The following is a 115,343-nucleotide window of genomic DNA, read 5'->3' as shown; positions in this document are numbered from 1 at the left end:
TGTGGAAGTTTTTTTAACGAGTCTATACGGTTGGCAATATAGGCATTGTACGCATTGATGCTGTCTTCGTCCAGATCCAGCGAAATTTTTTCATAGGATTTATAGGAATAGGAATCCAGGCTCTGGGGAGAATTCTGCTTGTAGTTTTCATTAACTTTCCTGAGAATTTCCAAGGCTCTGGGATCACTTTTGTCTTCCAGAACGATAGCCTGAATATTTTTGACATTAGGATCAGCCTTGGGAAGGAAGACTTCCATCACTTTGTCTACCACTGCATCCTCCTCCTGAAATCCGTTGGCCGAAATTTCTACTTTTTTACATTTTGTTTTGAAATTCAGGGTTCCTGTTGCATCTGTTTTGCCCAGCACCTTATTGTTGCAGGAGACCGTTGCACCAGAAACAGGAGACTGGTCTCCGGAACTTCTGACGATCATTTTTGATTGTGAAAACACGCTGAAATATCCAAATGATAACAGCAGGACGAAAATTTTTTTCATGCAAAGTTTTTTTTTGACGGTGTAGTTTTAATCGGCTTATAATCATTCCTTACGACCAAAAATAACCAAATCGTAGATTACAAACTAAAGAAGCTGTGGCAAAAAAGGTGCCGTCTGTATTTTCATTGCATTTAAACAGAAAAATTCTCTTTGATTAAGCGCTTTAATACCAGTGTTTTAAATGTCTTATCATTTGGTGTCAAGCAATTCGTCAGTGATCAGGCAGGTGATGACCCATATAGCATTGCAAAAGATTACTCTGATGGAAAAAGGCTTTTAGATGATGGTGTTGTTTTAGAGTGTTTGATCTGTAATAGAAGAACCACATGATACCATCGTGCAGTAGTGGGGGGATTCGTACGGGAGCGGAGAAATTAAACTATAGTACCCACTTCATTAATTTCTGAGCAATGGTTTATACTTCTATAAAAATGTGTTAAAATTAGCGGAGAAGATACCAGACGGTCGCAGCGATTCCGGCATAAGCAGTAACCGTAATAATATCAGCGATGGGTTGTGAAAAACGTTTTTCACCGATTTTCTCTCCGTTGATCTGACTTTTATGGAATTTCAGCGTTTTATTTGGGTTGCGTACGGGATGTGCCACCAGACTGTCACTTTCCCAACGGTCAACAATGATCTTATAGCTTCTGCCATCAGCATGAATTTTAACATTTTTACCGGGGGTAAGTTTGTCCTGAACATTGACGGCCACTGGCATTGGCTGTGGATTCATGTTTTGTGGATCAGCGGTTGCGGTGTTTATTTGGGCAGAAGTATTGCTGGCAGAAACGGCATTCCTTTTAGAATCCTGCTTCGTGGCGGTTGCTGTATCCACCTGTTTTTTTACCTGATAAGTATAGCAGCTGGTAAGAGCGAATGATATAATGATAAGATAAATATTCTTTTGCATTAGCCAAATTTAAGAATTAAACGGAATATTTGGCATTTTCTTTTAAAAGATGCTGGTATTTTTAGGAAAATTAAAGGCTGGATGCTGAAATAGGGAAGGCTGTATCAATATTATTCCATTTTGTGGCTTTAACCATGAAGTTCATCAATGCAATCTGTAACTCATGACTTTTCAGTCAGCGTTCAGTCAGAAAATTAATCTATACTAAGTGAAAAAAAATACCGGGAAATAATATTTTTTATTATTTTTATAAAATAAACTAATACCTGAAAATAAATGAAAAATATTAATGCATAATAATTTATGTAGGTGTAATATTCTTAAATTATTCATTTTTAATTTTAATAATGTAATTAATTTTTCTTGATCGGCAGCCTGCCTTTCTATAGCTTGTATCATTGAAAAATAAGAAGAATAAACTCAAATTAAACAAACACTTTAATCCAATCATCTTTATGGAAAAATCACACCCACACAGCCATGGCTGTACGCACTGCGCCTGCAACAATCCTGTTTTGAAAATTCTGAAAGAAGAACTTTTCAGTCCGGAAAATCTGGCAAAAATGAAGCCGTTTTCCGGAGCAAAGATCAAAGCAAAACCACAGCCCATTATGATCAGTGGGGGAACCATCCGGCCCATGATCGGCGGATCAACAGACGTCGTTGAGGCCATTGGAATTGCTGACGGACATGTGGTGGCAACCGGTGACAAAAAAACGGTAAAAAAAATAATGGACCAGAAATTTCCGGGATATCAAAAAAAAGAATTGTCCGGAACACAAACCTTACTTCCTGGCCTTATAGAGCCGCATGTTCACATGGTGCCTACTGCCATGATGGCCGACTGGCTGGATGTAAGTCCGTTTAACGGACAGGATTTACAGCCAATTTATGATCTTACTTCCGTAGGGGCAATTGTCAACAACAACATTCCCAAAATTCCAGGCTATGTGATCCTGGGAAGGGGGCTGGATCCGTCATTAATGCCTTTTGTGGTGAAAGCAGACGGTACCAAAGAACTGCAGACAATTGATAACACCGTACTCGACAGTATTAATGACCAGGAACCGATCATGCTGTTAAGCGCTTCTATGCATACGCTATACCTGAATACCAAAGCGCTTCAGCACGTTTATCAGCATAGTGACACGCTGAAAAATCAATATAAGTCTGCTGATGAATATATTCTGGCTACGCGCGGTCAGCTGCAGGAAAGTCCGGAGATGACCCCGGCATTAAAGGTGGTAATGGTTCAGATTATTGCCATGAGCATCCATATCAATAAATACCTCACTGAGCTTTTCCAGCTGGCAAACTCCAGAGGCGTTACCTTTATGTATGATGCCGGACTGAATAAAGGATTCGAGAAACTCTTGTCGCTGTATTTTAAGACCCATCATGAATGGGTGAGAACTGGTGGGGCCTACATCTGTTCCAGCCAGGAAGAAGCAGATCAGTTGGATGCTTATACAGAGCCGGACAGGTACAAGCCTGTCTATTACGGACACGTGAAAGTGGTTTCAGATGGCTCAAATCAGGGACTGACCGGCTATCAGAGTACTCCTTACTTATGTGATCCTGCAAATAATACCGGAATCTTTAATTTTCCGCAGAATGGTATTCCCGCTCATACAATTCCGCCAGGATATAATACCCTGATCAATACGGTGGTGGCCCGTAAAGGCTGGCCGCTGATGGTTCACGCCAATGGCGACCAGGCGGTAACATTTGCCATCAATGCTTATCAGCGTACGCTTGCCCAATACAGAGGTCCCGAACTTCGTAACCGTATAGAGCACTGCTCGCTGCTGACAGCCGATCAGATTACCAATATGGTACAGATGGGGGTTTCACCCAGCTTCCTTATTGGCCACGTAGGGTATTGGGGGTATGCTTTTAAAAAAGTAATATTTGGTGAAAAAGCACAGATGCTTGATCTTTGCGGTTCAACGCTGGCCGTTGGGATGAGAATAACCCTGCATAGCGATAATGAAGTAAGCCCTTTGGGACCTCTGAGAATGATGGAACAATCGGTCACCAGAATTATGGAAAAGAAAACCACCAGCATTGAAGTTTTAAACAGCTCCGAATGCCTTACCCCGGAGCAGGCCCTGATTGCCGTTACATATGATGCCGCATGGCAATGCTATGCCGACAAGTGGGTAGGTTCATTGGATAAGGGGCTCTTTGCTGATTTCGTCATATTGGGGCAGGATCCTCTGTCATTAAAGACGCAATCTTCACAGTATATGAAAATGCGGAACATTCCGGTATTGGAAACATGGGTGGGCGGTATCGCAGTATATGAGAATCAAAATGTAAAAACAAAGACTGAAAAAGTCTGATTTTTCACATCATAAAATTACCGATCGGTCAAAAGTTGATGGGTTGCTAAATCAATAATTAATCAGAATAGAAAAAATTAATCAGAATAGAAAATAATCTATTCTGATTTTATTTTTTTACAGGCTTCCCTTCGACTGAAGGGAGATGATCTTAGATTTCAAGGCAAAAGTATAATAGAAAAAAATCGTTTCTCCACAACTTTTGTACCTGATCCATTTTCATCACAGTATTTTTTTCATCATGATATCGGTTTGCTCATCCTTGCCGAGTTTGAATAAATGCTTGTCGAACGGGACAAAACCGTTCTTTTCGTAAAAGCGGATAGCACGTTGATTATTTTCCCAGACCCCCAGCCATAGGTAGGAAGAATGAAGTTCCTCTGCGATCTGAAGGGCTTTATTAAATAATAGTTGACCTGCTTTTTTACCGTGAAAGGCAGATAGCAGGTAGATGCGTTCGATTTCCAGTGCTTTTTCATCCTGCAGCTCAGTCTGTGACCGGCCTGTATTCAATTTCAGGTAGCCGATTACCTGACCTTCCGATAGGGCAAAGTAAAACATTGAGGTGGGCTGGCTGAGTTCTGTACTGAGCTTTTCAATTGAAAACCCTTCCTCAAGATACTGAGCCATATCCTCTGGAGAATTGGTATCTGAAAAGGTTTCAGAAAAAGTCTGTCTTCCGATTTTCTGTAAGGTATCGATCTCGTGAGAGGTTACTTTTTTAATTTCTATATTTTCCATTTTTTGACGGTATAATAGTTATCGTAATGCTTGGTGATCTGCATCTTATTCACCTGCAGATGCTAAAGGTTGTGTTTTTGGGTTTGTTTCGGGTGAAGCTAAAATCTTAGATTAAGGGGTAGGGTGAACCGTACCTTATCCTTTCCTATGCCACCCAGGCGCTTATAAAATTGTATAGCGCGTTCGTTAAAATCTGGTGTCTGCCATTGCATATTGACGCAGTCATTTTCTTCACCGGTTTTTTTTACCCAGTCCATGAGGTGTTTACCGATTCCGTAACTGCGGTATTCGTCTTCGATATAAAGACAGTCGAGGTATATGAATTTTGCTGCATCCCAGGTAGAATAGTCGAACGTATAGGTGGCATACCCGATCACCACTCTGTCCACTTCAGCAATGACACAGGTAAGAAATACCGGTTCTGTAAACAGTGCTGCATGCAGCTGTTCTTTCTTACCTTCGGGGCTGTAATGGGCTTTCTCAAATTCAGCGTGCTTTCCGATCAGTACCAGAAGTCTGTCCAGATCTGCTGGTGTACAAAGCCTCAGTGTATAAGCTAACTTTTCCATGTCTCATCTGTTTGTAAATCACTGCAAAAATATTTGATTATTTAATGTTTAAAAATGCTATTTTTTCATATATTAATGCATAATTTGCATTAATGGATATTCAACAGATCAGATACTTCTTAGTTCTTGCTAAGGAACTTCACTTTTGGAATACGGCGGGTAAGGTAAATATTACCCAATCTGCTCTTTCACGCCAGATCAAAGCGCTTGAAGAAGAACTGGGAATTATGTTGTTCGAGAGAAACAAAAGGAATGTAAAGCTGACTCCGGCAGGGACATTCCTCTATGAAAAGTGGGCACAGGTCCTTAATGAACTGGATTTTTTCAATGAACATGCAAGGCAGATACAATTGGGAGAGGTGGGAACGTTGATCATTTCGCATCCGGATTCGCTATCAGCGTCTTTTTTGCCAGACGTGCTCAGCAGAATCTCAAGCAGCTATCCCGGTCTAAAAATTGAGCTGCTTCAGGTACGGTATGAGGAGCAGGAAGAGTTTTTGAGAAACTACAAGGTAGATCTTGCCATCACAAGGGACCTCACGATTGCTGAAGATATTGCTTCCGAAAAAATGTATTCGGATCATTTGGCCATTGTTGTTCCTGAAAATCATCCTTTCCGTTCAGTAGAAGATATTACCCCCGAAGCTTTAAAGCTTCAGAAGTTTATCTTACCCGGGAAAGGTGAGGGCAGTAGTTATATCGGGCTGATTCAGCAACTGTTCAGGTATTTTGAGGTGTCTCCCGATGCAAGTTTTTATTCTGAATTCGGATCTGCTATTATAGCTTTGGTCAGAAATGGGTTAGGTATTGCGGTATTGCCGGATTCCTATGCATTCCACGAAAGCCCCGGTATCCGTTTTATACCCACACATTTTCAGTCCGGTCTGTATTTGAATTGGCGGAAGGATGACCATCATCCCGTGTTGTCCAATATATTGAATGTCATCTTATCACATTATAAGTCAGGGCGTGATTTGGGAGAGCAGTAACCGATCATCTTACTGAATAATAATCCTGTCTAAAAAAATAAGCGCCAGCTTAGAAGAACTGGCGCTTATGGTATGCTGTACATCCTGGTCAGAAGAATATTATTCTATCCATAGATGGCCCTTGGAATAGGTTTTTGCTTTACCTGCTACAATAATCCTTTCATTTTTGTTTTCACAGTAGAGCTGGCCGCCTCTTTCTGATAGCTGACGGGCAAAAAGCTGATCTTTTCCCAGCCTGGAGGACCAGAAAGGAATGAGCGAACAGTGGGCAGAACCGGTTACAGGATCTTCAAGAATGGACGCCTGCGGTGTAAAATATCTTGACACAAAATCACTGTCTGTCCCAGGTGCGGTGACCACCACACCTCCCGGATCCAGGTTGATAAGGTCGAATAAAGATCTTTCAATGCTGATTTTTTTGAGGTCTTCCTCAGACTCATAGACCAGAACATAGTCTCTTGATTTGAATACCTCTTTAGGCTGTATATTGAGTGATTGCCTTATATTATCAGGTAGACCGGATGGTTCAGGCATTCTTGAAGGAAAATCCATATAATACATTCCGTCTTTTACATTCACTATCAGTTCTCCACTTTTGGTTTCAAATAGGATGTTGTTGTTCGGGTAGTTTAAGATGGAAACCAAGCAATGAGCCGTAGCAAGAGTAGCATGTCCGCACAGATCCATTTCTATTTCCGGGGTGAACCATCTCAGATGAATGGTATGGCCGTTATCAATAAAGAAAGCGGTTTCTGCTACAGCATTTTCCCGGGCTATTTTTAAAAGGATCTCATCGGGTAACCAATTTTTCAATGGAACAACACATGCAGGATTTCCATGGAATATTTCTTCTGTAAAAGCATCGATCTGATATAATTCTAACTTCATTATTGAGAATAATTTTAAGTCCATAACAAAGATAGTCTATTTCCTGTACAGACTTTGATTTTAGCGTTGCTCCTATGAGATAAAGCTGTTCAGTGCAATACCAACGGAATTTCTTCTTTAGCGTCTCATTATGAGTTGAGATAAAAAGTTGGTGTATTTATCATCTAAAATAAAACCTGCTGTCCGGCATGTTGTTTCAGTCATATTTTTTTGTAATAGATGAGGATTTATTGTGCTGTAATACAGCTGTATAACAATGTTTTTTTTTCAGTGACAGGATGATTGAAATAGGGTACAACATTGCTGAAACGCAATAAATTAAAATAAAAAGTGTATTTATATACTTTATTATATTTTAATAAAGTATATTTGTATACCAAGTTTAAAAATATGAATTTTAATCTTTTGAAACCAATTGTTGAACTTGTCCGGCAGTTCATGGAAGAGAATAACGGTAATGCTTCATATGGCAACGACCTTCAGGGATTTACAGAATGGGTTAATGCTTTCCGTCAGGAGGATTCTGTATCTGAAGAGCCTCACTGGTTGGGAAAGGAGATGGGAAGGAGTTCAGACAGTGTCATTAATACTTTATTGGTAAGAATGGGTAGATATGCAAAATCATACTCCAGATCGGCAATGGCCGGCTCAGGGTTCTCAAGCCAGGACGATTTCATTTATCTTATAAGTCTGAGATCTGTGGGGGCTATGTCAAAAATGGAATTGATAAGACATAATGTACAAGAAAAACCTGCTGGTATGCTTATTATCAATCGTCTGATTCATAAAGGCTGGGCTGAACAGACTGTTTCTGAGCAAGACAAGAGGATCAGACATATCCGCATTACGGAGAAAGGGCTTAGCGTATTAGACCAGCATATGGATGAAATCAGGAAGGCCTCCCGTGCCGTCATTGGAAACCTAACGCATTCTGAACAAATGCTGCTGATTGCCTTACTCTCAAAACTGGATTACTTCCATTATTCTCTTTATTGTATGAATCTGCAGGCAATGGATTTATTGGACGCCGCCTATAAAAAACTGAACTGAATAAGTAGCAAAAGTACCTGCTAAACGATCAAAAAAATAATAATGAGTACTGAAAACATAAAAAAGAGAATAGCCGTCATAGGTTCCGGATTTTCCGGATTGTCTGCTGCTGCCTATGCTGCAAAGTCGGGTAATGAAGTGCATGTATTTGAAAAACATCATCAGCCAGGGGGACGGGCAAGACAATTTAAAACTGAAGAAGGATATGTTTTTGATATGGGTCCCAGCTGGTATTGGATGCATGATATTATGGAAGGATTTTTTCAGGATTTTGGAGTGGAAGCTGATGATTTTTTTAAACTGGTCTCCCTGGACCCTCAGTTTGAAATGGTTTTCTCAGAAGAAAAAATTGCCATTCCCCAGAAAAATGATGAAATCCGTGAATTATTTGAAAAAACAGAGCCCGGAGCCGGCCGGCAGTATGATCGATTCATGCAGTCTGCTCAGTATAAATACGAGGTGGGAATGCGGGATTTTGTGACCAAGCCCTGTTACAGCTGGCTGGAATTTGCTTCTTTAAAGATCGCAGCCAGTGCGGTGAAACTTGATCTTCTAAGCAATTTCAGAAAATATGTATCCGGCTATTTTTCTGATCCAAAGCTCAGATCCCTGATGGAATTTCCGGTGATATTTCTGGGAGCTTCACCACAAAATATTCCTGCGTTGTACAGCCTGATGAATTATGGCGGCTATGTGTTGGGAACAAAATATCCGATGGGAGGCTTTTATCAGCTTGTTCTTGCGATGAAGAAGGTCGCAGAGCAACAGGGCGTCATCTTTCACTTCAATCACGACGTCCGGAAAATAAATACAGATAATGGAAAGGTTACATCCATCACGATAGATGGGAAGGACCATGAATTTGATGCCGTTATAGCCTCATCCGATTATCAGCATACAGAAACATTAATTCCGAAGTCACTCAGAAATTATAATAATGCGTATTGGGAATCCCGAACATTGGCCCCTTCCTGCCTTATTTATTACCTGGGAGTAAAAGGAAAAATTCCTCATCTCAAACACCATACCCTGTTTTTCGAAAATGAACTGGATGATCATATAGACTGTATTTATAAAAATAAAAAATGGCCGTCCAAGCCTCTCTTTTATGCATGCTGCCCTTCTAAAACAGATCCGGATGTAGCCCCTGACGGTTGTGAAAATCTTTTCCTGCTCTTACCTCTGGCACCAGGCATACATGATGATGAGGCCACCAGGGAAAAATACCTGACAGAAATGATCGGAAGAATAGAAAAACATACAGGCGAAGCTGATCTTATTTCCCGATTCGAATACAAAAGAAGCTACTGTGTCAGCGATTTTATTTCGGATTATAATGCGTATCAGGGAAATGCCTACGGACTGTCTAATACTTTATCACAAACTGCTGTTTTGAAACCCACGATAAGAAATAAAAAAATCAAAAATCTTTTTTATACCGGTCAGTTAACCGTTCCGGGACCCGGAGTGCCGCCATCGGTAATTTCGGGGAAAATCGTCGCCGCAGAAGTCAGTAAACTAAAAATAAAATAATATGAAAAAATTGTTTGATGAGCTGTCTTACGAGGTCAGTAAGTACACCACACAAAAATACAGTACCAGTTTTTCATTAGGAATATTGGCTTTGAAGCCGTCCATAAGACCTGCTATTTATGCGGTATATGGATATGTACGCCTTGCAGATGAGATCGTTGACAGTTTTCATCACTACGATAAAGAAAAGCTTCTGCATAGATTAAAGACTGAAACGTACCACGCGCTGGAAGAGGGCATATCGCTCAATCCCATTCTGCACTCATTTCAGGAAACAGTCCGTCAGTATGATATTGATATTCAGCTTATCAATCAGTTTTTACACAGCATGGAAATGGATCTGCAAAGGGTAGATTACAATTCTGATCTGTACAATGAGTACATCTATGGATCTGCAGAAGTGGTGGGTCTTATGTGCCTGCAAATCTTTACCGGAGGAAATAAGCAGCAATATGAGGAACTTAAGCCATTTGCGATGAAGCTCGGCTCGGCTTTTCAGAAGGTCAATTTTTTACGGGATCTGAAGGATGATTATCAGGTGCTGGGACGTACTTATTTCCCGGCTGTGAATATGTCTGTATTTGATAACAGGGCAAAAGTTCAGATTGAACAGGAAATTGAAGAAGAGTTTAAAGAAGCATTACAGGGAATTAGAAGACTGCCCGGTTCATCTATTTTTGGAGTTTATCTCGCCTACCGGTACTATCTGTTACTGTTTGAAAAAATAAAAAAGACCAGCTCTCATCACATTTTACAGCAAAGGGTACGAATCGCCAATTCACAGAAAATATTGGTGGCGTTCAAAAGTTATATACGGTATAAATCTGCCTATTTGTAAATGCTTAATGAGAAAAATACTGTGGATGATGGTCAGTAATAATCAATAAAAAAACAATGAGATACAGATTGTACAGAGAACAGCAATTGAGTTGTGACAGGGAAACAGCATGGACGTTTTTCTCGTCCCCGCATAATTTATCTGAGATCACTCCGGAAAGCATGAATTTTGTGGTGCTGTCGGATAAGAATGAGCCTGTTTTTAAGGGCATGGAAATAGAGTACAGGGTTTCTCCTCTGTTGGGAATCCCGATGCGGTGGAAGACCGTGATCAGCCAGGTGGATGATTATAAAAGTTTCACAGACTTTCAGAAGGAAGGCCCGTACAAATACTGGAACCACTTTCATGAGTTCATTCCCAACGAAAAAGGGGTTTTAATGAAAGATACGGTGGACTATGAGCTGCCACTGGGGATTTTTGGCAGGATAGCCCATCAGTTATTTGTAAAAGAAAAGCTCAAAAGTATTTTCGACTTCAGGTACAGGGTATTGGATGATCTTTTTAACAGCACACACCATTAGTATGAATTTTCTGATTGTTTTGACTGTATTTGTTTCTATGGAAGGAGCTACATGGCTGATCCACCGATATATTATGCATGGATTTCTCTGGGGGTTACACCGCGATCACCATGATCATAGCCATGATGGAAAACTGGAAAGGAATGATCTGTTCTTTTTCATCTTTGCCAGCCCGGCTATCGCTTTATTATATCTTGGCGTAAAGCAGGATTTCAGCTATTGGTTTTTTATCGGATTGGGTATAAGCCTTTACGGAATGGCCTATTTCTTTGTTCACGATATATTTATTCATCAACGGGCAAAGATTTTTACAAAAACCACAAACCCCTATTTCCTTGCGATAAGACGGGCTCACAAGCAGCATCATAAGCATTTGGGGAAAGAAAAAGGAGAATGCTTCGGTTTTTTATGGGTTCCTGTTAAATATTTTAAAATGTATTTCAATAAGAAATGATGCAATATACTTACTTACTGATCAACTTTTTCACTGTCATTATCTGCTTTTTAGCTTCTTTTGACAGGAGGATCCAGTTTCATAAACTTTTCGGAAAGTTTTTAATTTCCTCTACCATTGTGGCGGTTCCCTTTATTCTCTGGGATATATGGTTCACCGGAAGAGGAGTGTGGTGGTTTGATCTCAAATATACGTTGGGCGTTAAGATTGCCGGACTTCCTGTTGAAGAATGGCTGTTTTTTTACTGCATTCCGTTTGCCTGTGTTTTTACCTACTATTGCCTGGATAAGTTTTATAAGCTTGACTGGGCGGGTGCCTTCAATAACCTGATTGTATTTACAGCCGTTATTGTGCTCAGTGTTGTGGGGCTTCTCTATTACGAAAGATTATATACCCTGTTGACGGTCATCGTAACGATACTCACATTATGCTATCTTCATTTTGTGGCTGAAAAAGAATGGATCGGCAAAGCCAGTTTTGTGTATCTGGTTCTGATGCCCGGATTTTTCGCAGTCAACGGAATACTGACAGGATCTCTCATTCCCTCACCGGTGGTCAATTATAATCCCGATGAGTTTTTGGGAATCAGAATGACCACTATTCCTGTTGAAGATGCAGTATATGGCTACAGCCAGTTTTTACTGAATATTTTTGTTTTTAAAAAACTCACCGGAAACAAAAAGTAAAAGGTTTACCCTGGTCGTAACTTTTTAACTGTAAGATCTGGATCCGGTTTTAAAATATAACGGTTTCATGAATAGAACTGAATGGGGTGGATGAAATCATAAATAAATCCTATCTTTAAATAGAATGAATTTCTGGAATCCTGTAGGTTGATAGAAAATAGTTCCCGTGGCGGCAAGATAGTTGCAGCTACTTAAAACCAACACAAAATATAAAATATGAATATACAGTTAAAACAAAAGGTTCAACTTAGTGATGACGATACCGGAAGTTTCCGTCCGGACGTTCTGGAAGGCTTATCCGCCGAGCCTAAAAAATTACCCTCAAAATATTTTTATGATAAAACGGGTGATCGGCTTTTTCAGCAGATCATGGCAATGCCCGAGTATTATCTTACCCAATGTGAACTGGATATATTTCAAAATAAAGCAGAAGAACTTGTAAAGGCAATTTCCAATATCAATGAATCTTTTGACCTGATAGAATTGGGTGCCGGTGATGCTATGAAATCATCTTATCTGCTTCAAAACTTACTTGAAAAAGGAACAGATTTTACGTATATGCCCATCGATATTTCGGGGAATATTCTTTCTGTTTTACAGGAAAATCTCAATAAAAAGCTTCCCGGATTAGAAATTTTGCCTTTGGAAGGTGAATATTTTGAAATGCTTGATAAAGCAACCGGTCTTTCAAAAAGAAAAAAAGTCGTCCTCTTCTTAGGGGGAAACATTGGAAATATGGAAGTTGAAGAAGCGGGACAATTTTGTAATGGAATAAAAAACAGGCTAAATCCGGGAGATTTGCTTCTGGTAGGCTTTGATCTGAAGAAGAATCCAAATACTATTCTGGCAGCATATAATGATCCTGCAGGAATTACAGCCTCGTTCAATCTTAATCTTCTCACAAGAATCAACAGGGAACTGGATGCTGATTTCAAGGTGGAAAATTTTGAGCATTATCAAATGTACGATCCGGTTTCAGGAGCCTGCAGGAGCTTTCTGGTAAGTCTTTGTGACCAGGACGTCCATATCAGTAAGCAAGTGTTTCGCTTCAAAGAAAACGAACTTGTATCCGTGGAAATCTCTCAAAAGTTTTCTCAACAGGATATCCGTCAACTGGCTGTAGATTCCGGATTTCATATTCTTAGTGAAATTAAAGATTCAAAAAACTGGTTTGTAGATTCTATCTGGATGGTGTAATTTTAAAAATGAATGTTATGAAAAAAGATGCATTACTTTCAAAAGCAATTTCTCATAAAAACTGGATCAAAAAATATGCGGACATCAGGAACCATTCCGTAGAAATTTGCAGGCCTCTGGAAATTGAAGATTATGTTGTTCAGCCGGTCGTTGATGTGAGTCCCCCGAAGTGGCATCTGGGGCATACCACCTGGTTTTTTGAAACCTTTATTTTACAGCCTAATTGTCCGGACTACGAAGTTTTTGATTCGCAGTATAATTTTGTGTTCAACTCTTATTACGAAACCATCGGAGCGCGCGTGATCCGCACAGATAGAGGAAATCTCAGCCGGCCTTCTGTTTCAGATGTTTTTAAATACCGTGAATATGTAGATCAAAAGATGGATGAATTTCTCCAAAGCGGATCCCTTACAGAATCACTGGAATCACTTCTTGAATTGGGTTTAAACCACGAACAGCAGCATCAGGAATTATTATTGACAGACATTAAATATATTTTAGGTCACAATCCGTTATTTCCTGCATACAAAAAGGACCATAGTTTACAAAAGAAAAAAGCTGAAAGCCCGGAAATGATCCGTTTTTCAGAAGGAATTTATGAAATCGGTTTTGAGGGGGAAGGCTTCTGTTTCGATAATGAGCTGGGCAGGCATAAAGTGTACCTGAATGATTTTGAAATCTGTACTCAAATGGTGACGAACAGGGAATACTTAGAATTTATTGAGGCCGGAGGATATCAGGATTTCCGTCACTGGCACGCTGAAGGATGGGACTGGGTGCGGCAAAACAATGTAAAATCTCCCTTGTACTGGCATTTCGTTGATGGAAAATGGATGAATTACACCTTAAGCGGCTTACAGGAAATCGACCGTGAGGAAGCGGTTTGCCATATCAGTTTTTTCGAAGCTTCAGCTTTTGCCTCCTGGAAAGGAAAACGTCTGCCAACTGAAGCTGAATGGGAAGTGGCATCAGAACACTTTGAATGGGGGAAACGCTGGGAATGGACCAATTCTGCCTATCTTGCCTATCCGGGATATAAAAAAGAAGCAGGAGCTGTAGGAGAGTATAACGGGAAATTTATGATCAACCAGATGGTGCTGCGTGGTGCTTCTGTGGCTACCCCTCACGGGCACAGCAGAAATACCTACCGGAATTTTTTTCCGACTCAGTTACAGTGGCAGTTTACGGGAATCAGACTTGCTCAATAATTTTTGCCTATGATTACAGTTGAATCGGTTTCAAAAAGTTTTAACGGAAAAAAGGCGGTCGACAGGGTATCTTTTCAGGCAGAGGACCAGGAAATCCTGGTGCTACTGGGAACAAGCGGCTGCGGAAAAACCACAACACTGAAAATGATCAACCGGTTGATTGAAGCAGACTCCGGGAATATTTCTATCGATGGACAAAATATCCAGTCACAAAAAGCGGAAGAGGTACGGATGGGAATCGGTTTTGTGATGCAGCATTCCGGATTGTTTCCGCATTATACCATTCAGCAGAATATTGCAGTGGTTCCTGATTTGCTGAAATGGGACAAAAAGAAGACGGACACCAGAACCCGGGAATTATTGCATAAGCTTCATCTTTCCGATGATGTGCTTGCACGGTTTCCTAATGAATTAAGTGGTGGCCAGCAGCAAAGAGTAGGGATTGCCAGGGCATTGATTGCCGATGCGCCTGTTCTACTGATGGACGAACCCTTCGGAGCCCTGGACAATATCACTAAAGCCAATATTCATGCAGAATTCAAATCATTGGAAGAGCTTAAAAACAAAACGATTATTTTGGTTACTCATGATGTTCAGGAAGCCTTCGACCTAGGTCATAAAATTTGTCTGATGGATAAAGGAAACATTATTCAGACTGGAACGCCCAAGGAAATGCTGTATCAGCCAAAAAATGATTTTGTTAAAAATTTCTTTGCGGAAAACCGTCTGTTACTGGAATATAAAGTAACCAGACTGAAAGACCTACCATCTTTGGGCACTGATAACTTCTTTTATGAAAAATTTCAGTGGTCAGAGCAGACCACAGTGTGGGATGCGCTACAGCAATTAAGTGCAGATCAGCTGCTTTCTGAAGACTACGAAAATCTAAGTACAGCTTTTAATCAATACCGAAAATTCCAGACTGTATGAGTGAACAGAATTTTTGGCAGTTTGTTTCAGAGCAGCACGAAAAACTGCTCACTCAGGTTGTACAGCATCTTGGGCTTACTTTTTTATCACTGTTTCTGGCGATCATAGTTGGGCTGCCGTTAGGGATTTTAATTGCCCGAAAAAGAAAATTATCAGGCTCTGTCCTGGGAATAGCTGGAATATTACAGACCATCCCGAGTATTGCTCTGCTGGGGTTTATGATTCCCGCTTTCGGAATCGGAGCCACTCCGGCAATCGTAGCATTGCTCATCTATGCCCTTTTACCCATCATCAGAAATACCTATACCGGAATCACAGAAGTAGATCCCACGGTCATTGAAGCAGCCAAAGCAATGGGAATGAACAGATGGCAACTGCTGTTCAAAGTTCAGATTCCCTTAGCAATGCCTGTCATCATCGCAGGAATACGAACGGCAGCGGTGATCAATGTAGGGGTGGCAACTTTAGCATCATTCGTTGCCGCAGGAGGTTTGGGTGAATTTATTTTTGGTGGAATTTCGCTTAATAATACAAATATGATCCTTGCCGGAGCAATTCCGGCAGCATTACTGGCCGTTTTTTTAGATCAGACCATTGCCATTTTACAGAAATCAAGCTATAAGATGATCAAGAAATTAAAATACATCGTTCCTGTTGTATTAATCATCATGGGAGCCGTTTATCTTTTGAATTCCGTTTCGGAAAATAAACTTAAAGCAGGTTTTACCCCAGAATTTATGGGGCGGCAGGATGGTGATCTCGGTCTTCGTTCGGTGTACGGGCTGGATGTACATCCGCTGGTGGTCAGCGATGCCATTATGTACAAAGCTGCTTATGAAAAAGAGCTGGATCTGATTAGCGGATATTCTACCGATGGCAGGATCAAGGCTTTTGATCTGTATGTCCTGGATGATGATAAGAAGATTTTTCCACCGTATTTTGCAGCACCGGTCATTAAAACAAAAACCCTGGAAAAATTTCCGGAATTAGAAAAAACATTGAATCTTTTAGCAGGTAAATTTAATGATTCAATCATGACCGATCTAAATTATAAAGCCGATTATCTTAAACAAACGCCCGAGAAAATTGCCAGGGATTTTCTGGTACAAACCAATTTATACAAAAAGCCACGCAAAGGAAATACCCAAACCATAAAAATCGGATCAAAAATTTTTGGTGAACAGTATATTCTTACCGAAATTTACAGAATGATCATTGAAGGCTACACTGACTATAAAGTAGAGACCAAAACCGGTTTGGGTGGAACAAAAATCTGCTTTGATGCTTTGATGAATGACGCCATTGATTTTTATCCGGAATATACCGGGACAGGGCTTTTGGTTTTGCTGAAGCCTTCGCAGAAAACAATTGAAGACGTTTCTAAAAGCCCGGAAAAAACTTTTGATTATGTCAACCTGGAATTCCGGAAACAATACGGAATAGAATGGCTGAAGCCACTGGGATTTAATAATGCTTATGCCTTGATGATGCGGAGAAAACAGGCGCAGGAATTAAAGATTAAAAACATTTCTGACCTGAAGAATTATCTGGATTCTAAATAATGACCTGAAAAATGAAATACAATTTCGACGAAATTATAGACAGAAGAGGAACCCATTCCGTAAAGTGGGATTGGGCAAAAGAAAACATCCTACCCATGTGGGTGGCAGATATGGATTTTAAAACTGCTCCGAAGGTGCTCCATGCCATTGCTGAAAAGGTTTCACACGGAATCTTTGGATATGGAACGATACCTGAAAGTTTCAATGAATCGGTGATCACGTGGTGGGAAACCCATCATCATTTTACAATAGAAAAAGAATGGCTTTTGCCCACAACAGGAATTCTCCCATCTCTTTCTGCCATTGTCCGTACGTTTGTGAAGCCGGATGAACAGATTATTCTCCAGACTCCTGTGTACAATCATTTTTTTACTCTCTTAGAAAACTATGGCTGCCACCTTGTTTGTAATGACCTGAAGTATGAAGATGGAAATTACGCCATCGATTTTGAAGATCTGGAAATCAAGGCTTCTGATCCCAAAACTAAACTATTGCTGTTCTGCAATCCGCATAATCCCGTTGGCAAAGTCTGGACCCGGGACGACCTGGAAAAAATAGCTGAGATCTGTTCCAGAAATAATGTAATGGTCGTTTCGGATGAGATCCATTCTGATTTAATTTTCGCGGACCGCCCTCATATTCCATTTATTTCGATCGCTCAAAATTACAACCTTGATTCGGTGACCTGTGGCTCACCCTGTAAAACATTTAATTTTTCGGGATTACCGGTATCATACCTTATTTGCCGGAACAAAACAATCCTTCAGCAGGTCCGTAAAATGTTAGAGCTTCAGGAAAACAGCTATCCTAATCCCATTGCAATGGAAGCTTTGATAGCAGCATATACAGAAGGTCAGGAATGGATGGGTGAGCTGAAAGGCTATCTGTACCGGAATTTTATCTATCTGAGGGATTTTTGCAGCGAACATCTGCCGAAAATTAAAGTGATTCCCCTGGAAGCAACGTATTTGGTTTGGCTCGACTGTACGGCATTGGGCAAATCTTCAGATGAATTATCAAAAATTCTTTTGATGGAGGGTAAAGTCTGGCTCAATTCCGGAACCATGTATGGTGCAAGTGGTGAAGGTTTCCTGAGAATCAATATCGGATGTCCGCGGGAGCTTTTGACGGATGGTCTGGAACGTTTAAAAAAGAGCTTTGAAGAAATATAGTGTGGGAAACGAAAAGCACTATCTTCCAAAGGGATGGGCTGTGGTCCATCCGTATTCAATAGAAATCACTCATTGACTTTTGAGCTGGAAATAAAAAAAGCACCAATTTATCTAAATTGGTGCCAGGGATATTTTGAATATCAAGAGTATAAGGATTTTATTTGCCAATGGCAGCCACTCAACCCAATGAATGTCTGCCATGGTAATATTTACCTTTTGATGACTTTTACCGTTTTTACAACGTTATTAGCCGAGTGTACTGTAACCTGATAAATACCTGGTAAAAAGGAAGAGAAGTCAAGGGTTCCTTTCGTATCATTGATTCTTTTGGTCAATACCTGTTTTCCGGCAGTATTGTAAACTGTTACCGAAAGGATTTTTTGATCAAACGAGATAGTCAGGATATCATATACCGGATTCGGGTAGACTATCAGCTGACCTGCCTTTGAAACTTCCTCCGCAGCAAGGCTATTGGCAAAACGGGTAACAGTTACACTGCCTGCAGGACAGACAACAGGTGTAAAAATTGTCCTTTGAATCTCTGTGCCGTCTCCTATCTGTCCCATGCTGTTATAGCCGGAAATGGCTAAATGGCCATCAGCATTGATCGCGATGGTGTTTTGGGCTCCTCCTGAAAGGCTCTGCCAGTCTGTAGCTGTTCCGATACGCATTGGTGTAGATCTATCCTTCTCTGTTCCATCTCCTAATTGTCCCAGGGCGTTGTATCCCCATGTCCAAAGTGATCCATCTGTTTTGATAGCGATAGTGGAACCAACAGAACCGCTGCTGAAATTCCGCCAGTTGGATGCGGTTCCTACTTGTATAGGTAAAGTTTTATTAACGGTTGTACCGTCACCCAACTGTCCCCATCTGTTATCTCCCCATGCCCAAAGTGTCCCATCTGTTTTGAGTCCCATCGAATGGATTCTTCCGCCTTGAATACTTTGCCAGTCCGTCGCTGTTCCTATTTGAACAGGGGAAGTAATTATGGTTAAAGTTCCATTACCTAGCTGACCGGATGCATTATCTCCCCATGCCCAAAGCGTTCCGTCTGCTTTGATGGCGAGCGTATGGTTTCCCTTGGATGCTACACTTACCCAGTCTGTAGCGGTTCCTATTTGCACAGGAAATGTTTTGGTAACAGTTGTACCGTCTCCTAATTGTCCCTTGTTATTTTTGCCCCATGCCCAAAGTGTTCCATCAGATTTTATAGCTGCCATATGGCTGTCTCCGGTCGCAATATGTAACCAGTTTGTCGCTGTTCCTACCTGTATGGGAGTATTTTTGCTGGTAGTGGTTCCATCCCCTAATTGCCCGGAATAATTCCATCCCCACACCCATAGCGTTCCATCTGTTTTTATGGCTGCCGAATAGGAAAGCCCGGCTTCTATTTTCACCCAGTTATTAGCAGTTCCTACCTGTATGGGTGTATTTCTGTTGGTCGTAGTTCCGTCCCCCAGCGCTCCGTCAGAGTTATCTCCCCAGGCCCATAAGGTTCCGTCTTTTTTCAATCCTATTGAATGATAAAGACCGGCACTGGCACTCTGCCAACAACCTGCCTCAGCTGCAGGAAGTGTTGTAAAGGAACCTCCCTGCAGCCAGACGGCCTGGCTGAATCCACAATCAGACGCCACCCACCAATAATACGTAGTATTGGGTAGCAGATTGGTCAGATTGACAGTGGTGGAAGAAGTAGTTCCATTATTTCCGCCCATCGTGGGACTCGTGCTATACAGATACAAATATCCCTTACTTGGAGCCTGAGTAGCCGCGGTCCAATTAATGACAGCCGCTGCAGAAGTAATGTTGGTTGTAGAAAATTGTGTCGGAGAGATACACACTTCAGGACAGGCAATCGCAACAAAAGTATTTTTTTCAGTAGTCGTGCCATCACCTACCTGCCCGAAGTTGTTTTTGCCACAAGCCTTTAAGGAGCCGTCAATTGTTTCCACAAGGGCATAATTTTCTCCGGCATAAATCTTCAGATGGTCTGATGAGGTGCCCACCTGAGCAGGTGAGGATCCGCCATTGGCTACATTCGTGGTGCCATTACCGAGCTGTCCGTAATAATTATACCCCCATGTCCACAGCGTACCATCTGTTTTGGTTGCATACGTAGAACCATTTTTAGCCGCTGCATTGAGCCAGTCGTTTGCGGTTCCTACTTGAATAGGAGCCTTCTTACTCACCGTAGTTCCATCACCCAATTGCCCATATTGATTACTGCCCCATGTCCATAACGTACCATCTGTTCTCAGACCTACCGAATAATTATTTGAGGCGTCTACGCTTTTCCAGTTTGTATCAGTTCCTATCGGTATAGGAACATTTTTTGAAATGGAAGTTCCGTCTCCGAGTTGTCCATTAAAATTATATCCCCATGCCCATAGCGTGCCATCCGTTTTGATTCCTAAAACATACCTGCTCCCGGTGTCAATACTTCTCCAGTTCGTATCCGTTCCTATTTGTGTTGGGATATTTCTTGAAGTGGTGGTTCCATCACCCAATTGTCCATAATTGTTACGCCCCCAGCCCCATAATGTTCCATCTGTTTTGATTCCCATTGTAAAATCGTCTCCTACACTGACGCTTTTCCAGTTGGTATCCGTTCCGATCTGTATGGGTGTATTTTTTGAAGTGGTCGTTCCGTTTGCAAATTGTCCATATTCATTTCTTCCCCATGCCCACAGTGTTCCATCTGTTTTGATGGCGAACGTCTGGTCACCGCCGGCATTAATGATTTTCCAATCTGTGTCTGCTCCAATACGGGTCGGTGTGGATCTGCTCAATGAACCTCCGTTACCCAGCTGTCCGGAAAAATTTACTCCCCATGCCCATAAGGAGCCATCTGTTTTGAGCCCTACCGAATGCTCGCGTCCTGCGGTAAGTCCCTGCCAGCATTGGGCAAAGGAGTTTAAACTGATGAACACCAATAATAAAAGAAATTTTCTCATAGTTTAGTTTTATAATATTTCCCTACTCGTATAGCTTTTCGGTTCCGCTCATTAGATGATTCTGAATCCTGTTAATTCATCTGAGTACAAAATTCTGATTCAAATAATTTTTTTTAAGCAATTTTAATTCAACTCGGATTTTAAAGGGTATCGCAATTCAGAAGCGCAGTAATTAAATACTAAGCTTTATAAGAGCTCTTCAAATCTGGACGAAATAGAAAACCTATAATTTTGCAGTACAGGTTGTTCCTAATATCTTATTTGAGGAAATAAATCCATAAACTCTTTTGGATTCTATTTAACCCGAGCTATAAAATAATTTTAAAGGATTAATGTGGCTTTAAATTGTCGTAAACAATTCGATTTTGACGTATTCGGAGAAACAAATACAGGATCATTTTGTTTTTGTCCATATTACTGAGTTTCGTGGGTTTAGTTTTTACTGACAACAGTATAATCAATGATAATAACTTTTTGTTGTTGATTGCAAAAGTATATTTTTATTATGAATCACCCAATAGTCACTTCATAGAAATGAGCATCCTGTAAAAAAAACTCCATAGACTCAAAAAGTTTCTAAACAGATAGGTTAAAATAAACTATGGAAAACCTTATATCAGTACATCGTTTCGATCCAGTACATCATCGATAATTTCCTGCACAATCTGCCTTATCATGAGCATTTTTGTAGTCTCTACAGCCACCTGATCATGACCACGTTTTACATGTCCAAAGCCATGTCCCTGATTGCGAATAACTGTACGTTCTATAGCATCATGCTTGTCCTGATAAGGGTGGTTTGTGTACTCTGCATTATAAATAAGTCCGGCTGATAAAAGATGATGGCTCACTACCGGAGATTTACCTCTCTGCAGGCGCATATCGGTAAGCCTCTGTCCAGGGATACTGCCCTGGGGCGACATGAAGGCGGGCTCAGAAAGGGCGCATCTCGTACAGGTGTATTTAAGTAACAGCTTATCGTGGGATAAAACGCCTTCAAAAGGTACGGATAGATAAATATCAGCCGGCCGGCTGTACATCTGATAGATGGCCGTCATAATAGCGGGCTCTGCACAGTTACTGGGTCCCCAGCTTTCCAGCATGCCGATCTTGTTTTTTTTGGCCTGGGCCAACAGATGATCTGCCATATCAGGCTGTATCTCATTTATTTTTTTATTGGCCCTATACTCCGGTGTCTGCAGAAAATACAAACGGGATTGCATAGAAGGTGCTTTTATGCCCAGGCGCTGCATAATGTCCACCCGCTTACTTAAGCTTTCGACTGTTTTTTCATAGGAAATATCAGCTATTTCCGAAGGATCAGGTACCCCCATGCTGATATAACTGTTGCTTTCTATCTGTAGGGCTTGTAAATGATGTTTTTCGCCATAAGGCCTAACACCCGAGGCACCAAACACAGGCCTGAAAGTTGCGCCATTCTGGTCTTTCATATGTCCTTCTTTAATGTACATGATGCAGAGACACCCTTTTCTGCTGCCGGGTAATATACCCGTTTTATCTTTGGTTTTTCCTGTGAACAAATTATGCTTCATCAACAGTTTCCGGGCATGTTGGTGCATGGCCTCATGTCTGTTGACTTTGTTGGAACGGTTGAAGGTGAGCCACTGGCTTTTTGGAAAAATTGCCGCCAGGCGTGAATCGCTGGGCAATAACATCACACCTGCTTTTATAAGAGCTATATAGCGTTCATCGATTTTCAGAAACTGTATCACTCCTTTTATCAGATCTTCTTCCTCCTTCAATATCCTGATCTTTGCTTCTTCTTTTTCTTTTTCAAGAACTTTTTTTCTTTCAATTATTTTTTGATCATGCCACTGATTGGCTTTAATGGTCATCTTCCGAATATAGCCAGCTTTTGTGCGTTTCCTGAAATGAAGCGGTTCGGGAGGGGTATATTTCAGCAAGTTAATTTCGTCTGTGTACATTTTCTCAAGTCTGGGCAGCTCAGTTTTCTTCTTCTGCTCTATATTTAGCAGGTGGGACCTGATCGTAAGATAATTGATTTTATAGGTATACATTTTTTTAGTTCTGCTCAACTCGGCCTCTAGCATTCTCTGATCTTCCGTATCAGGAATCGAAGAAGTGTAGTTTTTCATGATCAGGCCTATGTAGGCCAGGTCATCTTTCAGGTTAAAATCCACGTCTTTTTCAATCAAGTCCAGTTCGTATTCCTCGTCCTGTACCCATGTTTGCGAATCCCAGCTAAACCTTTTATCAATATCAATTTTCATGCTTTGTAAAATAGCTTGTCTCTCAGACCGTTCAGCGTTTTGCTGTACCTGTTTTATTTTCATATTATTATTTTTTGCCAGTAGGTAATGTCTCATTTCCATTGCTTTTTTTCCTGAATTGATGCTTTCATCCAAACAGACTTTGCGGTTCTGAACTTCATGAGAACAGAATCCTGGAGCATACTGATGAGTACTGCTAATTTCATCCGAAAATTGAAGATATAAGTAAGGGTAAACCCCTGTTTTCTATAAATCAGGGATTTTACTTATGAATGATTTTACTTTTTTTTCATGCATTGCGGGAGACGCAGAGTGACCGGCCCATTGTAATAATAGACCTCATAGAGGTACGATTTAAAAGTATAATGATCAGTTTATATACAAAATATCGCCACTTAAAAAAAGTGACGATATTTTATTTTTTGGTGAAGACTGTATTACTTTGTCTGATAAATTGATTGAAAAACCTATACTAAGCTCCTGCCTCTTTATCTGTGAAAATCTGAACCCCGGCTTTCTTTTCAATGAGCTGAAGCGGGTACAGTTTCGGATTGTATTCACCGTTTAAAACCTCGTTTAGAGCATGCTTTTTGGAGCTGCCGAATGTGACAATCAAAATGTTGTCGGCTTTATTAATGATAGGTTCAGTCAAAGTAATCCTGAACATTTCCTGAGGTTTCAGATAATAAGCGGCTACCCATTTTTCCTTTTCATCCAGAACGGCTTCTCCCGGAAATAAGGACGCGGTGTGACCATCATCACCCATTCCTAAAAGGATAAAATCAAAAACGCCTTCTTTACCGAGTACGTTTCTGATTTGTGCTTCATATTCTTCAGCATAAGCTTCAGGTTCAATTCCGTCTTTATACATCGGGAAAATCTGATCTTTATTCACGGGAACCTTATCTAAAAGTGTTTCCAGGGTCATTTTAAAATTGCTCTTTTCATCATCAAGCGAAACCCATCTTTCATCTACCCAGAAAACATATACTTTGTTCCAATCTATTTTATCTGCATATTCCGGAGTTGCCAATAAGCTGAAAATGGCTTTGGGAGAAGAGCCCCCGCTCAATGCTACAACAAATTTTCCATTTTTTTGTATAGATTGTTCTGATAGCTCAACAAACGTATCCGCTGCTTTTTTATATAAAGTGTCGAGCGTATTAAATAGGGTAATATTCATTTTTTATTTCTTAGTTAAGTTCTAAATCCACTCATGCCCTTGTCTTTCAACCAAGGCATTGCTGTCATCAGGGCCCCAGCTTCCTGCATCATAATTCGGGAAAGAAGAATCTTTGGTGGTTTCCCAGGTTTCCTGAATTGTTTTTACAACATCCCAGGCTTCTTCTACCTGATCAGAACGCATAAATAAGGTGAGGTCACCGGCAAGCGCTTCCAGCAAAAGGGTTTCATAAGCTTCAGGAGTATCGGTCTGACAGGCAAAATTATCGAAAATCATTTCTACCGGTTTCAATTCTAATGAAAGACCCGGTTTTTTTGACATAAACTGTAATCTTATATCCATTTGCGGCTGAATATTAATAATCAGCCGGTTAGCGGACAGAGGGGATGAGCTTTCTGAAAACGTAGAATGGGGAAGGGGTTTGAATTGAATGGTAATATAAGAGTGCTTCTCTTTCATCTTTTTTCCGGTCCGAACATAGAAAGGAACGTTTTCCCATCGTTGATTATCCAGGTAAAACTTAATGGCAGCAAATGTTTCGGTGTTAGAATCTGGGGCAATTCCTTCTTCCTGACGATAACCATTTACTTTTACTCCGTTTACTTTTCCTCTTCCATACTGGCCCCGGACAGCGTAATGATCTACTTTATCCGATGAAATTCTGCGGATTGATTTTAAAACATCCACTTTACGGTCCCTAATCTCCCCGGACTCCAGTGAAACCGGCGGTTCCATGGCCACCATACAAAGAATCTGTAAAAGGTGGTTCTGAATCATATCACGTAAGGCGCCCGTCTGTTCATAAAAGCTTGCTCTTGTCTCTACACCCACTTCTTCGGCAACGGTAATCTGAACCGAGTCTATGTGTCTGTGATTCCATAAAGGCTCAAAAATTGAATTTCCGAATCTGAAGGCTAAAATATTCTGAACGGTTTCTTTTCCTAAATAATGGTCGATACGGTAAATCTGTTCTTCCTGAAAGGTTTGTGAAAGAAGATTATTGAGTTCTACAGCAGACTCTTTGTTGTGACCAAAAGGTTTTTCTATGATAATCCGGTCTTTTGCAGGATCTGAAGCGATAGACGTATTCTTGATATGGTTTGAAATGACGGATACAAAGTTCGGTGCAATAGAAAGGTAGAATAATCTGTTGCCCCTCATCCCGTATACTTTGTCGAAATTCTCCAATTTATGATACAGGTTCTGGTAAGAATCTTCTTCGTCCAACTGATGCTGAAAGTAGCTGATATGCGCCTGGAAACCCGCCCAATCTTCCTTGGTCACCGTTTTTCTTGAAAAGCTCTCCAGGTTTTCTTTAATATAAGCTCTGAATTTTTCATCCGTATTTTCGGCTCTTCCCAACGCTAAAATATTAAAGCCTTTGGGCATTCTGCCATCGATATATAAATTGTAAAAGGCTGGGAAAAGCTTTCTTTTTGCCAAATCTCCCGTGGCACCAAAAATAACAATGGTTGTGGGATGCAGGATTGTATTGTCGCTCATTTTCCGGATTTAATTATTTAAGTTTTGCCATGAGGTGTGAAAAACTCCATCTCTGTCAGTTCTCTGGTAAGTGTGCGCCCCAAAATAATCACGCTGAGCCTGAAGCAGGTTGATCGGTAAAGATTCTGTGGTATACGCTTCAAAATACCCTAAAGCTGACTGAATTCCTAAGCTTGGAATTCCGTTTGATACCGCAAAAGCAGCTGTTTTTCTTAATGAAGAAATTTTATCTTTTACAATTTCTGAAATCTCCTGATCCAATAGAATATTGGATAAATTCTGATCCTGAGAATACGCTGCATAGAATTTTTCTAATAAAACAGAACGGATAATACATCCTCCTCGCCATATTTTGACAACATCTTTTAATGGAATTTCAAACTGATATTCTTCAGATGCTTTTACCAATAATGCCAGGCCTTGAGCGTAGCTGATCAAAGTAGCCAGATATAAGGTATCACCCACTTCTTTGATGAAGGCTTCTGTATTTTCGGGACGTGTTATTTCTCCTTTAGGATATAATTGAGAGGCCTTTACCCGCTCATCTTTATAAGCAGATAAAATTCTCGAAGTTACGGCGATATCAATCGTTGGAATAGAAACGCCTATTTCCATGGCCTGTTCGGAGGTCCATTTCCCTGTTCCTTTCGCTCCGGCTTTATCCAGAATCCTGTCAACAAGAAAACCATCCGTTAAATCATCTTTCTGTTGGAAAATGTCTCTTGTGATTTCAATAAGGAAAGAATTCATCTCACCTTCATTCCACATTTTGAAAACCTCATAAAGCTGGTCGTTGTTCAGCTGAGCTCCTTTTCTCAACAAATCGTAAGCCTCGCTGATCAGCTGCATGATGGCATACTCAATACCATTATGAACCATCTTCACGTAGTTTCCTGCAGAACTTTTCCCCATATAAGCGGTACAAGCTTCACCGTTTACTTTAGCTGCAATTAGTTCCAGCATAGGCTTTAGCAGGTTGAAAGCTTCCCGGTCGCCACCAGGCATAATGCTTGGACCTCTTCTTGCACCTTGCTCGCCTCCTGAAACACCCATTCCCATAAAATGCAGATTTTTAGAAGCTAAATCAGCAATGCGTCTTTCGGTATCCTTGAAATAAGAATTCCCCGCATCAATTACGATATCTTTCGGGCTTAGAAGCGGTGTAATGCTTTCCAGAACAGCATCTACAGGTTTTCCAGCGGGAACCATTAAAATAATTTTTCTCGGGCTCTCCAAAACGGAGACAAACTCTTCCAGAGAAGCTGTTCCCTTCACTGAAGTTCCCGGAGTCGCTCCATCATGAAGTGCGCTTACTTTTTCCTCATCCAGATCGAATCCTGCTGTAGAAAAACCGTTATCGGCAATATTGTAAAGCAGGTTTCTTCCCATTACTCCGAGACCGATGACCCCGTAATTGTACTTTTCCATTCTTATTTAAGATTTATTTTTACAGGTCAAATTTACGGAAATGCATAGCAGTAAAAAAAATATCCGGAATTTTCTTTCAATCGTTACGGTAGTTATCATCAACTGAAAAGTCAAAGAATGGAGAGAAACTTATATCATTCATTCGATTATTCAAATACATAGTAACCTTATTGTTTAATAAACAGGGTTGAAAACTCTTTTTGGATTTGCTATTTTTGTTTCCAAAAGAAAATACTATGACTCATGATGTGATGGGATTAAAGAGGGTAGCTACATTATGTATATTAAGGAATAAGGATAAATTTTTATTGCTGAAACGATTGAAGGAACCCAACAAAGATATGTACGTTCCTGTTGGAGGTAAAATTGATCCCTTTGAAAATCCAGATGATGCAGTGGTGCGTGAAGTAATGGAAGAAACAGGTATTCATATTACTTCTAAAAAGTTTTGTGGAATTTTAACGGAAACTTCCCCTGTTAAATACAATTGGATAAGTTATGTTTATATATCTGACATAGAATTTGTTGAACCACCATACTGTAACGAGGGAGAATTACAATGGATAGATGCTGAAAATCTGGCAGCTATTCCAACCCCTTTAACGGATTTGTATATCTATGACTATGTGTCTAAAGGTCAAATTTTTGCTTTTAATGCTGTTTATGATTCAGAATTAAATCTGATCTCTTTGCAGGAACAGTATAATAACACGGTTATCAGATAGGTTTTACATTCCTCTGCTACGCAAAATCATGAGACTTCGGGACCGAGGTTTATGAATAGTTCTATTTTAAGTGGATGGAGTGATGCAGCAATATATATATCCATCCACTTCAAAATCAACTTTGTTGATTCTATCTTTGCTCTCTTCAATTCAACAGAATAGGGCGGATAACAGTTCTGAAGAAGGGAAGGCGCAAAACTGTAGAGTAGAGCTGGTGAAAAAATAATGTAACCCTATAAGAATATAGAATTATATCCTTTTGCTTAAAAAATCCCAACAAAAGCTGGGATTTGGTACAAGATATAGTTATTTACCTTGCTGTTTCTTAGGTGGTTTTAAAGAAGGAGTATTTCCTGGTGTCTCTTTATTATCACGCTGGCGCTTATCTGGTTTGCCCGTTGAGATTGCTATTCTTTTTGGTCCTGGTTTTAGTGCCATAATATGAATGTTTTATTGTTAACTAAGTCAAATTTACACATGATATTTTATATTATTTTACGGCTTTCCGTAAATGCCAAAAATAAAAGACTTCCTAAGATTTTCAAATAATATTTTTACAGGGTTTCCTAAAGATTTCGAACAATTCGTCAAAAAAATCCTAACTCTCGTCAGGATGATTTATTTATAAGTTAAAAAAATCAACGCAAAAATTCTAAATATTCTTCTTCGAGCTTAATGCTTTGAGTTCCAGTTTTAAGATTTCTATTTTTTTTTGTAATACAAGATATTGATTGGTATATTCTTCAAAAATTTCGTCTACAGCAACATCCAGCAGTCTCGCGATATCGTTCCATTCCTGATCTGAAATTTTAATTTTTCCTGTTTCTCTTTTTTGATACTGAGTCTGGCTTATTTTAAGGTAAGTTGCAATATCTGCCTGCGTAATTTTTCTTGCTTTCCGTACAGCAATTAACTTCTTGTTCATGATTTGTGAAAAATTTTGATGAAACGAAAGTATACAATATTTTTTTAACACAGAATTAAAGGCTATAAAAAGCTATAATTTTTGCTTTCTTGTGTGAATTATGTTTGATACATTTGAAAAATATGACACTAAAAAGTGTCTTCTTGTATAAGTACAGTACAGGAATATAAACGCTGATCAGCATAAAACCCATGTCAGGGTTTGTATGACAAAATTATTATTAAATTTTAAAAATTATTTTATGAAAAAAAAGTTAGAAAGCTTAAAGCTTAAAAAATTTAAAATGCAAACTGTAAAAGGAGGATTAATAAAAGATGATCCATACACTGAAGATTCTTATAGAGCTGAAAATAGCTATAACGGAACTTATTATGTTAATGACAATGTTAAATATGATTAGAATCCAAGGTAAAAACTAAAATAGGCTATTTGTATTTTTATATACAAATAGCCTAATTTTAAGATTGACATAATGATAATTATTTTTAGTAAAAATTACGGTGAGAATACAACAGATCATGTTTTAAATTGGTTGTACCATCATAAAAAAGACAATGAAGTAATCATTAGAATAAATGGTGATGATTTGCTAAATAAAGACTTTTATATTGACATTTCCAATTCCGAATTTAATTTTAATAATCAAAAAATAGATAATCAAATTGTAAATACGATTTGGTTTAGACGCACCTTTGATGAAGATTTTTTAAATATTGAACCTAAAATTTTTAATGAATTTCATAATAACAAAACCCTGGAAAATCATTTATTCTCCGAATTAAGAACTATATATGGGTTTTTAGAATCGTTTTTAAACAATTCAGTCTGGATCAATAAATACAGTCAAAGTTTAAATAAACTGAAAACGCTTAAACTTGCTGAAAAACATGGTCTCAATATTCCAGAAACTTATATATCTAATAGAATAGAGATTATTAACAAATTAGCAATAGATAAAAATCTAATTACAAAGCCCATAAGCGATGCTGTAACGCTTTTTGATACTGATTCTCATTATATGATGTATACAAGTGAGGTAAGTGAAATTAAAAATGAAGGCCATATTTTTCCTACCAAAGTTCAAAGTAAAATAGATAAAAAATTTGAACTCAGAATATTATATATGGATGATGTTTTTTATTCTATGGCGATATTTTCTCAAAATGATAAGAAAACCAAGGTGGATTTTAGAAATTATAATTATAAGAAAAGTAACAGAAGTGTGCCCTATCAACTACCGATAAAGATAGAATCAAGTTTAAAAGAATTGGTTAAAGAATTAGATCTGAAAACCTGCTCCATAGATATGATCGTTTCAAAAGATGAAGAGTACTATTTTCTTGAAATAAATCCTGTAGGACAGTTTGGAATGGTTTCCAAGCCATGTAATTATCATTTAGAAGAACAAATGTCATTATATATATTAAAAAATCATGAAAAAAATAACAACGAAATTAAAAAATAAAAAACTGCCACTTTGTTATTGGAATATACAAAAAGAATTATCAGATAAAAAATTGGGTGATATTCCGGCAATGATGTTTTCTAACTCAGATTTTTACCAGACAAGAGGTTATACTGTTGAAGGGTCTAGAATAGTTATCTCTAAAATGATCAGTTAATGGTGAAACATCATATGATTTGTTTTATTTCTGACCTCTTGTTTAAAAACGAGTAATTCAACATTAATTTTAAAAAAGAAATATTGAAATCTGTTTCAAAACCAAAATCCTATCCCTAAGATAACATCGCTATCTACTAATAGATAGACAAATAATGAATGAAAATATAAAACAAAAATTTGGCACACAGCTGTAATGTAAGCTGATACAAAAAAATTACAGTCATACCCAATAGAGACATGAAAAACTTAGACTCTAAGATCCTGATATAATTTGCCAAATAAAATATGTTAATACAATAAGATGACTTATTTCAATCGATTTGCTTGTTGCCTGGTGAATTATGGGCATACAAGAAGTATAATTTGCGATACCCAAAGAAATAATTATTACCTGATTCCAAATGCTCTTTATACTTTACTTATTGAAGAGTTTCCCAATTTTTCCATTGAAGAAATTTATGACAGCTATGGAAAAGAAAATGAAAAATACTTAAAAGATTATTTAAATTTTTTATTAGTCAATGAAATAGGGTTTATCGATAGCAAAATCATAGAAGAACTCATTCCTCTAAATTTGAATTATAAGGTTGCTGAACCCATTTCCAGTATAATAATTGATGTAAGTAAAGACTCTTTTTTTCTTGAAGATTCGGTTCATATTGCACAATTTATTGATACCCATAGAATACAACAATTACAAATCAGATGTTATGATGCCATTGATTTAAATATGTTTTTTACATTTTTGAATAATCTATCCAGAACTACTCTAAAAGGTATTGAAATCATCCTGCCTTATAAAATAAAATTAGGAACCAGATTACTGAATAAAAAGATGATTAAGTCAAATGATAAAATTAACAGATTGATCTATTTTGGATGTGATAAATATAAACAGGAGAAATATATGAATAGAACCATAACTTATGTTGAAGATAAAATTATAAGTCAAAAAAGTTGTGGATTGATTTCTTCAAAATACTTTAATTCTAATCTCGAAACATATACTTTATCCAACAACCACAACTCCTGTCTCTACAAAAAAATTTCAATAGATTCTGAAGGTAATATTAGAAACTGCCCATCTATGCCTCAAAGTTTTGGGAATATTAAAGATATTACCTTAGATGAAGCAGTATCCCATCCTGACTTCAAAAAATACTGGAACCTAACCAAAGACAGCATAGAGGTTTGCAAAGATTGTGAATTTCGATATGTCTGTACAGATTGTAGAGCTTACACAGAAAGAACTCATACTAACTCTGAAGGTTTAGATACTTCAAAACCCTTAAAATGTGGATATAATCCATACACCGGTGAATGGGAGGAGTGGAGTACCCATCCACTTAAAGAAAAAGCAATCCATTACTACGGAATGCAGGATTTGGTTAAGGAAAAACAATACAATCATTGAGAAAATTTCCTATTTTATAACAATCCGACGCGAAAAACAGCGGTTCTATTTGCTTAAAAAATGAGTAAACAGTTCGGGAAAAGAAACTCTCTTCAACAAATCCGCAATCTTTCTGAGACTACCAGAAAGGGATGTTTTCTTTAAGGTCTCGCTGCTGCGGCAGATTGGTAAATCAGAGCTGTCATTTACGTATTTAAGACACCAAAAGGTGACAAAGCTCATGTTTTCTCATTGGCTGATTGATTAAAAGTCAAGTTTTAAATTTATATTTTTGCCGAAAATTAACTAAATTTAACAATAATGAATATCAAATTACTGACGCTAACTGTTTTTGTTTCAACTTTTACCTTTGCACAATCTTGGAATTTATCTGGAAATGCAGGGACCGACGCAACTACAAACTATTTAGGAACTTCTGATGCTAAAGATTTTGTTCTAAAAACAAATAATGTAGAAAGAATCCGTTTGAATTCATCTGGGAACATTGGCATTGCAGGAGCTCCAAGAGATGGTGTTGCGTTGAAAGTATCTGGTATAACCCATGTTACCTCAAACTCACCCACTGGTAGCACATTGTATGTGGGAAATGAAGCTCCCAATAATGCAAGCGGAAACTCTCTTGTCTTTCTGAGATTTACCCAATATCAACCTAACAACCCAGGAATATTAGATGTGGCGGGATGGCCAACGTCTTCCGGTTATGGCTGGATTATGTCATTAAAGGCTAATGGGAAATTATTTTTAGGAACCAATCCTGATATTGTTTGTGGCGATTGTGGTGATTTTAGAATGTTTGTGAAGGATGGAATTAGAACTGAAAAGGTAAAAGTTGATGTAGCGAGCGCTAATGGCTGGGCAGACTATGTTTTTGATAAAAATTATAATTTAAAAACCTTAGAAGAAGTAGAAACTCATATTAAAGAAAAAGGTCATTTACCTAACATCCCTTCAACAGCTGAAGTACTAAAAGATGGAATCAATCTTGGTGAAATGAATGCCAAGCTTCTGGAAAAAATTGAAGAACTGACCCTTTATTCAATTGAACAAAACAAGCGGTTAAAACTCCAGTCCGATGAAATTGAATCGCTTAAAAAGCAGTTTCAATCGGTACTTTCAATAAAGAAATAATACCATTAAAAAAATACTTCATCTTTATTGATTAGATTTCTTGGTTTTTTTTTGTCAGACTGAAGTTTGCGTTATGTTTGATGAGGTCGGAAATCAAAGAGATAGGGGGAGTACCAGTGCCACAGGAACCAGGAAATGGACAGGTGAAAAATATTGAGAAGTCAATCCATATCATGATACCAGTACAGTAAAGTTAATCTAAAAATGTGACGGTTTAATTGGGATTTTAAATAAAAATAGCACCAGTAGTATTGGTGCTATTTATTTGTAACCTTGACGAGTGTATCTTCAAACACTTTTACCGATGATTTAATTCGCTTGAGCCATATTAAACAAGAATTAGCTATCCAAAATCTAACATTCAACTTCTTGTAGTTGTAAAGTGTTTTACAATATAAATGTTACGTACACGAAAAATCAAAGTTGGGTTAATTTGACTTTAGTCTGCTTCTATTGTCTTATGTTCTACAAGATGAGTTTATCAAGAGTTTGATAGAATATTTAGTTCGCACATGAATTCGAGAACTTATATAGAGATATATTTTGGTTTATTAAAGTATATTGTTTCCTCCTGTTAATAAGTGATTTTTTATTAAAAACTTGTTTTGAAAATTTTACTGATCTATTTCTTTTACTATTTTGTTGATCATTTTTTCCGCATTACCTTGGGTTCCTCCCAATTCAATTGCTTTTTTGTAGCAATCTATGGCCAATTTATATTGCTTGTTGGTATAATAGGCTTCACCCAAACTATCTATAACATTAGGATTTTGTGGAAACTCTTTTACAACTAATTTAAAAATTTCGATAGACTCGTTTATTTTGCCGGCTCTTAGCAATTCATAGCCTAATGAATTTAGTTCGCTTGGGTTATCAAAACTATATTCTTTTTCAGAAGTTTTTTTCAGTTGATAATAATTTTCAATCGCTTTATTTACATCGGTTAGAGCTTCTTTTCTTAACGCTTGATAAACCGATTTTTTAGGAATTTCGTATGCTTTTCCAAGCATGATGTCACGGACTGTATGTCCTAAACTATACACTTTATTGAGGTTATTGGATGCCAGAATTACAATGATATTATTTTTAATATCATTTAATAGAATAGATTCAAATTTATACGAAATACCATTGTGACGTTGCAATTCATCTTCTTCATAAAATCGGCCAAGCGATCCGCCTTCTTCTTTTGCGTAAGGATTATTCAATAATGTTTCAAAGGATTTTCTGGAAATTAAACGATGATGATTCATCCCATCAGTCCATTTGTACATATCATTGATTTCTAACCAAAGCCAACCGCTGATAAATTCCATTTCTGGGCATCTCACATTGTCCATATCATAACAGGAAGTTCGATTTTTGTAAGCCGGTTTTGCATCAAAAACGGAATTGGTCATTTTCAAAGGTTTGATCATATTTTTAGTAACAAAATCTTGGAAACTCATTCCTGTTACCTTTTCAATAATTCTTCTTTGCAAAAACACATTGCCATTATCGTATCTGTATCCTTTTCCTGGGTCAAATAACAAGGTGTCGGTTTTTCTCAAAATCTTCCAGGCTTCTTCATCATTTTTCGGAACGATTAATCCGTTTTCTAGTCTGGGAATTCCACTGGCATAATTAATCAAATGTCTTGTCGTTACCTTTTCTGACCATTTTGGCAAGTCCAAATTGTATTTAGAAATAGGATCATCAAGTTTTAGCTTGCCACGCTCCACCAACATCATAATAGCAACCGCATTAAACTGTTTTGCAATAGAACCAAAATTTAAAATTGAATTCTTCGTTAACGCTATTTTTTTCGTTTCGTCGGTAAAACCAAACGATTTTTGATAGATGATTTTTCCTTTTTTAGCGACCAAAATATTTCCGTTGAACAAACCTCTTTGGTAAGATTTGGTCATGAGTTCATTAATTTGACGGATTTCTGTTTTTTGTTCAGCCGGCTTTTGAGCTGAAAGAAAATTGGTGAATAAAATACTTAATGATAGTAAGAAAATTATTTTTTTCATTGACATAATATTTTTAAAAACTGTCTGCAAATTTCTTATGAAAACCTTTACTATACGACCGATTAAAAATAGTCGAACTCATTTGTAAGAAAAAAGATGAATTATTTTGGGTTTTTTCGGAAATCTGTAGGAGTTGTTCCCGTGTACTTTTTGAATGAGGTATTAAACGAAGATTTAGAATTAAATCCAACTTGGTACAAAATTTCCAAAACGGTCAACTCTTTTTGAGAAGAATCCTTTAGAATTTGCATGGCTTTTTCAATCCGATACTCATTTACGAAGTCGAAAAAATGTTTGTCCATATACAAATTAATCAAAGCCGATAAATCTTTCACAGGCATTTCTACTTGCTCTGCCAAATTCTGAATCGTTAATGAAGAATCAAGATAAGGTTCATTTTTAATCATAAACTCTTTTAAAGAATCAATTTGCGTATTCTTTTCCTCATCTATTTTTGGAGAGGTTTTTTCTTCGGAAACTATTTCTTCTATCGGTTTTAAATCAGAATTCACCCCTCGGAAAAATTCGGGATTATTTAGTGCAACAAAAAGATACCAACACGTACAAAACAGAAATGCCAATCCATCAAGAGTTACGATCCATGCTCGAATCTCACCGATACCAAAAATATATGTAACCAACCATCTTACAAGGACAATAAAATGCAAAACGTAATAGAGAAATGTTATTTTGTAAAGAGCATTGAGTGCTGAAATATTTGGGTTTGTGTAATTCTCAAGATATACTTTTTTAGCCTTTCTAATTGCCAAAAATGAGGCAATAAAATAGACTTGAAACAGCACTTCGAAAAGGAAAAGGAAAAATTGCATGAGCGGCATATCGTTCATGCCGTTGATGAATTTTATTTTCGCAGGTCTATCACTAAAATAAATTCCCCACATCATAAACGCATTGAACGCTAAAAACGGAATAAGATGTGTTAGATATTGCAGTTTTAACCGAAAATTGGTATAACAAACAGATAATACATAAAGATAAAATAATGCAGAAACCACATAGTTAGTGCTCCAACGAAGCGCCTCTAGGTTGATAAAATTCACGGGAAATCCGTGTTGCAAAAACTTGATAGCGTCGAGTGCATTTGTAAAAAGAAAGAACGCTAACAGACAGTTTGAAAGTTTGTTCTTTGTTTTTACAGTTAATAAAAATAATGCAAGTACAAGTACAAGAAAAATTCCTATAAAAGCGGCTATTTCTTTAAAAGTGAAGTTGTCCATTCTTATAAAACAATTCCTGCAAACTACTTATTCTATCCCTAGATCTTCAGGATATACAAAGATATTGATTTATGATCACTAAATTATATAAGCGAACCAATATTAATGTCATATTGACTTCCAATCAAAATCTTTTACCTTTTTTTTCTTCTGAATTGGAATGTCCTCCTTATGGTAATTTAGATTTTGGTAACTATATACTTGAATGTAAAAGTTAATTGAAATAAGTTTTTATTAGAATTTATGTTACTCAAAAATTAAATTAATGTAATCATAGTCTTCCTTACAAATTCTTACAAGTCTATTTTAGCTTTTGATATGTAATAACATGAAAATCTAAAATTTATTCTGGTTTAAACTGAAATCATCAATAAAAATGGTGTCAGCTGACTTCAGCTGACGCCATTTTGGCTGCTTGTGAACTTGCTGGTGGGAATATCGAACCAATTTTTAAAAGATCTGGAATGTGTTTTAGATGCATGTGGTTGATAATTATGATATTGTAAATTGATTATTTTAGTTTGAATCCTGTTGAGTTAGTTCTTAATTTTAATTAACATGAAATAGTAGGAGTATATAATGAGCTAATGAAGGATAAAATATCAGGCTGTAAAAGTTTGATATAGAGATTTTTATGTGTTAAAAAAGAGAGACAACTATCAAATAGTTGTCTCCTTCAGTGACCTCGACAGGATTCAAACCTGTAACCTTCTGAGCCGTAATCAGATGCGCTATTCAGTTGCGCCACGAGGCCTTGTGTTACCTTGTTGTTTAAAGGTTTGCAAATATAGCACTTTTTTCCGTTCTTTGAAAGATGAAACAGAAAATTTTACTTTTATTCACGGTATTTTCTCTAATTGCCTGTAAAAGAGAAACAAAAATTTCGTCCTCAGATTGGACTCATATTTCCAGCCGGACACAGTTTAAAGAGCATGATGGAAACCTGGAGCTGAAATCTGGAAATTTCACGTATAATTTTCAGCAAAATCAGATCCCGTTTAAGAAAATTATTCTTCTTAATGCGAGCATGGCCGGGTATATTTCGGAATTGAATGCAGAAAATCTGATCATCGGCGTTTCAAGCCCTGAGTATATTTACTCTGAGAAGATTCAGAAGCTATTGAAGGAAGGAAAAATTCAAAATGTAGGAAGTGACCAGAAGTATGATGTTGAAAAAATTATTTCCATGAAACCGGATGCTATTTTTACCAATCACATTGCCAGTTTTGATAATACCTATGAACTTTTAAAAAATAATGGAATTCAGGTGATATTTCTGGATGAGTATATGGAGCAGCAACCTCTGGAGAAAACAGCTTATATAAAGTTATTCGGAGAGTTTTTAGGAAAAGAGAAAGAGGCAGAGGCTAAGTATCTGGAAGTGGAAAAAAACTATAATGATCTGAAGCAGCTGGCACTGACAGGAAAAGATAAGCCTGTGGTTTTAGCAAATGAAATGTATGGAAATATATGGTACCTTCCGGGAGGAAATACTTCTGTTGCCCATTATATTGCAGATGCCAATGCCGCGTATATCATGAAGGATAATAAAGATGAAAAAGCGCTCACCATGAGTTTTGAAGAAGTGTTTGCAAAAACCAATGGCGTACAATACTGGGTGAATGCAGGAAGCTATACCTCTAAAAAAGAAATGCAGAAAGTAAACGCCCTGTACGGAAAGCTGGAAGTCTTCAATAAAGGAAAGATATATACATTATCCGGTAAGGAAAAACAGAGGGCTAATGATTTCTTTGAAAGCGGAGTCGTACGGGCAGATTGGATCCTGAAGGACTATATTAAAATCTTTCACCCGGAGCTTTTACCGGATTATCAGCTTACCTATATGAAAGAATTGCAGTAAATCCGACTATTTGCTTATTTTTGCTTCTCCTTTTTAGAATATTATGTGGAAAAAAATTAAACAGCTTATCTTTATCATTCTCGTTCTGAATGTTGTTTTTATTATCTGGGGCAGGTTTTTCAATCCCCCCATTACAATTACTCAGATAGGAGGGCTTTTTGAATACGGAAAACTTCACCGGGATTATATTTCCTATGACGAAATGGGTAATCAGGTAAAGAAGGCGGTTATTGCTTCAGAAGACCAGAAATTTTTTGATCATAACGGATTCGATTATACGGCGATCGAAAAGGCGATGAAGTATAATGAAAAAGGAAAAAAAATAAGAGGCGGAAGCACGATTTCCCAACAGACCGCTAAAAATGTGTTCCTCTGGCAGGGGAGAAGCTGGATAAGAAAGGGGCTTGAGGCAGTCTATACTTTTATTATTGAAAAGGTATGGAGCAAAGATATTATCCTGGAAAGATACCTGAATTCGATAGAAATGGGGCAGGGTGTATTTGGTGTAGAAGCAGCAGCCCAGTATTATTTTGGAAAATCATCCAAAGATCTGAGCGCTTCCGATGCGGCCTGGATTGCTGCGGTATTGCCCAATCCCAAGAAGTATGATCCCAAAAATCCATCCCCTTATCTGAGAAAGAAACACAATTGGATCATGAGACAGATGAGGAATGTAAGTTTGAAATAGTATCTTTGTCCTAATGAAATTCTTTAATTCCAGCACAAATTTTGAGTCGGTTCTTAAAAGGTACTTTTCTTTTAAGAACGAAACCCTTTCTTTAGAACCCTTTGCAGAGTTTTTAGAGAGCGTAAAAACGGCAGACTTTACTGATGTGCTCAATGTTCTCAGAAGCAATCCGAATTTTGCTGAAAACTTTAAACATTACATTCATAATATTTTTAAAGGAAGACCCTTCAACCTGTCTCTGACCGAAGCCAACATTCTTTCCGAAAATGCCTTCTTTCCGGAGCTTAAAAAAAGGATTCTGAATAAAGTCCTGCCACCCGTGGAAAATGAAAAAACGGTGTGGTACATGATTGATAATGTCAGCCTCAGACCTAAAAAGGACCTGAAATACCTGCATAACCTTCCTGAAAATGAGATTAATGAATTCTTAACCATTTTGGGAGCGTCGGACTTTATCATCAAACCCAATGTGAAGAAAGAATTGATCTTCTCCATGAATATTCTTTCATGGAGGGTTACCGGAATGGCGATGGAAGTAGAGGTGGTAAGAATGGCCCCCCAATACAGAAACCTGGACAACCCGTTTCTGGCCTTGCAGAATGAATTGGAAACATTGGCTGAAGATGTGGTAAAGGACCCTGAGCTGCAGCTTCATTCTAAAGATAGCCGGTATAAGCAGATTAAAATCTATGCTGAACAATGCCAGGAGTTTGTCAATATCGCCTTTAAAAACTCTGCGAAATATGGTATTTCCGGAAAGATCAATCAATCGCTTCTGAAAATCCGCCAGCAGACTGAACGGATCTACGAAATCGTGCAACTCTTAGTAATCGATAGCGAAGAAGATGTTCTTATTAAGTCTAAGCAGTTGGTATTCAATATACTGAGTTATAAATCTCATAAAAATAATATTGCAGACCTGATCAACGACAGTACCAGGCTGATTTCCCACCTTATTACCAATCATACTGCAGAAGCAGGAACCCACTATATTACCTCGACCCGGAAAGAATATATGACCATGTTCTACAAAGCCAGTGGGGGTGGAATCATTGTTGGAGCGCTCTGTGTGCTGAAAATGCTTTACGGATATATCCCGGGAAGTGATTTTTCCCATGCCTTCCTGTATTCTATGAACTACGCGATGGGATTCATCATGATCTACCTGATGGGTTTCACACTGGCAACAAAACAGCCGGCTATGACTGCTGCGACGATGACCAAGGTATTATCCGAAGAAGGAAACAATAAAAGAAATAATACTGAATTTGCCCATCTTGTCTCCAAATTATTCCGAAGCCAGTTTATTGCTTTCGTAGGGAATGTATTGCTGGCTTTTCCGGTGGCGCTTGCCATTATATACGGTCTTGATGTATTTTTCTCACAAAACCTTGCCGTAGACCGGTCGGATAAGCTGCTGAAGGATCTTGATCCCTTTAAGTCCAAAGCAGTTCTGCATGCCAGTATTGCCGGATTCTATCTTTTTATTTCAGGAATTATCTCCGGAAATATTGGTAACAACTCTGTATTTTATCAGATCCCGGAACGAATCGCTAAAAACTTATCAATCAGAAGCTTCTTTGGAAAGAAATTCGCAAAAGGACTGTCAAAATATTATGCTAAAAACTGGCCGGGTATCGTTTCCAATTTCTGGTTTGGAGTTTTTCTGGGTGCTACCGCTCCGGTAGGGCTGTTTTTTGGGCTGGATCTGGATATCAGACACATTACCTTTGCTGCCGGAAACTTTGCATTGGGGCTATACGGGAAAGACTTTTCTGTAGATTCATATACTTTTTGGATGTCCTTTTTCACGGTATTTTTAATAGGTTTCTTTAACTTTCTCGTAAGTTTCAGTTTATCCATGTTCCTTGCGTTCAGATCAAGGAAAATGAATTTTGGCCAGGTAAGTGAAATCTATAAGGAAATTTTCAGATATTTTATGAAGCATCCGCTGAAATTCTTCTTCCCACTACGGTCGGGATTGGATAAAAAGGCAGACGATCTGATGAGCAGTACCATTTCCAACAAATCTGAAGAACAGCATTAATCTGTGCTGAGACAATAAAAACAATAAATGCTGTAGGAATACAGCATTTATTGTTTTTTACCAACAGATTGGATCTTTGCTTCCAAGTCTGTCAAACAGTATTAGTAATGATGTGTGCCTATAAGATCTGGAGATCATGAAACTGATCTTCACCGAATTTATCCTGAAATTTTTTCAGATAGAAACTCTTACGCATTTTAAAATCATGTTTCAGCAACGGCGAAGCAATGGTAATGATCACACATCCATTTTCAATATTTACACTTCTGATCTCATTAAAAAGACTTTCATCCAGGTATTCTTCCAGAAAATCTTTGATGTCAAAGGCGATAAGTTTGTCTTCGAAACCATAGATTCTGGCGAAAGATTTTACCAGTTCAGAGGACTGAAATTCGCGTTTCTTGTTTTTCTTCATGACTAAAGGTTGTGAAAGATATGTTTCGAATTGAAATATCTGCTAATCTACTATTATCCTATTATCTATTAACTCATCCCGTCGTTCGTATTCACGGATAGGGAGCCTGCTTATCAAATCTGCTTTAAATTTCAAAAATAATACTTTCCTCATTAATTTTTTTTACCACACTTTCCGTTCGTTCCCTGTGGGTATCTGTAATGAAAATCTGGCCGAAGTTTTCCCTGTTCACCAGTTCAATCAGCTGAGATACCCGGATGTCATCCAGCTTGTCAAAAATATCATCCAGCAGTAGGATAGGGGTTTTGTTGGTAAGCTCTTTTACAAGACTCATCTGCGCCAGTTTGAGTGAGATCAGAAAAGATTTCTGCTGTCCCTGTGATCCTGTTTTTTTGATCAGGACCCGATCCATCTCAAAAAGAAGATCATCTTTGTGGATTCCTTTCGAAGTATAGGTAAGCATACGGTCTCTTTCCAGACTTTCTTTGAGAAGCTCCTCAAAAGTTTGTTCCAGCAGATGAGATTCGTAGAGAACAGAAACTGCTTCCTTGCCACCGGAAATAATCTGATAGAAATTCTGAACAATAGGGTTCAGCTGCTCTACAAACTCTTTTCTTTTATTAAATATTTTTGTTCCGAACTTTGTCATCGGATCATCATAGATTTCAAGCGAATCTTTGTCCCAGGTTCTGTTTTTAGCGAAGTATTTCAATAACGCATTTCGTTGTTGAATGGTTTTCTGATACTGAATCAGGTCAAAAAGATATTCGGTGTCGGTCTGGGAAATCATGGCATCCAGAAATCTTCGTCTGCTTTCTCCGGAGTCTGAAATCAGGTTAGAGTCATATGGCGAAATCATGACGCTTGGAAGATAACCGATATGGTCTGCCAGCCGTTCATAGCTTTTATCATTTTTTTTGATCACCTTTTTGGCCTCCTTAGGCTGGGAAATTCTGATGATATCTTCGCTGTCTTCATTCTGGATTTCAGCATCAATCGTGAAGAAGTCTTCTTCTCTTTTGATATTGTTGGAATCTGTGTTTCCCAAAAAGCTTTTTCCTACCGATAAATAATGGAGGGCATCCAGAATATTGGTTTTTCCTACACCGTTATTGCCTACGAAACAGTTGATCTGAGGCGAAAATTCAAACTTCTTCTCAGAATGGTTTTTGAAATTGTAAAGGGAAAGCTTCTTGATAATCATTCGTCAAAAATACTCCATTATTAGTAAAAATAAAAAAGGAAGTGCTGAGCAGGTTTCCACCCCGAACGAAAAATAGGCGTCATCTCTTTTATTTTCAGCAAAATAAATGAAAATATAAGTAACAATACTGGTCAGAAAAAAAGATATGGCATACGGCTGATCCAGATAAAAAATGCCAATCATACTGCTGATAAAAACGAGGATGTAGGCAATGTTCTTTGTATTCTGTACTCCGATCAGCATCGGAAATGTTTTTACGGTATCACTTTTCATATCTCTGATATCGAAGGGAAGCACGAGCGCGGTGATAAAGAAAAAGCTGATCAGAAAAATAGGAATACTGAACTCCGGCAGTGTCAGCCAGCAATTGACCAATGCCCATACCAGACCTACGTAGAAAACCTTCAGCAAAGGGATTTTCCGAATGTATACATCAAGAAAAAAGCTGTTGTACAGCAATCCCAGCACTACGATAATAAACCATTTCAAAAGCCGTACTTCATTGTGATTGTAAATAATGAGCAAGGCACAGATGATTCCGGCGACCGCATTTAACACCAGTATTTTGAAAAAATGTTTGGTATACTGGTACTTAGTATAAAGATAACCACTGAAATAAGTGATGAAAATAAGGAGTATGGTAGGGAAACGGAATGTGTTTTGCTCCTTCATAAAAAATACTGCAAAAAGAGTTCCCATTAAAGAGACATAGACCTGACTGTCTATACCATATTTTTTCAGTATTTTTAAAATGTTCATTTATCAAAATTAATATATATGAAAAGATTTTCCAAGTTATTTGTGCTTTTGCTTGTAATGCTGAGCTTTTCAAAGGTCTTCGCACAAAAATATTATGACGACCAATGGAAAAAGATTAAGGAAAATAGCAGTAAAGGAGCTTATAAAACTAATCTTCCCATTATTTTGGAACTACAAAATCACGCCATGAAAGAAAATAATGCACTTCAGCTGATCCGGTCTCTGAAAGCGGAATTCAGTATTGTGAATCAAACCGTTGATGACGATCAGAACGATGCCGCTTCAAAATTCTTCAGAAAACTTCAGGAAACAGAAGGAAAACTGAAGGGTGAAGATCAATTGGTATTTAAGGTTTTACTGAATGGTTTCATCATGGATTATTACAGCCAGAATTCATGGCAGGTGAACGGAAGAACCAATATCAATTCTCAGGATGTTTCACAGATAGAGACCTGGAGTAAGCTTGATTTTAAAAACTATATTACTAAAAATTATCAGGAACTTGATAAGCAGAAGCAGGAAATGAAGAAAATCCCTCTGGACAGATATGCAGATTTGTTTTCAGAGATTAAAGAAATCAGTTATTTTCCATCCCTTTTGGACTGGTATTCGATCAAAAAAGTAAGTTTTTTATCTGATAACGGACTGTTTACCAAAAATGAGCTTACCGAAAACCGCAGTCAGATCAATACCATCATTGATGAACTGATTGCTCAGAACACCGGAAACCCGAAGCTGTATTTCATGAAAGAAAAATTGGTGGAAAACTGCAACTTCAATGCATGTAAAGATAAGCTCGGGCAACTCCAGAATCTTCTGAAATCTGATGTCGAAGGTGATTATAAAGTAGTCATCATGGAGGATATCATGAGTGAGCTGGTGAGTAAAAAGAAAGATAAAGAAGCCCTTGCTGTTGCAGAACAGGCAAAAAACAAATACCCGAAGTCTGTATTTATAGGGAATATTAAAAATAAGGAAAATCAGATCACGAATCCGTCATTGACCATTAAGTATGAGAAACAGACGCAGCCTGATCGGCCTATACATTTTGTCGCAGAATCTAAAAACGCGGCAGAGTTTTCGCTGAATATTTATGAAGTAAAAGAAGATTTCACTTCCTTTGTTCAATTCATGCAGTCTTCCTATGGAAATACCTTTGCAAAGGTAAAAAAGAAGCTGGTAAGGACGGAAACCTTTCAGCTTCCTGATCCTAAAGACTATCAGATGCATAAAACCTCCCTGGAAATCAAACCCCTTCCGTCAGGAATCTATGTGGTACAGTATGTTGTAGCAGGGGCGGAGGCCACCGTAAACCCTCCTGAACAGACTTTCTACTTTCTGGTATCCGGAAACAGAATCATCTACCAGACCAGAATTTACAACAGCTCGCTCTCTGATGAGCTGAAACTGGTAAGCAGTGAAAATGGAAAACCGGCAGCCGGTGAAAATCTTAGTTTTTATGAATTTGTTTCTAATAAAAGCATGACTAAAACTGAGGGCAAGACCAGCGAAAAAGGAACCTTTAAGCTTCCGTCCGGTGCCAATAAACAATACTACAGAACCTTTTTGATTCACCAGCCTAAAACGAATGACTTCCAGATCATGCAGGTCTATGGAAACAATGGCCGTGCTGAAAACTATAACCCCAATAAAGAAGCCCGTACCAAGGCACAGATTTTTACAGACAGAGGGATTTATCGTCCCGGGCAGATCGTCTATTTTAAGGTTATCAATACCCGTCTGAATGCAGAAGTGGAATCCGTACTTTCGGGATTAAAACAAAAAATAACGTTACTGGATGCCAACAATCAGGAAGTAGCTTCACAAAGTTTTACCACCAATGAATTCGGGTCTTTCCACGGTAGTTTTACATTGCCTAAAGGAAAACTAAACGGTGTTTTCAACCTGACGACAGACGGGGATTCGCAGGGGTACAAAAACTTCAGCGTAGAAGAATACAAAAGACCCAAATTCGAGGTTACCTTTGATCCTGTAAAAGATGAATATAAGTATGGCCAGACCATCGAGCTTAAAGGAAAAGCCATGATGTTCTCCGGAGTAGCACTAAGCAATACTACGGTAAACTACGAAATAAAAAAGCATAATATCAGATGGAGGTATTTTGGATGGTATCCACAGGATAATGATAACGAAAATTCAATCCTTGGCGAAGCTAAAACCAATGAAAAAGGAGAATTTGTGATCCTTCTCGACCTGAAAAAAGATGAAAAGCTGGAAGGGATACAAATAGATAATTATGAGATCAACGCGTCAGTGACCGATATCAATGGTGAAACACAATCTGCCAATACGCAGCTGAAAGTAGCCTCGGTGTCCCACTATATTCAGGCTGATGATATTAAAGATGCTTTCAGCAGTGAAACTGTGAAACTGAATGTTGAAACGAAAAATTATAATGAGCAAAAACTTAAAAAATCCTATCAGGTAAAACTGGCAAAACTGGTAACGCCGGAAAGGGTTTTCAGAAGTAACTTCAGATCAGAGATTCAGGATCTTCCTAAATATTCGAAAGAGGAGTTCGTGAGCAAATTTCCACATGATCTTTTTGATAAAAACGATGAGGTCAAAAACTGGAAAACAGAAAAAGTGGTTGTGGAAAGACAACAGGCAGCCGGAGACAGTACCCATCTTGACCTTGGTAAACTGGATGCTGGAGATTATGAATTGGAATTGTTTAATATTGAAGGGAAAGACACCATAAAGTCTGTTCAGTATTTTAGCGTTTGGGATAAAAATGCCCTTAAGCCGGCTCAGAAAAGCTTCCTGACAGTGATTGCGCCTAAAGAAGAATTTTCAAGAGGAAGCAAAGCGAAGGTGTATGTGTATTCCGCAGTGCCTGATGCATTGGTGAATGTATTCGTTCAGGATGGAACGGGCAAAACGATCTCCGAAACCCATCAGCTTAAAAAAGGGATGCTGGAATACACAGCAGATATTCCAAAAGATAAAAATGTATCAGATCTCAATCTTCAGTTCCAGCTGGTTGCTTACAACGATGTGAATACCCAGACGGTTATCCTGAAGATCAAAGATTCGGAAAAACCGCTGAAAATTGAAACCGTAACATTCAGAGATAAACTGGAACCGAATTCAAAAGAAAAATGGACGGTGAAAGTGACTGGAAATGACAAAGAAAAAATAAATGCCGAAGTTCTGGCCAATATGTACGATATGTCTCTCGATCAGTTTGCTGCCAACCAATACAGTTGGGACAGACTTTATGTGCCATTCAAAGTCAGCGTATCTTATGACATCCGCGAGTATCTGCTTCAGAAAAGATACCAGAAAAGGCTGAAATATTTTACTGGACAATATGTAGAAGTGCCACAGTTTAACTGGTTTGATCAGCAGCTTTTCTATGATAGATCGATAAACAGCGGTATGGTTAATCAGGAAGTGGCGATAAGGGGCTATGCATCTCCGCCTGCTCCAATGGCTAAAGCTTCGGTAAGAATGTCAAGAAGGCTTGAAACAGAATCTGGTGTGGACAGTGTAGAGGGAGAAGCTGCTGCTTATGACCAGTCGGCGGGAGCTGCAAAAAAAGAAGAATCTCTGGAAAAAGTTCCGGTACGTCAGAATCTTAATGAAACAGCATTCTTTTACCCTGATCTGAAAACCGACGCTGAAGGAAATGTAAGTTTTGAATTTACCTCTCCGGAAGCTTTAACGAAATGGAAACTGATGTTCCTTGCTCATACCAAAGATGCCAGAGCAGCAACGCTGGAAAAACAGGTTGTGACTCAAAAAGAATTTTCTGTAACACCTAATTATCCAAGATTTTTAAGAGAAGGAGATGAACTGAACTTGCAGTCCAAACTATCCAACCTTACGGATAAAAAACTGAACGGTTCCGCAGAATTGCAGATCCTGGATGCCTTTACCAATGAAAATATTTCATCCCAGTTCGGACTGACGTCTGCAGCGCAGAACTTCAGTTTAAATGAAAATGGAAACGGAGCCTTAACGTGGAAATTAAAAGTTCCCAATACTGTTTCTTCCATCATTCTGAAGGTTGTGGCAAAAGCAGGTGCGTACTCAGATGGAGAACAACAGGCTGTGGCAGTTTTACCCAACAGAATGCTGGTGACCGATGCGGTTCCTGTTTTCGTAAAAGAAGGGGAAACCAAGACCTTTGTTCTTGATAACCTTAAAAATAATACCTCAACCACAGCATCCAATGTTTCCAATACCCTGGAGCTGACGACGAATCCGATATGGGAAATTATGTTTGCCCTGCCAAGTCTGAAAAATGATCAGAACAATTCGGCAGATGTGATCTTCAATAAATGGTTTGCTGATGTGCTGGCTGCGGAAGTTTTCAAGGCCAATCCAAAAATGAAAACCGTTTTCGAAGAATATCAAAATAAAGGACTGCTGAACTCTAATCTTGAGAAAAACCAGGAGCTTAAACAACTTCTTCTGGAAGAAACACCATGGGTTCTGGAAAGTAAGAATGAAGCTGAACAGATGCAGAAGCTCGCCTTGCTTTTTGATGCGAATACCATGAGAAATTCGATCAGCCAGGATTGGGACGAGCTTAGGAAATTACAGAATCCTGACGGAGGGTTCTCATGGTACGCAGGATATCCGAGCTCATACGGAACTTCATTGTACATCCTTAAAAACTTGGGAAAAATAAATGCATGGTTAAAAGACCATGTAGAAGATTATCAGAATTCTGAACAGAAAGAGCTTGTAGCCGGGCTTATCCGGTATGTAGACAATGAAATCGGTAAATATACTGATATGAAAAATCAGAATATCTGGAGCAACTGGGCGATTGACTATCTGGATACCCGAAATTATTGGGAAAAGCAATATCCCTTAAAAGGGAAAGGGGCCACTTTGAAGACCTTGGTAAAACAGAAAGCAAAAACAGCAAAAATTACTGACTTCACCTTCTTCGGACTTCATCGTGCAGCGATGCTGATGAGTGACTACGGTCTGAAAGAGGTTTCCAACAAACTGATGACCTATCTGAAAGAAACTTCTACAGATACTAAAACTCAGGGAGTCTACTGGAAGCAGAATCTGAACGACTGGGGCTGGTTCAGTTCAAAAGTAGTGAATCATGCGGGAGCACTCGAAGCTTTCAATGCCTTGAGACCGAATGATCCTTCCTTTATTGAAGAAATGAAGATCTGGCTCGTGACACAGAAGGAGGTCAACTCATGGGGAAGTTCCAGAGGTACTGCCGAAGTGATCTTTACCCTGTTGAATTCAGGGAAATCATGGACAGGCGCTGAAAGTGATAAAGCTACCATTGTATGGGGAGGAAAAGAACTCGTACCTCAGACCCAGGCTACAGGCTACGTAAAATCAACGGTGAAAACGGATGTGGTAGATAAAAACCTGGGGACCGTTACCGTCACAAAACCTGGTCCCGGAATCGTTCAGGGAGGTTTGTTCTGGCAGTACTATGAAGATCTGGATAAAATAAAATCATCTGAAAACTATATTTCAGTAACGAAGGAATTGTATAAAAAAGTAAAAACAGTAAATGGTGAGGAGCTTCAGAAAATATCAGCTGAAACACCCTTGAAGGTTGGGGATAAAGTAACGGTAAGGATGATCCTGAATACCGACAGAGCTATGGAATTTATTCATATTAAAGATATGCGTGCTGCAGGATTTGAGCCTTTGGATGCCCTTTCCGGATACCAGTGGAAAAATAATTTAGGCTATTATCAGTCTTCAAAAGATGCTTCTACCAATTTCTATATCCAGTACATGCCGAAAGGAAAATATGTATTTGAATATGATGTTGTGGCCAATGCATCCGGAAAATTCTCCAATGGGATTACGACGATGCAGAACTATTATGCTCCACAGATGAATGCCCATACAAAAGGAACAGGTGTTCACATTTTGGAATGATTTTTGGCTAAAGGAATACGTGAAATTTAAAACCAAATAAAATGAAATTTTCAAAAACTTTAATGACAGGATTGATATTAATGGCTGGGGTAAATGCTTTCGCACAAAAGAAAGTAGAAAAGTTTGAAAAACTGGAGATTGATATGTTCCCGAAAGCAAAAGAAGGATCCAAGCAGGTCTATATTCAGCTTCCCGTGGCAAAAAATGAAAACGACTTAAAAGTAGAAGTTTTTGTAGGCATTGAAAAAATGCTGGACTGCAACAAATATTTCCTGATGGGAGAGATGAAAAATCAGGACCTTCAGGGCTGGGGCTACAACTACTATGAAGTGCAATCTAAAGGAGAGACCGGAGGAACGCTGATGGCCTGTCCCGGACAAAAACTGACAAAGAAATTTGTAACCCTTAAGCCGGAGATCATGAGATACAACAGCAAATTACCATTGGTATTTTATGTTCCAAAAGATATGGAAGTTCGTTATAGGGTTTTACGCCCTGATGCTGCGATGAAAACAGCAGTTCAGAAGTAAATAAATCGTACATTTTATGATACCAAAGAACTCCTCACAGTGATGTGGGGAGTTTCTTATTGTATATCGACAAAAGAACTTAAATGTTAAATTGCAATACTACAGAATAAAAAAAATCACCATAAAACAAAGTTTAAATCGAACTTAAACAATTCGGCCTTAACCATGATCAATAGGAGGTTATACTTAAACATACCTTAAACTAAGATTAAATTCACTTACTCGTAGAATTATCTTTAACGATTTTAACATTTTTTGCATTATATTTGTTATAAACATAAACCATGAAAAACAATTTATTGATTTTTACGTTTGGTTTTTTTGCTTTTCCCGCTTTTGGCTGGGCACAGTCTGCGCCGGATTTTAAAGAACTTCTGGATAGCGCAATGGTTCGGGATTCGAATCTCAAAATGCAGGTTACCCAAAACAAACTTACCGACCTCGACGAGCATAAGCTAAAAGATATCTTTCTTCCTACACTGGAAGTGAGTGGTAAGGCTGGTTACCTCAACGGAACAGCAAGACTGACGTCTCCGGAAATAAATCTGGCACCCTTCATCAATATCCCGGAGGGTACTTTTAACAATAACTTCAATGTATCCGGATTTTCCGGAATAGCCAAAGCAGATGCTAAAATGCTCCTGTATTCAGGGGGAAAGGTTAAATATCTCAAAAAAGCTGTTGAAGAAAAAAAGAGATCCGAAGACATCCTGCTGGAAAAAACAAAGGATGAAGTCATTGCCACCATCTCCAGGGCCTATGACCAGCTCGCGCTGATTCATCAGTCGAAAAAAGTCCTTGATGAAAGCACAAAGAGACTTGACATCAACAAAAAAACTGCTGATAAAGCACTGGGATATGGACTGATTACCCCATACGACCATAAGAAGATTGAGCTTGCCCAGGCTACATTACATGCCAAAGTGGTAGAATATGAAGGTAAAAAAGAGCTGCTTCTTACCCAATTGTATATTTTAACGGGGATCAGTCGGGAACGACTGAGAATGATAGATCCTGTATTGTCACCGGTAGAATTGCTGGAAGCAGAGAAAGGAATAGAACAGCGTGCAGAGATCCGTGCTCTTGAACATGGAATCTCCGCAGCAGATTATAAAATAAAAGCCGAAAGAACATGGATGATTCCCAAGGTACAACTGATGGCTTCGGCATACTATATCGGCTTGTACGGAAACCGTATCCGTTCTTCTGAAAATGTAGTTCCTGCTGTTCCGTTACTGGGATATGAAGGAAAGAAACTGGATTGGAGGCCCAATAATATCAATGTCTTTCCATTGATCACTGCCGGGGTAGGATTTAAATGGGAGATTTTTGACGGCAAGGAAGGAAAACATGCTGAGGAGGCGGCTAAGGTAGGAAAAGAAGTTCTCCAGAACCAGAAGGAAGATGCGCTGAAGAAACTAACCCTGAATCTGGCTAATAACCAGACGAATTATGACATTGCCTCGGCCCAGATCACCCTGAAAGCTAAGCAAAAAGAACTGGCAAAAACAGCGCTGGTACAGGCTGAAAAAGAATTCAGATACGGAATGAGTAAATCTTCACAGCTCATTGATGCTGAAAATGATCTTGAAACAGCGGAGCTGGAATATCAGAATGCTGTATTCAACCAGAGAAGAGCGGGAATAGAACTGATGAGGTCTACCCAGGAACTGGATATTACCAAATTTTATTTAATCCCTTAAAAATTAAAATGATGCATAAAAATATATCTGTACTTCTGGCTGCTTTCTTTTTGCTGGCAAGCTGTGAGAAAAAAAATGAAAAGGTGAAAGACCCGGAAGGGAAAACCAAAAAGGATGTTATTTCTTTTGCACCCAAGGTAACCGGAAGGATCTTAAAAATATATGTTTCTGAGGGCCAGACGGTAAAAAAAGGCGATACCCTGGCTCAGCTTGATGTGCCGGAAGTTTCTGCAAAAATAGCACAGGCCCAGGGCGCTGTAAATGCAGCAACGGCTCAGGAGCAGATGGCCAAAAACGGAGCAACCGCAGACCAGATGAGGCAGCTGCAGGCTAAGTATAAAGGACTGAAGGAACAGTATGATTTTGCACAGAAATCATACAGAAGAGCCAATAATATGTTCCGTGACAGCCTGATGTCTCCACAGGCGCATGATGAGGTGTATGCCAAACTTCAGGGGGCCAAAGCACAATATGATGCTGTAGTGGCTGAGCTGGATGATGTGAAGAGGGGAACCCGTTTCGAAAAAGTGGAAATGGCGGCAGGGCAGGCCTCTCAGGCCAAAGGGGCTCTACAGGAAGCCAATGTTGCTTACTCTGAAAGATATATCATCGCTACCAACGATATGGAAATAGAAACCATTAGCCTGAATACCGGAGAACTGGCAACCGCCGGTTTCGCTTTGTTCAACGGCTATATTCCGGAAAGTACCTATTTCAGATTTACCGTTCCTGAAAGCTCTATTTCAAAATATAAAAAAGGGCAGGATGTTACCATGCAGGTGGTCTATAACAAAGAAAACCTGACGGGAACCATCGTATACATCAAGCAGTTGACAAGATATGCTGATATTACCACCGCTTACCCCGATTATCAGCTCCAGGATGCCATCTATGAGATCAAGGTAAAACCTAAAGAGATGGATAAGGCCAAAAGTATTCTGGTGAATGCCAATGTGATCCTGAAATAATATATCGTAAAGCTGGCTGAACCCAAGGTGCCATAGCTCCCTAAAATATAAAAATCAACAGATGAAAGAATTTTTCCGTCTTTTAAAACGTGAGTTTAGACTTTTTATAGGCAATTCTACCCTGAGAACCGTGTTTTTTCTGGCACCGGTTTTTTATGCGACCTTACTGGGATTTGTCTACAAAAGCGGAAAAGTGGAAAATACCCCCGTACTGGTTATCGACAGGGACAATACTCCCTTGTCCAGTCAGCTGACGGAAATGCTGGAAGATAACAAAAGCATAAAAGTCATCAAATACCTGCAGGAGCCCTTAAGCATCAAAGATGAAGTTATCAGGCATGAGGCGGCAGCTGTCGTTATCATTCCTTCAAGATTTGAAGGCGATATGCTCCAGAAGAAATATCCTGAACTGAACGTTTACATCAATACAGGAAATGTACTTACTGCCAACTTTGCTTCCAAAGCTCTTCAGCTTACCATAGGAACGTTCTCTGCCGGAGCTTCAATAAAAGCTCTGCAGAAAGCAGGCATGCCGGCGGCAAAAGCTGCCACCCAATACGAACCTTTCAAAGCCAATTATATCACCCTGTTCAATACCACAGGGAATTATCTTATTTTTATGTGGCCGGCCATGCTGGCCGTCGTATTGCAGCAGGTGATCCTCCTGGCAATGGCCGTAAGTTTTGCCGCTGAGTTTGAACGGGGTTCCTTTGTGAAAGAATACCTGAAAATGAAAAGGTGGGCATTCCCCACCATGCTGATTAAAGTAATTCCGATCTGGGTATTCTCCATTCTTATTGTGGGTATCTACTACTTTATGCATATGATCTTCCGGGTTCCTATGCCGGAAGGGATACTCAACTTTATTCTGCTTACCGCTGTTTTTGTAGGATCGGTTTCGTTTTTGGGCGTATTCATCAGTATCCTTATTCCAGATGCTCTGAAGGCAACACAGATCCTGATGGTGATCGCTTCTCCGGCCTTTATTATCAGTGGTTTCACCTGGCCTCTGAGCGCCATGCCGGGCTTTGTACAGTTTATCGCCAATATCATTCCATTGACCCCTTTTCTGCAGGCCTTCAAAATTCTCCTGATTCAGAAAGGATCTGTAGAGCTCACCATCCCTTACCTGGAACACTTGACGATCCTGTTGGTGGTATATGCTGTTGTTGGGTGGATTGCCCTGAAGATTAAGCTATGGTTTATTTTTAAAAAAGCAGGAGCAGAGACTTTACCAGCTGCTGAGGCTTCTCAGGAAGATATCAGCTGATTGCAGCCTGCATTTGTTTGCATTTTTATGGGTAGATTGATGCTGTCCGTTAATGGGTATCCCTGCCAATTACTGTAGAAGAGTTAAAAAGTGAAAGTCAAGCTGTAATCGGGCAGCAGCATGCTTAAGGATTTTGGGCTTTAAAAACATTTTCTCGATGTTAAGTACACTTATAAACCACTAGCAGGCAGCTGGAAATCATCGTTCCCGTAATTTTTATTTTACCTGTACAATGAAAAGAAAAAACTGATATATTTGTCTCTGGTAAATTAGAAAAAATATGGAAAATGTATTTGACGCAAAAGAGGCTCAAAAATATATTGATAGAATAAATAAGCTCGTAGAAGATACCCATGGATTATGGGGGAAAATGACCGTAGACCAGATGCTCGCACACTGTTGTGTAACCTATGAGATGGTCTATGAGCCGGAAAAACATAAAAAACCGGGCTCCATTGCCAAGTTTATTCTGAAAACTTTCGTAAAACCAAAAGTAGTGGGTGAAAAAGCATATCCACGGGATTCTCCTACTGCACCGCAGTTTCTGGTGACCGGCAGAAAAAACTTTGACGAAGAGAAAATCAGGCTGATTGGCTTTATTCAGAAAACACAGCAATTGGGAGCTGATGCATTTGACGGCAAGGAATCTTTCTCTTTCGGAAAACTGAATGCCCAGCAATGGAACAATATGTTTGCCAAGCACCTGAACCATCATTTAGCACAATTCGGCGTTTAAAACTAACCCCATGAAAAAACTTTTATGTCTCCTCATCCTGGCTGTCCATTTCGTATCAGGACAGATGCCTGATATTTCAAATACCTGGCTGAACAACAGTAAACCGTATACCGGTACCATCGGAAGCAAAGGACAGGAACTGAAGCTTAAGATCAATATTTCTGAACAGAATAAAAAGAATGATCAGGAATACTTTGTGTCCGGATATTCTCTTGTAGACAATAATTATGCAAAGTTTGAAGGAACTATCAATATTGCCAAATACAGGGATACCAAGAAGAAAGGAACCGTGTATGGAGAATATGAGCTGGCAGAAGAGAATAAAGGAAAACATTCGGGGCTTTTTAAAGGGAAATTTATTTACACCTTTAAGTGGAATCGGAAAACAGAAAAGATCGAAGGACAATATATCGAACTGATCGGCGACTGGAAAAGCTACGACGGAAGTCTTGAATTTAAAACACGTCTGAAAAATCAGTAAGACAAGCCATCATCTATTTTGAAAAAAAACTAACTTTTAGGATAGGCCATCAAGCCCATTCTTTATATAATCTCAACAATCACATATGAAACTAGGTGCATTTTCAATCAGCTTAAGTGTAAAAGACCTTCAGAAGTCAAAAGATTTTTACGAAAAACTGGGCTTTACAACAATGGCAGGTGCTACAGAACAGAATTACCTCATTATGAAAAACGGTTCTACGCTTATAGGATTGTTTCAGGCCATGTTTGATGGGAACATGCTTACCTTCAATCCTGGATGGGACGAGAATGCTCAGAACCTTGAAGATTTTGAAGATGTCCGTGACATTCAGAAACGCCTGAAAGAAAGTGGGGTGGAGATTGGAAGAGAAGCAGACGAAAGTACCTCAGGCCCGGAGCATATCTATCTGAAAGATCCTGACGGAAATATGATTTTAATAGATCAGCACAGATAATTCCCGGATACCATACTTAAAAACATATTAAAACTTAACTCATAAAAAAACGATCATGGCATCAGTAAACGTTTATTTAACATTTAATGGAAACTGCAGGGAAGCATTTGATTTCTATAAGTCAGTTTTCGGCGGCGAGTATCCTTATATCGGGACTTTCGGTGAAATGCCTCCGATGGAGGGCCAGGAAACTTCTGAAAAAGACAAAAACAAAATTATGCACGTTACCCTTCCGATTTCAAAAGAAACCGTATTGATGGGAAGTGACACCGGTGGAGAATGGGCTTCCAGCTTTAAGGCAGGAAATAATTTTGCCGTTTCTATCAATGCAGAGTCTAAAGAAGAAGCAGACAAACTGTTCAACGGTCTTTCAGCAGGCGGACAGGTAACCATGCCGATGGCTGATACCTTCTGGGGAGCATATTTCGGGATGTTTACCGATAAATTCGGGATCAACTGGATGGTCAATTATGACGATCCGGCTAAGATGCAGCAGCATCCTTAACCTATACTATTTTAGTATCAGAATATAGTTAGAAATTACCGGCAGTCACTCTGTCGGTTTTTTATTGATTCCTTTTCGAATTTTTATAAATTTGAACCTGATTACGATAATAATTAATAATTAATTAAAAACATACAGATGAAATTCACTATTGATACCATTGCAGCCGAGCATAAAAAAGTAAAAAGCGGCGCAGATTTTCCTGAATACATCCAGGCTGTAAAAGGTCTTGGAGTTTCCCACTATAAAGTATACGTTTCCGATGGCAATACCGAGTATTTTGACCACGAAAATAAATCCGTCAGCAGCGGAAGTAAGTACGGCCCGCTCAATGTTTCTGATGAGGTAAACGCTGAACGTTTTAAAATGCAGTTGAAGCTGCATCAGCTGGGCGGTACAAATTATATGACATTCTGCAAAGATTGTGCTGACAATGGAGTGGCAGGCTGGAAGATGGATCTCAACGCAATGGTATGTACCTATTTTGATCAGGCTGAGAATAATATCCTGGAAGAACAGGTCCCCGGTAGAGCGTAAAATATTTTTGTTATTATTGATTTAAAATATTAATTTTGTTAAAACGATAGATAATAGTAATTGATAAACATGAGAAAGGTTTTTACGAAGTTGGCACTCACGGTATTAGGTTTTGGATCAGTATTCACCTATGCCCAGAAAAATGACCTGGGAGCGTGGTATATGTATTTTGGCAATAATAAAATAAGCAAAAAATTAAACTGGCACAATGAAGTTCAATACCGGAACTTTGATGCGGTTGGAGATCTTGAACAGCTTTTGATCCGTACCGGTATCGGATATGACCTGACGGAAAATAATAACAATATTTTGCTAGGGTACGGTTTTATTCTGAGCCAGCCTTACGTCAACGGCGGGAAAAAAGAAAATATTGAACACAGAATCTTCCAGCAGTATATTACCAAACAGAAGTTCGGTCGTTTCAACCTGCAACACCGCTACCGTCTGGAAGAACGTTTTTTGGAAGATGATTTCAGAATGAGATTCCGTTATATGTTGGGACTGAATATACCTATTACCCAGAAGGAAATGCTGCCGAAAACACTATATGCCTCTGTATACAATGAGATATTCCTGCATTTCGATAGTCCGGTTTTCGACAGAAATAGGGTATACGGTGCGCTGGGATATGTGATCAATAAAAATATGAGGATTGAAGCAGGTTATATGAATCAGATCCAGGAAAACAGAAATCGTGGGCAAATTCAGATTGGGTTTTATAACAATATTCCGTTTACCCGAAACTGATCAGTACCTAAATTGCTGAATGCCCGGATGAAAAACACAATTTAAAAAAATAACACGATAAAATAACACATATGCATTCAGGAAAAAAATTTGGAGCGGTAGAGTTCATGATTTGGACAAGACGCAGTATTTATGTTTTAACAATATTTTCAGCCATTCCTACTGTCCTGTACTTTTTAGGATGGAAGTTTCTGTCTATTCCCTGGCAGCCGATTGCCATCCTGGGAACAGCAGTCGCTTTCATTGTTGGATTTAAGAACAATGCCAGCTACAGCAGGCTTTGGGAAGCGAGACAAATCTATGGCTCTATCATCAATGACAGCCGGAGTTTCGGATATGTACTGAGAGATGCTTTGGCAGGTGCCAATCCCGGACAGGTAAAAGAAATGTTTCTGCGCCATTATGCCTGGCTTACAGCGCTAAGGTTTCAGCTTCGTGAACCAAGAGTCTGGGAAAATATGGGAACTGTACAATTTGATGAATATTCTAAGAAATATGACATCCCGGAAAGACTCTCGAAGCTGGATGAAGAGTTGAAAAACTATCTCTCTGAAAATGAACGTCAATACATCTTAAGCAAGAAAAACAGGGCAACACAGCTCATTGCCAACCAAAGTAAAGAATTATCTGAGGCTTATAAAAAGGGAGAAATCAATGATTTCCAATGGACGCAAATCAATCAGCAGCTGGTGAAATTTACAGATGACCAGGGAAAAGCTGAAAGAATCAAAAACTTTCCTTACCCGAGACATTTTTCTACAATAACCACTTATCTTCTGTTGCTGTTTATTCTTTTTGTGCCATTCGGTTTAATAAAAGAGGTTGATAAATTGGGAGATGGAACAGCTCTTGAAGGATGGACAGTTTGGTTTAATATCCCTTTTTCTTTATTGGTTACCTGGTGTTTCCATACGTTAGACAGTGTAGGAGAAGCTTCTGTAAATCCTTTTGAAGGAAGTCCTAATGACGTCCCTATTACCCAGATCAGCCGCACGATAGAGATTGATATGCGGGATATGCTGGATGAGACAGATCTTCCACCGGCAATTGGTGCAAAGAATAATATTGTGCTGTAATATTTTTATAATTTACAGAAAACTGATGTACTGAATTCAAAATAATACTAAAAAAAAACTGACTTAAAATGATTCACAGCTATGTTATAATATCCATTGCAGTACTGCTGTCTGTGATGATATTGGTAATGATCGGGCAGAAACTAAAAGTAGCGTATCCTATCTTTCTTGTCATTGCAGGACTTCTGATAAGCTTTGTGCCGGGAATGCCCCGCATTGAAATAGAACCTGACCTGGTTTTTCTTATATTTCTTCCACCTATTCTGTTTGAAGCTGCATGGTTTACCTCATGGCAGGATTTTCACAAATGGAGAAAGCAGATTTTTTCTATGGCTTTCGGGCTTGTGTTTTTAACCTCCATCGTGGTGGCCTACCTTTCATCTTCTATTATTCCAGGACTTACCTTGGCGATGGGATTTCTTTTGGGAGGTGTAAATTCCCCACCCGACGCGGTGGCTGCTACATCTGTGCTGAAGCATATGAAAATTCCTAAAAAGATCACCAATATTCTGGAAGGAGAAAGCCTTATCAATGATGCATCCAGTTTGATCGTCTTTAAATTTGCTTTGGCAGCCGTTATTTCAGGGCAGTTTATCTGGAAGGATGCTGTACAGGACTTCTTTACCATGGCTATCGGAGGAATTGCCATCGGAGTAGCAGTTGGTTTTCTCTTTGGTGCATTGCTGAAGATTATTCCTACCAATTCCAATATAGATACCATCATTACGCTTATTGTTCCGTACATTATGTATGTAGGAGCAGAGCATTTCCATTTTTCCGGGGTGCTCGCTGTAGTGGCAGGAGGATTGCTGATGTCGTACAATTCGCATTGCTATCTGAGCCATACCTCAAGGATCCAATCCGGAAATGTATGGAGTGTGCTCATATTTTTGATGAATACGATTATCTTTATTCTGATAGGCCTCGAGCTTCCGATCGTGGTGGAAGGAATGAAAGAATATACCATCTCCCAGGGAATTTTCTACAGTGTAGTGATTGGCGGGGCTATTATCGCGACGAGAATACTCTACAGTTATGCATTAATGTATTTCCCTAGACTTTGTTCAAAGGAGTTAAGGATTAAAGTTCCGAAACCGGACTGGAAAGAACCTTTTATCATCAGTTTTGCTGCGATGAGGGGGGTGGTGTCTCTGGCAGCAGCCTTATCCATTCCGGCTTTTTTACCCAATGGGGAAGCATTTCCACATAGGAATATCATTTTATTTGTAACCTTTGTGATCATACTGATCACCTTGGTAGGACAAGGCCTGTTGCTGGCTCCGATCCTGAAATTGTTAAATATCCAGGATGCAGGAAGTGAGCTGCCGGAAGAAAAGCAGGAAGTCATCCTGATGCGAAAACTAAAAGAAACCGCATTGCATAAACTGGATAACGATTTTTCTGAACTGGCTGAAAAAAATACGCTGGTACGCCATCAGAAACATAAACTGGAAAATGAAATGATGCTGATGGCTGATAAAGCCCAGTGTATGGCCTCTACCGGAGATTATGTGACGGCGATTAATGAAAACAAGGACGTCCTGCGGCAGGTTATTCAGGCGCAGAGAAACGAGCTGCACCGGATGAAAAAAGAAAAAATATTTGATGATCATGTGATGCGGGCCATTGAAATGCAGCTGGATTTTGATGAGGCAAAGATCACCGGATTTGCACACTGATCTGTCAGGAATTAGTATACTATTCGGAGTCACAAAAGATGTTCAGGCGGGGGTAAACCCGAAGCTCTCAAAGATAATATCACATAAAGTGGGTTTATTGATGATAAGAGTTTTGATTTTAATACCTTAGCGTTGAATATTTTTTGTGGCTTTGTCGTTTTAAAAATATAATATGGATACACCAATCATCGTTCAGCACAAGATAGATGCTCCCATAGAAAAAATTTGGGAGGCACTGACAGACAAGAACAAAATGAAATCCTGGTATTTTGATATTGAGGATTTTGAACCGCAGGTCGGAAAGGTATTTAATTTCTACGAGCCAGGAACTGAAAAGAAATACCACCATCGGTGTGAAATCCTGGAAATGATCCCTCAAAAAAGAATGAAGCATACCTGGAGCTATCCGGACTACTCAAAACTCAAAACCATAGTGACCTGGGAGCTTATCCCACAGGAAGAAGGAACATTGGTAAAACTGACCCATGAAGGAATCGAAAACTTTGACAGACTCGGAAGCAGTTTTTCAAGAGAAAGCTTTACAGAGGGCTGGAACGGAATTATCGGTAAAAGTTTAAAAGACTATATAGAAAAAAACAATGGTTAAGCTGCTTGATTTTACGATTAAAGATGCACCGGAGCTCATTTCCCGAATAGAAAACGAGAAGATGCTTCTTCAGTTTGCAGGTCCTATGTATCATTTTCCTCTTACAGAAGGCCAGCTGCAGAAAGATATGGATACCGGCAACAGAACTTTGTTTAAGATTGCAGATGAAGCCGGAACGATTATCGGGCATGCCCAGATCTGTATGAAAGATGAAACATTTCTGTTAGGAAGGATTCTCATCTGGGATGAAAACAACAGAGGGAAAGGATACGGGAAAAAAGTGATGCTGGAACTTTTAAGATTTGGTTTTAACCATTCCGACAAAAAAACTGCAGAACTGAATGTCTACGATTGGAATACCGGCGCGATTGAATGTTATAAAAAAGTGGGCTTTACTGTTGATCCTGAAGTAAGGAATGAAGCTAAGATAGGTAACGAAATATGGATTTCTCTTAATATGAAGATCCACAAATCTACTTTTGAACAACAGATGCTATGACAAAATTTACTGCTCTCCGTCCGGTATTATGGACAGAAAACCTTGATGACACCATCGGATTTTATATCCGTGTGCTCGGCTTTACCCTGATGGGCAGAAATGATGACTGGCAGTGGGCTTCACTTCGTAAAGATGACCTTTACCTGATGGTTTCTCAGCCCAATGCACAGGAAAGTCCGGATGCAATGGGCTTTACCGGATCATTTTATTTCAATGTAGAGCAGGTGGATGTGCTTTGGGAAGACCTAAAAACAAAAGCAAAGATCTGCTATGAAATTGAGACTTTTGACTGGGGTATGCGGGAATTTGCAATCTATGATAACAACGGATACATCCTTCAATTTGGAGAACCCATGGATTATATTGGCAATACGGAATAAAATTTGCTATTTTTGGGGAATATTTAGAAAGTCAATGAAAAGAAATATAATAGCAGGCTTCGCAGCCATCTTATTACTGGCATCATGTAATAAGGATAAAGAGATTCTTAATACCTTAAATACCTATAACAACTCAATGGAAGCCAAAGGATATCACTTTGGAGATCAACTTACCCTTCCAAAAGAGGTGACTGAAAATGCAGAAAGCGTAACCATCAGCTTTGGTGATAAAGAAACAACAGACTTAACTATTGACCCTAAGTTTTTTACGCTGGGTGATAACGCGGTAACTTTCAATATCAAAACAAAAGGCGGGGATGTTCTGAATCAGGATGCTACCATCAATGTATTTGCAAAAAATCCCGAAAAAAATATAGCCTACCAAATCGTGGCTGAATATCCGCACGACCCCAAAAATTTTGTACAGGGTTTCCAGATTGAAGGGAATACCATCTATGAAAGTGACGGCCAGAACGGGTCTTCACAGATCCTGAAATATACATTGGGAACCACCACTCCGCTGGCCTCTACCAAACAGGCTCCTGAAGACTTTTCCGAAGGAAGTACGATCATTGGTGATAAAGTGTATCAGCTGACCTGGCAGAGTAAAAAAGGATATATCTATGATAAAAATTCTTTGAAGCTGCTTTCAGAATTTGCTTATCCTAACGTACTGGGCGAAGGCTGGGGTCTTACTTATGACGGAAAAAACCTGATTGCATCAGACGGAAGCAAGCTGTTGTATTTCCTTGATCCGAATGATCCTTCAAAACTGATCAAATATATTGCTGTAGCAGGAAGCTCACAGGCGTACGATCAACTGAATGAGCTGGAATATCACAATGGATTTATTTATGCCAACGTATGGCAAAAACCGATTGTCCTGAAGATCAATCCTGCCAATGGTGAGGTAGTAGGGACTTTTGACTTCACAGAAATTGCCAAACAGAATACCAAAGGAAGTGATGATGTGCTGAACGGAATTGCATTCAAAGGTGAAAACATGCTGGTAACAGGAAAAAACTGGCCGAAGATTTACGAAGTTCAGATCAAATAATGATCAGTACTGATCAATACAATATATAGCGTTCCCAGGGAACGCTATTTTTATGTAAGCATTAAAATTTAGTATTTTTGAAAATGATTAAAAACTCTATTAAGCAGAAAATCATCATAGGCTGTGCTTCCGTTTTTCTGCTGACATCCTGTAATAATAAAGAGAAAATGCTGGATGCTCTGGCCGATTACAACAATGGCATGATGGAAAAAGGATATCATTTCGGAGATAAGCTTCAGCTTCCTTCGACGGTGACAGAAAATGCAGAAAGTATCTCCATCAGCTTTGATGGGAAGCAGACCTCTGATCTCACTATTAATCCGCAGTTTTTCACATTGGGTAATAATGAAGTCATCTTCACCATTAAGACAAAAGATGGTGAGGTTCTGAACCAGGATGCGACGGTAAATGTGTTTACAAAAAATCCTGAACAGAATCTCGGCTATAAGGTCGTGGCAGACTATCCTCATGGTCCTGATCATTTTATTGAAGGTTTTCTGGTAGAAGGAAATACCGTGTATGAAAGCGTCGGCGGAGAGGGGGTATCTCAGCTTATAAAATATCCTCTGGGCGAAGCTGTTCCCGCTGTTGTCAGAAAACAGCCTGCAGATATTTTTTCGGAAGGATGTACCATTGTTGGAAATAAGATTTACCAGCTGACTTATCGTAATAAGATCGGTTTTGTATATGATAAAAATACGTTGGAAAAGCAATCTGAATTTCCGCTACCCAATGTCATAGGAGAGGGCTGGGGACTTACCTATGACGGGAAAAACCTTATCGCAACGGACGGTACCAAAAATCTTTACTTTTTAGATGTTGAGAATCCCTCAAAAGTGATCAAAACAGTTGCTGTTGCCGGAAATAAGATGACGTATGATCAACTCAACGAACTGGAGTACCATAACGGTTTTATATACGCCAATGTATGGCATCATCCGATTGTCCTGAAGATCAATCCTGAGACCGGAGAAGCGGTTGGAAAGTTCGATTTTACAAAACTCACAGAAGAAAACAGTAAGGGGGAAAGCGAGCATGTTCTCAACGGTATTGCTTTTAAAGGTGAAAATATGCTGATCACCGGGAAAAACTGGCCGAAGATGTATGAAGTTGACATCAGATAATATCCCTCGCAAAACTTTCGTTTAGTTTTCAATAAAAGTATGTAAATTGCCAACATTCCACAATGGAAAATTATCTCTAAAAAATAACGTTTGAGGCTATTATATTTTATCTGTCTTTTTATTTTCTGCACCACCACGGCACAGAAAATTCTTCCTTTGGATACCTTAAAACTAAAAGAAGCCAAAGACATGCTTGCAGACGATTACGGAAATTTGTATATCTACAAAAATAAAGATTTCAGCTTTACCAAATATGACTCCTTAGGCAAACAGATCGGCAGATTGATGCTTACGGTGCCCTTTAAGATACAGAGTGTACAGAACCCTCTGAATGTACCTTTATTTTCTGAAAATGCTCAGGAAATGAAGTTTATAGATCAGAATATGAATGAGATACAGCGGATCGACTTTAAACAGAAATTCGGTTTTATAAGAATGGCTTATGCTGAAGATCTTCAGCAGATGTGGCTGCTGGATGACAGTACAAAGCGACTCATACAGTATAATTTCAGAAATGATACCACCATCAATTCTTATCCCTTTGATATCAGTTTTGAGGACCTTACAGATCTCCTGGTCTATGAAACAAAGGTGTATATTTTAACCCAAAAGCATATCAGGATTTATACGCTCAAGTTTGAAAAGATTTTTGAGGCTCCCATAGAGAACGGGAAACGGTTCAGAAGAGAGAATGATACAATCCTTGTGATCGCCAACAATTCCATCGCCAGATACATTCCTGAAAAGGGGATGGTAACTGTTTTTGAAGATCAGAATGCACAAATTGTGGATAAAAACATCCTCTCTTATTTTGAAATCAACGGGAACAAACTCTATCTTTACAGCCTTGAAAATGTAAAGAAAGCCTCACCGCAGAAACAAGCTGAACCGCAACTGGAAATTCCTCAGCAATCAACAGAACAGCCTGTCGAAATGCCCCAGGAAAAAAAGGAAGAAATACCAGGGAACTCCTCAGACAATACCATAGAACAATTGATCGAAGAGACTTCGGAGATTCAGGCTGCTGGGGTAGAAAAGCTTATCAATTAATCAGTAAATACAAGGAAAAAGAATATGCATATTGCAGTTACAGGAAACATTGGAGCAGGAAAAACAACTTTAACCACCATGCTTTCCAAACATTATGGATGGGATGCGCAGTTTGAAGACGTAGATCACAACCCTTATCTTGAGGATTTTTATTCCGATATGAGCAAGTGGAGTTTCGCATTACAGGTTTATTTCCTGGGCAGCAGATTCCGTCAGGTAAAAGAGATTAGAGAAAGTGGTAAAAATATTATTCAGGACCGTACGATCTACGAAGACGCCCATATTTTTGCAGAAAACCTAAACGATATGAATCTCCTTTCGGACAGGGATTTCAACAACTATTCGTCTGTTTTTGATCTGATGAAGTCTTTCGTTTCCGCTCCCGATTTATTGATTTACTTAAAATCAGATGTTCCCAACCTCGTTAAGAAAATTTATAAAAGAGGTCGTGAGTACGAAGCATCAATCAGTATAGAATATCTTTCAAAGCTGAATCAGAAGTATGAAAAATGGATCTCTAATTATACAGAGGGAAAACTTCTGGTGATTGAAGTAGACGATCTTGATTTTGTTGAAAAACCGGAAGATTTCGGAGTGATCCTTGAAAAGATTGAGGCAGAGCTTCACGGGTTGTTTTAACAAATATTTATCAGAACATTAAGATAGGTTCAATTTAATTCTTGTTAAATTTGGGTAAAGCAAGTTTAATTTTTTAAATGATTAAAAAATGTTAGTTAAAGTTTTACATAACGGAAACTGTTCAAAATCAAATGCCGTCCTGGAATACCTTGATGAGAATGGAGTACCTTTTGAGATTATTGATATGATGGAGGATCCTTTGAGTGTACTGGAAATCAGAACAGTCCTTAAAAAACTTAATCAAAGTGTTTTTCATATCATCCGTAAGACTGATAAGCTGTATGTTGATCAATACGCAGACAAGAACTATTCTGAGGAAGAATGGCTTACCATTCTGTCCGAAAATCCCTCTCTGATCCAGAGACCCATCCTTGTAAAAGGATCAGTAGCGATGTTGGGAAGACCCATTGAAAATGTGAAATTTTTCATTGAAAAATAACAATAAATTACCACGTAAAGAGTCCGTTTCAGTAATGAAACGGACTCTTTTTTTATGACATGTGCTTATTTTCCCTGAGGTATTTTCTTTTCAGTGCTTTTGGGTTTTTGGATGGTATTGTATAGAGCTTCCAGTTCTTTTGGGGGATGCCCGGCATCAAAACTTGAGGAAGTGTAGGTAACGCCGTTGGACGTGATGATAACAGTGGCTGATAAAGCCCGGTCGGTGTACCTGCCTGTTGTAGGAGATTCAAGGTTGGATATCTTGGGCAGATCAATGGCTTCGGCCTGCTTTGAAATGATTTTCCATTCCGAAGGCGATAGTACCGCTTGAGTGGAATCTCCATTTGATGTTGTTTTTATAAATCCTGATGTGAGTACAATGCCATGATTGCTGCCTCTCGTTATTTCTGTAATCTCGATTTTTTCAATTTTCTGTTGTTTTGATGTTATGGTTAATTTATTTCGGTTATTTTCATTTTTATTTTGATTAACACAACTTATAGTTGTGATAAGTAAAATAATATTAATGGATGTAAAAAGCGTTTTCATTGAATTATTTATAATTTATAGTGGTTTTAATTGAATTAAATTGCGATTTTAGATCTTAATTTTGTATGTTAGCTAAAATTAAAAAATAATTATGAGAAAATCTACTATTTCGAAATCTTCTTTGGCGGTTTTATTCTTTGTTGGTTTGGGCTGGTTCAATGCTCAAAAGATTCCTGCCTCAAAACGGTTGATAACGGCCGATCTGGATCCCCGTGGAATTGAACGGTGTGCTACCACTGAATACGAAAATCTTTTAAAGGAAAAATTCCCGGAGAGACTGACGACCGAGCAGTTTGAATCCTGGCTGGCTCCTCTCATCAAAAACGCAAAGGCCAATAAATCTCAGAATGGCAATGTAATTACAATTCCTGTTGTAGTCCATGTTATTCATAGTGGCCAGAACGTTGGAACAGCCCCAAACATTCCCGATTCCCAGGTGATGTCTCAGATTACAGTGATGAATAATGATTTCAGAAGATTAGCAGCCACACCAGGATTTAATTCCAATCCTGTAGGTGCAGATACTGAAATACAGTTTGTCCTGGCCAAAGTAGATCCAAATGGAAACCCTACCAATGGTATTAACAGGGTCAACCTTTGTCAGGATTACTGGGGGCAAAAGCAGATTAACAGTATTGTAAAGCCGGGAACGATATGGGATCCTACCCAATATATGAATATGTGGAGTGTAGATTTTGCTAGAAACGGACTTTTAGGATATGCTCAGTTTCCTTCTAGCTCCGGGCTTCAGGGGCTGAATACAAACGGAGGACCTGCCACTACAGATGGAGTGGTTGCCGGATTTTCAACCTTTGGAAGTATGGATTATAATGACGGGTCCTTCCTGATGCAGCCCGGCTATGACCGTGGAAGGACTATGACGCATGAAGTGGGACACTTTGTTGGATTGAGGCACATTTGGGGGGATGCGGCATGTGGAAATGACTATTGTGACGATACTCCCAAGGCGCATGGCGCCAACTACAGCTGCAATACGGCAATAGAAAGCTGCGATGATCCGTCAGTGTTTGAAATGGTTCAGAACTATATGGATTATACTAATGATACCTGTATGAATATCTATACTGTTGATCAAAAAACAAGAATACGGGCAGTAATGGATAATTCTCCGAGAAGAATGGAGTTGAAAGCTTCTCTGGCGGACCAGCCAATTCCTTTATTTGCAAACGATGCAGAACTGAAATTTGATGGTGGGTGCTCGGTAGGAGTAAGTAACTGTGGGGCTGGAGCTTTACGTCTTGTCATTAATAACAGAGGAACTGATAATCTGACATCTGCTGTTGTTTCCTATTCATTTAACGGGGGAGCGGCGCAGAACTACAGCTGGAGCGGTAATTTAGCTCAGGATAAATCAGATATTATTACTATTCCAGTGGATGCTTCTGTAGCGTCATCTCCGGTTTCTGTTTCTATTGTATCAGTAAATAATACTGCAGATCAGAGAAGTACAAATAATACTTCAGGAGGCAGCTATGTAAAGCCTTTGGTACCTGAATATTTTCCAACGACAACGGTGGTCTTTAAATTGCAGAGAGACCGTTACGGAAGAGAAACAAAATGGAACCTGAAGAATAGTGCAGGCCAGGTTCTTAAGTCCGGAGGGTATTCCAATACTCCTACCGGTCAGCCTGATCCGGCTCTTATTACCCAAACGTGGATTCTACCTGCAGATTGTTATATCTTTTCGATTTCTGATGATGATGGAGATGGATTGATTGACGGAGGATATGTGGACCTGTCTACAAGCTCTGGCCAGGTGATCTATCATGCCAGCGATGATTTTGGATTTTATGGAACAAAAGCATTTACCACTGTCGAAAATTTAGGAACAAGTGAGGTGGCTAAGAAAAATAACTTCGGAATTCACCCTAATCCGGTAAGTGATTTACTTACTGTTACAGGACTGTCCGGAGATACCCGGTTTGAAATTCATAACGCTGTCGGTCAGGTTGTTAAGAAAGGAAAAATTAATGATCATCAGATTCGTGTAGCTGATCTGGCTAAAGGAGTATATATCATTACAATACAGAATGCTAAAGTTTCGGAAAGTATTAAATTCATTAAGAAATAACAGACATAACAGCCTATGAATACCATCCGTCTCTCAACAGAGATGGATGTTTTTGTTGTATCATCGAAAAACGTTTAGAATAAAAGCTATTAATAAGGGTCCAAAATTTTACTGTTTTAATAAAAGAACAAAAATTTTGAATGGATAAGGGTGAAGAGCGGGAGGAGTACATTAATAAAAACCGGATCATTATGAGAATGATCCGGCTTTTGTTTTTTACAATAGAATAACGCCTTCTATTTTTGCTACTTCTTTATAAATGTTGATCACCTGATTGGCATCCAAAACAAATGCATTGATATTGCAGGCGGTATATTTTCCATTTTTACTTTCTCGGTTTCCCAATGTAAATTTAATCCCATCAAAAACTCTGTAAATTTCGGTAAGTTTTGCCTGGTCGGTAGGAATAATGAATTTGAATAAATAATCTTCCGGAAAATCATGATGATCTTCCAGTTTATCCCGTAAAGACTTGTAAAAATCCTCGGGGCTAGCGTGTTGATTTCCTTGTAATATGTCCATCTGCAAGTATTAATATAATATAAATATAACGAAATTTTTCCTATTTTCCAAATGGGCCAAGCAATGATTTGGAGTTCTGGTGCTCGTAATCCTCAATGATATTAAAGAGTCCGTTTACCAGCTGCTCGGATGCAAGCTGACTGAGTCCGCCAGCATTCACGGTATTGCTGTTCCCACCCAAAAGGCTTCCCAGAAAATTACTTCCGGATAAAGCGGTATTAATGGTTTTTACGATTCCGTATTCGTTCAGTTTCTCATCTACCTTGGGGGCGATGGCCGCAATCAGTTGTTGAGATGTCTTTTCTTTCAAGATCTGTGTCGCCGTAGTTCCCTGGATGATTCGGGTGACGTCCTGGGCATTCAGACTGTTCACTGCCCCCTGTAAAATAGGTCTGGAAGTATTTACCGTATAAGCTGCCGCCTGGGCAATGTAATCTCTTTCTTTAGCCACCAGAGATGGAGCTATCTTTTCCAGAACGGAATTGATGTCTCTCAGCTCTTTGGGAAGGGCTTTGTCTACCATATTATTCTGAAGAAAAGCTTCTTTGCTTCCGTAGATGCCCATGCCCTTATCGATACCGTTAAGGAGCATTCTCTTAATAATAGAAAGTCCCATGTCGGAAGTTGCCAGTGTCGTACAGGATTGTACAGTGGTTGTAATGACAGCACCGGTTCCTATGATCAGGGCTGCTGCAATGATATATTTTTTCATTGATCTTTTTTAATGCTTTTTTCAAAAACTGCACCAAAGGTAAATACTATTCTCTATTTAACAAAATATTAAGTTTAGACGGCTTATTTGGTAAAATTTTCTATTGTAAGCATTATTTTGTTGTTCCTGATGTGATAATAAAACATAGTAGTTTTTTGTTATTATGCATAGTAATGATAGATTTTCTTGTTTTTTGATTATAAAATGAATGGTATTTTTTAATTTTTAAGATGTTTGAATAGGGTTGGATATTTTTTATATTTTTGGTTAATGTCTTTTTTTGAGAGAATATATTTATCTCAATGAATGCATTTAACGAATTTGATTGTACGAATAAAATTGAAACTATATGAAACAAAGTAATTTAAAGTATTCTTGTCTCATTGCCGTGTTATACTTTGGCATGAACATGAATGCGCAGGTTACATCAGACTCTGCCAAAGTTCAGAAAATTGACGAAGTGGTGATGATCGGATACGGGAGTCGTAAGAAAGTAGATAACACTACTTCTATCAGCTCTATCAGTGCTGAAGAAGTAACAAAAACAAAAGTGTTAAATGCTTCACAGGCTATCCAAGGTAAAGCAGCAGGGGTGCAGGTTACAGCTTCAGATGCACCCGGCTCCACACCTACAGTGATGATCAGAGGTCTGGGGACAGTATTGGGAGGAAGAACGCCACTTTATGTTGTTGACGGAATGTTTACCGATAACATTAATAATATCAACTCCAACGATATTCTTACTTATGATATCCTTAAAGACGCTGCTGCTCTGGCCATCTATGGTAACAGAGCTGCGAACGGAGTGATCATTATTACCACAAAATCCGGAAGGGGAAAACTAAGTGTTTCTTATGATGGTCTGGTAGGATTCAGAACACCATTAAAAACCATCAAAATGGCCAATGCTTCGGAATTTGTAAACTATAATAACGCAGGTTCTAAAAGTGATTTTATCAGTCCTGATCAACCCTATAATACCGATTGGTTTAAAGAAATTACGAGAACAGGGATTTACAATCAGCACAATCTTTCCATTTCTGGGTCTTCAGAAGCTGCAAAATACTTTTTAAGCTTAGGGAATTATGATGAGCAATCCATCCTGAACGGAACCAACTATAACAGGACTACAATAAGGACAAATAATGAGTTCAGAATTACTAAGGGAATCAGATTAGCACAAACGTTAAGTGCTACCTTTACAAATGATACCCCGAAGTCATTCGGCGCATTTACCAACGCTTACAAGCAGGCCTCAGTAGTACCAGTATATTATCCGAATGGAAAATACGGACAGCCGATCATTAATAAAGCTACCGGTGAACTAGGTTATGAGGGTGGAAGATTTAATAATGTGGCAAATCCTGTAATGCAGATGGCCTATGACAATCAAAGAGGTAAAAACTTCTTGTTGCAAGGCGGATTGAAGCTGGATATTGATATTGTAAAGGATTTAAAATTTACCTCTCAGTTTAGTGGCGAGTATGGGCACTATAAATATTATAATTTCGTAAATTCAAGAGCTCTTTGGTTGGATAGTGATCCAATGAGAACGGAAGCTCAATACTCATCGACATCTCCAAAAACAAGACTGACCAATAAGAGTCAGAACTACTACAACTGGCTAATTAATAATTATCTTACCTACACCAAGAAAGTAGGAAACCATGATATTGAATTGGTAGCAGGTACAGAAGCTTCCGTGAAAAGTGGCCTTGAGTCAACAATTATCAATAGAAAAAATGTTCCTGTTTCACCCGATTACTGGAACTTAAGCGGAGTTGATTATTATGGAGACTTATTCAGTGAGGGAGATACAAAAGCTATTGAATCCATACAAGGAAACCGAAACACAACCATTTCATATTTCGGGAGATTTCAGTACAAATTTATGAACCGTTACCTTTTGAGTGGAACAATCCGAAGAGACGGCTCTTCTCAGTTTGCAGCAGGTCAGAGATGGGGAACTTTCCCATCATTCGGTGCAGGTTGGATCATTTCTCAGGAAAACTTCATGCAGGACGGATTCTTTGATATGCTGAAGTTAAGAGGAGGATGGGGTAAGATTGGTAATCAAACCGTACCTTTGAACTATTTACCACTTTCACTTGGGTCTTCTTACAATTATGGATACGGAAGCGCTTCTGTAAGTAATGGAGTAACTGTAAACAAGGGATACGACCCAGATTTAGGATGGGAAGTTACAGAGGAATCTTCGTTAGGACTTGATTTTGGTATCCTGAATAATAGATTAACGGGTACTTTTGATGTTTATAACAGAAAGACCAAAAACCTTATTTTAGGTGTGGTTCCTTATATGTCAACAGGAATTTCTGAGTTGAACTATTCCCATATGGGAAGTGTCGTTAACAAAGGTTTTGAAGTAAGTTTAAACTGGGCAGATAAAGTAGGAGAAGATTTTTCATATTCCATTGGGGGTAATTATTCATATAATAAGAATACACTGGCCAGTATGGATACCTCTAAACCTGTTTCCCAAATCGTAGGAGGGAATCTGGGTAACGGAATAGATACTAAACTTTTCAACGCTTCTGCAGTAGGATATGCACTGGGTAGTTTCTACCTATTTGAGGCTGACGGTTACAATGAAAAAGGAGAACTGAAGTTTAAAGATATCAATGGTGATGGGGTTATAGATGCTAAAGATAAACGTTTTTTCGGTTCTTACATTCCAAAATCAACATTAGGAGTCAATGTTTCTATGTCCTACAAAAACTGGGATTTTGCACTTAATGGGTATGGATCCTTCGGATTTAAAGTATACAATGGTAAGAAGGCTCAAAGAAATGGCGGTGAAAATGTAGAGGCTTCGGTAGCCAATAATTTCTGGACACCCAATAACACCAATGCTGCCAATCCGGTAAACCCGGCAAATATTCCTGTTGCATCTACCTTCTATCTTGAAGATGGGGATTTCTTCAGAATTAATAACATTTCCGTAGGATACACATTTAAAAATGTAACCGATTACATGAAATCAATTAAACTGTATGTTAGTGCAATTAATCCTTTTGTATTCCAGAAATACTCCGGATACTCTTCGGAATTGTCAGGTTATAACCCTACAGATACTACAACGGAAGGAGATCCGTATAAAAGAGCAGGTATTGAATTGGATGCATACCCTACGTTAAGATCTTTTGTATTTGGTGTTAATCTAAACTTTTAAAAAAATGAATAAAAAATATATCATAGCAGCTGCATTCCTAATTTTAGGAGCTGTCAACCAAAGCTGTAGCAATGACTTTATTGATGTGTCACCTACAGAAGCAATTCCTGAATCCGCACTTGGCGAAATATATAACAACGATGAAGGTGCCAATAGTCTGGTAACAGCTATTTATGCTAAATTTTTAGATTGGAATATGAGTACATTTGCCTGGATTGGCGTAACATCCATTGTCTCGGATGATGCTGATAAAGGCTCAAGTGCAAGTGATTCCGGTTCGGATAAAGATATCCTGGATGCTCTGAATTTTACGGCAGCCACTCCATCATTCAAAGAATTATTTGCCTCCAATTATCAGGGGATTAACAGATGTAATCAGGCCCTGAAATATCTTCCTTTGCTGGATAAAGCAAATCCGGAATTACGTAAAAGACTCGAAGGTGAAGCTAAGTTTTTAAGAGCGTTTATGTACTTTACTCTGGTACGATCTTTCGGAGGTGTTCCTTTAGTGGACCATGTTGCAGTAACGGGAGTTGAAGCTGATAAAATCATGGCGCTTACAAGAAGGTCAAAAGAAGATATTTATGCTTTCATAGAAAAAGACCTTAAAGAAGCTGCAGAGGTTCTTCCAACAAAAACCGGAGGAGAAAGAGCAACAAAAGGGGCGGCCCACGCTCTTTTGGCAAAGGTTTATCTCTATCAGAAAAAATGGCAGTTGGCAGTAGACGAATCTAATTTGGTTACAGGATATTCGCTTACAACTAATTTCCAGGATATTTATAAAGTTTCCGGAGAAAACAACGCTGAGTCTATTTTCGAAATCAATGGTTCCGGTGGAACTGGAGGAAGAGCCATTCAGCAATACAGCCAGGTACAAGGTGCAAGAGGTACTACCGGATGGGGATGGGGATTTGCTACTCCAACGCAGGGATTGTATGATGCTTACTCACCAACAGATACAAGAAGGGATGCTACAATTATCCACAGAGATATGACGTTGTATGACGGCTATTACGTAGGTCCTAATACAGATAACAAATTCTATAACTATAAAGCCTATTCATCAAATTACAGAGATCAGGCTTCAACAGATGTGAATATCCGTTATCTGAGATATGCAGAAGTTCTATTAATCAAAGCTGAAGCAATGAATGAACTGGGCCAGACTTCAGCAGCTATTCCTTTCCTGAATCAGGTGAGAGAAAGGGCAAAAGTTCCTGCTACCACGGCTACCACTCAAGCTGACGTAAGAACAGCAATCTGGAAGGAGAGAAGATTAGAACTTGCATTTGAACACGACAGGTGGTTTGACTTAGTGAGAACAGGCCAGGCGGAAAGTGCGATGGCTGCAGATGGCGGAAAAGTATTCAAAGTTGGAAAACATGAACTATTCCCACTTCCTCAGGACTTCATCATGGAAGCTGGAGGATTATCCCAGCAAAATCCAGGATATTAACATAAAACCATAGATTAGAGGAGAGTGAAAATTCTCCTCTAACTTTATAACCCTAGACCTCCTATTACTTATGAAAAGGATTGTACTATCAATTGCCGTTACTTCTTTGTTTTTTACCTATTCCTGTAAAAACAGCTCAGCTGCGAATCAGAAATCAGCTCAAAATAAAACCATTAAAAGTTCTTTGACTGATGAGCAATTAATGGACCGAGTGCAGAAAGATGCTTTAAAATACTTCTGGGATTATGCAGAACCTCATTCAATGCTTGGAAGAGAGCGTTATCATGAAGATGACATGTATCCTGATAATGACAAACATGTGATTACCACAGGAGGATCCGGATTCGGACTGGCAACAATTCTAGTGGGCGTAGAAAGAGGATTTATTCCGAGAGAGGAAGCTGTGAAACGACTTTCCCGTATGATGAGCTTTCTGGCAAAAGCAGACCGCTATAAAGGCGCGTGGTCACACTGGATCAATGGAGAAACCGGTAAAACGGTTCCTTTTGGTAAAAAAGACAACGGGGGCGACCTTGTAGAAACAGCATTTCTGGCTTCAGGTATTCTGATGGTTCGCGAATACTTTAAACATGGCAATGCCGAAGAACAGGTTTTAGCCGGAAAATGCGATCAGCTATGGAAGGGGATTCAATGGAACTGGTATACCAAAGGAGGTGAAAAAGTTTTATACTGGCACTGGTCTCCGGATTACCAATGGGAAATGAACTTTCCGCTGGAGGGCTATAATGAATGTCTGATTACCTATATTCTGGCAGCTTCTTCGCCTACGCATTCCATAGATGCTGAAACTTATTATAAAGGCTGGACCCGGAACGGGACTTACCTGACCGACAAGAAAAAATATGGTTTACCTCTTTACGTAAAACATAATTATGCAGAAGAATACGGAGGCCCGTTGTTCTGGTCCCAATATTCATATATCGGTCTTGATCCTACCGGATTATCTGATAAGCTCATAAAAAACTACTTTGAGATCAATAAAAACCAAACCCTTATCGATTATCAATACTGCGTTGAAAATCCTAAAAAATGGAAAGGCTATGGCCCAGAATATTGGGGGCTGACAGCGGGATACACAAGAAATGAAAACGGAAGTACAGGCTACACTGCCCATATGCCTTCCAATGATCATGGGGTGATTACCCCTACTGCTGCACTGAGCAGTTTTCCGTACACTCCTAAAGAATCCATGGATTTCCTACGGTTTATCTATACTCAAAAACCGGAATTCATAGGATCTGCCGGACCTTATGATGCCACCTCTATTCATTATAACAACTGGTTTACCCCAAGATACCTCGCTATTGATCAGGGAACAATTGCCCCCATGATAGAAAACTACAGGACAGGATTTCTCTGGAAACTCTTTATGAATGCTCCGGAAATTCAGCAGGGTCTCAAAAAGCTGAGTTTTCAGTCAGAAAAATATGGAATCAAATAATGACGCTGTATTTTGACTCAAAAGAAATCATAATGCAAATGAGGTGAATTCATTTACATGTAAGATAGCCAATGCTTTAACCAAAATCTAGATATCACTATGAAATTTAAATTAAAATATATTCCCCTTTTACTCCTGGCTGTTTCACTGCAGCTGAAGGCCCAGGAAATAAAAGCCGAGCTGAATAAAGAATTTAAAAGAACAGAAAAGATGCCCTACATTCTGGATTACCCTCAGAATGTCAAAGGAAACGTTCCGCTGATTGTGTTCCTTCATGGCTCAGGAGAACGGGGAAATAATCTGGAAATGGTAAAGGCTCACAGCCCTTTTACCTATAAAAATCTGATCAAAGAACCCGTTGCCATCCTCGCACCCCAATGTCCTGCCGATACATGGTGGGATACCGTCACGGTATATAATCTGATTAAAGAAATTCAGAATAAATATAAAATTGACGCTTCCAGAATTTACCTTACCGGTCTTTCGATGGGCGGTTGGGGAACCCTGAAACTGGCGATGGAGCATCCCGAGATGTTTGCTGCCGTAGCTTCAGTCTGCGCCCCTACAGATCAGATGATGACCGCCAATATTCATCGCTTTAAAAATTTGAATATGAAAGTATTCCATGGCGGAATGGATGATATTGTTCTTCCAGAAAATGCATTTAAATTTTACCAGAAGCTTCATCCGGTGAATCCCGAAGCAGAACTGGTGATTTTTCCGAATGATAACCATAACTCCTGGGATTCGACGTACTCAAATCCAAAACTGTATGAATGGATGTTGTCTCAAAAGAAAAATAAGTAAAAGAATTCTCTTATAGGCAAACTTTAAGAGTATTCCCATTTAATATTGAATAAATTTCATATTTTTGATTATTGTCTTTTAAAGAGACAATAAAAATAATGGATACATTTAAAAATATATAAACCTTTGGCTGATCACAAAAGTATCAGCTCATGGAAATAAAAAGTAAAAGTAGCGTTTGCCGTTACATCAAACAGAACAATAAGAAGTTGATTTATGAAAAAACTAATTGTACTTGCAGCCTTAGCGCTTTCGCCGGTGTTTTCAGCACAGGAAATGGTAGATAAACCGGTACAGTCTTACCAGACTGCCCAGTATCAGGCAAAAAGAAAAGCTTTTGTAGATAACCTTTTATCCAAAATGACCCTGGATGAAAAGATTGGACAGCTTAATCTTCCGACTTCCGGTGATTTTACCACCGGAATGGCTCAGAGTTCAGATATTGGTAAGAAAGTCGAACAGGGGTTAGTGGGCGGATTGTTCAACATTAAAGGAGCTGATAAAATCAAAGCGGTTCAAAAAGTAGCGGTTGAGAAAAGCCGTTTGAAAATTCCGATGATTTTTGGAATGGATGTTATTCACGGCTACGAAACGACTTTCCCGATACCACTAGGTCTGGCCGCTTCATGGGATATGAACCTGGTACAGCAGTCTGCGAGAGTTGCGGCAAGGGAAGCTGCTTCTGACGGGATCAACTGGACCTTTTCGCCCATGGTAGATATTTCCCGTGAACCAAGATGGGGAAGAGTTTCCGAAGGTTCCGGTGAAGACCCGTATCTGGGAAGCGAAATTTCTAAAAATATGGTGTTTGGCTATCAGGGGAAAGATCTGGCCAATGGAACCAATATCTTAGCCTGCGTAAAACACTTTGCGTTATATGGTGCCGGAGAGGCCGGGAGAGATTATAATACAGTGGATATGAGCCACGTGCGAATGTTCAATGAATATTTCCCACCTTACAAGGCTGCCGTAGATGCCGGTGTTGCCTCTGTCATGGCCTCCTTCAATGAAGTAGATGGCGTACCTGCCACCGGAAGCAGATGGCTTCAGACTGAAGTATTGAGGAACCAATGGAAATTCAAAGGTTTTGTAGTTACCGATTATACCGGAATCAATGAAATGGTAGACCACGGAATGGGAGATCTTCAGCAGGTTTCTGCCCTGGCATTAAAAGCAGGGGTGGACATGGATATGGTAGGTGAAGGTTTTTTAACGACCTTAAAAAAATCTTTGTCTGAAGGAAAAGTTACCCAGGCCGAAATCGATACTGCGGCAAGGAGAATTCTTGAAGCAAAATATGATCTGGGATTATTTGATAACCCGTACAAACATGGTGATGCTAAGCTGGCCGCAAAAGAGGTCTACAATATGGAGAACCGTAATGTAGCAAGAAGTGCGGCTGCGCAGTCAATGGTTCTGTTGAAAAACGAAAATCAGGTATTGCCTTTAAAAAAATCGGGAACTGTTGCCGTGATCGGTCCGTTGGTCAATAATTCCATGAATATGGCAGGAACCTGGAGTGTGGCCACCAAACATGGTATTTCTGTTAACCTGATGCAGGGACTACAGGCCAATTATGGTAAAGAGGTGAAATTTCTTTCTGCTAAAGGAGCCAATATTGATGATGATGCCAAACTGGAAGAGATCTATGCTGCTCACGGTAAAAAAACAGACCGGGATAACCGTTCAAAAGAAGCCTTATTAAAAGAAGCTGTAGAAGTTGCCGGCAAATCGGATGTAATTCTTCTGGCTATTGGAGAGTCAGCAGAAATGAGTGGAGAGTCTTCATCAAGAACTGAAATTACGATCCCTCAGTCTCAGGTAGACTTGCTGAATGAGCTGAAAAAGACTGGGAAACCGATTGCCATGATCCTTTTTACAGGCCGTCCGTTGGCTTTGACGAATGTTAAAGATGCTCCCGATGCTATTCTGAATGCATGGTTCCCAGGTTCTGAAGCAGGAAATGCGATGGCTGATGTTATTTTCGGAAAAGTGAATCCATCCGGAAAACTTCCAATGACTTTCCCAAGAAGTCTGGGGCAGGTTCCAATTTATTACAATGCTAAGAATACCGGCCGCCCACTGGATCAGAAATTGACGGATAAGTGTGAATATCAAAGATTCCGTTCTAATTATATGGATGAATGTAATACTCCGTTGTATGCCTTTGGATATGGCTTAAGCTATACAAAATTCAATTACTCTGGTATGACGGTTTCCAATGCCACACCAAAGGGTAACCAGACTATTCAGGCCTCTGTGACGGTAACCAATGCCGGAAACTACGACGGAGCAGAAGTGGTACAGCTGTACATAAGAGATATGGTGGGAACCATTACCAGACCCGTAAAAGAGCTGAAAGGCTTCCAGAAAGTATTCCTGAGAAAAGGAGAGTCCAGAAAAGTAACGTTTGATATAACACCGGAAACACTGAAATTTTATAATGGTGACCTTCAATATGACTGGGAACCAGGAGAGTTTGATGTTATGATCGGAACAAGTTCTGACGCGGTACAACATGCAAAGATTAACTGGGTGAAATAATAAAGTGAAAAGTTATTCACACAGGCGTGTCTTAACGTTTTTTTGGCATGGTTTTTAATGATATCCCCGTAGTTATCATACAATTTAAAATAACATGAAAAAAACAATATTACTTAGCGCCATGTTCCTTGGTACTTTAGCTTTTGCACAAAATACACCTGTATTGGGTGGTGATAAAGATGCTCATGGCTGTATCGGTTCAGCAGGATATACGTACTCGCAGATTAAAAAAGACTGTGTAAGAACTTTTGAGGAAAAAATAAAGTTAAAAGAAGTGGCCTCAAATGGAGATTATATCGCAGCAGTTATTTTCAGCAAAGACATGAAAAAAGCTGAAGTTTTTGTAAAAGATGCGGAAGGAGGCAGCATAATCCTTACAAGACCCGGAAAGGCTAGAGCCTGGAAAAATGAGGGGTATGTATTGGTTCCTTACAAGAAAAACGGTTTTCAGCTTAAAAAGGATAATGTTGTCATCTATAAATAAAATCAAGCTTAACCCTATAGAAAGCCACTCGAAAGAGTGGTTTTTTTGTTTACAGTAAATACGACAGGTTTTGTCGTTGCTTAACAATATTTTTGTGACCGAAGCAATTGACAAAAATAAATGCACTCGGATAGATTGGATGAAGTATAATGCTTGTAAAAAATGATCTGACAAAGGATACCCTGAAAACGACCATAAAACAAATAGTCTTTTATGGTTAATGCCGGCGAGCTATTAGTTAAGGGGAAATGATCTTGTCTTTTTCTACGGATTTAGTAAAGTATTTAGAGTTAATTTAGGTTTTTCTTTGAATTATAATTTTTAAATAAAGTGAATTATTTAAAAATTTACTATAAAAGCAGAGGTATTTTGTTTGTTTTTTAGTGAATGGGGATAGAGTATTGCCTTGTATTGTAGAAAATATTTAATTTCCAGCAATTTAAAACACGAATAGTTTATACACATATATGAAAAAACATTTATTTTCGCTGGCAGTGGTAGCTTATAAGCCACTAAGTAATAATGCATTTAATTACGTATTTGAAATTCAACCTCCAAAGTCAGGAGACTTCGGAAAGCGTGGGTTAGCTTTAGATGTTTCGGAATTTATTGCTCATACTTCAGCTAGTTTTATGGCTGGTACAACAACTGCTTCATCAATTTTAAAGAATTATATAGGCGGTTTTACTCTTTGGTTAGGCTTAATAACTCGATAACATAAAAACAATATTAAATACATTCTGTTTATTCTTTTCTCAGCATTTATGACAGCTCAGATAAAAACAGAAATTTTAAAAATCCAGGATCCAGAAACTTATATAAAAGTACGGGTATCAAATAACATTGATTATTTTAATTATCAGCATAATTTTAGTAAAAGCCTGATTGAAGAAACTCAGAATAAATATGGCTTTTCCTATGAAAATGAAGTATATTTTTTAGAAAATAAGAAGGCATCTATTATAATTGATCCAAAAACTCAAAAAGATATTTCTTTGAGAGTTTTTCATAAGGCATCCAATCCTACTACAGAAATTGAGAAGGGATCCTATTATTTGACAGGAAAAATCGTTTTTCCTGTTGATTACTTTCCAAAAGAGTTTATTAACTGCTTAGAAAAACAAGGATTTATTATTTTAAATGAAATAGAAATACCGAAAACAGGAATAGACATAAATAAATTTTTCCTGAAAGAGATTAAAAGAATTCTGATTCCCAAGAATCTGGAAGACAAGTTTAAATACGATGACAAAGGTAATATTGTACCAAAAAGTAAATAGATTGGAAGTTGGGATGGATATTATTTTTGATACAAACGTTTAAAATAGGGAAGTTTACCAAAAGGTGAAGTCTTCATTAATCAATTGATAAAAATAAAATTATTCAAAACGTACTCACCATTTAAAACGTGAAATAAAAACGTTTCATCAAAATATAAATAATATACTTAGTGGAAAATAATAAAATGGAATTAAAGACTTCTGACATCAGGGAATTTATAAAGACCTTGCTTGTTAAATTGGATAACTTAGATATTGCGATTTCTTTTACATTGGATGAAGATGTATATTGGAATATCCTTGATGAAGAATTATATGACGCTTACAAAGACCCTGTCGGCTTAACAATGGGAAGTCTTGCTGATGATTGGTCATTTTTGCAAGCAGTTTTAAAAGGTAAACGAGAAATAGTAGATTATGATTTATATAAATTAGCTGCTATATTAAGATTTTTAGGAAAAAAAAAGATCATTACAAAAGCTCAAAACCAAAATACTATTTAATCCTACTATGCTTCTGGTTGTAGTCAGTTATTCCTTAAAAGTAAAAATACCGATGGATACACATTAGATAATTATGGTGAAATATCAGATAAAAATGGAAGGTTGTAAATGGAATTACTTATGGATTTGGGACTGGTAAAGTCCTAGTATCTCCGGATAGAGCGAGACAAGAAATTTTGGCTTTTTCACACACTGGGTATCATGAAGGCATACACCCCGCTGCGCAAAGTCTCCTGACTTTGAGCCACTAAGTAATAATGCATTTAATTACATATTTGAAATTCAACCTCCAAAGTAAGGGGACTTTGAAGAGCGTGGGGTTTAGCTACAATTTTTCTTTCTTACTAGTAAATAATACTAAATGAAAACATTTTATTGCTTCTTCGGAATATTTATATTTGGATTTTATTTTTCTCAAGTTAAAGTAAATTATAGGAAAGATATTGATATTTTTTTCATGGATTCAGCCGTATCAATGAAGAGGTATCTTGATGCAAGTAAGCCATATAGATACAAAATAGTTAATCACACAAATAGTGACTATATTATAGATCCACAGGGTTTTGATGGTAAAACTTATGTCTATGAAATAATGAATTATACAGTCGTAGCTATCCAGAAAAAATGATTCCAAAAGGTTATTACTCAAGAGATTTAGAAGACTGTAAAGAAGATTAATCATATTAAAAAAGAAAGATTCCATAATTGTAGAAATGAGCCTTTTGAATATTGAATTTTTTACAATCTTAAACCTGATAAAAGTTATTATTTAGATATTCAGTCTAAGCATAACGAATATACAGCTACATTATTAGGTTGTACAGATTATATAAAAAATCTCAAACTTAAGGTCTATAAAATTTTTGAGGATAGAATATAAAAATACCTTTCAAACCCTAGTAGGAGTTAAGCTACAATAATTCCAGAGCTGCGCAAAGCTCTCCCTCTATTCCTACTGAATTAATAGCCACTCAATTAAATATGTACACAGAAATAGAACAACAAGGTTTAGATATAGATTGGTTTTTCACAGATGGAAAATACATTGGTTTTATGGCTTCTGGGGGTGGGAAGTTACCCATTTCAGTAGCAGATTACAAAGACGACTATCAGGTGTTGGTCGATTATTTTAGGAATTTACCTGAAATATCAGATGTTTTAGTCAATCCAAAATTAGATAGTTTATTACTTAAGGTATTTCGTTCAGGCGCTGATCAAAAATATCTAGAAGATTATATTTCCATGACAAGAAAAGGACTTTATTCATATGATAAAACGGTAGTAAATAATTTTTTAGATCCTTATTATCATTTGGTAGCAGGTCCTACAGTACCATTGAAATTGGCCGCTGTTCCACAGGATATATTAATCATTCTTTCAAAAACCAGATCTTTAAATGATATTGAAAGCATGCAGGAAATAAATATTCTCGAAATAGGTTGAAAAGAATAAACCAGCTGAACAGTAAATTTTCAAAAATATATAAGACTAAAACCTCGCTGCGCAAAACATCCCGACTTTGAGCCATTAACACTTCGGAATATGGATTATGATTTATAAGAAGTACAATTATATTCAATAATATGGCTTGCTCACTCTTTTAATGATGTTTGTCAAACTAAATTCACTAATTTTAATTTGTCTGAAAACAGTGAAGTTTCCCTGCTGAATAGTTTAAAATAAAATTGTTTATTATGGATAGTAAAGACGGATTTGTTAAGCAGTTTGCTTAGCTGCAGCGAAGTACAATCCTGCAGTGATCTTCCAATGCACTCAGTAGGCTGATCATATTACTCCGGAAACGTCTTTAGAAGGAATTGCAAAGTAAATTTTGAAATTTAAAGTGGGAGACATATTTTTATGGTTCGGTTAATAACTCTCATTTGTCCAAGCAGATAAGGCAAAAAAATGTATCATTTTAAAAATATAATAAATAGTTTGGCATTTTTTTTGAAAATGTTTACTAAATAATGTTAATTATATCAGGATAATGATGATTTTAAATATTTTAAAAGAAAAATGATTGAAAAAAACTTTATAACAGCAATCTTACTTTTTTTAAGTATGAATTTGTGTGCCCAAGTTGGAATCAATACAAGCAACCCCCAGGGTGTCTTTAATATTGATGGGGCGAAAGATAACCCTGCAACAGGAACTCCCAACGCTTCCCAACAGGCCAACGATGTTGCGGTAACAACAGCAGGAAATATGGGTATAGGGCTTACTGCCCCTACTAATAAATTGCATGTCAATGGGACCAATCCATTACGCTTGCAGGGGCTTACTGCAGGAGCAATGTCGACAGATCTTCTGACAGTTGCGGATGCAAATGGAGTTTTGAAAACGGTAGGAACCCTTAACTCGCTCTCAATTCCTACAGCAGCAATTTTCAGACTTGCAAACTCACAGGCCAATTTTTTAAATGGTATTGCTGAAGGAAGTTCATCGGTGGTTCCTATGAGCATGATCAAAAACTCTATTGAAGGGATGTCTTATGATGCAGCCACTAGTACCATTACATTTCCTGCAGGTACCTATCAAATGACGTTTGTGTATGAAGCGACTCACAATGCAACGGGTTGTACGATCAGCTCTTATCTGGTCGATTTTCCTTTAAATGCATCGACGGTCAGAACTGTTAATACTGCCGAACACAATCAAGGGGGTACTTCCAATCATGGGGGCGCTATTGCCTATTCTACCGCTGTTCCCGCTAATACAACCTGGCAGATACGGTTAGGTAGAGGGCCTTCGGGAAATTGCAGCGGAGCTGGTATGGATTTAAAAAATACTTCGACACAACTTCTTGTGCTGAGGATTGGAAATTAAGTTGATTAAGCTTATACTTATAATAATATTATAAATTTTATTAATCGGAATTAAAGGCTTATTAATCTGGCACTCGATTTAAAATTAAAATACAATACTTTAAAAAATAAAGACAATGATAAAAATAAATTACTATCTGGTGGTGTTGCTTTTCTTAGGTACGGCTTTGTCGGCTCAAGTAGGTATTAATACAAATAATCCACAAGGTGTTTTCAATATTGATGGGGCTAAGGATAATCCCGCAACAGGTGCGCCTAATGCTACCCAGCAGGCCAATGATGTTGCGGTGACAGCTGCAGGGAATATGGGAATAGGAATTACAGTGCCTACAAATAAGTTGCATATTAATGCAACAAATCCATTACGTTTGCAGGGGCTTACTGCAGGAGTCGCAGCCACGGATCCTTTGGTTGTTGCTGACACGAATGGTGTTTTAAAAACAATAGGGACATTGGGTAGTTTATCAATTCCCATACCTGCTATTTTCAGGTTGGAAACTGCACAAAGTGATTTTTTAAGCGGACAGGGAATAGGAGGCTCACAGGCCGTTCCTATGTCGCTGGTAAAAAACTCCATTCCTGGTTTAACTTATGCCGGGAATACCATTACTTTTCCTGCAGGTACCTATCAGTTGACCTTTATCTATGAAGGAACCCATAATGCTGCCGGATGTACAGTCAGCTCTTATTTTATTGATTTTCCTCTTAATAGCGGATCGACAAGAATTCATAATACAGCATCTCATATACAAGGCGCTGCATCCTCTCACGGAGGAACTGTCACCTATGCAACGACGGTGCCGGCGGGCAGAAACTGGAGCATTCAATTGGGTAGAGGTCAATCCGGGAACTGTATGGGTGCTGGGATGACTTTAGCAGCTACCTCCACACAATTATTGGTGTTCAGAATTGGAGATTAAAGTAAAGAATCTTAAGCATAATCAACACATAATTTTCTATGATATGAAGCAAATAAAAATTGGTGAACAATAATTTTTTTTTAGAATATCAAAGACTAAAACCGAAAATAAAAGACATCATCTATTCATTATACAGTGACTTTTTTGTAACTTGGATGTTAATTAATAACTAATTTTTACCAACTGAAAACATTAACAAATCAAAATATGAGAAAATTTATTGTATTGAGCACATTATTCCTGAGTTCTTTAGCTTTTGCGCAGCAGAAAGCACCTATTGTGGGTGGTGACAGGGATGTACATGGATGTCTGGGTTCTGCAGGATATACCTATTCACAACTTAAGAATGACTGTATTAAAGTCTTCAAACAGAAAATCAAATTAAAAGAAGTGAATGCTGACAAAAGTTATACTTCAATGACGGCTGTTCTTTTCAGCAGAGATATGAAACGGGCTGAAATTTTCATTCCGGACGGGATCGCGAAAAGTATTATTCTGGAAAGAGAAGGAAAGAGTAAAATCTGGAAAAGCGGTAGCTATATCAAAGAAAGTTACGTCTTAATGCCTTACAAAAAAACCGGTTATCAGATTAAAAAAGATGATGTGGTCATTTATCGGTAGATCAATTATTTGAAAGATCGTTATGGCTGATGGTATTCTTATCTGTACGCATGGATTTGGAGAGAAAAGAAGAGCAGGATAAAGATAAAAGCTATCTCAGAAATGGGATAGCTTTTGTTTTTGGCCGTGGATGAGCTCATATTAGGAGGATATAGGGTAGGTAAGGTTTTTTATATCAGTATTTTATGTTTTTTTTATGTAAAAATAGGTATATTGCTATAACAAATTAAAGCAGTATCCGAAAAGCTAATAGAGTAGGAAAAACTAAAAAATGTAACTATGAAAAATCTGAAAAAACTTTCAAAAAAAGAATTGAAAACAATGCAGGGAGGTATTCCGATGTGTTTACCCGGGTACTTCTGGTGCTCATTCGTGAAAAAATGTATTCCTGTAGGATCACCATGCGGACTTATTGATTAATCTGACAGGGACAATGAACAAAAGATGTTATCTCAAATAGGGATAACATTTTTTTGTGATCATTCCAGATCGATAAAAAACCGGTAAAAAAGCGGTAGAAAAATCATGAAAACAGGATTTTTATCTCTCACTGAAAAACCGTATTTTTGTACATCTAAAAAGTAAAAGAACGAATGAATTCCTACAAAAATCCATTGGAAGAGCGCTATTCCAGTGAAGAAATGTTGTTTAATTTCTCACATAATAACAAATTCCGTACCTGGAGAAAGCTTTGGATCGCTTTAGCTGAGATCGAAAAAGACCTTGGTCTTGAAATTACAGATGAGCAGATTGCAGAACTGAAAGCACAAGCAGAAAATATCGATTACGATAAAGCCGCAGAATACGAAAAGAAATTCCGTCATGATGTAATGGCGCACGTTCACACCTATGGTGATGTGGCACCTTCAGCAAAGGGAATTATCCATTTGGGAGCGACTTCAGCTTTTGTAGGAGACAATACGGACCTTATTCAGATCCGTGACGGGCTTTTAATCTTAAAGAAAAAATTGGTTAATGTAATCAAAGGCCTGGCAGACTTTGCCATTCAGTATAAAGATCTTCCGACTTTAGGATTTACCCACTTCCAGCCGGCTCAGCTGACTACAGTGGGAAAAAGAGCTACCCTTTGGTTACAGAGTTTGGTTCTTGACATCGAAGAATTGGATTTCTTCCTGGAAACACTTCGTTTCAGAGGCGTAAAAGGAACCACGGGAACTGCCGCAAGTTTCCTTGAACTTTTCAATGGTGATTATTCTAAAGTGAAGCACTTAGATAAAGAACTTTCAAAAAGATTCGGATTCGAAAAAGTATTCGGAGTTTCCGGACAGACGTACGATAGGAAAATTGATGCTAAAGTGGTTGCTTTATTGGGAAATATTGCTCAATCCGCTCATAAATTCACCAATGACTTACGCCTACTTCAAAATCTTAAGGAAATTGAAGAGCCGTTTGAGAAAAACCAGATCGGTTCATCGGCAATGGCTTACAAACGTAATCCGATGAGAAGCGAAAGAATCGGGGCTTTGGCAAAATATGTAATGTCTTTGACAACAAGTTCTGCAATGGTAGCTTCCACACAATGGTTTGAAAGAACACTGGATGACTCTGCGAACAAAAGATTAACAATTCCTCAGGCATTTCTGGCAGTGGATGCCATCCTATTGATCTGGAACAATATCATGAACGGGATCGTTGTGTATCCGAACAGAATCAACAAGCATATTGAAGAAGAACTTCCTTTCATGGCAACTGAGTACATAATCATGGAAGAAGTAAAAGCCGGTGGTGACCGTCAGGAAATCCACGAAGTGATCAGAGTACATTCTATGGAAGCTTCCAAGAAAGTGAAAGTAGAAGGGAAAGAAAATGACCTGATCGAAAGAATCTTAAATGATGATTCTTTGAAATTAGACAAATCAAAATTAAAAGAAGTTTTAGATCCTAAGAACTTTATCGGGTTTGCCCCCATCCAGACGGAAGAATTCATTAAAAATGAAGTACAGCCGATTCTGGACCAGAATAAAGACCTTATAGGATTAGAGGCTGATCTTAAAGTATAAAACAATATGCAGTCCTTTGGGGCTGCATATTTTATTTCCATCAGGATTGCTATGAAAAAAATACTATTAGCCATTGTATTCATCCCCATTCTTTCTTTTTCCCAGGGAAAAGAAATTTTACATTATTTCAAAACCAGAGACTCTCTGGTTGGCGTAAAGAATAAAGCAGGAAAGATTATTGTTCCTGCAGAATTTAAGATTTATGGATACCTCAGAGACGGCGATCCTGTAGAGGGAGAGACCATTTTATTCGACGGTGAGAAAGTAGGAACGGCCTATGAGAAAAATACATGGGGATACGTGTATGACAGGCAGGGAAATTTTCTGTATAAGCCATTTTTGTATGACAATGGTCCGGATTACTTCTCGGAAGGAGTAAGACGGTTTGTTAAAGACGGGAAATTTGGCTTTGCAGACCGAAATGGAAAAACGGTGATTGAACCCAAACACAACTTTGCCTCTTTTTTCAATTACGGATATGCCTCTTTCTGTGATGGCTGTGATTGGGAAAAAACAGATGCTGAGCATAAAGCTATCGTAGGGGGAACCTGGGGCGTCATGAATGCTAAAGGGCAAACCGTACAGCCGCTTACCAAATACTCTGAAAATGATGTGGAGATCAACGGAAAGTATTATCCGAATCCTTTTCAGTACAATGACAAAGAAAAAAATATCCTTCAGTTTTTTGAGAAACAGAATAAGAAACTTTCAGATCTTTACTATGTGAACGTTTACAATAAGTTGTCAGAGAATGAGAAAAAACTGTTTTTTGAGATTGTAGAAAGACCTAAGGAAAATTTTCCATACTATCAGGTGAATACCTATGATTACAGAAAAAAGGATCTTGGAATGTTGTACCGCTTTAAATTTCTGGTTTCTGATAATGGCAAAATATTCTATGCCATTGATGATGTTGAGAAAAAAGTTCCTTTTGAAGAATGGTTTGAAAATGAAATGAAAGAAGCAAAACAATTTCAGAAAAAACATTCTGATAACCCAAACAAACTTAACCCATAACCTGAATTCAATTTAATGAGAAAGAGCATATTCGTACTGATCTTTGCCTTAGCATTTGTGAAGAATCATGCACAAACTGATAAAAAGGTTTACTCAATCATCGATGCAGCAGCTGAGAAGGTTGCAAAAGAGTCCAAAGCATACTCTGTTTCTGTCGGGATTATTAAAGACGGAAAAATGTATACCAAACACTTTGGCGAGATAGACAAAGGAAAAGGAAATAAGGCAGACAATAACACTTACTTTGCCATTGCTTCCATCACTAAGCTTTTTACAGGTCAGTTATTGGCTCAGGCAGTTCTGGAGGGAAAAGTAAATCTTAATGATGACGTACGAAAATATCTGAAAGGTTCCTATCCAAACTTAGAATATAACGGAGTTCCGATTAAAGTGCGTGACCTGATCTCTTATAAGACTGCTTTACCTAGAAACCTTCCCATTGATGATGAATTAAGGAAAAACATGACGGATGAAACTCCTTTTCTGTATGAGAAACTTGGTGAAGGATATACAAAAGAAGACTTTAAAAAAGATCTGGCAAACGTCAGATTAGATATGAAGCCCGGAACAGAATATAAATACAGCAATTTAAGTCTTGAAATGACAGGCCTTATGTTGGAAAATATATATGGAAAAAGCTATGAAACCCTTTTAAAAGAAAACATCTTTTCAAAAAACGGGATGACTCATACCAAACTTGAACTTGGAAAAAATGACGTACCAGCCAATGGATATCATAATAATGGCCGACTGATGCCGGTCCCGAAAAGCCTTCTATGGGGCGCAGGAGGTGCCAAAACCCAATCTACAATGGGAGATATGATGAAGTTTTTGAAAGAAGAGCTGGATTCAGAAAATGAAATAGTACAGGAGTCTCAAAGAAATATAGACAACAGCAAAGAAGGCTGGTCTGGATATTTCTGGGATACATACATGATCACAAAATATGGGAAAAGAGGATTTAAGCATGGAGGATCCTATGGAATAAATAGCTTGTTTACCGTATTTCCCGATTTGAATATTGGAGTCTGTATTATTGTAAATATTAACGGACCGGAAACATTTGGTCAGCTTTATGACGGGACCACCAGCTTGGTGGAGGATCTTACTTCAACGTCAGATAAGAAGCAGGTATATGGATATACCGTAAAAGGAGATAAAGTGGTTTTCTCTTATACACATCCTGTAAATTTAGACGCTGATCTTTTCGTAGCAGGAAGTTTCAATAACTGGAATCCTGAAAATAAGGAATATCAAATGGTAAAAAAGGATAAAAACCGTTATGAATTGGAGATCCCGGTATCTCAGTTTGAAAAGGGAAAAATCTATTCTTTCAAATTTGTATTGAATAAAGAAGAATGGATAGGAGCCTCTAAAAATGCATCTAATAACGACGGTACCAAAGATAATAACCTGTCACTGATATTATAGGAAAAAGATTGAGGGTAAAGAACGTAAAAAAGAGTAAATTTGTACTCCAAAATAAAGGTGCTGACAACACCAAAAAAAGAGCGGCCGGTATAGAAAGAACATAGGATCATCATCTGACAGGTGCGCTGAACTCAGAAAGTAAAAGAAAAATAAATCTAATATTAAAATCTGACATCTAATGTCTAATAACAAAAGAATTTTCGTAGAAAAAAGAGGAATTTTCGATGTGGAAAGTCCAAAAATTTTTGATGAAGTAAAAGCAGTTGTTCCGGAGGTTCAAAGCGTAAAGGTCTACAATGTGTATGACATTTTCAATTTGAATGAAGGAGAATTCGAAAAAGTAGTAAATAATACTTTTGTAGATCCTGTTACGGATATCTTACATACAGAAAACCCTGCAAAAAGCATCCATTTCGCTATGGAGTTCCTGCCAGGTCAGTATGACCAGAGAGCAGACTCTGCAGAACAATGTATTGCTTTGCTGACGGAAAATGAGAAATCAAAAGTAAGAAGTGGAAAGCTGATCGAATTTGAAGGAGTATCCGATACCGATTTGGTAAAGATCAAGGATTTGCTTATCAACAAAGTAGAGTCTCAGGAAAAAGATCTTTCCATTCTGGATATCCCTGCCGATGAAATACCGTCAAAAGTAATCATCCACGAAAACTTCATCAGTTATAATGATGCTGAACTCGAGAATTTTTACAATAATCATGGTTTTGCGTTAGGACTGGATGACCTGAAATTTATTCAGGAATATTTCAGAACCGAACAGAGAAACCCTACGGAAACAGAACTGAAAGTATTAGACACCTATTGGAGTGACCACTGCCGTCATACGACGTTCGAAACACAGCTGTCAGACATTCAGTTTGAAGGACAGTTCAAACATACATTGGAAACCATTTTCAATGACTATATCGAAAAAAGAAAATTCTTAGGCCGTGAGCTGAAGCCGATTTCCCTGATGGATCTGGCTACGGTATGTGGTAAATATTTCCATAAAACCGGAAATCTTGATAACCTGGTGATCTCAGATGAGATCAACGCCTGTACCATCCAGATTGAAGCAGAATATGATGGTAAAAAAGAACCATGGTATCTGTTGTTCAAAAATGAAACCCACAATCACCCTACGGAGATTGAACCTTTCGGGGGAGCATCAACCTGCCTGGGAGGTGCCATCAGAGATCCGTTATCCGGAAGATCTTTTGTATTCCAGGCCATGAGGTTAACAGGAGCCGCTGATGTTTTAGAATCAGTAGACCAAACATTGCCAGGTAAATTGCCTCAGAAAACCATTACCAAGCAGGCTGCCAACGGGTACTCATCCTATGGTAACCAGATCGGTCTGGCAACAACAATGGTTTCTGAAATCTATGATGAAGGCTATAAGGCCAAAAGAATGGAGGTTGGTTTCGTTACCGGTGCTGTACCGGTAGACTGGGTGAGACGCGAGAAGCCGGCTAATGGAGATTCCATTATTATTTTAGGAGGGGCTACCGGCCGTGATGGTGTTGGTGGTGCCAGCGGAAGCTCGAAAGAGCAGGATGAAACCTCTATCCACACCATGAGCTCTGAAGTTCAGAAAGGAAATGCTGTGGAGGAACGTAAGATTCAGAGGCTGTTCAGAAATCCTGAACTGACAAAGCTGATCAAAAAATCAAATGACTTTGGTGCAGGAGGTGTATCTGTTGCTATCGGTGAAATTGCAGACTCCCTGGAGGTGAACCTGGATGTATTGCCTTTAAAATATGAAGGACTGAACGGAACTGAGCTTGCCATTTCTGAATCTCAGGAAAGAATGGCCGTAGTGGTAGACCCGAAAGATAAAGATCAGTTTATCAGATTCTGTGAAGCGGAAAATATTGTTGCGGTAGAAGTGGCCAAAGTAACCGACTCCGGAAGAATGCAGATGTTCTGGAAAGGAGATAAAATTGTAGATCTTTCAAGAGAATTTCTGGATACCAACGGATGTTCAAAATCTCAGGTGGTAAAAATCAACCACCTTGAAGAAGTAAAAGAAGAAGCCAAAGCATTCACGAAAGACAATTTCCTGAATATACTAAAAGATAAAAATGTTGCTTCCCAAAAAGGGTTGCTGGAAATGTTTGACTCTTCAGTTGGAGGAACAACAGTAGCCATGCCTTTAGGTGGGAAATATCAGCAGACGCTGATGGAGGGAAGTGTTCAGACATTACCCGTTCTGGGAGCAAAAGATATCAAAACTGTTTCTCTGGCAAGCTGGGGATTCGATGCTGAAATTTCCAAACAAAACTCATTATTGGGAGCGTCTTATGCAGTGGTAGAAAGTGTTGCAAAGATCGTTGCCATGGGGGGAGATTATAAGAATATAAGATTAAGCTTCCAGGAGTATTTTGAGAAACTGGGTCAGTCTCCTGAAAAATGGGGTAAACCTTTAGCTTCCCTGTTGGGAGCTTATGATGCTCAGATCAACCTGGGCCTTGCAGCCATTGGAGGGAAGGACTCCATGAGTGGGACCTATCAGGATCTGAATGTTCCACCTACGTTGATTTCTTTTGCTTGTGCCAATGGTGACAAGCAGAATATCATTTCTCCTGAATTTAAAAATGCAGGCAATAAGCTGTATTTATTCAATCATATTCCTCAGGAAAATGGCCTTCCCAACTATAATGCTTTAAAAGAAGTTTTTGAATTCATCTTCGAACACATCAAAACCGGAAAAATTGTTTCCGTAAAAACAGTGAAAGAAGGTGGAGTAGCGGTGGCATTGGCAAAGATGAGCTTTGGAAACAGATTGGGAGCAGAGATCAATGCGGAAGAAAAAGCGCTTCTTGCAAAGAATATAGGAAGCCTGATCATCGAAGTAAAAGAAGAAGTAAGCTCAACGGCTCTTCAACTGATCGGTGAAGTGAAAGATTCCGGTGTTGTAAAGATCAACGATCTCGAATTCAGTATTATGGATCTGCAGGAGGCCAATACAGGTACATTTGAGGCTCTTTTCCCAACCGTGGAAAAAGAAAAAATTACCGTTGATATTGATGCAGCTCAAAACTCTATCAATCCAAGAAATATTATCATTAAAAAACATGGTATTGCCCAACCGAAAGTTTTTGCTCCGGTATTCCCCGGAACAAACTGTGAGTACGATACCCTGAATGCATTTCAGAAAGAAGGAGCGGTAGTCAGCAGCCTGCCATTAATCAATATCAGTCATCAGCTGCTGGAAGATAGCATTGATGCTTGGGTGGAAGAGATCAGAACCTCACAGATCTTAGCGTTCTCAGGAGGTTTCTCGGCAGGTGATGAACCCGATGGGTCTGCAAAATTCATTGTTAACGTTCTGAAAAACGAGAAAATGAGAAATGCAGTGCACGAATTGTTAGACAGAGACGGGATGATTATCGGGATCTGTAACGGATTCCAGGCCCTTGTAAAATCAGGGCTGCTGCCTTACGGAAGAATCAAGGATCTGGATGAGAATTCACCAACTCTGGCGCACAATGCTATCAGAAGACATATTTCTCAGATGGTCACTGTAAAAGTGGTGAATGACGAAAGTCCGTGGCTGAAAGGAATGAAAGATCAGACGTTTACCATTCCGATCTCTCACGGTGAAGGACGTTTCATGGCTTCGGACGAAGAAATCAAAAAACTTTACGAAAACGGACAGGTAGCGACCCAATATATCGACTTTGATGGAAACATTGCCCATGGAATGCCGTTCAACCCGAATAATTCATTGTTCGGAATTGAAGGAATTACCAGCCCATGTGGAAAGATCTATGGAAGAATGGGACACCCGGAACGTTTTACAGACGGTCTGATGAAAAATATACCTACTGCGAATTATCACAATATATTTAAAAACGGTGTTGAATACTTCAAATAAGAATAACAGAAAAATGATCGTCATCCATGGCGGTCATTTTTCATCTTTGAGAGGTTTCTATGATGAAGTTTCCAGGCTAATGATGAAAGACACAGATTGGAAGGTAGGAACCCTTGATGGCTTTGACGATATCCTTTATGGAGGTTTCGGAGTCTTTGAAAACAATGAGGAAATTGACATGGTGTGGGAAGAATCGGAGAAGTCACAGGAAGACCTGGGGGATAGGGCAACCCGTGCTTTTTATCAGAACAAAATAACACAAGGGAAGCCCTTCAATATAGAGCTGATGAAGCAAAAACTTAATGATCTGAATACAGGAAAAGGACAAACTCTGTTTGATATCCTGGTTGAAATTATACGATCCCATCACAATATTACGTTGATCCTACGGTAACGAGCAATATCATATTGTCAATAGGGTCTTACGTGGGCATCACATTTTACATACCTTTATTCTTAATTTTACGCGACTAAAGGTCAACAGAAAGAATTGATTAATACATGAAGAAAATTACATACGGGCTGTTCTTCGGAGACAGCATCACTTATGGAGAATATGATGGAGTGTTTGGCGGCTGGGTAGATATCCTCAAAAGATATGCCCTGCAGCAGTTTCATAGGGGGGACGGTGATGAGCTTATCCTGTTCAATCTCGGTATCGGAGGTGAAACTACAGAAGGACTGATGAAACGGATGCCCCATGAATTAACAGCCAGGAACTCTCCGGACGGTAATCTTGTTTTTATAGCTTATGGAGCTAATGATCTGGCTGCAAAAAATGGGAGACAGATGGTGGATCCTGAAAAATTTAAAAAGAATATCGAAAATGCAGTTCGACAGGCAAAGCAATTTTCTGATGACATTTACCTGATCAGTATTCTTCCCATTTCCCAAAAAATTGATGGAGTGATTGTCAATTCTGGGAAACTAAGATCCAATGAAGAAGTGATTCGTTACAATCATATTCTTAAGGATATTGCAGACAAAGATTCACTGACCTACATCGATTTTTATTCAGCTTTTTTCAAAGATAAAGAGATTCTGCTTTCTGCAGATGGTGTTCATCCCAACGAAAAAGGATATGGAATAATGGCCGAAACCGCAATGCCAATCATAGAAAAATATATCTGATGCCTTATCTCTTTTCTTACGGAACCCTGCAGATGGAGCAGGTGCAGCTTGAAACTTTTGGAAGGGCTCTGAGTGGGCATAAAGAAATTCTGGTGGGATATATTCTGAATCATATCGAAATTACGGACCCCGAAGTGTTACGCAAAAGCAATCAGAAATACCATCCCATTGTACAGCTTTCAGATAATACAGAAGATGAAGTGGAGGGAATGCTCTTTGAAGTCACTGAAGAAGAAATACTTCAGGCTGATGCATATGAAGTGGATGATTATCACAGAATAGAAGTCGTTTTTAAGTCCGGAAAAACCGGATATATCTATATGGGAAAGTAGTTTTTTGAGTCCATAGAACAGCAGATAATTAAAAGCCTGATAATACAATATATTACCAGGCTTTTTAATGTATAGTATACAATATGTTCAGATTATTGAGTGGTAATCCACATATCCCCGCCAAACGTCACAGCTTCTGCATGAAGAGTATAGTTGACTCCGTTTGCAGAACTGTTAACATCCAGTATCGTAGGCATCGACGGATTACAGTTTTGGAAAAATCCGATCGATCCGCCTAAGGTAGGTATCATAGGGCCTGGATTATTAGGATCCCTGAGTGAAAACTTAATGTAATGCCATCGGCTTACCGTTGCTACTACCGGAGGAATCTGGTTCGCTGCACCACCTGACCACAAATCGATAGGATAAGGATGTGGCGGGTTAGATGTAGACGTAGAAGCTGCAAATGTAGTATATGTAGTGAACCCTCCGGGTGGCAATACTGTGGATGGTGACAGGGCCTGCATACCACTGGCGCAGTTCACCGTTGTTGTAAAAATCGTATAACTCAGATCCAGGCTGTGATTGGTATTGTCATTGAATATATGCAGATTTCCCGAGCCGTTCTGTGCGAAGGCAGAAGCACCTGTACTTAAACCAAGAATTAGGGTAAATATTTTTTTCATGCTGATTAGTTTTGAGGAATGGAGTTGGTCTTGCTGATCTTGTCATTGTAAACTTTTACTGCCCAGGTAAGGATTTTATCCCGGTCTCCATGGGTCGTATTGGTAATTTCCTGGTCACTAGCCCCGGTAGATTTAATCAGTTCCAATGCAGACGGAATAAGGATATCTTTACGGCGGTCACTAAGCTCCAGAGATTTCTGATGTCTGATCTCTTCTGGAGTGGCACGGTTTTCAGGGTTTGAAAGACTTTTGACAGACCTTTCAAAATTTAAAACTTCAGGACTCTTTCTTGCCTCAATGGTACTCATTGCCGTGGATTCATTATTACAGGAAATGGATAGAGCAAGCATCATGACATACGCTAATTTGGTTTTCATAGGTATAGATTGTTGTTAGTTCTCCAAATGTATTAATTTTATTTATATCATTTAGTAGTGATTAATAAATTATTTCTACAAATATTAATTTTATAGTATTTATTTCGTTTAAACTGATGAAAATATTCATAAGTTATTTTTTTATGCTCCTGACAGACTGTTGTCGCTGTCTGATCTTATCTTTACTGCAGATAAAATAAAAACATGGATAAAATCAGCATAGAACCCTATAAGGTCATCGGAATATCGGTAAGAACAACTAATGAAAACAATCTGGCAGCAAAAGATATCCCGCTACTATGGGAAAAATTTATAGCTGAAAATACGCTTTCCCGAATCCCCGGTAAAACCGATGAGGCCATATTGTCAATATACACTGATTATGAAAAAGATCATACAAGACCCTACACCACAATTCTTGGATGCAGGGTAGACAATCTGGATCATATTCCCGACGGAATGGTAGGCCGCTCTTTTGATGGTGGAGCCTATCTGAAGTTTACGGTGAAAGGTGACCTGACAAAAAATCTGGTGATCGATCAGTGGGTGAAAATCTGGGAAATGGAGCACGGAAGAATATTTACAGCTGATTTTGAAGTGTATGGGGAAAAAGCACAAAACCCGTCAGATGCAGAAGTAGATATTTTAATTGCCGTGAAATAAGCAGAACAAGGCGTCAAAAGCATTCATATCGGTTTTACAATAACTGCATGCAGAGAGAGTTCCCAATGATCATTCCCCGCTGATACCCTTCCCATAGAATGATGTTTGATGAGCGTAATGAAATTTCTTAAATGAATCTCTATAATTTTGTGAATCTGCTGCTAAAAGATATACTTCCAATACACAAGAATCCCAATAATCACAGAAGCAATGGCTGTTAGTACCACTGCACCGGCCGCAATATCTTTAATAAACGCGATTCTTTTGTCAAAATCCGGCTGGAGGATATCACAGACTTTTTCAATGGCAGTATTGAAAATTTCAGCACTTAAAACAGCAAAGGAAGCCATCAGCACCAAAGCACTGTCGGTATTGGTCAGTCTGAAATAAAAAATAAGGAAAAGGTTGGCAAAGAACGCCAGCACTTCAATCTGAAAATTCCTTTCCGTTTTCAGCATCATAAAAACACCCCGGAAAGCATTGAGAAAACTTTTGTGAATAGGAGGTTTTTGCATGATGTATCGCTTTTCACACAAAGATAGGCTTTGTATTTTGATAAAAAAATGAATCCCTCCAGAAATCAAAGCATAATGTCAAGGCGCAAAACAGATTAAGGATAATTGTTAAAAACTCCTCCATATTATTCTTTTCTTTGTTATATGTATTTATTATATTTGTAGAAACTTATTTTATAAATCTATGAAATTTATTATTTCAAGTGGTGAACTGCAGAAGGCTTTACAAACTGTAAGTGGCGTAATATCAAGCTCTCAGTCGAGACCGATTTTAGAAAACTATCTTTTTGAACTAGACGGAAATAATGTGACCATTACAGCATCTGACGGTGAGACGACTCTTGTAACTTCTTTGGAAGTGAAGTCTGATGACTCAGGTAAATTTGCTGTTCCTGCTAAAATTTTTCAGGATTTTATCAAGACCTATGGCGAACAGCCTCTGACATTTGTTGTAAAAGACAATGCCGAAGGAACGGGAAGCCAGCTTGAGATTTTAGATGAAAAAGACAATTTCGCAGTAGCATTGGATAATGCTGAGGACTATCCTGAGCTGCCTGAATTTGATGCTTCACAAAGCGTTACCATGTCGGCAGGAGTCCTATCTGAAGCTTTGACAAACACCCTTTTTGCGACCAGCAATGATTCTCTCCGTCCGGTAATGACAGGAGTTCTTTTCCAGTTTGGAGAAAACGAAACCAACTTCGTTTCTACAGACTCCCACAGATTGGTGGTGTACAAAAGAGCAGACCTGATGAACGCTGAACCCATGGAGTTTATCATGCCTAAAAAACCTCTGAACATTTTCAAAAATATCCTGGCAAGTTCCAATGAAGACGTGACGATCGACTTCAATGAGAATATGGCTAAGTTTACTTTTGGTAAGCATATCTGGATCTGTAGACTGATCGACGGAAAATATCCGAACTATACCGCGGTAATTCCAAAGGAAAATCCAAATGTATTGACAATCAACAGAAATCTTCTGTTGGGAGCGATCAAAAGAGCATCTATCATGTCCAATAAATCGACCAATCAGGTAAGATTTAAGCTTTCCGGAAACATTCTTCACCTTCATGCCGAAGATACCGAATATGCAAACAAAGCAGACATGCAGATCCCTTGTGACTACAACGGAGAAGATATCAATATCGGGTTCAGTTCAAAATTCCTAACTGAGATGCTGACCATCCTTGGATCTGATGATATCACAATGAAAATGTCTCAACCTAACAGACCGGGAATCATAGAACCTCTTGACGGTCTTGAAGAAAATGAAAATATCTTAATGTTATCAATGCCTGTAATCGGACTGTAATATTAACCTACAAATACTAAGAAAGCCGGAATTTTTCCGGCTTTTTTGGAATCTTACCATTTCGAAAATAAATTTGACCAGAGATGACGCGGATTTTCACAAATGGTGGGGTATATTTTCACGGATGATTCCAGTCTTGAACTTTTGTATACTTTTGCTTCAAGGCAAAAGTATAAGTAAGAAAAAAATAAATTTGCCCGCAGATTGCACAGATTTTCATGGATGTTTGAGCATATTTTTCACGGATGATTCCAGTCCTGAACTTTTGTATACTTTCGCTTCAAGGTAAAGGTATAGTAAGAAATGAAAAATTTAACCGCAGATGACGCGGATTTCCACGGATGTTTGAGCATATTTTTTTACGGATGATTCCAGTCCTGAACTTTTGTATACTTTCGCTTCAAGGTAAAAGTATAGTAAGAAATGAAAAATTTAACCGCAGATGACACGGATTTTCACGGATGTTTGAGCATATTTTTCACGGATAATTCCAGTCCTGAACTTTTGTATACTTTCGCTTCAAGGCAAAAGTATAGTAAGAAAAAAAAATTGCCCGCAGATTGCACAGATTTTCACAGATTTTGAGGATAACTTTTAAGAGAACTCTGTAGCAGAGCCATGGGAAATAGTTGTAAGTAAACCAATAACCGACCTAGGAATCAGGAGCGTTAAAAAAATTGGACTTGAATCCGTTAAGAAATTTCCACTGCCTGAGCATGGCCACACTATTGAACCGAAGAACGCACGTTGAAACCATGCGAGTTTGGAAATTTTAGGAGTCAAGGTCAATTTTTAGCGGATGATTCCAGTCTTGAACTTTTGTATACTTTTTCTTCAAGGCAAAAGTATAAGTAAGAAATGAAAAATTTGCCCGCAGATTATCACAGATGTTTGAGCATATTTTTCACGGATGATTTCAGTGTTGAATTTTTGTATAATTTTGTTTGACTTAGTCTAATCTTCGATTTCAAAACAAAGTATAAATAGAAAAGTATATCTGGAAATTTTCATCATGCAAATAGAAATAGAATCTTATCACACCTCAAATTTTCCATCAGAATTCAAAACTGAAAACTACAGTGTTGTTCTATGGCAAGGCAACGGTGTTTTTTCTGTAGATGATATCAACTATTCATACAGCGGAAGTCATATCCTTTTTCTTTCCCCTTATCAGAAACTGAAACTGGCTTCAGAGTCTGATGAAAAGATCTGTATGCTGTTTTTTCATGGTGATTTTTACTGTATAGAATACCATAAAGAAGAAGTGGCCTGCAACGGACTTCTCTTCAATAATATCTACCTGAATCCTGGTATAGCACTTTCAAAAGAGAATTATAAATACATTCTGGAAGTTTTCAGTCATATTAAAAAAGAAAAAACTGAGGCGCATCCATTTTCTGAATCAATTATCAAAACATATATACAATTGATTCTTGCCCTTGGAAGTAAACAGAAAAGCAGTTCTGAAAACAGTATTGCTTCTACTGATAAATTACCCAATAAAAACGCAGCAGAATTTCAGAAGCTGTTGGAAACCTATTATAAGAGTGGCAAAGATTTGTCTTTTTACAGTGACAGGCTGAATATGACCAGTAACGCTTTAAGTAAAGCGGTGAAAAAAGAATTTGGGAAAACTCCCACTCAGCTGATCAATGAAAGAATCATTCTGGAATCCAAAAAGCTTCTTCATCTTACTTATCGTTCCATCAAAGAAATTGCTGCGGAACTTGGATTTACGGATGAATTTTATTTCAGTAGGTATTTTAAAAAATCAGTGGGCTGTTCCCCAAAAAAATACAGGGAGAAGGTGGGGATTTCGATAGTGGCGAAAATGTCCATGTAATGTCCTCATCTATCTATGTTGAAACAGCAGGCATGTGAATACTTTTGTTAAAAAAAGTAAACATATGCAGAACAGTAATGTATACAACAGTTTGGTAAGGTGGGATGCCTATTTCCTTAATTTTTTAAGAATTTCAGTTTTTGTAGTGATGGCCTGGATTGGCGGGCTAAAGGCGTTTCAGTATGAGGCCGATGGTATCGTTCCTTTTGTTGCCAATAGTCCTTTGATGAGTTTTTTCTACAAGGATGCGGGAAACAAAGTTTTTAATGGGGACCATAAACTGGTTTCAGAATACACGCTTTACAAAAATCCCGAAGGAAAAGTGGTAAAGAAAAATATCGACTGGCATCAGCAAAACGGAACCTACCGGTTTGCGTACGGGCTGGGTACTATGATCGTATTGATTGGTCTGTTGGTGCTGTTGGGTATCTGGTTTCCTAAAACAGGGGCATTGGGAGGAGCATTGATCTTTTTGATGTCTTTGGTAACTTTGTCATTTTTAATAACGACCCCTGAAGTATACGTTCCCAATCTGGGCGGTGATTATCCTACGCCGGAGTATGGATTTCCCTACCTTTCCGGAGCTGGACGTCTGGTTTTAAAAGATATCATTATGATGGCTTCAGGCCTTGTATTATTTTCTGACAGCCTGAAGAAAGTTTTGAAGCCAAGTTGATAACTGCTTTGATGAGTTTGTCTCTTCTGTACAAGGAGGATGAATAAAATTAATTATCTTAAAGTGGTTTGTAAATTTCTCTATTTCTCAAAAAAACACGACATTTGTACCTCGAAAACCACAGGAATAATCAGGTGGAAATTCAGAATAAAATTTCAAAATAGAGAAGATGAAACCGCTGTGTTCCATCTGACCAATTAAAACGTAGATAGATAAACAAATGAAAATATCAAACAACTGGCTGAAGGACTTTGTAAAAACGGAATTGAAAACTGAAAGAATCGGTGAATTCCTTACAGATATTGGTCTTGAAGTTGAAGGGATAGATAAATTTGAAAGTGTAAAAGGCAGCTTGGAAGGAATCGTTGTAGGTAAAGTCTTAACCTGCGAGAAGCATCCGAATGCAGACAAACTGAAGAAGACAACAGTAGATGTAGGAAACGGGAAAGTGCTGAATATTGTGTGCGGAGCTCCTAATGTAGAAGCAGGGCAAACTGTTCCTGTAGCCGTTGTCGGAACCAAAATCTATGACAAAACAGGAAACTTTTTTGAAATTAAAGAAGCAAAGATCAGAAGCGAGGTTTCTCAAGGGATGATCTGTGCCGAAGATGAACTGGGTCTTAGCGAAGATCATGGCGGAATCATGGTGTTGGATGAAACAAAATATGAAGTAGGGAAAAACTTCGCTGATTATTTTGAATTGGCTAATGATGAGGTTTTTGAGATCGGATTAACGCCAAACAGAACAGATGCAATGTCTCACTATGGTGTGGCAAGAGATCTTCATGCCTATCTTTCTACCAACCAGCAGAAATCGCAGTTTATTAAAGTAGCTTCAGAAGCCTTACATAGTGAAGGATCACATGATTTCAAACTGGAAATTGAAGATGCAGAGCTTTGCCCGAGATATATCGGGGCCGTGATTGAAGGCGTACAGGTAGCTGAATCTCCCAACTGGCTAAAAGACAGGTTGAAAGCGATCGGACTAAGTCCAATCAATAATGTGGTAGATATTACCAACTATATCCTTCACGGATATGGACAGCCCCTTCATGCATTTGATGCAGATAAAATTGCAGATAAAAAAGTCAAAGTGGGAGTTGTAAAAGCAGGAACAAAATTCACGACTTTGGATGGCGTGGAAAGAACATTGAACGGTTCCGAAATCATGATAAAAGATGGTAAAGATAACCCAATGTGTATTGCAGGGGTCTTCGGTGGTGAGAACTCCGGAGTATCTGAGACCACAAAAACGATATTCCTTGAAAGTGCTTACTTTAACCCGATTGCAGTAAGAAAAGGAGCAAAAGCCCATAGCTTGAATACAGATGCTTCTTTCAGATTTGAAAGAGGAGTAGATCCTAATATTACAAGAACTGCTATTACCCATGCTATTAAACTGATTCAGGAGATTGCTGAAGGAAAACTGGTAGGAGAGCTGTTGGAAGAATATCCTGTTAAAATTGAAGACCACTATGTGATTATAAGATTTTCAAAAATCGAGCAGATTTTAGGAACAAAAATTCACAGGGAAAAAGTAAAGGAAATTTTAAAAGCTTTAGAAATTCAGGTTTTAAACGAAATTCCTAACGGTTTTGAAATCTCTGTTCCTGCTTACAGAGCAGATGTAACAAGGGAAATTGATGTGATTGAAGAGATCCTGAGAATTTATGGTTATAACAAAATAGATGCTCCACAGAAAATTTCTTTCACCCCTGTTAAGCTTAGCGCAAACGATCAGGATGAATTGGAAAACAGCTGGGCAAGAACTTTACAGAGCCTTGGGTTCAATGAGGTGATGAATAATTCACTGACTTCCGTTAAGGATGAAACCGATGCCGTAAAACTCCTAAACCCGCTTAGTAATGATCTGGCATTCATGAGAAAATCTCTTTTGGAAGGACTTCTTGAGAATGCTGTCTATAATATCAACAGAAAAAACCAGGACATCAAATTCTTCGAATTGGGGAAAATTTATCATAAGCGTGATAAATATGAAGAGAGAAAGCAGTTGGCAATTCTTGTGTCAGGAAGAGATATGGCAGAAAACTGGCTGCAGCCAAAATCGGCAGTAAGCTTCTATAACCTGAAAGCGTATGTTAAGGTGTTATTGGAGAGATTGGGAGTTGACTTTAAAGAAACGGCTCTTTCTGATGACAGATTCTCTGATGCCTTAGCTTATGAAGCAGAAGGAAAAACCCTGGTAAGAATCGGAAAAGTAGCACCGCAACTGATGAAAGATTTTGATATTGAGCAGGACTGTTTCTATGCTGAAATAGAATTGGAATTCGCACAGGAACTACGCTCTGAAAAAGAACTGAAGTTTAAGGATATTCCGAAGTTCAACAAGATCAGAAGAGACCTTGCATTACTGATTGATAAGAATGTAAACTACCAGGATCTGTATCAGACGGCGAAAAAGAATAAGTCTCCATTTATTAAAGCCATCAACTTATTCGACGTCTACGAAGGTAAAAACCTTCCTGAAGGCAAGAAGTCGTATGCCATGAGTTTTGAACTGTTAAATGAAGAGAAAACACTGGAAGAAAAAGAAATTACAGAAGTAATGGATTCGCTTATCAAATCTTTCCAGAAGGAATTTAATGCTGAGCTTAGATCTTAGTCATTAAAAAAATATTTTATTATCATTGAAACGGACTTTTAAAGTCCGTTTTTTTGTACTGAATATTAGGACGGCTAAGGCAAAAAATATTCTGTTTCTCAAATGTTAAAGAATAATAAAACTCTTTCCGGCCCGTTTAAATAATATAATTTCCGTAAATTTGGATTAATTCAAAAAGAAAAAAATGAAAAAGCTTTTTTTAAGTATATGTACAGCAGCAGTAATGGCTTCATGTGGAACCATGACCAGCCCGTCTGCCTCTAAAGTAGGAAAGGCTCAGCCGGCTCTTGCCAATACAAAATGGATTCTGGCTGACAATGTGAAAGGAAAAATTCCGACATTGAATATAGAAGGAGAAAAAATTACCGGAAATGCAGGTTGCAATAACTATTTCGGAACCGCAAAAGTAGATCCGTCTACAGGTGGTTTCTCTGCCGGTCAGATGGGGTCTACCAAAATGATGTGCAACAACATAAGCGTAGAACAGAACTTTATGGATATGATGGGTAAAGCGAACAAATATGTGATTTCCGGAAATACCCTGGAACTGTATAAAGACAATCTCTTGCTATTGAAATTCAGCAAATCAGAATAAAAAAAATAAAAGGAACTCCATGGAGTTCCTTTTTTATGTTTAGAGTGTTATTAATCTTCCTCTTCTTCGTCGTACTTAGCCAACTCTTCATCGCACCATTTAAATGCTGCCTCCACTACTTTAGTAGCTTCGTCTGCCATCGTTTCTTCATCATCACCTTCAAGATCATCTAACCACTCAACTTCTTCTTCCTCAACGTTTAAGATAAATCTTGGATATTCTGTGTGGACTACGAATAGATCTTCTGGAAATTCCGAATTATCTGCTAATAAAAACTTTGGTAATTTCATTTTTTTAATGTTTTAACTTTCTCAAAGATAAATAAAATTATTGACTTAAAATTACTTCGAAAACATTTTTGAAACTTTTTCAGCTTTTTTGCTTTCAGAATAATCATAGAAACCTTCTCCCGATTTTACGCCTAGTTTTCCTGCTGTTACCATGTTTACCAGCAGTGGGTTAGGTGCATATTTAGGGTTTTTGAATCCGTCGTACATCACATTCAGGATCGCAAGGCATACATCAAGACCGATAAAATCCGCCAGCTGAAGGGGTCCCATCGGATGAGCCATACCCAGTTTCATTACCGTATCAATCTCTTCCACACCGGCAACACCGTTGTAAAGTGTCTCAATAGATTCATTAATCATTGGCATTAAAATTCTGTTGGCCACAAAACCAGGATAATCATTTACCTCTACCGGAACTTTACCCAAGGTTTTGCTCATCTCATACACTGCATCGAACGTTTCTTTAGAAGTAGAATATCCTTTGATGATTTCTACAAGCTTCATAATAGGAACAGGGTTCATAAAGTGCATCCCAATCACTTTATCTGCCCTTTTCGTAACCGCCGCAATTTTGGTGATAGAAATAGATGAGGTATTGGTTGCCAGGATACATCCTGCAGGAGCCAGTTCATCCATCTGCCCGAAGATTTTCAGTTTTAGATCCAGGTTTTCTGTGGCAGCTTCTACAACAAGGTCAGCACTTCCCACCGCATCATTAAGGGCAGTAAAAGTAGTGATGTTGCCCAGCGTTTCTGCTTTTTGTTCTTCCGTAAGGTTTCCCTTTGCAATTATTCTGTCAAGATTAGTAGTAATGGTCTTCAACCCTCTGTCTAAAGCCTCCTGTGATACATCTACAAGATTCACTTTAAAACCGCTTTGTGCGAAAGTATGCGCAATACCATTTCCCATGGTTCCTGCTCCGATAACTACAATGTTTTTGATCATTTTTCCTTTATTTTTTATAGATAGTTAAATTTTTTGCATTCATGAGTTCCTGCTGATGCACGATCGCTGTGGAATCAAAAAAGACCATTCCGTTTCGTTCCTCTTTTCTTTTGTTGTTTTGATTGGAAACAATGGCCGAAAGCCCACGGGTAAGTCTGCTTTTCTGATTTCTTGTCATCCGGTCTGTGCCTACATACAGATTAAATTCACCTTCTCTTCCCAATCCGCTCTGCAACAGAATTTCAAGGTTTTTGAGCCTGTTTTTTTTCTTAAATTCTTTGAGGTAGCTGATGACAGGCTTTTCAGAGGGCGGGCCGCAGCATACACTTCCATAGCTGATCTCTAAATAATTTTGATTCTTTTGTGAAAAAAAGAATGTGACACAAAATACAGCCGCTGCTGATAGTACTTTTTTCATAATGATGAATTCAAAGAATCATGTAATTCTCCGCTCTAAAATTAAGCTTAATATTTTACTTATTAAAATCGTCCCAGACGGTTTTGGAAATATCCGAAATTATTTTGCAGTTCGTAGCATCCGTTTCAGTGGAGTTGCTTACAAATATGGCAATTGCATACTGTTTACCGTTGGGAAGGGTAACGATTCCCATATCATTTTCTGCAATAGTGAGAATGCTGTCACGCTTCCCGGAAGACCCTGTTTTGTGTGCCACCGGTGTATTTTTAGGTAACTGTTCAACCAGCTTATTCATTCCGGTTTTTGTTCCCAGCATCATTTGAATTAGATCATCTGTTGAATTTTTAGAAAGAAGTTTACCGTAATGAAGTTTCTTCAGGACCTCTGTAATGGAATTGACTGTACTGTAATTTTCATACAATGAATCCCAGCCTTTAAGAGCCATATCATGTTCATTATGTCTGATCTGAAAATTTTTCACTCCCCTGGAATTCATAAACTGCTGTACAGCTTTTGTGCCCCCGATCAGGTTTAAAAGAACGTCACAGAGATTATTATCACTCAATGCAACCGTATAATCAATCACTTCCCTTAGGCTGGCTTCCATATTTCCCTTTGGGTGCTGATCCCGAAACGGTGACCATGTGTTTTCGTGAAGATCAGATTTTTTGATGAAAACCTTTTGATCCAGCGACAGTTTTCCATGGTCTACAAGATCCAGTGCAGTACATGCAATATGGAATTTAAAAACACTCATCATCGGAAGTTTCAGATCTCCATTTTTGCTGTATTTAAAATGATGATCAAATCCAACAACAGAGATTCCTACTGTTGCTTTTTTATCTTTCGTGATTATATTGATCTTTTGATCCAAGGTTGTTTTCTGTGACAATACAAATGTTGAAATCAAAAGAAATAGGAATGCTATTTTTCTCATAGGGTAAATTTAAAATATTTCTATGTGAGATCCATGATGATGCTTTGCTTCATATAAGATTTAATAACTATATGGGTTATGGTAGGGAAAAAATAGCTAATGCTAGGAACAATGATCCAAAAAAATAATCCGGAGAAATTCCGGATTATTTCAAAGTATAAAAGTATCAGTGTACTGCGAAACCATGATGGATACTAAAAGTAAGTCCATTTTGTTCCGTTAAATACAGCAATCTGATTAGTAGCGGTATCATATACCATAAGCCCTGTCGGGGGAGAAGAAAATCTTTGTGCAGGTTGGTTCACCAAAGGTAACAGCAAAGCTTTATTTCCTTCTGTTGCTTCGAGAATTAAAATTCCGTCAGCCGTAGACTTATCAGCTCCGATAATCATTTTCTTTCCGTTTTCATCAGAACCTGAGGGAGCTCCTCCGATCGTTCCTCCGCTTACAGGGCTGCTCCAGGCCGGGGTTGTTCCTCCATAGTATCTAAAGCTTCCTGTGGCCGTATCCCAGGCCAAAGTGCCTTCACTTGCGTTCATCGTGGTAACATTCTCTACTTTAGGCAGAGCGATCCCTCTGTTGGAAGAATTTCCGAATTCCAACAGGCAGCTGCTGTTAGTCACAGAGCTTTTACCAATCGCAACTTGTGATTTCATTTCTGCTGTAATCAGCAAAATCACAATTAAAAATATATTTTTCATTCTTTTTGTTTTTTTAATTACAGAAAACAGAACCACTTGTGGTTCCCAATCTTCTCCACTCCGTTCCGTTATATACTTTAAATGCTTTTTCAGTCGTGTCATAGATAAACATTCCTTTTACCCAATCTCCGGCAGGAATATTGTTAACCGAAGAAATTCTTGGGATCACCATTCCTTTAGATCTGGCATTAAGTTCCAGCCAGCTATCTGAAGCCGATGGTGTCCATCCTGGAATTGAGGATATACCGATTTGCCCACCAGAAACCGTACTGCCGCTTATCTGCAGATTGGCTTTGGCTAATGTAAAATACGAATTGGCATTATCTGTAAAATTGGCTGCAGCATCAATTGTGCTACCAGTTCTTAAAACTCTCTGATAAATAGGATTGGTAAACGATTCATCCTTGGAAATCAGCATGTAATAGCTTTCGCCGGCTGCAAGAGCAGGAATATTTGTCGCATCAAAACGCAGGTTCACACATCCGACACCATTGGTATCTGTTGCTTTCCATCTGGCACCAAGTGGAGTATTGAATGCGGTACCGTCAACAGCAGTAATCGCACTTCCGGTAAAGGTCTGAGCTCCATTGTTTGAGGCAAAAACCATATACTGGCCATCTGTTAAAAGATTGGCATGGGTGTTATTCTGATTAATGAAGTCCTTATCTGTGGATACCGTGATAAGAGGCGTTGGCTGCCCACCGTCATTATTAATAGATTTTGAAATTCTTTGATCTAAACCTCCTGTTAGATCTTTTGCAATCCCAAAAATATCATAACGATAAGTTGCATCAGCATTGAATATGGAAGCACCTGAGCTGTTACGGTAATGAGCATCAGCGGTAAGATCCGTAAGGGTCGTCCCGTATTTTATAGCAAGATAGGTTTCCACCTGTCGACGCTGCGTCCCTGTCAATGCATTTCCGAATGCAATATGCTCCGCAATCTGGGCTGTTACTCCCACGTCATTACCGGACATACTCGACTGGTTGTTGGCTCCATACACAAATCCTCCCTGACCAATATATACAGTTTGACCCGTAAGATTTGTACCGATTGCGCTACCATTCAGCCTGTGCTGTACCGTTCCATCGACAGCGCTCAGGCTCACATTCGAGATATTGGATAGAGTAGTGCTAAGCGCCGGATTGAGAACTGTATTCGTCATGATACCGCTGTTGGACGTATTTCCTCTCGAGTAGTAATTGGCCTGATGTAAGGCATTCCAGTCGTAAATAAACTGCCCTGAAGCAGAATTGTTAAGGTCAAAATTTACCCCAAAGAAACGGTTGTTGGCGGTCCAGACATTATCTTTGATCACGTAAAACATTTCTAATTCGGATGTAGACCCCTCAAAAGGAGCAACGCTTTCATTCCCTAATGTCTGGTTGGTCGCCGTAAAATCGAGGTAAGGATTAAAATTGAAGTTTGCAGCAGTGGCCGCATTGTTTACCGAGATATAAGCTGGCATTGTAGTAACATCAGCGACCTGGGAAGACTTGATCCCAAACATCTGGTCTACCCATTGATTAACAGTTCCGGAAGGAGCCGTAACCTCTTTGTCTGCCCTGTTCCAGAAAACCCCTAATACACCTCCGGGACCAACAGGTGTTCCCGCAATCGTAAAGTAAAAGGTACCATTGGAAGTAAATCCGCTGAATGCATTCGACGCCGCCTGGTATGCTGCACTTACATACTCTTCTCCATCAACCGTATTTACATTAGCTCCAATAGGAATAAAATGATTATTACCCGAAAAATCCGGCGTGGTGCTCATGATCAGGTAAGTTGGTTTGCCGCTTAGGTTAAAGCTATTGATCAAACCTTTAAGAATATTAAAATAGACGTCATCGGTTCCGGTAACATTATAGTTGCTGGTCTGTGCTTTCCAGACTTTGGAAAAGCGGTGGGTAACCAATGGGAAGTTAGCGTTGGTATATTCTGTAAATCCAAGGATACCATTGCTGCCCCACATCAGAAATTCATGATCATTATCAAATGAGTAATTGGCTGCATGGGTAGCATTGTCCTGTGATGCTACATTGCCTAAGCTGATCAGCATTTCATTGGTACTGTTGATGCTTTTGGACTGTACCTGTTTTAAGGCACTGGCATCATCCCGCCCGATTCCGGCAATATTTTTGGCATATTGGGAGTTCAATGTTGCATCCCATATAATTGTCCCTTGCGAGTTTACATAATGATAAGGAGTCGTTTGATCCAGAGAGGTGGCATACTTGATAGCCAGGTAAGAGCGTACTCTTTGAGTTTCACTGTCTGTAAGCACTCGTTCATAAGCAATCACCTCTGGTATATAGCCGTCAGTAACTTCCGGTTGTGCTCCCAAAACAGAACCATTAGCTGTGAGTGCATAACCGGCAGCAAAAGTGCCTGATGAGGTCGCAACATAAGAATTTAGACCATACTTGATTCCATTAGATACTCCTACCTCCCATGATACATCAGATAAATAAGTTTTTCCGATATCCAGTTTTTGGTTGAAAGTATTGGCTGGCGAAGCATATGGATACAGCTGCATGGTTTTATTTCCCGTGGAACTTGCCGTTAATACAGGGTAATTAGCCTGTATAAGACCCGTGCCCGTACCTGTTGCTCCAAAACCCAGGTAATCGCGGAAGCTAGAATCAGAATTTCTGTTGACCAATACAAAAATATTACCATTTAACCTGTTGGCAGTAAAAGGTTTGCCCGAAGGCACCACCATAAACCGTGCATCCGCTCCGGTAGTACCGAAGTCAACCACTGGATTAAAATTAAATTTTGCCGTAGCTGGCTGTAATGAAGGCTGTCGGGAAGCGTTAGTCTGAGTGTAATCATTCCCCGCAGTAGATTGATCAGTCCATTGAGAAGGTGTAAATCCACTGTCTGATTTTAACCAAATCCTCAAATCTGTCTGCACCCCGCCTGGTGCCTGCGCATAAGCACCAAAGCTCCCCATCAATGTAATGACAAGACGATAAACTTTTTTTTTCATTAGTAAAATTTTAGCTTTTTTATGCTAAAACTATACCAAATGTTAAATTTTTTATTATGTAAGTGATTGTATATCAGATTGTTTGATTATTATTTTAACATAAATTGCTATATAAGTTTATATTAATAATTTAATGAAGTTTTTTATTGAAAAAAAATAATAAAAATGCTTTTTAGATAAAATTAAATTGCTTTTCTATAAATATGTTTTTTTTTAAATTATCCCTTTCAATCGGCGATTCGAAAGGTTTCAATGGGTCACCTTCTCATGGTATAAGACAAAAATAAAAGCGGATTTGGCGGAGAAGTTGGGGGCAAAGCAAAAAGTCGAGTTAATATGAATAGAAACATAACATTGATCTACTGAAGGAAGATGATCTTTGATTTTAGCATAACTATAAAAGAAGTCGACCACAAAGGATACGAATTTTCACAGATGTTTGAGGATATTTTTGGAGGTATATACTTTTGGTTGACTCATCTTCGACTTCAATACAAAAGTCTAAATGGAAAAATATTCCGTTTCTTCCCAACTTGTGTACTTGATCGATAAAACGTATCAAAACAAAGATAGTTGCCGAAATAAACCGGCAACTATCTTAAATATCAATAATTTTATCTTGTTAATCTGTAACCTTACCTGGGACTGTTTATGATCATACAGACATTTACATTCGCATCTTTTGGTCTTTTGCGATTCTTTTATTTTATGTCAAAATAATTCAGATTCACACCATTATTTTCAAAAACGACCCTGAATTTGTTTTCCCCTTTTTGAAGATGTATATTTTTTACCATTGCACTTTTCCAGGTTTCATTTTTTCCGGTAGCCGGCAGCTGAATGGTCGCTAACAATTTTCCCGATGCATCCTCCAACCTTACCCCGGCCGGATTGATACTGGAATATCTGATTTCAAACGTAAAATTTTTATCAGCTTTCGAATGGAAAGTATATTGCATCCATTCGCCTGTTTCTGTTTTTCCTACATAATATTGATTCGTTATCCGGTCTTTGCAGGGGTAAATATCTACACCGTCATTTCTCATCTGCTGCCCGGAGTTCCACTCAGAGCGTTTTGCCGGATCGCTGACCCAAAGATTGATAAAATCTTTATCCAGATAGGCAGATCCGATTCTTCCCAGATCATATTCCGAAGCAAATATTCTTCCCGGAACCTGATGATTTCTGAAAGGTCTGGTCGTTTCCTCTTTTACCTGTCTGAACATCGCATCGATAACGTCATCTTTTACTTCTACATTGCTAAATTTATAATGGTCGGCGATCTGCATGAGTGCTTTTTTAGCATATTCCGCGGACGGTTTCTCACCACCGTTTTTCCAGTAATCCAATAACTTCTCATATTCCGGAGTTGTTTTTACATTCGTGATTCCTGCGATATTATCTATCTTTTTCATTGGCCAGAAGGCATAGCCTATATTATGCTTATCCAAAAGTTGGATCAGCTCTGTAAACCACACATTAGAATTTTCCCCGGTTTCTCCAAGCCATATCGGGATATTGTGTTTCTGTCTCAGATCTAATGCAAATTGTATTGTTTGGTCGTCGTTGTAGTTCCAGTATTTATGAAAGCTGAATACCATATTACGGTCCCAAAGAGCAGGCAGGCCATTGTAGTTATTTCCCCATCCGTTTCCTTCTATAAAGATAATATGTTTCTGATCTACCTCCCGGATCGCTGTTGTAATGTCTTGCTGAAGTTTCCAGAGCGGAGCATTAGACATTTCATCAGTACCATTTGGATTTTTCCCGGTAAAGTTGATGTTCGGTTCATTAATAATATCATAGCCGCCAATCCATGGTTCGTTTTTATAACGTTCTGCAAGCTTTTTCCAGAGTGCGATCGTTTTCCTCTGATTCTCTTCGTTGTCCCAAAGAGAAGGCTTCGATTTATCATTATCAGAAATATTCGCATCATTGCCCTGTCCTCCCGGGGCGGCATGAAGATCAAGGATCAGATAGACCTTATTTGCTTTACACCACTCAAGCAGATCATCAGTCATTTTAAAACCTTCGTCCAGCCAGGTATCTTTTCCTTTTACCGTTTCTTTCTCGATAGGAAGGGTATACAGGTTGTAATGCATCGGAAGCCTGATGGAATTGAATCCTGCTTTTGCTAAAAAGTCAATATCTTGTCTGGTAATTCCGTTTTTCAGATAAGCACGATAAAACTCCTGCATCCCGCCTTCGCCAATAAGCTCCGCTATTTTTTCCTTGATTCTAAATTGCGGTCCTGCAAAATCAGCTGTTTTTAGCATATAGCCTTCCTGGAGCATCCAGCCGCCCAGACCTAGGCCTCTCAACTGAACATTCTCGCCTTTATCATTAACGATTTTCTGACCAGAAGTCTTTAATAATTGTGATGTCCCAAATTGAGACAATAAAAATGCGGATAATACAAGGGCTCTTTTCATAATAGTTTAAATGATTTAAAAAAGTAGGGTATATTCTAGAAATTGGTCATAATGGATCGTGACATCATCAGAGTCAACACTCAGACCTTTTATTTTGCCAGGTATCCATTGGGTATGTACAACAAAATTTTTCAATTATCTATTGAATGTTTTTTCAAATATATTGTTTTTTTTGTTGTAAAAATTACTTTATAATGATAAATCTTTACTTTTTCTGTTTTTGAAAAGTATATATCTGAAGAATGCTATAATGTTTATACTTAAAGCAGTTGAGGAATTTTTTGATAATTGCAATTCATCTCGTAATCATTTTTCTTCTGATCACGAGATAGAATTGTAAGGACTGCCAAGAATAGGGCAGATTTTATTTTGACATCAGCTGATGAGCTTCATAATTTCGAGAGCAACTTTCAGGGCTTCAGTTCCGTCTTCAAGAGAAACTTCCACATTTTTATCTCCCGTGATGGCATCCGCAAAAGAGTTCAGTTCATCGAGGATCGCATTATTAGGCTGAATATTCGGGTATTCGAAAAGGATTTGATTTTTTTCCCCTTCTGCATTTTCAATAATCATATCAAATGGAGTAGGGTTCTCCGGAGCGTCCTGCATCCTGATCACTTCCGCCTTTTTTTCCAGAAAATCCACAGATATATAGGCATCCTTCTGAAAGAATCTGCTTTTTCTCATGGCTTTCATAGAAATTCTTGAGGTGGTAAGATTGGCTACACAACCGTTTTCAAATTCTATTCGGGCATTGGCAATATCAGGCGTCTTGCTTACCACACAAACGCCGCTGGCGTGAATGTTTTTTACTTTGGACTTGGCAATACTCAACAGAATATCCAGATCATGAATCATCAGATCCAGAACCACAGAAACATCAGTACCCCGGGGGTTAAATTCTGCAAGTCTGTGTATTTCGATAAACATTGGGTTGTTGATGTATTCCTTCGTGGCACTAAAGGCCGGATTGTACCGTTCCACATGGCCTACCTGGGCTTTAATACCATTTTCCTGACACAGGCGTAAAATCTCTTCCGCCTCTTCAAGAGTTTGGGTAACCGGTTTTTCAATGAAAAAGTGAAGTCCTTTTTTAATGGCCTTTACCGCATAATCATAATGGTAAATCGTCGGAGTAACAATATCCAGCATATCGATCTGCTCCAGGAGCTCATCAAAATGTTCAAAATATTTATATCCGAATTCGGCTTCTAATTTTTTCCCGTTTTCAACATCTTTATCATGGAAACCTACAAATTCGTATCGATCAGATTGATTAAGGAGTTTCAAATGTATTTTCCCCAAATGTCCGGCACCTACCAAACCTGCTTTTAACATAGCTGTATTAAATTTTTGTAAAGATAAGAAAGAAGTTACATTGGAGAAGCAGTTTTTGTGGATAAATCTTTCCTCCGATTTATACAATCTAAAATCTAATTTCTTACTTTTGTCCCATGCAGGATTCGTTTGTACATAAAGGAAAAAGAAAGAATTTAGTTGAATATCTTCGATACAGAATCGGTATTTCGGATGACAATGTACTTTCGGCAATGAGTGAAGTTCCAAGACATCTTTTCATTGAAAGTATTTTTGAAGACTTTGCCTATGAAGACAGGGCTTTCCCTATTCTGGCACATCAGACAATCTCCCATCCATCCACCGTAGCGGAACAGTCTGAGCTGCTGCAGGTAAAAGCCGGGGAAAAAATACTCGAAATAGGAACCGGCTGCGGATATCAGACTGCCGTTTTGCTCACCATGAAGGCTCACGTATATA

At 38.6% G+C, this 115,343-nt stretch carries 104 protein-coding genes and 1 tRNA gene (2 of these 105 cut by a window edge); 73 read left to right on the top strand and 32 right to left on the bottom strand.

From position 1 onward, the window contains the following. Both DRF67_RS02390 and DRF67_RS02385 read right to left on the bottom strand, forming a co-directional pair. Positions 1–497, bottom strand: the beginning of a protein-coding gene (locus tag DRF67_RS02390; RefSeq protein WP_115926237.1) for a DUF5686 family protein. It extends 1,957 nt beyond the left edge of the window; the window shows 497 of its 2,454 coding nt (coding positions 1–497); the start codon lies at positions 495–497; the stop codon falls past the left edge of the window. Positions 498–939: 442 nt separating this feature from the next. After that, a complete protein-coding gene (locus tag DRF67_RS02385; protein WP_115926235.1) occupies positions 940–1,410 on the bottom strand; it encodes a hypothetical protein in 471 nt (156 codons plus the stop codon). Between the two features lie 455 nt (positions 1,411–1,865). Here DRF67_RS02385 and DRF67_RS02375 point away from each other — a divergent pair, with 455 nt between their 5' ends. Continuing rightward, positions 1,866–3,755 (top strand): amidohydrolase, encoded by a 1,890-nt coding sequence (locus tag DRF67_RS02375; protein ID WP_123912697.1) that lies wholly within the window; start codon positions 1,866–1,868, stop codon positions 3,753–3,755. 222 nt (positions 3,756–3,977) lie between these two features. Here the strand turns inward: DRF67_RS02375 and DRF67_RS02370 are convergent, their stop codons facing one another. Beyond that, entirely contained in the window at positions 3,978–4,496 is a 519-nt protein-coding gene (locus DRF67_RS02370; RefSeq protein ID WP_115926229.1) for a GNAT family N-acetyltransferase, read from the bottom strand. Positions 4,497–4,594: 98 nt separating this feature from the next. Next, positions 4,595–5,065 (bottom strand): GNAT family N-acetyltransferase, encoded by a 471-nt coding sequence (locus DRF67_RS02365; RefSeq protein WP_115926227.1) that lies wholly within the window; start codon positions 5,063–5,065, stop codon positions 4,595–4,597. A 92-nt stretch (positions 5,066–5,157) separates the two neighbouring features. Between DRF67_RS02365 and DRF67_RS02360 the strand changes: the two genes are divergently transcribed. After that, positions 5,158–6,054 (top strand): LysR family transcriptional regulator, encoded by an 897-nt coding sequence (locus DRF67_RS02360; protein WP_115926225.1) that lies wholly within the window; start codon positions 5,158–5,160, stop codon positions 6,052–6,054. A 99-nt stretch (positions 6,055–6,153) separates the two neighbouring features. On the opposite strand, the gene DRF67_RS02355 is transcribed toward DRF67_RS02360, so the two are convergent. Further along, complete coding sequence (locus tag DRF67_RS02355; protein ID WP_115926223.1) at positions 6,154–6,942, bottom strand: PhzF family phenazine biosynthesis protein; 789 nt, start codon at positions 6,940–6,942, stop codon at positions 6,154–6,156. Between the two features lie 390 nt (positions 6,943–7,332). On the opposite strand from DRF67_RS02355, the gene DRF67_RS02350 reads away from it, so the two are divergent. The 11 genes from DRF67_RS02350 to DRF67_RS02300 all read left to right on the top strand — a co-directional run bounded on the left by DRF67_RS02350 (position 7,333) and on the right by DRF67_RS02300 (position 18,093). Then, positions 7,333–7,992 (top strand): MarR family winged helix-turn-helix transcriptional regulator, encoded by a 660-nt coding sequence (locus DRF67_RS02350; RefSeq protein WP_115926221.1) that lies wholly within the window; start codon positions 7,333–7,335, stop codon positions 7,990–7,992. A 42-nt stretch (positions 7,993–8,034) separates the two neighbouring features. Continuing rightward, complete coding sequence (locus tag DRF67_RS02345) at positions 8,035–9,525, top strand: phytoene desaturase family protein (RefSeq protein WP_115926219.1); 1,491 nt, start codon at positions 8,035–8,037, stop codon at positions 9,523–9,525. A gap of 1 nt (position 9,526) precedes the next feature. After that, on the top strand, positions 9,527–10,363 hold the full coding sequence (locus DRF67_RS02340) for a phytoene/squalene synthase family protein (protein ID WP_115926217.1): 837 nt from the start codon (positions 9,527–9,529) through the stop codon (positions 10,361–10,363). A gap of 56 nt (positions 10,364–10,419) precedes the next feature. After that, on the top strand, positions 10,420–10,884 hold the full coding sequence (locus tag DRF67_RS02335) for an SRPBCC family protein (RefSeq protein WP_115926215.1): 465 nt from the start codon (positions 10,420–10,422) through the stop codon (positions 10,882–10,884). A 1-nt stretch (position 10,885) separates the two neighbouring features. Further along, entirely contained in the window at positions 10,886–11,338 is a 453-nt protein-coding gene (locus DRF67_RS02330; protein ID WP_115926213.1) for a sterol desaturase family protein, read from the top strand. Next, positions 11,335–12,024 carry a lycopene cyclase domain-containing protein gene (locus DRF67_RS02325; protein WP_115926211.1) on the top strand — a complete coding sequence of 230 codons (690 nt, stop codon included), beginning with the start codon at positions 11,335–11,337 and terminating at the stop codon, positions 12,022–12,024. The genes DRF67_RS02330 and DRF67_RS02325 overlap by 4 nt, the downstream gene beginning before the upstream one ends. 216 nt (positions 12,025–12,240) lie before the next feature. Next, the gene (gene egtD / locus DRF67_RS02320; RefSeq protein ID WP_115926209.1) at positions 12,241–13,221 is read left to right on the top strand and encodes an L-histidine N(alpha)-methyltransferase; all 981 of its coding nucleotides are present in this window, start codon (positions 12,241–12,243) and stop codon (positions 13,219–13,221) included. Positions 13,222–13,238: 17 nt separating this feature from the next. Further along, entirely contained in the window at positions 13,239–14,429 is a 1,191-nt protein-coding gene (egtB, locus tag DRF67_RS02315; RefSeq protein ID WP_115926312.1) for an ergothioneine biosynthesis protein EgtB, read from the top strand. A gap of 9 nt (positions 14,430–14,438) precedes the next feature. Next, complete coding sequence (locus DRF67_RS02310; RefSeq protein WP_115926207.1) at positions 14,439–15,359, top strand: ABC transporter ATP-binding protein; 921 nt, start codon at positions 14,439–14,441, stop codon at positions 15,357–15,359. Further along, a complete protein-coding gene (locus DRF67_RS02305; RefSeq protein ID WP_115926205.1) occupies positions 15,356–16,921 on the top strand; it encodes an ABC transporter permease/substrate-binding protein in 1,566 nt (521 codons plus the stop codon). The genes DRF67_RS02310 and DRF67_RS02305 overlap by 4 nt, the downstream gene beginning before the upstream one ends. An 11-nt stretch (positions 16,922–16,932) precedes the next feature. Continuing rightward, positions 16,933–18,093 carry a MalY/PatB family protein gene (locus DRF67_RS02300; RefSeq protein ID WP_115926204.1) on the top strand — a complete coding sequence of 387 codons (1,161 nt, stop codon included), beginning with the start codon at positions 16,933–16,935 and terminating at the stop codon, positions 18,091–18,093. Between the two features lie 209 nt (positions 18,094–18,302). On the opposite strand, the gene DRF67_RS02295 is transcribed toward DRF67_RS02300, so the two are convergent. The 5 genes from DRF67_RS02295 to gndA form a co-directional block, all read right to left on the bottom strand. Beyond that, entirely contained in the window at positions 18,303–21,047 is a 2,745-nt protein-coding gene (locus tag DRF67_RS02295) for an RCC1 domain-containing protein (protein ID WP_115926203.1), read from the bottom strand. A 611-nt stretch (positions 21,048–21,658) separates the two neighbouring features. Then, positions 21,659–23,395 carry a hypothetical protein gene (locus DRF67_RS02290; RefSeq protein WP_123912696.1) on the bottom strand — a complete coding sequence of 579 codons (1,737 nt, stop codon included), beginning with the start codon at positions 23,393–23,395 and terminating at the stop codon, positions 21,659–21,661. A gap of 376 nt (positions 23,396–23,771) precedes the next feature. Further along, positions 23,772–24,482: a 6-phosphogluconolactonase gene (gene pgl, locus DRF67_RS02285; protein WP_115926201.1), complete on the bottom strand. Its 711-nt coding sequence runs from the start codon at positions 24,480–24,482 to the stop codon at positions 23,772–23,774. A gap of 21 nt (positions 24,483–24,503) precedes the next feature. Further along, a complete protein-coding gene (gene zwf / locus DRF67_RS02280) occupies positions 24,504–25,985 on the bottom strand; it encodes a glucose-6-phosphate dehydrogenase (protein WP_115926200.1) in 1,482 nt (493 codons plus the stop codon). 9 nt (positions 25,986–25,994) lie between these two features. Beyond that, positions 25,995–27,413 carry an NADP-dependent phosphogluconate dehydrogenase gene (gndA, locus tag DRF67_RS02275; RefSeq protein WP_115926199.1) on the bottom strand — a complete coding sequence of 473 codons (1,419 nt, stop codon included), beginning with the start codon at positions 27,411–27,413 and terminating at the stop codon, positions 25,995–25,997. Between the two features lie 236 nt (positions 27,414–27,649). Between gndA and DRF67_RS02270 the strand changes: the two genes are divergently transcribed. Then, complete coding sequence (locus tag DRF67_RS02270; protein WP_115926198.1) at positions 27,650–28,138, top strand: NUDIX hydrolase; 489 nt, start codon at positions 27,650–27,652, stop codon at positions 28,136–28,138. Positions 28,139–28,444: 306 nt separating this feature from the next. On the opposite strand, the gene DRF67_RS21905 is transcribed toward DRF67_RS02270, so the two are convergent. Both DRF67_RS21905 and DRF67_RS02265 read right to left on the bottom strand, forming a co-directional pair. Beyond that, the gene (locus tag DRF67_RS21905; RefSeq protein ID WP_262511395.1) at positions 28,445–28,576 is read right to left on the bottom strand and encodes a hypothetical protein; all 132 of its coding nucleotides are present in this window, start codon (positions 28,574–28,576) and stop codon (positions 28,445–28,447) included. Between the two features lie 214 nt (positions 28,577–28,790). Then, positions 28,791–29,063: a helix-turn-helix transcriptional regulator gene (locus DRF67_RS02265; RefSeq protein WP_115926197.1), complete on the bottom strand. Its 273-nt coding sequence runs from the start codon at positions 29,061–29,063 to the stop codon at positions 28,791–28,793. Between the two features lie 241 nt (positions 29,064–29,304). On the opposite strand from DRF67_RS02265, the gene DRF67_RS21430 reads away from it, so the two are divergent. From DRF67_RS21430 to DRF67_RS02245, 5 genes are all read left to right on the top strand, one after another. Next, positions 29,305–29,463, top strand: a complete 159-nt coding sequence (locus DRF67_RS21430) for a hypothetical protein (RefSeq protein ID WP_165851726.1) — start codon at positions 29,305–29,307, stop codon at positions 29,461–29,463. Between the two features lie 72 nt (positions 29,464–29,535). Next, positions 29,536–30,528, top strand: a complete 993-nt coding sequence (gwsG, locus tag DRF67_RS02260; protein WP_115926196.1) for a grasp-with-spasm system ATP-grasp peptide maturase — start codon at positions 29,536–29,538, stop codon at positions 30,526–30,528. Beyond that, entirely contained in the window at positions 30,497–30,685 is a 189-nt protein-coding gene (locus DRF67_RS02255) for a hypothetical protein (RefSeq protein WP_115926195.1), read from the top strand. Before gwsG ends, DRF67_RS02255 begins: the two co-directional genes overlap by 32 nt. A gap of 303 nt (positions 30,686–30,988) precedes the next feature. Further along, positions 30,989–32,101, top strand: a complete 1,113-nt coding sequence (gene gwsS / locus DRF67_RS02250; protein ID WP_115926194.1) for a grasp-with-spasm system SPASM domain peptide maturase — start codon at positions 30,989–30,991, stop codon at positions 32,099–32,101. A gap of 300 nt (positions 32,102–32,401) precedes the next feature. Then, entirely contained in the window at positions 32,402–33,229 is an 828-nt protein-coding gene (locus DRF67_RS02245; protein WP_115926193.1) for a hypothetical protein, read from the top strand. 614 nt (positions 33,230–33,843) lie between these two features. On the opposite strand, the gene DRF67_RS02240 is transcribed toward DRF67_RS02245, so the two are convergent. From DRF67_RS02240 to DRF67_RS02230, 3 genes are all read right to left on the bottom strand, one after another. Then, entirely contained in the window at positions 33,844–35,244 is a 1,401-nt protein-coding gene (locus DRF67_RS02240; protein ID WP_115926192.1) for a serine hydrolase domain-containing protein, read from the bottom strand. A gap of 101 nt (positions 35,245–35,345) precedes the next feature. Next, the gene (locus DRF67_RS02235; RefSeq protein ID WP_115926191.1) at positions 35,346–36,482 is read right to left on the bottom strand and encodes a helix-turn-helix domain-containing protein; all 1,137 of its coding nucleotides are present in this window, start codon (positions 36,480–36,482) and stop codon (positions 35,346–35,348) included. Positions 36,483–37,162: 680 nt separating this feature from the next. Beyond that, positions 37,163–37,236, bottom strand: a tRNA-Arg gene (locus DRF67_RS02230). A 60-nt stretch (positions 37,237–37,296) separates the two neighbouring features. Between DRF67_RS02230 and DRF67_RS02225 the strand changes: the two genes are divergently transcribed. The 3 genes from DRF67_RS02225 to DRF67_RS02215 are packed head-to-tail and all read left to right on the top strand — an operon-like array spanning position 37,297 to position 41,078. After that, positions 37,297–38,343, top strand: coding sequence for an ABC transporter substrate-binding protein (locus DRF67_RS02225; protein ID WP_228435715.1), 1,047 nt, complete (start codon positions 37,297–37,299; stop codon positions 38,341–38,343). A 43-nt stretch (positions 38,344–38,386) separates the two neighbouring features. Continuing rightward, positions 38,387–39,031 (top strand): monofunctional biosynthetic peptidoglycan transglycosylase, encoded by a 645-nt coding sequence (mtgA, locus tag DRF67_RS02220; RefSeq protein ID WP_115926190.1) that lies wholly within the window; start codon positions 38,387–38,389, stop codon positions 39,029–39,031. 13 nt (positions 39,032–39,044) lie between these two features. After that, entirely contained in the window at positions 39,045–41,078 is a 2,034-nt protein-coding gene (locus DRF67_RS02215) for a recombinase (protein ID WP_115926189.1), read from the top strand. Between the two features lie 118 nt (positions 41,079–41,196). On the opposite strand, the gene DRF67_RS02210 is transcribed toward DRF67_RS02215, so the two are convergent. From DRF67_RS02210 to DRF67_RS02200, 3 genes are all read right to left on the bottom strand, one after another. Beyond that, entirely contained in the window at positions 41,197–41,493 is a 297-nt protein-coding gene (locus tag DRF67_RS02210) for a hypothetical protein (RefSeq protein WP_115926188.1), read from the bottom strand. A 124-nt stretch (positions 41,494–41,617) separates the two neighbouring features. Further along, positions 41,618–42,697, bottom strand: coding sequence for a DNA replication/repair protein RecF (recF, locus tag DRF67_RS02205; RefSeq protein ID WP_115926187.1), 1,080 nt, complete (start codon positions 42,695–42,697; stop codon positions 41,618–41,620). A 3-nt stretch (positions 42,698–42,700) separates the two neighbouring features. After that, complete coding sequence (locus DRF67_RS02200; RefSeq protein WP_115926186.1) at positions 42,701–43,456, bottom strand: UbiA prenyltransferase family protein; 756 nt, start codon at positions 43,454–43,456, stop codon at positions 42,701–42,703. A gap of 18 nt (positions 43,457–43,474) precedes the next feature. On the opposite strand from DRF67_RS02200, the gene DRF67_RS02195 reads away from it, so the two are divergent. The 21 genes from DRF67_RS02195 to DRF67_RS02095 all read left to right on the top strand — a co-directional run bounded on the left by DRF67_RS02195 (position 43,475) and on the right by DRF67_RS02095 (position 65,838). Further along, the gene (locus DRF67_RS02195) at positions 43,475–49,354 is read left to right on the top strand and encodes an alpha-2-macroglobulin family protein (protein WP_115926185.1); all 5,880 of its coding nucleotides are present in this window, start codon (positions 43,475–43,477) and stop codon (positions 49,352–49,354) included. A gap of 41 nt (positions 49,355–49,395) precedes the next feature. Further along, positions 49,396–49,884, top strand: coding sequence for a serine protease inhibitor ecotin (gene eco / locus DRF67_RS02190; RefSeq protein ID WP_115926184.1), 489 nt, complete (start codon positions 49,396–49,398; stop codon positions 49,882–49,884). A 284-nt stretch (positions 49,885–50,168) separates the two neighbouring features. Next, the gene (locus DRF67_RS02185; RefSeq protein ID WP_115926183.1) at positions 50,169–51,587 is read left to right on the top strand and encodes a TolC family protein; all 1,419 of its coding nucleotides are present in this window, start codon (positions 50,169–50,171) and stop codon (positions 51,585–51,587) included. A gap of 11 nt (positions 51,588–51,598) precedes the next feature. Continuing rightward, positions 51,599–52,555, top strand: coding sequence for an HlyD family secretion protein (locus tag DRF67_RS02180; protein ID WP_115926308.1), 957 nt, complete (start codon positions 51,599–51,601; stop codon positions 52,553–52,555). Between the two features lie 61 nt (positions 52,556–52,616). Then, positions 52,617–53,825 (top strand): ABC transporter permease, encoded by a 1,209-nt coding sequence (locus DRF67_RS02175; RefSeq protein ID WP_115926182.1) that lies wholly within the window; start codon positions 52,617–52,619, stop codon positions 53,823–53,825. Between the two features lie 280 nt (positions 53,826–54,105). Next, positions 54,106–54,561: a DUF1569 domain-containing protein gene (locus DRF67_RS02170; protein ID WP_115926181.1), complete on the top strand. Its 456-nt coding sequence runs from the start codon at positions 54,106–54,108 to the stop codon at positions 54,559–54,561. Between the two features lie 10 nt (positions 54,562–54,571). Beyond that, positions 54,572–55,042, top strand: coding sequence for a hypothetical protein (locus tag DRF67_RS02165; RefSeq protein WP_115926180.1), 471 nt, complete (start codon positions 54,572–54,574; stop codon positions 55,040–55,042). An 85-nt stretch (positions 55,043–55,127) separates the two neighbouring features. Further along, complete coding sequence (locus DRF67_RS02160) at positions 55,128–55,499, top strand: VOC family protein (RefSeq protein ID WP_115926179.1); 372 nt, start codon at positions 55,128–55,130, stop codon at positions 55,497–55,499. A gap of 55 nt (positions 55,500–55,554) precedes the next feature. Then, positions 55,555–56,004, top strand: a complete 450-nt coding sequence (locus tag DRF67_RS02155) for a VOC family protein (RefSeq protein WP_115926178.1) — start codon at positions 55,555–55,557, stop codon at positions 56,002–56,004. A gap of 138 nt (positions 56,005–56,142) precedes the next feature. Further along, positions 56,143–56,541: a DUF1398 domain-containing protein gene (locus tag DRF67_RS02150; protein ID WP_115926177.1), complete on the top strand. Its 399-nt coding sequence runs from the start codon at positions 56,143–56,145 to the stop codon at positions 56,539–56,541. Positions 56,542–56,610: 69 nt separating this feature from the next. Further along, positions 56,611–57,288, top strand: a complete 678-nt coding sequence (locus DRF67_RS02145; RefSeq protein WP_115926176.1) for a DUF2490 domain-containing protein — start codon at positions 56,611–56,613, stop codon at positions 57,286–57,288. A gap of 71 nt (positions 57,289–57,359) precedes the next feature. After that, entirely contained in the window at positions 57,360–58,364 is a 1,005-nt protein-coding gene (locus tag DRF67_RS02140; protein ID WP_115926175.1) for a bestrophin family protein, read from the top strand. 68 nt (positions 58,365–58,432) lie between these two features. Continuing rightward, on the top strand, positions 58,433–60,043 hold the full coding sequence (locus DRF67_RS02135; protein WP_115926174.1) for a Na+/H+ antiporter: 1,611 nt from the start codon (positions 58,433–58,435) through the stop codon (positions 60,041–60,043). Positions 60,044–60,215: 172 nt separating this feature from the next. Beyond that, on the top strand, positions 60,216–60,650 hold the full coding sequence (locus DRF67_RS02130; RefSeq protein WP_115926173.1) for an SRPBCC family protein: 435 nt from the start codon (positions 60,216–60,218) through the stop codon (positions 60,648–60,650). Continuing rightward, positions 60,643–61,149, top strand: a complete 507-nt coding sequence (locus DRF67_RS02125; protein WP_115926172.1) for a GNAT family N-acetyltransferase — start codon at positions 60,643–60,645, stop codon at positions 61,147–61,149. The genes DRF67_RS02130 and DRF67_RS02125 overlap by 8 nt, the downstream gene beginning before the upstream one ends. Next, complete coding sequence (locus tag DRF67_RS02120; protein ID WP_115926171.1) at positions 61,146–61,529, top strand: VOC family protein; 384 nt, start codon at positions 61,146–61,148, stop codon at positions 61,527–61,529. Before DRF67_RS02125 ends, DRF67_RS02120 begins: the two co-directional genes overlap by 4 nt. 34 nt (positions 61,530–61,563) lie before the next feature. Further along, positions 61,564–62,586: a glutaminyl-peptide cyclotransferase gene (locus tag DRF67_RS02115; protein ID WP_115926170.1), complete on the top strand. Its 1,023-nt coding sequence runs from the start codon at positions 61,564–61,566 to the stop codon at positions 62,584–62,586. A gap of 98 nt (positions 62,587–62,684) precedes the next feature. Beyond that, positions 62,685–63,710, top strand: a complete 1,026-nt coding sequence (locus DRF67_RS02110) for a glutaminyl-peptide cyclotransferase (RefSeq protein ID WP_115926306.1) — start codon at positions 62,685–62,687, stop codon at positions 63,708–63,710. 90 nt (positions 63,711–63,800) lie between these two features. Next, positions 63,801–64,760: a hypothetical protein gene (locus DRF67_RS02105; protein WP_165851725.1), complete on the top strand. Its 960-nt coding sequence runs from the start codon at positions 63,801–63,803 to the stop codon at positions 64,758–64,760. A gap of 24 nt (positions 64,761–64,784) precedes the next feature. Next, entirely contained in the window at positions 64,785–65,399 is a 615-nt protein-coding gene (locus DRF67_RS02100; protein WP_115926169.1) for a deoxynucleoside kinase, read from the top strand. An 88-nt stretch (positions 65,400–65,487) separates the two neighbouring features. Then, complete coding sequence (locus DRF67_RS02095) at positions 65,488–65,838, top strand: ArsC/Spx/MgsR family protein (protein WP_115926168.1); 351 nt, start codon at positions 65,488–65,490, stop codon at positions 65,836–65,838. Positions 65,839–65,903: 65 nt separating this feature from the next. Here DRF67_RS02095 and DRF67_RS02090 read toward each other — a convergent pair whose 3' ends face one another. Beyond that, on the bottom strand, positions 65,904–66,389 hold the full coding sequence (locus DRF67_RS02090) for a hypothetical protein (RefSeq protein ID WP_115926167.1): 486 nt from the start codon (positions 66,387–66,389) through the stop codon (positions 65,904–65,906). Positions 66,390–66,480: 91 nt separating this feature from the next. Here DRF67_RS02090 and DRF67_RS02085 point away from each other — a divergent pair, with 91 nt between their 5' ends. Beyond that, on the top strand, positions 66,481–68,481 hold the full coding sequence (locus DRF67_RS02085) for a M43 family zinc metalloprotease (RefSeq protein WP_115926166.1): 2,001 nt from the start codon (positions 66,481–66,483) through the stop codon (positions 68,479–68,481). Between the two features lie 216 nt (positions 68,482–68,697). On the opposite strand, the gene DRF67_RS02080 is transcribed toward DRF67_RS02085, so the two are convergent. Together DRF67_RS02080 and DRF67_RS02075 are read right to left on the bottom strand one after the other, a co-directional pair. Then, a complete protein-coding gene (locus tag DRF67_RS02080) occupies positions 68,698–69,003 on the bottom strand; it encodes a DUF493 family protein (protein WP_115926165.1) in 306 nt (101 codons plus the stop codon). A gap of 40 nt (positions 69,004–69,043) precedes the next feature. Then, positions 69,044–69,715 (bottom strand): DUF4197 family protein, encoded by a 672-nt coding sequence (locus DRF67_RS02075; protein WP_115926164.1) that lies wholly within the window; start codon positions 69,713–69,715, stop codon positions 69,044–69,046. A 349-nt stretch (positions 69,716–70,064) separates the two neighbouring features. Between DRF67_RS02075 and DRF67_RS02070 the strand changes: the two genes are divergently transcribed. From DRF67_RS02070 to DRF67_RS01970, 22 genes are all read left to right on the top strand, one after another. Continuing rightward, complete coding sequence (locus DRF67_RS02070; RefSeq protein ID WP_115926163.1) at positions 70,065–72,905, top strand: SusC/RagA family TonB-linked outer membrane protein; 2,841 nt, start codon at positions 70,065–70,067, stop codon at positions 72,903–72,905. Positions 72,906–72,909: 4 nt separating this feature from the next. After that, the gene (locus DRF67_RS02065; RefSeq protein WP_115926162.1) at positions 72,910–74,361 is read left to right on the top strand and encodes a RagB/SusD family nutrient uptake outer membrane protein; all 1,452 of its coding nucleotides are present in this window, start codon (positions 72,910–72,912) and stop codon (positions 74,359–74,361) included. Positions 74,362–74,431: 70 nt separating this feature from the next. Further along, on the top strand, positions 74,432–75,823 hold the full coding sequence (locus DRF67_RS02060) for a glucoamylase family protein (protein ID WP_115926161.1): 1,392 nt from the start codon (positions 74,432–74,434) through the stop codon (positions 75,821–75,823). A gap of 99 nt (positions 75,824–75,922) precedes the next feature. Then, positions 75,923–76,630 (top strand): carboxylesterase family protein, encoded by a 708-nt coding sequence (locus DRF67_RS02055; RefSeq protein ID WP_115926160.1) that lies wholly within the window; start codon positions 75,923–75,925, stop codon positions 76,628–76,630. A 216-nt stretch (positions 76,631–76,846) separates the two neighbouring features. After that, positions 76,847–79,174: a beta-glucosidase BglX gene (gene bglX, locus DRF67_RS02050; protein ID WP_115926159.1), complete on the top strand. Its 2,328-nt coding sequence runs from the start codon at positions 76,847–76,849 to the stop codon at positions 79,172–79,174. Between the two features lie 94 nt (positions 79,175–79,268). Then, a complete protein-coding gene (locus DRF67_RS02045; RefSeq protein ID WP_115926158.1) occupies positions 79,269–79,658 on the top strand; it encodes a hypothetical protein in 390 nt (129 codons plus the stop codon). A 467-nt stretch (positions 79,659–80,125) separates the two neighbouring features. After that, positions 80,126–80,374, top strand: a complete 249-nt coding sequence (locus tag DRF67_RS02040) for a hypothetical protein (protein ID WP_115926157.1) — start codon at positions 80,126–80,128, stop codon at positions 80,372–80,374. 48 nt (positions 80,375–80,422) lie between these two features. Next, positions 80,423–80,938 carry a hypothetical protein gene (locus DRF67_RS02035; RefSeq protein WP_115926156.1) on the top strand — a complete coding sequence of 172 codons (516 nt, stop codon included), beginning with the start codon at positions 80,423–80,425 and terminating at the stop codon, positions 80,936–80,938. Between the two features lie 170 nt (positions 80,939–81,108). Beyond that, a complete protein-coding gene (locus DRF67_RS02030; protein ID WP_115926155.1) occupies positions 81,109–81,441 on the top strand; it encodes a hypothetical protein in 333 nt (110 codons plus the stop codon). Between the two features lie 361 nt (positions 81,442–81,802). After that, the gene (locus DRF67_RS02025) at positions 81,803–82,069 is read left to right on the top strand and encodes a hypothetical protein (protein WP_115926154.1); all 267 of its coding nucleotides are present in this window, start codon (positions 81,803–81,805) and stop codon (positions 82,067–82,069) included. 353 nt (positions 82,070–82,422) lie between these two features. Next, on the top strand, positions 82,423–82,884 hold the full coding sequence (locus tag DRF67_RS02020; RefSeq protein WP_115926153.1) for a hypothetical protein: 462 nt from the start codon (positions 82,423–82,425) through the stop codon (positions 82,882–82,884). A 621-nt stretch (positions 82,885–83,505) separates the two neighbouring features. Further along, positions 83,506–84,270 (top strand): hypothetical protein, encoded by a 765-nt coding sequence (locus DRF67_RS02015; RefSeq protein WP_123912695.1) that lies wholly within the window; start codon positions 83,506–83,508, stop codon positions 84,268–84,270. Positions 84,271–84,385: 115 nt separating this feature from the next. Further along, entirely contained in the window at positions 84,386–85,189 is an 804-nt protein-coding gene (locus DRF67_RS02010; protein WP_115926151.1) for a hypothetical protein, read from the top strand. 207 nt (positions 85,190–85,396) lie between these two features. Next, positions 85,397–85,810, top strand: coding sequence for a hypothetical protein (locus DRF67_RS02005; RefSeq protein WP_115926150.1), 414 nt, complete (start codon positions 85,397–85,399; stop codon positions 85,808–85,810). A 279-nt stretch (positions 85,811–86,089) separates the two neighbouring features. Then, positions 86,090–86,230 carry a bacteriocin-like protein gene (locus DRF67_RS21425; protein ID WP_165851724.1) on the top strand — a complete coding sequence of 47 codons (141 nt, stop codon included), beginning with the start codon at positions 86,090–86,092 and terminating at the stop codon, positions 86,228–86,230. A 173-nt stretch (positions 86,231–86,403) separates the two neighbouring features. Next, positions 86,404–87,831 carry an adenylosuccinate lyase gene (purB, locus tag DRF67_RS02000; protein ID WP_115926149.1) on the top strand — a complete coding sequence of 476 codons (1,428 nt, stop codon included), beginning with the start codon at positions 86,404–86,406 and terminating at the stop codon, positions 87,829–87,831. A gap of 51 nt (positions 87,832–87,882) precedes the next feature. Next, a complete protein-coding gene (locus DRF67_RS01995) occupies positions 87,883–88,848 on the top strand; it encodes a WG repeat-containing protein (protein ID WP_115926302.1) in 966 nt (321 codons plus the stop codon). 15 nt (positions 88,849–88,863) lie between these two features. Next, the gene (locus DRF67_RS01990; protein WP_115926148.1) at positions 88,864–90,279 is read left to right on the top strand and encodes a serine hydrolase; all 1,416 of its coding nucleotides are present in this window, start codon (positions 88,864–88,866) and stop codon (positions 90,277–90,279) included. 178 nt (positions 90,280–90,457) lie between these two features. Next, on the top strand, positions 90,458–94,153 hold the full coding sequence (locus DRF67_RS01985; protein ID WP_115926147.1) for a phosphoribosylformylglycinamidine synthase: 3,696 nt from the start codon (positions 90,458–90,460) through the stop codon (positions 94,151–94,153). Then, positions 94,134–94,547, top strand: a complete 414-nt coding sequence (locus DRF67_RS01980; RefSeq protein WP_115926146.1) for a ribonuclease inhibitor — start codon at positions 94,134–94,136, stop codon at positions 94,545–94,547. The genes DRF67_RS01985 and DRF67_RS01980 overlap by 20 nt, the downstream gene beginning before the upstream one ends. A 107-nt stretch (positions 94,548–94,654) precedes the next feature. Next, positions 94,655–95,284 carry an SGNH/GDSL hydrolase family protein gene (locus DRF67_RS01975; protein ID WP_115926145.1) on the top strand — a complete coding sequence of 210 codons (630 nt, stop codon included), beginning with the start codon at positions 94,655–94,657 and terminating at the stop codon, positions 95,282–95,284. Continuing rightward, the gene (locus tag DRF67_RS01970; RefSeq protein WP_115926144.1) at positions 95,284–95,616 is read left to right on the top strand and encodes a gamma-glutamylcyclotransferase family protein; all 333 of its coding nucleotides are present in this window, start codon (positions 95,284–95,286) and stop codon (positions 95,614–95,616) included. Before DRF67_RS01975 ends, DRF67_RS01970 begins: the two co-directional genes overlap by 1 nt. Before the next feature lie 92 nt (positions 95,617–95,708). Here the strand turns inward: DRF67_RS01970 and DRF67_RS01965 are convergent, their stop codons facing one another. Both DRF67_RS01965 and DRF67_RS01960 read right to left on the bottom strand, forming a co-directional pair. After that, positions 95,709–96,242: a hypothetical protein gene (locus tag DRF67_RS01965; RefSeq protein ID WP_115926143.1), complete on the bottom strand. Its 534-nt coding sequence runs from the start codon at positions 96,240–96,242 to the stop codon at positions 95,709–95,711. 5 nt (positions 96,243–96,247) lie between these two features. Then, complete coding sequence (locus DRF67_RS01960) at positions 96,248–96,619, bottom strand: hypothetical protein (protein ID WP_115926142.1); 372 nt, start codon at positions 96,617–96,619, stop codon at positions 96,248–96,250. 204 nt (positions 96,620–96,823) lie between these two features. Here DRF67_RS01960 and DRF67_RS01955 point away from each other — a divergent pair, with 204 nt between their 5' ends. Then, positions 96,824–97,282 (top strand): GyrI-like domain-containing protein, encoded by a 459-nt coding sequence (locus DRF67_RS01955; protein WP_115926141.1) that lies wholly within the window; start codon positions 96,824–96,826, stop codon positions 97,280–97,282. A gap of 161 nt (positions 97,283–97,443) precedes the next feature. On the opposite strand, the gene DRF67_RS01950 is transcribed toward DRF67_RS01955, so the two are convergent. Next, on the bottom strand, positions 97,444–97,797 hold the full coding sequence (locus tag DRF67_RS01950; RefSeq protein WP_115926140.1) for a diacylglycerol kinase family protein: 354 nt from the start codon (positions 97,795–97,797) through the stop codon (positions 97,444–97,446). A 184-nt stretch (positions 97,798–97,981) separates the two neighbouring features. On the opposite strand from DRF67_RS01950, the gene dnaN reads away from it, so the two are divergent. From dnaN to DRF67_RS01925, 5 genes are all read left to right on the top strand, one after another. After that, a complete protein-coding gene (gene dnaN, locus DRF67_RS01945) occupies positions 97,982–99,112 on the top strand; it encodes a DNA polymerase III subunit beta (protein ID WP_115926139.1) in 1,131 nt (376 codons plus the stop codon). 1,012 nt (positions 99,113–100,124) lie between these two features. Next, positions 100,125–100,955 (top strand): AraC family transcriptional regulator, encoded by an 831-nt coding sequence (locus tag DRF67_RS01940; protein ID WP_115926138.1) that lies wholly within the window; start codon positions 100,125–100,127, stop codon positions 100,953–100,955. A 64-nt stretch (positions 100,956–101,019) separates the two neighbouring features. Continuing rightward, the gene (locus DRF67_RS01935; protein WP_115926137.1) at positions 101,020–101,631 is read left to right on the top strand and encodes a DUF417 family protein; all 612 of its coding nucleotides are present in this window, start codon (positions 101,020–101,022) and stop codon (positions 101,629–101,631) included. A 220-nt stretch (positions 101,632–101,851) separates the two neighbouring features. Beyond that, the gene (gene pheT, locus DRF67_RS01930; RefSeq protein ID WP_115926136.1) at positions 101,852–104,254 is read left to right on the top strand and encodes a phenylalanine--tRNA ligase subunit beta; all 2,403 of its coding nucleotides are present in this window, start codon (positions 101,852–101,854) and stop codon (positions 104,252–104,254) included. 184 nt (positions 104,255–104,438) lie between these two features. After that, positions 104,439–104,849: an META domain-containing protein gene (locus DRF67_RS01925; RefSeq protein ID WP_115926135.1), complete on the top strand. Its 411-nt coding sequence runs from the start codon at positions 104,439–104,441 to the stop codon at positions 104,847–104,849. A gap of 50 nt (positions 104,850–104,899) precedes the next feature. On the opposite strand, the gene DRF67_RS01920 is transcribed toward DRF67_RS01925, so the two are convergent. The 8 genes from DRF67_RS01920 to DRF67_RS01885 all read right to left on the bottom strand — a co-directional run bounded on the left by DRF67_RS01920 (position 104,900) and on the right by DRF67_RS01885 (position 114,905). Continuing rightward, on the bottom strand, positions 104,900–105,139 hold the full coding sequence (locus DRF67_RS01920) for a hypothetical protein (RefSeq protein ID WP_002977986.1): 240 nt from the start codon (positions 105,137–105,139) through the stop codon (positions 104,900–104,902). A 51-nt stretch (positions 105,140–105,190) separates the two neighbouring features. Further along, positions 105,191–106,081, bottom strand: coding sequence for a 3-hydroxybutyryl-CoA dehydrogenase (locus DRF67_RS01915; protein WP_185142040.1), 891 nt, complete (start codon positions 106,079–106,081; stop codon positions 105,191–105,193). A 10-nt stretch (positions 106,082–106,091) separates the two neighbouring features. Then, complete coding sequence (locus DRF67_RS01910) at positions 106,092–106,502, bottom strand: hypothetical protein (RefSeq protein ID WP_115926133.1); 411 nt, start codon at positions 106,500–106,502, stop codon at positions 106,092–106,094. 55 nt (positions 106,503–106,557) lie between these two features. Beyond that, the gene (bla-A, locus tag DRF67_RS01905; protein WP_115926132.1) at positions 106,558–107,439 is read right to left on the bottom strand and encodes a CGA/CIA family class A beta-lactamase; all 882 of its coding nucleotides are present in this window, start codon (positions 107,437–107,439) and stop codon (positions 106,558–106,560) included. A 194-nt stretch (positions 107,440–107,633) separates the two neighbouring features. Then, positions 107,634–108,140 carry a hypothetical protein gene (locus DRF67_RS01900; protein WP_115926131.1) on the bottom strand — a complete coding sequence of 169 codons (507 nt, stop codon included), beginning with the start codon at positions 108,138–108,140 and terminating at the stop codon, positions 107,634–107,636. 13 nt (positions 108,141–108,153) lie between these two features. After that, positions 108,154–111,135 (bottom strand): hypothetical protein, encoded by a 2,982-nt coding sequence (locus DRF67_RS01895; RefSeq protein WP_115926130.1) that lies wholly within the window; start codon positions 111,133–111,135, stop codon positions 108,154–108,156. Between the two features lie 701 nt (positions 111,136–111,836). Further along, positions 111,837–113,567, bottom strand: a complete 1,731-nt coding sequence (locus tag DRF67_RS01890; protein ID WP_115926129.1) for a cellulase family glycosylhydrolase — start codon at positions 113,565–113,567, stop codon at positions 111,837–111,839. A gap of 375 nt (positions 113,568–113,942) precedes the next feature. Beyond that, positions 113,943–114,905 (bottom strand): Gfo/Idh/MocA family protein, encoded by a 963-nt coding sequence (locus DRF67_RS01885; protein WP_115926128.1) that lies wholly within the window; start codon positions 114,903–114,905, stop codon positions 113,943–113,945. Between the two features lie 116 nt (positions 114,906–115,021). Here DRF67_RS01885 and DRF67_RS01880 point away from each other — a divergent pair, with 116 nt between their 5' ends. Then, positions 115,022–115,343: the 5' portion of a protein-L-isoaspartate(D-aspartate) O-methyltransferase gene (locus DRF67_RS01880; protein ID WP_115926127.1), read on the top strand. It continues 329 nt past the right edge of the window; 322 of the gene's 651 nt are visible here — the first part of the coding sequence; its start codon is at positions 115,022–115,024; the stop codon falls past the right edge of the window.

Source organism: Chryseobacterium pennipullorum (assembly GCF_003384725.1).
Lineage (GTDB): Bacteria > Bacteroidota > Bacteroidia > Flavobacteriales > Weeksellaceae > Chryseobacterium > Chryseobacterium pennipullorum.
Note: the sequence above shows the minus strand (reverse complement) of the source record. Positions and strands in the feature narration are given on the sequence as shown.

Bases quoted from the DNA above. Each gene is read 5' to 3' on its own strand.
- gndA (WP_115926199.1), bottom strand. From the start codon at position 27,413: ATGGAAAAGTACAATTACGGGGTCATCGGTCTCGGAGTAATGGGAAGA.
- DRF67_RS02225 (WP_228435715.1), top strand. From the start codon at position 37,297: ATGAAACAGAAAATTTTACTTTTATTCACGGTATTTTCTCTAATTGCC.
- DRF67_RS02015 (WP_123912695.1), top strand. From the start codon at position 83,506: ATGAATTTGTGTGCCCAAGTTGGAATCAATACAAGCAACCCCCAGGGT.
- DRF67_RS02300 (WP_115926204.1), top strand. From the start codon at position 16,933: ATGAAATACAATTTCGACGAAATTATAGACAGAAGAGGAACCCATTCC.
- DRF67_RS02200 (WP_115926186.1), bottom strand. From the start codon at position 43,456: ATGAACATTTTAAAAATACTGAAAAAATATGGTATAGACAGTCAGGTC.
- DRF67_RS02055 (WP_115926160.1), top strand. From the start codon at position 75,923: ATGAAATTTAAATTAAAATATATTCCCCTTTTACTCCTGGCTGTTTCA.
- DRF67_RS02070 (WP_115926163.1), top strand. From the start codon at position 70,065: ATGAAACAAAGTAATTTAAAGTATTCTTGTCTCATTGCCGTGTTATAC.
- DRF67_RS02150 (WP_115926177.1), top strand. From the start codon at position 56,143: ATGAAATTCACTATTGATACCATTGCAGCCGAGCATAAAAAAGTAAAA.
- pheT (WP_115926136.1), top strand. From the start codon at position 101,852: ATGAAAATATCAAACAACTGGCTGAAGGACTTTGTAAAAACGGAATTG.
- DRF67_RS02355 (WP_115926223.1), bottom strand. From the start codon at position 6,942: ATGAAGTTAGAATTATATCAGATCGATGCTTTTACAGAAGAAATATTC.
- DRF67_RS02195 (WP_115926185.1), top strand. From the start codon at position 43,475: ATGAAAAGATTTTCCAAGTTATTTGTGCTTTTGCTTGTAATGCTGAGC.
- DRF67_RS02100 (WP_115926169.1), top strand. From the start codon at position 64,785: ATGCATATTGCAGTTACAGGAAACATTGGAGCAGGAAAAACAACTTTA.
- DRF67_RS02185 (WP_115926183.1), top strand. From the start codon at position 50,169: ATGAAAAACAATTTATTGATTTTTACGTTTGGTTTTTTTGCTTTTCCC.
- DRF67_RS02170 (WP_115926181.1), top strand. From the start codon at position 54,106: ATGGAAAATGTATTTGACGCAAAAGAGGCTCAAAAATATATTGATAGA.
- DRF67_RS02060 (WP_115926161.1), top strand. From the start codon at position 74,432: ATGAAAAGGATTGTACTATCAATTGCCGTTACTTCTTTGTTTTTTACC.
- DRF67_RS02035 (WP_115926156.1), top strand. From the start codon at position 80,423: ATGACAGCTCAGATAAAAACAGAAATTTTAAAAATCCAGGATCCAGAA.
- DRF67_RS01920 (WP_002977986.1), bottom strand. From the start codon at position 105,139: ATGAAATTACCAAAGTTTTTATTAGCAGATAATTCGGAATTTCCAGAA.
- DRF67_RS02005 (WP_115926150.1), top strand. From the start codon at position 85,397: ATGAGAAAATTTATTGTATTGAGCACATTATTCCTGAGTTCTTTAGCT.
- DRF67_RS01885 (WP_115926128.1), bottom strand. From the start codon at position 114,905: ATGTTAAAAGCAGGTTTGGTAGGTGCCGGACATTTGGGGAAAATACAT.
- bglX (WP_115926159.1), top strand. From the start codon at position 76,847: ATGAAAAAACTAATTGTACTTGCAGCCTTAGCGCTTTCGCCGGTGTTT.
- DRF67_RS02020 (WP_115926153.1), top strand. From the start codon at position 82,423: ATGTACACAGAAATAGAACAACAAGGTTTAGATATAGATTGGTTTTTC.
- DRF67_RS02215 (WP_115926189.1), top strand. From the start codon at position 39,045: ATGAAATTCTTTAATTCCAGCACAAATTTTGAGTCGGTTCTTAAAAGG.
- DRF67_RS01940 (WP_115926138.1), top strand. From the start codon at position 100,125: ATGCAAATAGAAATAGAATCTTATCACACCTCAAATTTTCCATCAGAA.
- DRF67_RS01950 (WP_115926140.1), bottom strand. From the start codon at position 97,797: ATGCAAAAACCTCCTATTCACAAAAGTTTTCTCAATGCTTTCCGGGGT.
- DRF67_RS02325 (WP_115926211.1), top strand. From the start codon at position 11,335: ATGATGCAATATACTTACTTACTGATCAACTTTTTCACTGTCATTATC.
- DRF67_RS02075 (WP_115926164.1), bottom strand. From the start codon at position 69,715: ATGAAAAAATATATCATTGCAGCAGCCCTGATCATAGGAACCGGTGCT.
- DRF67_RS02130 (WP_115926173.1), top strand. From the start codon at position 60,216: ATGGATACACCAATCATCGTTCAGCACAAGATAGATGCTCCCATAGAA.
- DRF67_RS01895 (WP_115926130.1), bottom strand. From the start codon at position 111,135: ATGAAAAAAAAAGTTTATCGTCTTGTCATTACATTGATGGGGAGCTTT.
- DRF67_RS02210 (WP_115926188.1), bottom strand. From the start codon at position 41,493: ATGAAGAAAAACAAGAAACGCGAATTTCAGTCCTCTGAACTGGTAAAA.
- DRF67_RS02305 (WP_115926205.1), top strand. From the start codon at position 15,356: ATGAGTGAACAGAATTTTTGGCAGTTTGTTTCAGAGCAGCACGAAAAA.
- DRF67_RS02160 (WP_115926179.1), top strand. From the start codon at position 55,128: ATGAAACTAGGTGCATTTTCAATCAGCTTAAGTGTAAAAGACCTTCAG.
- DRF67_RS02270 (WP_115926198.1), top strand. From the start codon at position 27,650: ATGACTCATGATGTGATGGGATTAAAGAGGGTAGCTACATTATGTATA.
- DRF67_RS01900 (WP_115926131.1), bottom strand. From the start codon at position 108,140: ATGAAAAATATATTTTTAATTGTGATTTTGCTGATTACAGCAGAAATG.
- DRF67_RS02340 (WP_115926217.1), top strand. From the start codon at position 9,527: ATGAAAAAATTGTTTGATGAGCTGTCTTACGAGGTCAGTAAGTACACC.
- DRF67_RS02370 (WP_115926229.1), bottom strand. From the start codon at position 4,496: ATGGAAAATATAGAAATTAAAAAAGTAACCTCTCACGAGATCGATACC.
- DRF67_RS02080 (WP_115926165.1), bottom strand. From the start codon at position 69,003: ATGGACATATTACAAGGAAATCAACACGCTAGCCCCGAGGATTTTTAC.
- DRF67_RS02065 (WP_115926162.1), top strand. From the start codon at position 72,910: ATGAATAAAAAATATATCATAGCAGCTGCATTCCTAATTTTAGGAGCT.
- DRF67_RS02330 (WP_115926213.1), top strand. From the start codon at position 10,886: ATGAATTTTCTGATTGTTTTGACTGTATTTGTTTCTATGGAAGGAGCT.
- DRF67_RS02295 (WP_115926203.1), bottom strand. From the start codon at position 21,047: ATGAGAAAATTTCTTTTATTATTGGTGTTCATCAGTTTAAACTCCTTT.
- gwsS (WP_115926194.1), top strand. From the start codon at position 30,989: ATGACTTATTTCAATCGATTTGCTTGTTGCCTGGTGAATTATGGGCAT.
- zwf (WP_115926200.1), bottom strand. From the start codon at position 25,985: ATGAGCGACAATACAATCCTGCATCCCACAACCATTGTTATTTTTGGT.
- egtD (WP_115926209.1), top strand. From the start codon at position 12,241: ATGAATATACAGTTAAAACAAAAGGTTCAACTTAGTGATGACGATACC.
- DRF67_RS02235 (WP_115926191.1), bottom strand. From the start codon at position 36,482: ATGGACAACTTCACTTTTAAAGAAATAGCCGCTTTTATAGGAATTTTT.
- dnaN (WP_115926139.1), top strand. From the start codon at position 97,982: ATGAAATTTATTATTTCAAGTGGTGAACTGCAGAAGGCTTTACAAACT.
- DRF67_RS02155 (WP_115926178.1), top strand. From the start codon at position 55,555: ATGGCATCAGTAAACGTTTATTTAACATTTAATGGAAACTGCAGGGAA.
- DRF67_RS02335 (WP_115926215.1), top strand. From the start codon at position 10,420: ATGAGATACAGATTGTACAGAGAACAGCAATTGAGTTGTGACAGGGAA.
- DRF67_RS02125 (WP_115926172.1), top strand. From the start codon at position 60,643: ATGGTTAAGCTGCTTGATTTTACGATTAAAGATGCACCGGAGCTCATT.
- DRF67_RS02255 (WP_115926195.1), top strand. From the start codon at position 30,497: ATGAAAAAAATAACAACGAAATTAAAAAATAAAAAACTGCCACTTTGT.
- DRF67_RS02135 (WP_115926174.1), top strand. From the start codon at position 58,433: ATGATTCACAGCTATGTTATAATATCCATTGCAGTACTGCTGTCTGTG.
- DRF67_RS02120 (WP_115926171.1), top strand. From the start codon at position 61,146: ATGACAAAATTTACTGCTCTCCGTCCGGTATTATGGACAGAAAACCTT.
- DRF67_RS02240 (WP_115926192.1), bottom strand. From the start codon at position 35,244: ATGAAAAAAATAATTTTCTTACTATCATTAAGTATTTTATTCACCAAT.
- DRF67_RS02385 (WP_115926235.1), bottom strand. From the start codon at position 1,410: ATGCAAAAGAATATTTATCTTATCATTATATCATTCGCTCTTACCAGC.
- DRF67_RS21905 (WP_262511395.1), bottom strand. From the start codon at position 28,576: ATGGCACTAAAACCAGGACCAAAAAGAATAGCAATCTCAACGGGCAAA.
- recF (WP_115926187.1), bottom strand. From the start codon at position 42,697: ATGATTATCAAGAAGCTTTCCCTTTACAATTTCAAAAACCATTCTGAG.
- DRF67_RS02045 (WP_115926158.1), top strand. From the start codon at position 79,269: ATGAAAAAAACAATATTACTTAGCGCCATGTTCCTTGGTACTTTAGCT.
- DRF67_RS02095 (WP_115926168.1), top strand. From the start codon at position 65,488: ATGTTAGTTAAAGTTTTACATAACGGAAACTGTTCAAAATCAAATGCC.
- DRF67_RS01935 (WP_115926137.1), top strand. From the start codon at position 101,020: ATGCAGAACAGTAATGTATACAACAGTTTGGTAAGGTGGGATGCCTAT.
- DRF67_RS02265 (WP_115926197.1), bottom strand. From the start codon at position 29,063: ATGAACAAGAAGTTAATTGCTGTACGGAAAGCAAGAAAAATTACGCAG.
- DRF67_RS02245 (WP_115926193.1), top strand. From the start codon at position 32,402: ATGAATATCAAATTACTGACGCTAACTGTTTTTGTTTCAACTTTTACC.
- DRF67_RS01960 (WP_115926142.1), bottom strand. From the start codon at position 96,619: ATGAAAACCAAATTAGCGTATGTCATGATGCTTGCTCTATCCATTTCC.
- DRF67_RS02310 (WP_115926207.1), top strand. From the start codon at position 14,439: ATGATTACAGTTGAATCGGTTTCAAAAAGTTTTAACGGAAAAAAGGCG.
- DRF67_RS21430 (WP_165851726.1), top strand. From the start codon at position 29,305: ATGAAAAAAAAGTTAGAAAGCTTAAAGCTTAAAAAATTTAAAATGCAA.
- DRF67_RS01990 (WP_115926148.1), top strand. From the start codon at position 88,864: ATGAGAAAGAGCATATTCGTACTGATCTTTGCCTTAGCATTTGTGAAG.
- DRF67_RS02085 (WP_115926166.1), top strand. From the start codon at position 66,481: ATGAGAAAATCTACTATTTCGAAATCTTCTTTGGCGGTTTTATTCTTT.
- DRF67_RS02165 (WP_115926180.1), top strand. From the start codon at position 54,572: ATGAAAAAACTTTTATGTCTCCTCATCCTGGCTGTCCATTTCGTATCA.
- DRF67_RS02180 (WP_115926308.1), top strand. From the start codon at position 51,599: ATGCATAAAAATATATCTGTACTTCTGGCTGCTTTCTTTTTGCTGGCA.
- DRF67_RS02040 (WP_115926157.1), top strand. From the start codon at position 80,126: ATGAAAAAACATTTATTTTCGCTGGCAGTGGTAGCTTATAAGCCACTA.
- eco (WP_115926184.1), top strand. From the start codon at position 49,396: ATGAAATTTTCAAAAACTTTAATGACAGGATTGATATTAATGGCTGGG.
- DRF67_RS01910 (WP_115926133.1), bottom strand. From the start codon at position 106,502: ATGAAAAAAGTACTATCAGCAGCGGCTGTATTTTGTGTCACATTCTTT.
- DRF67_RS02140 (WP_115926175.1), top strand. From the start codon at position 57,360: ATGCATTCAGGAAAAAAATTTGGAGCGGTAGAGTTCATGATTTGGACA.
- DRF67_RS02360 (WP_115926225.1), top strand. From the start codon at position 5,158: ATGGATATTCAACAGATCAGATACTTCTTAGTTCTTGCTAAGGAACTT.
- DRF67_RS02375 (WP_123912697.1), top strand. From the start codon at position 1,866: ATGGAAAAATCACACCCACACAGCCATGGCTGTACGCACTGCGCCTGC.
- DRF67_RS21425 (WP_165851724.1), top strand. From the start codon at position 86,090: ATGAAAAATCTGAAAAAACTTTCAAAAAAAGAATTGAAAACAATGCAG.
- egtB (WP_115926312.1), top strand. From the start codon at position 13,239: ATGAAAAAAGATGCATTACTTTCAAAAGCAATTTCTCATAAAAACTGG.
- purB (WP_115926149.1), top strand. From the start codon at position 86,404: ATGAATTCCTACAAAAATCCATTGGAAGAGCGCTATTCCAGTGAAGAA.
- DRF67_RS01925 (WP_115926135.1), top strand. From the start codon at position 104,439: ATGAAAAAGCTTTTTTTAAGTATATGTACAGCAGCAGTAATGGCTTCA.
- DRF67_RS02010 (WP_115926151.1), top strand. From the start codon at position 84,386: ATGATAAAAATAAATTACTATCTGGTGGTGTTGCTTTTCTTAGGTACG.
- DRF67_RS02365 (WP_115926227.1), bottom strand. From the start codon at position 5,065: ATGGAAAAGTTAGCTTATACACTGAGGCTTTGTACACCAGCAGATCTG.
- DRF67_RS02145 (WP_115926176.1), top strand. From the start codon at position 56,611: ATGAGAAAGGTTTTTACGAAGTTGGCACTCACGGTATTAGGTTTTGGA.
- DRF67_RS02345 (WP_115926219.1), top strand. From the start codon at position 8,035: ATGAGTACTGAAAACATAAAAAAGAGAATAGCCGTCATAGGTTCCGGA.
- DRF67_RS02175 (WP_115926182.1), top strand. From the start codon at position 52,617: ATGAAAGAATTTTTCCGTCTTTTAAAACGTGAGTTTAGACTTTTTATA.
- DRF67_RS01970 (WP_115926144.1), top strand. From the start codon at position 95,284: ATGCCTTATCTCTTTTCTTACGGAACCCTGCAGATGGAGCAGGTGCAG.
- DRF67_RS02350 (WP_115926221.1), top strand. From the start codon at position 7,333: ATGAATTTTAATCTTTTGAAACCAATTGTTGAACTTGTCCGGCAGTTC.
- DRF67_RS02025 (WP_115926154.1), top strand. From the start codon at position 81,803: ATGAAAACATTTTATTGCTTCTTCGGAATATTTATATTTGGATTTTAT.
- pgl (WP_115926201.1), bottom strand. From the start codon at position 24,482: ATGAATATTACCCTATTTAATACGCTCGACACTTTATATAAAAAAGCA.
- DRF67_RS01995 (WP_115926302.1), top strand. From the start codon at position 87,883: ATGAAAAAAATACTATTAGCCATTGTATTCATCCCCATTCTTTCTTTT.
- DRF67_RS01985 (WP_115926147.1), top strand. From the start codon at position 90,458: ATGTCTAATAACAAAAGAATTTTCGTAGAAAAAAGAGGAATTTTCGAT.
- DRF67_RS01975 (WP_115926145.1), top strand. From the start codon at position 94,655: ATGAAGAAAATTACATACGGGCTGTTCTTCGGAGACAGCATCACTTAT.
- DRF67_RS02090 (WP_115926167.1), bottom strand. From the start codon at position 66,389: ATGAAAACGCTTTTTACATCCATTAATATTATTTTACTTATCACAACT.
- DRF67_RS01965 (WP_115926143.1), bottom strand. From the start codon at position 96,242: ATGAAAAAAATATTTACCCTAATTCTTGGTTTAAGTACAGGTGCTTCT.
- DRF67_RS02290 (WP_123912696.1), bottom strand. From the start codon at position 23,395: ATGAGACATTACCTACTGGCAAAAAATAATAATATGAAAATAAAACAG.
- gwsG (WP_115926196.1), top strand. From the start codon at position 29,536: ATGATAATTATTTTTAGTAAAAATTACGGTGAGAATACAACAGATCAT.
- DRF67_RS02115 (WP_115926170.1), top strand. From the start codon at position 61,564: ATGAAAAGAAATATAATAGCAGGCTTCGCAGCCATCTTATTACTGGCA.
- bla-A (WP_115926132.1), bottom strand. From the start codon at position 107,439: ATGAGAAAAATAGCATTCCTATTTCTTTTGATTTCAACATTTGTATTG.
- mtgA (WP_115926190.1), top strand. From the start codon at position 38,387: ATGTGGAAAAAAATTAAACAGCTTATCTTTATCATTCTCGTTCTGAAT.
- DRF67_RS01955 (WP_115926141.1), top strand. From the start codon at position 96,824: ATGGATAAAATCAGCATAGAACCCTATAAGGTCATCGGAATATCGGTA.
- DRF67_RS01890 (WP_115926129.1), bottom strand. From the start codon at position 113,567: ATGAAAAGAGCCCTTGTATTATCCGCATTTTTATTGTCTCAATTTGGG.